Annotated in this window: 98 protein-coding genes, 3 tRNA genes, 1 other RNA gene, 2 pseudogenes and 1 riboswitch (2 of these 105 running past the window's edge); of the genes and pseudogenes, 55 read left to right on the plus strand and 49 right to left on the minus strand. The window is 71.2% G+C overall.

All coding sequences use genetic code 11. The annotated features are described in order from the left end of the window. The 4 genes from AB0I32_RS07390 to AB0I32_RS07405 all read left to right on the plus strand — a co-directional run. A protein-coding gene (locus AB0I32_RS07390; protein WP_357504400.1) for an aromatic acid exporter family protein crosses the window boundary here: on the plus strand, positions 1-869 show its 3' portion. 265 nt of this gene lie to the left of the window's left edge; the window shows 869 of its 1,134 coding nt (coding positions 266-1,134); the start codon falls outside the window, past its left edge; its stop codon occupies positions 867-869. A gap of 90 nt (positions 870-959) precedes the next feature. Then, entirely contained in the window at positions 960-1,376 is a 417-nt protein-coding gene (locus AB0I32_RS07395; protein ID WP_357504402.1) for a CBS domain-containing protein, read from the plus strand. A gap of 7 nt (positions 1,377-1,383) precedes the next feature. Then, entirely contained in the window at positions 1,384-2,796 is a 1,413-nt protein-coding gene (locus AB0I32_RS07400; protein WP_357504404.1) for a cytochrome P450, read from the plus strand. Further along, positions 2,796-3,227 (plus strand): DUF6098 family protein, encoded by a 432-nt coding sequence (locus AB0I32_RS07405; RefSeq protein ID WP_357504406.1) that lies wholly within the window; start codon positions 2,796-2,798, stop codon positions 3,225-3,227. The genes AB0I32_RS07400 and AB0I32_RS07405 overlap by 1 nt, the downstream gene beginning before the upstream one ends. 10 nt (positions 3,228-3,237) lie before the next feature. Here the strand turns inward: AB0I32_RS07405 and AB0I32_RS07410 are convergent, their stop codons facing one another. Next, positions 3,238-4,425 (minus strand): ROK family transcriptional regulator, encoded by a 1,188-nt coding sequence (locus AB0I32_RS07410; protein WP_357504408.1) that lies wholly within the window; start codon positions 4,423-4,425, stop codon positions 3,238-3,240. Between the two features lie 90 nt (positions 4,426-4,515). On the opposite strand from AB0I32_RS07410, the gene AB0I32_RS07415 reads away from it, so the two are divergent. From AB0I32_RS07415 to AB0I32_RS07435, 5 genes and pseudogenes are all read left to right on the plus strand, one after another. Continuing rightward, positions 4,516-7,257: a carbohydrate-binding protein gene (locus tag AB0I32_RS07415; RefSeq protein WP_357504410.1), complete on the plus strand. Its 2,742-nt coding sequence runs from the start codon at positions 4,516-4,518 to the stop codon at positions 7,255-7,257. Beyond that, positions 7,257-8,147, plus strand: coding sequence for a sugar ABC transporter permease (locus tag AB0I32_RS07420; protein ID WP_357504413.1), 891 nt, complete (start codon positions 7,257-7,259; stop codon positions 8,145-8,147). Before AB0I32_RS07415 ends, AB0I32_RS07420 begins: the two co-directional genes overlap by 1 nt. A 10-nt stretch (positions 8,148-8,157) precedes the next feature. Continuing rightward, the gene (locus AB0I32_RS07425; protein WP_357504415.1) at positions 8,158-9,063 is read left to right on the plus strand and encodes a carbohydrate ABC transporter permease; all 906 of its coding nucleotides are present in this window, start codon (positions 8,158-8,160) and stop codon (positions 9,061-9,063) included. 58 nt (positions 9,064-9,121) lie between these two features. Beyond that, a complete protein-coding gene (locus tag AB0I32_RS07430; RefSeq protein WP_357504417.1) occupies positions 9,122-10,456 on the plus strand; it encodes a sugar ABC transporter substrate-binding protein in 1,335 nt (444 codons plus the stop codon). Between the two features lie 51 nt (positions 10,457-10,507). Continuing rightward, positions 10,508-12,328 (plus strand): annotated as a pseudogene (locus AB0I32_RS07435) (alpha-galactosidase); the annotation flags it as partial. A 342-nt stretch (positions 12,329-12,670) separates the two neighbouring features. On the opposite strand, the gene AB0I32_RS07440 reads toward AB0I32_RS07435, so the two are convergent. Continuing rightward, positions 12,671-13,885, minus strand: coding sequence for an MFS transporter (locus AB0I32_RS07440; protein ID WP_357504419.1), 1,215 nt, complete (start codon positions 13,883-13,885; stop codon positions 12,671-12,673). A 91-nt stretch (positions 13,886-13,976) separates the two neighbouring features. On the opposite strand from AB0I32_RS07440, the gene AB0I32_RS07445 reads away from it, so the two are divergent. Continuing rightward, positions 13,977-15,134: an NAD(P)-binding domain-containing protein gene (locus AB0I32_RS07445; RefSeq protein ID WP_357504421.1), complete on the plus strand. Its 1,158-nt coding sequence runs from the start codon at positions 13,977-13,979 to the stop codon at positions 15,132-15,134. Here AB0I32_RS07445 and AB0I32_RS07450 read toward each other — a convergent pair. Continuing rightward, the gene (locus AB0I32_RS07450; RefSeq protein WP_357504423.1) at positions 15,068-15,718 is read right to left on the minus strand and encodes a DUF1345 domain-containing protein; all 651 of its coding nucleotides are present in this window, start codon (positions 15,716-15,718) and stop codon (positions 15,068-15,070) included. The genes AB0I32_RS07445 and AB0I32_RS07450 overlap by 67 nt on opposite strands. A gap of 78 nt (positions 15,719-15,796) precedes the next feature. Then, a riboswitch (guanidine-III (ykkC-III) riboswitch) is annotated at positions 15,797-15,859 on the plus strand. A 12-nt stretch (positions 15,860-15,871) separates the two neighbouring features. Between AB0I32_RS07450 and AB0I32_RS07455 the strand changes: the two genes are divergently transcribed. From AB0I32_RS07455 to AB0I32_RS07470, 4 genes are read left to right on the plus strand one after another with little or no spacing between them, the layout of a single operon-like run. Continuing rightward, a complete protein-coding gene (locus AB0I32_RS07455; RefSeq protein WP_357504425.1) occupies positions 15,872-16,186 on the plus strand; it encodes a multidrug efflux SMR transporter in 315 nt (104 codons plus the stop codon). A 59-nt stretch (positions 16,187-16,245) separates the two neighbouring features. Further along, on the plus strand, positions 16,246-17,181 hold the full coding sequence (locus AB0I32_RS07460; protein ID WP_357504427.1) for an alpha/beta hydrolase: 936 nt from the start codon (positions 16,246-16,248) through the stop codon (positions 17,179-17,181). Continuing rightward, on the plus strand, positions 17,150-17,779 hold the full coding sequence (locus tag AB0I32_RS07465) for a maleylpyruvate isomerase family mycothiol-dependent enzyme (RefSeq protein ID WP_357504429.1): 630 nt from the start codon (positions 17,150-17,152) through the stop codon (positions 17,777-17,779). The genes AB0I32_RS07460 and AB0I32_RS07465 overlap by 32 nt, the downstream gene beginning before the upstream one ends. Continuing rightward, complete coding sequence (locus AB0I32_RS07470; RefSeq protein ID WP_357504431.1) at positions 17,776-18,870, plus strand: hypothetical protein; 1,095 nt, start codon at positions 17,776-17,778, stop codon at positions 18,868-18,870. The genes AB0I32_RS07465 and AB0I32_RS07470 overlap by 4 nt, the downstream gene beginning before the upstream one ends. Here AB0I32_RS07470 and AB0I32_RS07475 read toward each other — a convergent pair whose 3' ends face one another. From AB0I32_RS07475 to AB0I32_RS07540, 14 genes are all read right to left on the minus strand, one after another. Beyond that, entirely contained in the window at positions 18,871-20,241 is a 1,371-nt protein-coding gene (locus AB0I32_RS07475) for a TIGR01777 family oxidoreductase (RefSeq protein WP_357504433.1), read from the minus strand. Further along, the gene (locus tag AB0I32_RS07480) at positions 20,238-21,107 is read right to left on the minus strand and encodes a prenyltransferase (RefSeq protein WP_357504435.1); all 870 of its coding nucleotides are present in this window, start codon (positions 21,105-21,107) and stop codon (positions 20,238-20,240) included. Before AB0I32_RS07480 ends, AB0I32_RS07475 begins: the two co-directional genes overlap by 4 nt. Next, positions 21,097-21,414, minus strand: coding sequence for a lycopene cyclase domain-containing protein (locus tag AB0I32_RS07485; protein WP_357504437.1), 318 nt, complete (start codon positions 21,412-21,414; stop codon positions 21,097-21,099). Before AB0I32_RS07485 ends, AB0I32_RS07480 begins: the two co-directional genes overlap by 11 nt. Next, a complete protein-coding gene (locus tag AB0I32_RS07490; protein ID WP_357504439.1) occupies positions 21,411-21,737 on the minus strand; it encodes a lycopene cyclase domain-containing protein in 327 nt (108 codons plus the stop codon). Before AB0I32_RS07490 ends, AB0I32_RS07485 begins: the two co-directional genes overlap by 4 nt. Beyond that, the gene (gene crtI, locus AB0I32_RS07495) at positions 21,737-23,290 is read right to left on the minus strand and encodes a phytoene desaturase family protein (protein ID WP_357504441.1); all 1,554 of its coding nucleotides are present in this window, start codon (positions 23,288-23,290) and stop codon (positions 21,737-21,739) included. The genes AB0I32_RS07490 and crtI overlap by 1 nt, the downstream gene beginning before the upstream one ends. Continuing rightward, complete coding sequence (locus AB0I32_RS07500; protein WP_357504443.1) at positions 23,287-24,171, minus strand: squalene/phytoene synthase family protein; 885 nt, start codon at positions 24,169-24,171, stop codon at positions 23,287-23,289. Before AB0I32_RS07500 ends, crtI begins: the two co-directional genes overlap by 4 nt. Continuing rightward, positions 24,168-25,211 carry a polyprenyl synthetase family protein gene (locus AB0I32_RS07505; RefSeq protein ID WP_357504445.1) on the minus strand — a complete coding sequence of 348 codons (1,044 nt, stop codon included), beginning with the start codon at positions 25,209-25,211 and terminating at the stop codon, positions 24,168-24,170. Before AB0I32_RS07505 ends, AB0I32_RS07500 begins: the two co-directional genes overlap by 4 nt. Then, on the minus strand, positions 25,208-25,771 hold the full coding sequence (gene idi, locus AB0I32_RS07510) for an isopentenyl-diphosphate Delta-isomerase (protein WP_357504447.1): 564 nt from the start codon (positions 25,769-25,771) through the stop codon (positions 25,208-25,210). The genes AB0I32_RS07505 and idi overlap by 4 nt, the downstream gene beginning before the upstream one ends. Before the next feature lie 69 nt (positions 25,772-25,840). Next, positions 25,841-26,731 carry a VOC family protein gene (locus AB0I32_RS07515; protein WP_357504449.1) on the minus strand — a complete coding sequence of 297 codons (891 nt, stop codon included), beginning with the start codon at positions 26,729-26,731 and terminating at the stop codon, positions 25,841-25,843. Between the two features lie 69 nt (positions 26,732-26,800). Beyond that, positions 26,801-27,295 (minus strand): NUDIX domain-containing protein, encoded by a 495-nt coding sequence (locus tag AB0I32_RS07520; protein ID WP_357504451.1) that lies wholly within the window; start codon positions 27,293-27,295, stop codon positions 26,801-26,803. A gap of 103 nt (positions 27,296-27,398) precedes the next feature. Next, on the minus strand, positions 27,399-28,643 hold the full coding sequence (locus AB0I32_RS07525) for an RICIN domain-containing protein (protein ID WP_357504453.1): 1,245 nt from the start codon (positions 28,641-28,643) through the stop codon (positions 27,399-27,401). Positions 28,644-28,715: 72 nt separating this feature from the next. Further along, entirely contained in the window at positions 28,716-30,200 is a 1,485-nt protein-coding gene (locus tag AB0I32_RS07530; RefSeq protein WP_357504455.1) for an RICIN domain-containing protein, read from the minus strand. Positions 30,201-30,682: 482 nt separating this feature from the next. Continuing rightward, positions 30,683-30,916 carry a bacteriocin immunity protein gene (locus AB0I32_RS07535; RefSeq protein ID WP_357504456.1) on the minus strand — a complete coding sequence of 78 codons (234 nt, stop codon included), beginning with the start codon at positions 30,914-30,916 and terminating at the stop codon, positions 30,683-30,685. Positions 30,917-31,064: 148 nt separating this feature from the next. Beyond that, positions 31,065-32,861, minus strand: coding sequence for a P-loop NTPase fold protein (locus AB0I32_RS07540; RefSeq protein WP_357504458.1), 1,797 nt, complete (start codon positions 32,859-32,861; stop codon positions 31,065-31,067). 320 nt (positions 32,862-33,181) lie between these two features. Here AB0I32_RS07540 and AB0I32_RS07545 point away from each other — a divergent pair, with 320 nt between their 5' ends. The 3 genes from AB0I32_RS07545 to AB0I32_RS07555 all read left to right on the plus strand — a co-directional run bounded on the left by AB0I32_RS07545 (position 33,182) and on the right by AB0I32_RS07555 (position 34,777). Then, positions 33,182-33,466, plus strand: a complete 285-nt coding sequence (locus tag AB0I32_RS07545) for a hypothetical protein (RefSeq protein ID WP_357504694.1) — start codon at positions 33,182-33,184, stop codon at positions 33,464-33,466. A 368-nt stretch (positions 33,467-33,834) separates the two neighbouring features. Continuing rightward, positions 33,835-33,999 (plus strand): hypothetical protein, encoded by a 165-nt coding sequence (locus AB0I32_RS07550; RefSeq protein WP_357504460.1) that lies wholly within the window; start codon positions 33,835-33,837, stop codon positions 33,997-33,999. 154 nt (positions 34,000-34,153) lie between these two features. Continuing rightward, positions 34,154-34,777, plus strand: coding sequence for a hypothetical protein (locus tag AB0I32_RS07555; protein WP_357504462.1), 624 nt, complete (start codon positions 34,154-34,156; stop codon positions 34,775-34,777). 92 nt (positions 34,778-34,869) lie between these two features. Here AB0I32_RS07555 and AB0I32_RS07560 read toward each other — a convergent pair. Continuing rightward, a tRNA-Asn gene (locus tag AB0I32_RS07560) sits at positions 34,870-34,942 on the minus strand. Positions 34,943-35,191: 249 nt separating this feature from the next. On the opposite strand from AB0I32_RS07560, the gene AB0I32_RS07565 reads away from it, so the two are divergent. Next, the gene (locus tag AB0I32_RS07565; protein WP_357504464.1) at positions 35,192-36,313 is read left to right on the plus strand and encodes a BadF/BadG/BcrA/BcrD ATPase family protein; all 1,122 of its coding nucleotides are present in this window, start codon (positions 35,192-35,194) and stop codon (positions 36,311-36,313) included. Here the strand turns inward: AB0I32_RS07565 and AB0I32_RS07570 are convergent. After that, positions 36,302-36,871: a hypothetical protein gene (locus AB0I32_RS07570; RefSeq protein WP_357504466.1), complete on the minus strand. Its 570-nt coding sequence runs from the start codon at positions 36,869-36,871 to the stop codon at positions 36,302-36,304. The two genes, AB0I32_RS07565 and AB0I32_RS07570, sit on opposite strands and share 12 nt — an antisense overlap. Positions 36,872-37,122: 251 nt before the next feature. On the opposite strand from AB0I32_RS07570, the gene AB0I32_RS07575 reads away from it, so the two are divergent. Together AB0I32_RS07575 and AB0I32_RS07580 are read left to right on the plus strand one after the other, a co-directional pair. After that, on the plus strand, positions 37,123-38,130 hold the full coding sequence (locus tag AB0I32_RS07575; RefSeq protein ID WP_357504468.1) for a M15 family metallopeptidase: 1,008 nt from the start codon (positions 37,123-37,125) through the stop codon (positions 38,128-38,130). 261 nt (positions 38,131-38,391) lie between these two features. Then, on the plus strand, positions 38,392-41,466 hold the full coding sequence (locus AB0I32_RS07580; protein WP_357504470.1) for a CBM35 domain-containing protein: 3,075 nt from the start codon (positions 38,392-38,394) through the stop codon (positions 41,464-41,466). A gap of 169 nt (positions 41,467-41,635) precedes the next feature. On the opposite strand, the gene AB0I32_RS07585 is transcribed toward AB0I32_RS07580, so the two are convergent. Continuing rightward, positions 41,636-41,709, minus strand: a tRNA-Ile gene (locus AB0I32_RS07585). 211 nt (positions 41,710-41,920) lie between these two features. Between AB0I32_RS07585 and AB0I32_RS07590 the strand changes: the two genes are divergently transcribed. After that, positions 41,921-43,108: an RtcB family protein gene (locus AB0I32_RS07590; protein ID WP_357504686.1), complete on the plus strand. Its 1,188-nt coding sequence runs from the start codon at positions 41,921-41,923 to the stop codon at positions 43,106-43,108. Between the two features lie 107 nt (positions 43,109-43,215). Here AB0I32_RS07590 and AB0I32_RS07595 read toward each other — a convergent pair whose 3' ends face one another. The 7 genes from AB0I32_RS07595 to AB0I32_RS07625 form a co-directional block, all read right to left on the minus strand. Continuing rightward, positions 43,216-43,713 carry a DUF3145 domain-containing protein gene (locus AB0I32_RS07595; protein WP_108493757.1) on the minus strand — a complete coding sequence of 166 codons (498 nt, stop codon included), beginning with the start codon at positions 43,711-43,713 and terminating at the stop codon, positions 43,216-43,218. A gap of 278 nt (positions 43,714-43,991) precedes the next feature. Continuing rightward, the gene (def, locus tag AB0I32_RS07600) at positions 43,992-44,477 is read right to left on the minus strand and encodes a peptide deformylase (RefSeq protein WP_357504473.1); all 486 of its coding nucleotides are present in this window, start codon (positions 44,475-44,477) and stop codon (positions 43,992-43,994) included. A 158-nt stretch (positions 44,478-44,635) separates the two neighbouring features. Then, on the minus strand, positions 44,636-45,880 hold the full coding sequence (gene fabF / locus AB0I32_RS07605; protein WP_357504475.1) for a beta-ketoacyl-ACP synthase II: 1,245 nt from the start codon (positions 45,878-45,880) through the stop codon (positions 44,636-44,638). Between the two features lie 130 nt (positions 45,881-46,010). Next, positions 46,011-46,259 carry an acyl carrier protein gene (locus tag AB0I32_RS07610; protein ID WP_116676165.1) on the minus strand — a complete coding sequence of 83 codons (249 nt, stop codon included), beginning with the start codon at positions 46,257-46,259 and terminating at the stop codon, positions 46,011-46,013. A gap of 127 nt (positions 46,260-46,386) precedes the next feature. Then, on the minus strand, positions 46,387-47,388 hold the full coding sequence (locus AB0I32_RS07615; protein ID WP_357504477.1) for a beta-ketoacyl-ACP synthase III: 1,002 nt from the start codon (positions 47,386-47,388) through the stop codon (positions 46,387-46,389). Then, positions 47,385-48,371 (minus strand): ACP S-malonyltransferase, encoded by a 987-nt coding sequence (locus tag AB0I32_RS07620; protein ID WP_357504479.1) that lies wholly within the window; start codon positions 48,369-48,371, stop codon positions 47,385-47,387. Before AB0I32_RS07620 ends, AB0I32_RS07615 begins: the two co-directional genes overlap by 4 nt. A gap of 119 nt (positions 48,372-48,490) precedes the next feature. Beyond that, the gene (locus tag AB0I32_RS07625) at positions 48,491-49,624 is read right to left on the minus strand and encodes a helix-turn-helix domain-containing protein (protein WP_357504688.1); all 1,134 of its coding nucleotides are present in this window, start codon (positions 49,622-49,624) and stop codon (positions 48,491-48,493) included. Between the two features lie 264 nt (positions 49,625-49,888). Between AB0I32_RS07625 and AB0I32_RS07630 the strand changes: the two genes are divergently transcribed. Then, positions 49,889-50,578 carry a hypothetical protein gene (locus AB0I32_RS07630; protein ID WP_357504481.1) on the plus strand — a complete coding sequence of 230 codons (690 nt, stop codon included), beginning with the start codon at positions 49,889-49,891 and terminating at the stop codon, positions 50,576-50,578. A gap of 87 nt (positions 50,579-50,665) precedes the next feature. Here AB0I32_RS07630 and aceE read toward each other — a convergent pair whose 3' ends face one another. Further along, complete coding sequence (aceE, locus tag AB0I32_RS07635; RefSeq protein ID WP_357504483.1) at positions 50,666-53,416, minus strand: pyruvate dehydrogenase (acetyl-transferring), homodimeric type; 2,751 nt, start codon at positions 53,414-53,416, stop codon at positions 50,666-50,668. Between the two features lie 437 nt (positions 53,417-53,853). Here aceE and AB0I32_RS07640 point away from each other — a divergent pair, with 437 nt between their 5' ends. From AB0I32_RS07640 to AB0I32_RS07660, 5 genes are all read left to right on the plus strand, one after another. Continuing rightward, entirely contained in the window at positions 53,854-54,261 is a 408-nt protein-coding gene (locus AB0I32_RS07640) for a DUF3052 domain-containing protein (RefSeq protein ID WP_357504485.1), read from the plus strand. Positions 54,262-54,282: 21 nt separating this feature from the next. After that, the gene (locus tag AB0I32_RS07645) at positions 54,283-54,774 is read left to right on the plus strand and encodes a peroxiredoxin (RefSeq protein ID WP_357504487.1); all 492 of its coding nucleotides are present in this window, start codon (positions 54,283-54,285) and stop codon (positions 54,772-54,774) included. A gap of 63 nt (positions 54,775-54,837) precedes the next feature. Next, a tRNA-Val gene (locus AB0I32_RS07650) sits at positions 54,838-54,911 on the plus strand. Between the two features lie 186 nt (positions 54,912-55,097). After that, positions 55,098-55,343: a hypothetical protein gene (locus tag AB0I32_RS07655; protein WP_357504489.1), complete on the plus strand. Its 246-nt coding sequence runs from the start codon at positions 55,098-55,100 to the stop codon at positions 55,341-55,343. A gap of 3 nt (positions 55,344-55,346) precedes the next feature. Next, entirely contained in the window at positions 55,347-56,321 is a 975-nt protein-coding gene (locus tag AB0I32_RS07660) for a histidine phosphatase family protein (protein WP_357504491.1), read from the plus strand. A gap of 21 nt (positions 56,322-56,342) precedes the next feature. On the opposite strand, the gene AB0I32_RS07665 is transcribed toward AB0I32_RS07660, so the two are convergent. Beyond that, a complete protein-coding gene (locus AB0I32_RS07665; RefSeq protein WP_357504493.1) occupies positions 56,343-56,780 on the minus strand; it encodes a hypothetical protein in 438 nt (145 codons plus the stop codon). A gap of 158 nt (positions 56,781-56,938) precedes the next feature. Then, the gene (locus tag AB0I32_RS07670) at positions 56,939-57,595 is read right to left on the minus strand and encodes a hypothetical protein (protein ID WP_357504495.1); all 657 of its coding nucleotides are present in this window, start codon (positions 57,593-57,595) and stop codon (positions 56,939-56,941) included. Between the two features lie 77 nt (positions 57,596-57,672). On the opposite strand from AB0I32_RS07670, the gene AB0I32_RS07675 reads away from it, so the two are divergent. After that, positions 57,673-58,719, plus strand: coding sequence for an HAD domain-containing protein (locus AB0I32_RS07675; RefSeq protein ID WP_357504497.1), 1,047 nt, complete (start codon positions 57,673-57,675; stop codon positions 58,717-58,719). A gap of 4 nt (positions 58,720-58,723) precedes the next feature. On the opposite strand, the gene AB0I32_RS07680 is transcribed toward AB0I32_RS07675, so the two are convergent. Beyond that, entirely contained in the window at positions 58,724-59,554 is an 831-nt protein-coding gene (locus AB0I32_RS07680) for a TIGR02452 family protein (RefSeq protein WP_357504499.1), read from the minus strand. Positions 59,555-59,617: 63 nt separating this feature from the next. On the opposite strand from AB0I32_RS07680, the gene AB0I32_RS07685 reads away from it, so the two are divergent. Beyond that, positions 59,618-60,028 (plus strand): GNAT family N-acetyltransferase, encoded by a 411-nt coding sequence (locus AB0I32_RS07685; RefSeq protein ID WP_357504501.1) that lies wholly within the window; start codon positions 59,618-59,620, stop codon positions 60,026-60,028. Between the two features lie 145 nt (positions 60,029-60,173). After that, on the plus strand, positions 60,174-60,413 hold the full coding sequence (locus AB0I32_RS07690; RefSeq protein WP_357504503.1) for an Atu4866 domain-containing protein: 240 nt from the start codon (positions 60,174-60,176) through the stop codon (positions 60,411-60,413). A gap of 65 nt (positions 60,414-60,478) precedes the next feature. On the opposite strand, the gene AB0I32_RS07695 is transcribed toward AB0I32_RS07690, so the two are convergent. Beyond that, positions 60,479-61,264 (minus strand): tryptophan-rich sensory protein, encoded by a 786-nt coding sequence (locus AB0I32_RS07695; protein ID WP_357504505.1) that lies wholly within the window; start codon positions 61,262-61,264, stop codon positions 60,479-60,481. A gap of 95 nt (positions 61,265-61,359) precedes the next feature. Between AB0I32_RS07695 and AB0I32_RS07700 the strand changes: the two genes are divergently transcribed. The 3 genes from AB0I32_RS07700 to AB0I32_RS07710 all read left to right on the plus strand — a co-directional run bounded on the left by AB0I32_RS07700 (position 61,360) and on the right by AB0I32_RS07710 (position 63,909). Next, a complete protein-coding gene (locus AB0I32_RS07700) occupies positions 61,360-62,850 on the plus strand; it encodes an SDR family oxidoreductase (RefSeq protein WP_357504507.1) in 1,491 nt (496 codons plus the stop codon). 22 nt (positions 62,851-62,872) lie between these two features. Further along, positions 62,873-63,097: a hypothetical protein gene (locus tag AB0I32_RS07705; RefSeq protein WP_357504509.1), complete on the plus strand. Its 225-nt coding sequence runs from the start codon at positions 62,873-62,875 to the stop codon at positions 63,095-63,097. A 164-nt stretch (positions 63,098-63,261) separates the two neighbouring features. Continuing rightward, positions 63,262-63,909: a PAS and ANTAR domain-containing protein gene (locus AB0I32_RS07710; RefSeq protein WP_357504511.1), complete on the plus strand. Its 648-nt coding sequence runs from the start codon at positions 63,262-63,264 to the stop codon at positions 63,907-63,909. Positions 63,910-64,010: 101 nt separating this feature from the next. Here the strand turns inward: AB0I32_RS07710 and AB0I32_RS07715 are convergent, their stop codons facing one another. The 4 genes from AB0I32_RS07715 to AB0I32_RS07730 all read right to left on the minus strand — a co-directional run bounded on the left by AB0I32_RS07715 (position 64,011) and on the right by AB0I32_RS07730 (position 67,123). Next, complete coding sequence (locus AB0I32_RS07715; protein WP_357504512.1) at positions 64,011-64,319, minus strand: hypothetical protein; 309 nt, start codon at positions 64,317-64,319, stop codon at positions 64,011-64,013. A gap of 133 nt (positions 64,320-64,452) precedes the next feature. Then, positions 64,453-65,112, minus strand: coding sequence for a response regulator transcription factor (locus AB0I32_RS07720; protein WP_357504514.1), 660 nt, complete (start codon positions 65,110-65,112; stop codon positions 64,453-64,455). After that, entirely contained in the window at positions 65,109-66,293 is a 1,185-nt protein-coding gene (locus tag AB0I32_RS07725) for a histidine kinase (RefSeq protein ID WP_357504516.1), read from the minus strand. The genes AB0I32_RS07720 and AB0I32_RS07725 overlap by 4 nt, the downstream gene beginning before the upstream one ends. After that, positions 66,290-67,123 carry a type II CAAX endopeptidase family protein gene (locus AB0I32_RS07730; protein ID WP_357504518.1) on the minus strand — a complete coding sequence of 278 codons (834 nt, stop codon included), beginning with the start codon at positions 67,121-67,123 and terminating at the stop codon, positions 66,290-66,292. Before AB0I32_RS07730 ends, AB0I32_RS07725 begins: the two co-directional genes overlap by 4 nt. Positions 67,124-67,362: 239 nt before the next feature. Between AB0I32_RS07730 and AB0I32_RS07735 the strand changes: the two genes are divergently transcribed. Both AB0I32_RS07735 and AB0I32_RS07740 read left to right on the plus strand, forming a co-directional pair. Then, positions 67,363-68,670 (plus strand): inorganic phosphate transporter, encoded by a 1,308-nt coding sequence (locus AB0I32_RS07735; protein WP_357504690.1) that lies wholly within the window; start codon positions 67,363-67,365, stop codon positions 68,668-68,670. Continuing rightward, a complete protein-coding gene (locus AB0I32_RS07740; protein ID WP_357504520.1) occupies positions 68,667-68,945 on the plus strand; it encodes a hypothetical protein in 279 nt (92 codons plus the stop codon). The genes AB0I32_RS07735 and AB0I32_RS07740 overlap by 4 nt, the downstream gene beginning before the upstream one ends. 7 nt (positions 68,946-68,952) lie before the next feature. On the opposite strand, the gene AB0I32_RS07745 is transcribed toward AB0I32_RS07740, so the two are convergent. Continuing rightward, on the minus strand, positions 68,953-69,657 hold the full coding sequence (locus AB0I32_RS07745; RefSeq protein WP_357504522.1) for a TylF/MycF/NovP-related O-methyltransferase: 705 nt from the start codon (positions 69,655-69,657) through the stop codon (positions 68,953-68,955). A 162-nt stretch (positions 69,658-69,819) separates the two neighbouring features. On the opposite strand from AB0I32_RS07745, the gene AB0I32_RS07750 reads away from it, so the two are divergent. Continuing rightward, complete coding sequence (locus tag AB0I32_RS07750; protein ID WP_357504524.1) at positions 69,820-70,410, plus strand: uracil-DNA glycosylase family protein; 591 nt, start codon at positions 69,820-69,822, stop codon at positions 70,408-70,410. Between the two features lie 16 nt (positions 70,411-70,426). Here the strand turns inward: AB0I32_RS07750 and AB0I32_RS07755 are convergent, their stop codons facing one another. Next, complete coding sequence (locus AB0I32_RS07755) at positions 70,427-71,041, minus strand: VOC family protein (protein ID WP_357504526.1); 615 nt, start codon at positions 71,039-71,041, stop codon at positions 70,427-70,429. A 105-nt stretch (positions 71,042-71,146) separates the two neighbouring features. Here AB0I32_RS07755 and AB0I32_RS07760 point away from each other — a divergent pair, with 105 nt between their 5' ends. The 5 genes from AB0I32_RS07760 to AB0I32_RS07780 all read left to right on the plus strand — a co-directional run bounded on the left by AB0I32_RS07760 (position 71,147) and on the right by AB0I32_RS07780 (position 77,889). Continuing rightward, positions 71,147-72,115: a squalene cyclase gene (locus AB0I32_RS07760; protein ID WP_357504528.1), complete on the plus strand. Its 969-nt coding sequence runs from the start codon at positions 71,147-71,149 to the stop codon at positions 72,113-72,115. A gap of 249 nt (positions 72,116-72,364) precedes the next feature. Then, complete coding sequence (locus AB0I32_RS07765; protein WP_357504530.1) at positions 72,365-73,657, plus strand: extracellular solute-binding protein; 1,293 nt, start codon at positions 72,365-72,367, stop codon at positions 73,655-73,657. Further along, positions 73,654-74,574, plus strand: coding sequence for a sugar ABC transporter permease (locus tag AB0I32_RS07770; protein WP_357504532.1), 921 nt, complete (start codon positions 73,654-73,656; stop codon positions 74,572-74,574). Before AB0I32_RS07765 ends, AB0I32_RS07770 begins: the two co-directional genes overlap by 4 nt. Continuing rightward, positions 74,571-75,473, plus strand: a complete 903-nt coding sequence (locus tag AB0I32_RS07775; protein WP_357504534.1) for a carbohydrate ABC transporter permease — start codon at positions 74,571-74,573, stop codon at positions 75,471-75,473. Before AB0I32_RS07770 ends, AB0I32_RS07775 begins: the two co-directional genes overlap by 4 nt. A gap of 19 nt (positions 75,474-75,492) precedes the next feature. After that, entirely contained in the window at positions 75,493-77,889 is a 2,397-nt protein-coding gene (locus AB0I32_RS07780; RefSeq protein WP_357504536.1) for a TIM-barrel domain-containing protein, read from the plus strand. Between the two features lie 153 nt (positions 77,890-78,042). Here the strand turns inward: AB0I32_RS07780 and AB0I32_RS07785 are convergent, their stop codons facing one another. From AB0I32_RS07785 to AB0I32_RS07795, 3 genes are all read right to left on the minus strand, one after another. Next, positions 78,043-79,059, minus strand: a complete 1,017-nt coding sequence (locus tag AB0I32_RS07785; protein WP_357504538.1) for a LacI family DNA-binding transcriptional regulator — start codon at positions 79,057-79,059, stop codon at positions 78,043-78,045. 374 nt (positions 79,060-79,433) lie between these two features. After that, a complete protein-coding gene (locus tag AB0I32_RS07790; protein WP_357504540.1) occupies positions 79,434-81,170 on the minus strand; it encodes an FAD-binding protein in 1,737 nt (578 codons plus the stop codon). 156 nt (positions 81,171-81,326) lie between these two features. Further along, positions 81,327-81,977 carry a biliverdin-producing heme oxygenase gene (locus tag AB0I32_RS07795; RefSeq protein ID WP_357504542.1) on the minus strand — a complete coding sequence of 217 codons (651 nt, stop codon included), beginning with the start codon at positions 81,975-81,977 and terminating at the stop codon, positions 81,327-81,329. Between the two features lie 373 nt (positions 81,978-82,350). Between AB0I32_RS07795 and aspS the strand changes: the two genes are divergently transcribed. The 7 genes from aspS (at position 82,351) to AB0I32_RS07830 (ending at position 96,739) form a co-directional block, all read left to right on the plus strand. Further along, on the plus strand, positions 82,351-83,694 hold the full coding sequence (gene aspS, locus AB0I32_RS07800) for an aspartate--tRNA(Asn) ligase (protein WP_357504544.1): 1,344 nt from the start codon (positions 82,351-82,353) through the stop codon (positions 83,692-83,694). A gap of 156 nt (positions 83,695-83,850) precedes the next feature. After that, positions 83,851-87,672, plus strand: coding sequence for a DUF4132 domain-containing protein (locus AB0I32_RS07805; protein ID WP_357504546.1), 3,822 nt, complete (start codon positions 83,851-83,853; stop codon positions 87,670-87,672). 78 nt (positions 87,673-87,750) lie between these two features. Next, positions 87,751-88,866, plus strand: coding sequence for an AAA family ATPase (locus AB0I32_RS07810; protein WP_357504548.1), 1,116 nt, complete (start codon positions 87,751-87,753; stop codon positions 88,864-88,866). Then, entirely contained in the window at positions 88,863-91,742 is a 2,880-nt protein-coding gene (locus tag AB0I32_RS07815) for a DUF5682 family protein (RefSeq protein ID WP_357504550.1), read from the plus strand. The genes AB0I32_RS07810 and AB0I32_RS07815 overlap by 4 nt, the downstream gene beginning before the upstream one ends. Further along, positions 91,739-92,941 (plus strand): VWA domain-containing protein, encoded by a 1,203-nt coding sequence (locus AB0I32_RS07820; protein ID WP_357504552.1) that lies wholly within the window; start codon positions 91,739-91,741, stop codon positions 92,939-92,941. The genes AB0I32_RS07815 and AB0I32_RS07820 overlap by 4 nt, the downstream gene beginning before the upstream one ends. Next, entirely contained in the window at positions 92,938-94,824 is a 1,887-nt protein-coding gene (locus tag AB0I32_RS07825) for a hypothetical protein (protein ID WP_357504554.1), read from the plus strand. Before AB0I32_RS07820 ends, AB0I32_RS07825 begins: the two co-directional genes overlap by 4 nt. A gap of 58 nt (positions 94,825-94,882) precedes the next feature. Further along, a complete protein-coding gene (locus tag AB0I32_RS07830) occupies positions 94,883-96,739 on the plus strand; it encodes a bifunctional 3'-5' exonuclease/DNA polymerase (RefSeq protein ID WP_357504556.1) in 1,857 nt (618 codons plus the stop codon). A gap of 61 nt (positions 96,740-96,800) precedes the next feature. On the opposite strand, the gene mtnN is transcribed toward AB0I32_RS07830, so the two are convergent. The 3 genes and pseudogenes from mtnN to AB0I32_RS07845 form a co-directional block, all read right to left on the minus strand. Continuing rightward, positions 96,801-97,502 carry a 5'-methylthioadenosine/S-adenosylhomocysteine nucleosidase gene (mtnN, locus tag AB0I32_RS07835; protein WP_357504558.1) on the minus strand — a complete coding sequence of 234 codons (702 nt, stop codon included), beginning with the start codon at positions 97,500-97,502 and terminating at the stop codon, positions 96,801-96,803. A 104-nt stretch (positions 97,503-97,606) separates the two neighbouring features. Continuing rightward, positions 97,607-98,056: pseudogene (locus AB0I32_RS07840) on the minus strand (S-ribosylhomocysteine lyase); the annotation flags it as partial. A 30-nt stretch (positions 98,057-98,086) separates the two neighbouring features. Beyond that, a complete protein-coding gene (locus AB0I32_RS07845; RefSeq protein WP_357504560.1) occupies positions 98,087-99,865 on the minus strand; it encodes a SulP family inorganic anion transporter in 1,779 nt (592 codons plus the stop codon). A 134-nt stretch (positions 99,866-99,999) separates the two neighbouring features. On the opposite strand from AB0I32_RS07845, the gene AB0I32_RS07850 reads away from it, so the two are divergent. The 3 genes from AB0I32_RS07850 to AB0I32_RS07860 all read left to right on the plus strand — a co-directional run bounded on the left by AB0I32_RS07850 (position 100,000) and on the right by AB0I32_RS07860 (position 102,576). Beyond that, a complete protein-coding gene (locus AB0I32_RS07850) occupies positions 100,000-100,938 on the plus strand; it encodes a Nif3-like dinuclear metal center hexameric protein (RefSeq protein WP_357504563.1) in 939 nt (312 codons plus the stop codon). Positions 100,939-101,068: 130 nt separating this feature from the next. Next, positions 101,069-101,827: a C4-type zinc ribbon domain-containing protein gene (locus tag AB0I32_RS07855; RefSeq protein ID WP_357504565.1), complete on the plus strand. Its 759-nt coding sequence runs from the start codon at positions 101,069-101,071 to the stop codon at positions 101,825-101,827. Further along, on the plus strand, positions 101,824-102,576 hold the full coding sequence (locus AB0I32_RS07860) for a histidine phosphatase family protein (protein WP_357504567.1): 753 nt from the start codon (positions 101,824-101,826) through the stop codon (positions 102,574-102,576). Before AB0I32_RS07855 ends, AB0I32_RS07860 begins: the two co-directional genes overlap by 4 nt. 140 nt (positions 102,577-102,716) lie before the next feature. Here AB0I32_RS07860 and AB0I32_RS07865 read toward each other — a convergent pair whose 3' ends face one another. Further along, positions 102,717-104,048 carry an MFS transporter gene (locus AB0I32_RS07865; RefSeq protein WP_357504569.1) on the minus strand — a complete coding sequence of 444 codons (1,332 nt, stop codon included), beginning with the start codon at positions 104,046-104,048 and terminating at the stop codon, positions 102,717-102,719. 58 nt (positions 104,049-104,106) lie between these two features. Continuing rightward, a complete protein-coding gene (locus AB0I32_RS07870) occupies positions 104,107-104,934 on the minus strand; it encodes a peroxide stress protein YaaA (protein WP_357504571.1) in 828 nt (275 codons plus the stop codon). Positions 104,935-104,982: 48 nt separating this feature from the next. On the opposite strand from AB0I32_RS07870, the gene AB0I32_RS07875 reads away from it, so the two are divergent. Next, on the plus strand, positions 104,983-105,366 hold the full coding sequence (locus AB0I32_RS07875) for a tautomerase family protein (RefSeq protein WP_357504573.1): 384 nt from the start codon (positions 104,983-104,985) through the stop codon (positions 105,364-105,366). Between the two features lie 38 nt (positions 105,367-105,404). Then, positions 105,405-105,803: RNase P RNA component class A (gene rnpB / locus AB0I32_RS07880), an RNA gene on the plus strand. A 24-nt stretch (positions 105,804-105,827) separates the two neighbouring features. Here rnpB and AB0I32_RS07885 read toward each other — a convergent pair. After that, positions 105,828-107,120, minus strand: coding sequence for a tyrosine-type recombinase/integrase (locus AB0I32_RS07885; RefSeq protein ID WP_357504575.1), 1,293 nt, complete (start codon positions 107,118-107,120; stop codon positions 105,828-105,830). Then, positions 107,089-107,850, minus strand: coding sequence for a hypothetical protein (locus tag AB0I32_RS07890; RefSeq protein ID WP_357504577.1), 762 nt, complete (start codon positions 107,848-107,850; stop codon positions 107,089-107,091). The genes AB0I32_RS07885 and AB0I32_RS07890 overlap by 32 nt, the downstream gene beginning before the upstream one ends. Here AB0I32_RS07890 and AB0I32_RS07895 point away from each other — a divergent pair. After that, a complete protein-coding gene (locus AB0I32_RS07895) occupies positions 107,849-108,052 on the plus strand; it encodes a helix-turn-helix domain-containing protein (RefSeq protein WP_357504578.1) in 204 nt (67 codons plus the stop codon). The genes AB0I32_RS07890 and AB0I32_RS07895 overlap by 2 nt on opposite strands. Before the next feature lie 462 nt (positions 108,053-108,514). Continuing rightward, positions 108,515-112,129, plus strand: coding sequence for a MobF family relaxase (gene mobF, locus AB0I32_RS07900; protein ID WP_357504580.1), 3,615 nt, complete (start codon positions 108,515-108,517; stop codon positions 112,127-112,129). 207 nt (positions 112,130-112,336) lie between these two features. Here the strand turns inward: mobF and AB0I32_RS07905 are convergent, their stop codons facing one another. Next, positions 112,337-114,304, minus strand: the 3' portion of a protein-coding gene (locus tag AB0I32_RS07905; protein WP_357504583.1) for a restriction endonuclease. It continues 774 nt past the right edge of the window; only the last 1,968 of its 2,742 coding nucleotides appear in the window; its start codon lies off the right edge, out of view — the gene reads right to left on this strand; the stop codon is at positions 112,337-112,339.

Consider the following 114,304-nt stretch of genomic DNA (forward strand, 5'->3'; position numbering starts at 1 on the left):
TCGGTGCGGCCATCGCGCGGGCCGTCGACCTCCTGCCGCTCCCCGGCCCGCTGGAGATCGGCGTCGTGGTCGGTATCGCGCTCCTGTGCGTGGGCTGGCGCATCTTCGGCGACATGGGGAGCTGGGCCGTCAACTCGGCAATCTTCGTGCTCATCCTCGGCTCCGGCGACGGGATGGGGTTCATCGGCTCCTACGCGGGCCTGATCGTGGTCGGCGCGGCGATCGGCATCGCCGTGAACCTGCTGCTCCCGCCCCTGCCCCTCACGCCGTCCGAGGTCGCCCTGACCCGGCTGCGCGACGAGCTCGCCGAACAGATCGAGACGCTGGCGGCCGGGCTCGAGGACAGGGGCACCCTCGACCCCGACGCGTGGGAGGACCGCCGCCACGGCCTCATCCCGACCATCGAGAGCGCGCGGGCGGCGGTCGGCCAGATGCACGAGGCCTCACGCGCCAACCGCAAGGTGCGACGCACCGGCTACCGCGACTGGGTCGCGTCCCAGACACGCCGTGCCGGCGCCCTGGGTACGGCGGCCGAGGTGGTCGACGAGATAGTGCGCCTGCTCGTCGAGTGGGAGCGCGACGGGCGCGAGGACGTGGCGCTCGGCCGGCAGTTGAGGCCCACGTTCGCCACCACGCTCCGCGCGTTCGCCGCGGCGCTCCGTGTCGCCGAGACACAGGACGCGGCGAACGGACCGGACGGCGGGGCCGCGGCCCAGGAGGCCGCCGACGCCGTGCGCCGGCTCGACGAGGCGCTCGACGAGCTCCGCCACCAGGTCCGCGAGACCCGGCGCACCTCCGAGCAGGACTACTTCGTCGCGGGAGCGCTCATCATCGACCTCGCGCGCGGCGCCGACGCCCTGCGCCTCTGACAGCCGGCATGCGAGCGGCAGGCCACCGGGGCATGGTGGAGATGTCGGTGAAGCAGCCCGCCGTCGGCCCTACCGAGGGAGGAGTGCGACATGGTTCAGAGAGTCGCAGATGTCATGACCCCAGCGCCGACCACCGTCGACGTGACAGACACGATCGAGGCAGCCGCCCGCGCGATGGCCTCGGAGGACGTCGGCGCGCTGATCGTCCGGTCCGAGTCCAGGATCGTCGGCATCATCACGGACCGGGACATCGTGGTCCGCGGCCTCGCCGAGGGGCGTGGCCTCGACGCGACGGTCGGCGAGATCGCGAGCGACCGCCTCGTGACCGTCGGCCCCGGTGACCCCGTCGCCACCGCCGTCCAGGTGATGCGCGACGCCGCGGTGCGGCGCGTACCGGTGATGGACGGGGACACGGCAGTCGGCATCGTCTCGATCGGCGACCTCGCCGTCGAGCGCGACCCGTCGTCGGCGCTCGCGGACATCTCCGAGGAACCGCCGAACCGCTGAGTCGGCCATGAGCCCGACGTCGGCGGCCCGCATGCCCGCCCACCGCACACGCATCCCTACGCCCGCCCACCGCACGCCCGTCGACCTGAGCCCGAGTGAGGCCGCACGCGTCGTCGGCCAGGTGCTCGCGCCGCTGGTCGCCCAGGGCGCGATCATCCGCCGGCCGCGCGCGACCGCGTGGGCGGAGCGGCACCAGGCCGACCGCACGGCGCGCGCCGTCCTGGCCGGGCTGCGGGAACGGCACGACCGCGCCCCGCTCGCCTTCGGCGTCGGGCCGCGGCGGTTCGTCGTGGTCACGGAGCGGGAGGACGTGCGCCGCCTGCTCGAGGACTCGCCGGAGCCCTTCTCCCCGGCCACGAAGGAGAAGCGCGGCGCGCTCGCGCACTTCCAGCCCGAGGGTGTGCTCATCTCGTCCACCACCGAGCGCTGGCACCGGCGGCCGTTCAACGAGCGTGCGCTGCAGATGGACCAGCCGGTGCACGACGACGGTGCCGCCTTCGTCGATGCGGTGCGCCGCGGCGTGGTGGACCTGACCCGGCAGCTCGACACGACGGGGCGGTTCGACGCCTACGCCTTCCACGAGGCGTGGTGGGGCATCGTGCTGGAGGTGGTCCTCGGCACGAAGGCTCGCGGGGACCGCGAGCTCGTGGCGATTCTCAACGCCCTGCGGCGTGATGCGAACTGGTCGTGGCTGCACCCGAGACGCACGCGTCTCCGCGAGGAGCTGGAGCGCCGGATCGCGTCCTACCTCCGCGCGCCCGAGCCCGGCTCCCTCGCCGCCTCGGCCCACCGCAGCGGCCCCGCGACTGCGGTGGGTCAGGTGCCGCACTGGCTCTTCGCGTTCGACGCCGCCGGCGCGGCGTCCCTGCGGGCGCTGGCGATCGTCGCCGCCCGGCCCGAGGTCCGCGAGCGCGTGCTGGCGGAGGCGGGCCAGGGCGGCTCGGCAGCGTTGTGGCAGGCGGGGCAGGGCCCGGCGCTCCTGCCCTACGCCCGGGCCTGCGTGCTGGAGTCGGTGCGCCTGTGGCCGACGACGTTCGTGGTGCTGCGCGAGTCCACCGGCCCGACGACCTGGGGGCGACGGATCCTGCCCGCCCATACGGGCTTCGTCGTCGTCAGCTCGTTCTTCCACCGCGACCCGGCCGAGCGGCCGCACGCCGACGCCTTCCTCCCGGAGGCGTGGCTCGACGGCCGCAACGACGGCGACTGGGGGCTGGTCCCGTTCAGCGGAGGGCCGGCCGCGTGCCCCGGCCGGAACGTGGTGCTCCTGGTCGCAAGCCACCTGCTGGCGCGGCTGGCGACGCGGGACCTGCGCGTGGCCCGCGGGCGGTACCTGGCCCGGGACCCGCTGCCCGCCACCGTGGACCACCTGGGCCTGCGCTTCCGGATGGCGGGGAGCGCCCGAGGGGGAGGTGTTGCGTAGTGGACCAGCCGGGGATGCTGCCCGGTGTGCCGCACCTGCGGTCTCTCGCGGAGGTGGCGGAGCTGGTCGAGGCGGTGTCGCCGCTCTATGTGCGCTTCAGCGGGGGACCGGTGGCCGATGCCGCCACCGTGAGCCGCGACTTCGAGAGCGGATGCCTGCTGCCTGGGCTCAGCGTCAACCCTCTGGCGCCCGAGCCGTGGTGGGACCGGAAGCTCGAGCACTGGCTGGCACGCCAGCTGTGCCAGTACGCCCACCTGCTGACGCCCGACCGGTACCCGTGGGCGCTGACCGGCGACATCGTGGGCCGCGGGCCGGACTGCGAGCCGCTCCTGGTCGCGACCACCGCCGTCGCGACCATCGACCAGTCGGTGGTCGACGAGGCCGCTGAGACGTACGAGCGGGAGTTCCACCCGGGCGCCGACGGGCGGTGACGCCGCCCGGTCACGACCGGCCGTAGTGCGTGACGAAGTCCTCGACGGCGCACGCCGCCGCGCCGCGCGCCCAGTCGACGAACCGCAGGGGGCGCAGCTCGATGGCCGAGCGGGCCGCCGACCCGAAGGCCCGCTGCTCGAACGCGGCGCGCACGTGCGGGTCCATGACGTCGTAGTCCCGCTCGTCGTCGGCGGGCTCCGGGCTGCTGCCGATGGCCTCGCCCGTGATGACGATGTGCTGGGCGCCGAGCAGGTTGGCGATGGTGGCGATCCCGGTGCCGACGGCGCTGCCGGCCTCGGCGAGCACCCGGACGGCGTCGGGCTGGCCGGAGCGGGCGAGCTCGGCGACGTCGCCGATGCCCAGCCCGGCGAACCCGGCCTGCGCCATGCGCTCCAGGATCGAGGCCGACCCCGCGATGGCTTCGACGCAGCCCCGGTTGCCGCAGTGGCACAGCGGGCCCTCGGGGTCCACGAGCACGTGCCCCACCTCGCCGGCCACGCCGAAGCTGCCGTGCACCACCTGGCCGTTGACCAGCAGCGCACAGCCGATGCCGGTACCGACGGTCACCAGCGCCAGCGAGGACAGCCCGCGCCCCACGCCGTACCAGCGCTCGCCCGTGAGGAGCGCGCGGACGTCGTTCTCGACAGTGGTTGCCAGGCCGGTGCGCCGGGCCACCTCCTGGCCGAGCGGCACGTCCCGCCAGCCCAGGAACGGTGAGTAGGCCACGTGACCCGAGGCGGCGTCGACGTCGCCCGACACGGCCAGTCCGACGCTGCCGACCTCGGGGCGCCCGGACCGCAGGCGCTCCACGAGGTCCGCGACCTGCGAAACCAGGGCCTCGGGTCCGTGGTCACCCACGGGAACGGTGAGCTCGTCCAGCACGCGGCACCGCAGGTCGCACAGCACGCCGAACATCTGGTCGGCCGTGACCTTGATGCCGATCACCAGGTGCGCCTCCGTCCGCACGGTCACCACCGTGGCCGGCCTGCCGAGCGCGCCCTCGGTGGACGCGCGGCCGCCGGTCTCGTCCAGCAGCCCTGCCTCCAGCAGCGGCCGCACGGCCCGGGTGATGGCGCCGGGCGTGAGCCCCGTGTCGGTGGCCAGGGCGGTGCGCGACGCGTCGCCGGTCATGACGAGCTGCTGGAGGACACGCGTCCCGGCCGGGCTCAGCGTCGGCGCCTGGGGTCTGGCGGGCATGCGCCGACTCTAGCCGGGTGACTTAATTGACAGCAACAAAAAAAGACTGTTGAGTGTGCCGCACCCAGCAACGTCGCCGGAGGAGCCTCCATGTCAGTCAAGTCCGAACCCGTCCGGACCCGCAGAGCCGCCCGTTCGTGGCTCGCCGTGGGCCTGGCCCTCGCCGTCGTCGGCACCGTCGGTGCGACCCCCGTGACGGCCGCACCCCTGTCCGCGTCCGACATCCCGCCGTCCGCCGCCCAGCCGTCCGCCGCCGTCGAGGCCGAGGCCACGCAGGTGGTCCTGGACGGCGCGAGCCGGTCCGGCTGCTCGTCCTGCTCGGGCGGGGGCAAGGTCGGCAGCATCGACCCGTCGTCCACCGTGTCGGTGCCGGGCGTCGTCGCGCCCGAGGCGGGTTCGTACGACGTCACGCTGCACTACCTCAGCGGCGACGACACCCGCGCCCTGACCGTGACGCCCGACGGCGGCGACACCGTCGCCGTGCCCGTCGCGTCCACGGGTGGCTGGGACCGGGTGGGTACCGTCTCGGTGACCCTGCCCCTGCACGCGGGCGAGAACCGGCTGACCCTCAGCGCGCCGGCCGGTTCGCTCGGACCCGACCTGGACCGCGTGGTGGTCGCCGGCGCGACCGCGAAGGACTACGCGCTCACCGACCCGGCGGCGGCCGACCCGGTGCCCGTCGACCCGACCCCTGCAGCCCCCGGCCCCAGGCACGTCACGCTGCGGGGCGGCGACGTCACCGTCGACTACTCCCTCTCCAGCGGCACCGCCGACGCGCGGTGGGGACGGCACCGGGCTGTGACCGGCTTCTACAGCGGCGTCCGCCTCGGCGACGAGTTCGTCACCACCAAGCAGTACGACGGCGCCTGCCGGCTCACCGGAACGCGCACGGTCACCTGCGCCAAGCCGGGGCTGCCCACGCTGCGGCAGGTCTTCGTGTTCGACGGCGACCGCTCGTTCTCGGTGCGGCTCGACGTCACCGGCACGGACGGCCCCGTCACCACCTCGATGATGGTGCCGGTCATGACCGACCGGCCCGGATCCGTGGATCTCGGGCGCGACGGCGACAACCGGATGGTGCTGGTGCCGTTCGACAACGACCACTGGGTCCGTTACGAGACGCCCGCCATCCAGGACGTCACGCCCGCGGAGCGCAGCTTCGAGGTCACCTCGTTCATCGACGACGTCTCGCGCCGCGGCCTCGTGGTCGGCTCCCTGGACCGGGACACCTGGAAGTCCGGCATCGTGGCCGACGGGAACGCCGACGGCGGGCTGGACCGGCTGCAGGCCGCCGCGGGTTTGACCGACTGGAGCTACGACTACGGCGACGGCCTGAACAAGTACCAGTTCAACCGTGAGCTCAAGCCGCACGGCGACGTCAGCGGCGCGACGGTGAGCTCACCGCGCATGTTCGTGGGCTACTACGCCGACTGGCGCGAGGGCATGGAGACGTTCGGCCGCGCGGCGGCCCAGGTGGCGCAGTCGCGCACGTGGTCGGACGGCACGCCGTTCGGGTTCAACAGCTGGGGCGGGCTCGGCGCACGCGGGGGCGACGCCGCCGTCATGGACGAGGTCTCCGAGTTCCTCGCCGAGGAGACGCCCGCGTTCCGGAACACCAGGTCGGCGACGGGGCCGTACGTCGGCGTCGACTCGTACTGGGACAAGATGCTCGCGCCCGAGTACTCGTTCGAGAATCCGGACACCTCCTGGGCGGAGCTCGAGCAGTACGTCGCGGACGTCAAGGCCCGCGGCCAGGAGCCGGCCCTCTACTTCCAGCCGTTCGCCAACTTCTGGAAGGAGGGGCTCGACGAGCAGATCGGCGGCACCAAGCTCTGCGACACGTGCGAGAACCAGACGTACCGTGAGATGGCGCTCAAGGTGAACGGCGTGCCGGTGAACATCGACGGGGCGTGGGCGCTCGACCCGACCAACCCCGGCGTGCAGAACCGCGCACGGATCGCCCTGAGCAAGTTCCGCGAGCTGGGCGTGCGCTACGTCAAGCTCGACTTCCTGACCCACGGCTACGTCGAGGCCGACGACTGGTTCGACGAGTCGGTGCACACCGGCCAGCAGGCGTTCCGCCAGGGCATGGCGCAGGTCGTGGACCACGTGGGCGACGACATGTTCATCGACCTGGCGATCTCGCCGCTGTTCGCCTCGGAGTTCGCGCACGCCCGGCGGATCTCCTGCGACGTGCACGGCGCCCTGAACAACTGGCACCCGACCCAGCCGGACCGGTACCAGAAGAGCACGGAGTACCTGCTCAACTCCCTGACCTACGGCTGGTGGCTCGACGAGGTCTACGCCTTCAACGACGGCGACCACGTCCAGTTCGGCAACTACGAGTACGACGGCGACGCGAACGCCTACCTGCTCCAGGACCCGTACCCCAGCATCTGGCCCGAGGGGCAGAACCGGGCGCGCGTGACCTCCGCCGTCATCACGGGCATCTACCAGGTCAGCGAGGACCTGACCGCGACCGGCCACCCCGTCATCAAGCAGCGGGCGCGCGACCTGCTGCAGAACCCGCGGATCAACCGGATCGCCGAGCTCGGCCGGTCCTTCGCCCCCGTGCAGGCGGGCCCGGACCGGTTCACCGCCGCCGACACGTTCGTGCTGCGCGACGGCGCGACCACCTACGTCGCGGCGTTCAACTACGGCGCCTCGGCCCGCACCACCGACGTCGCCCTGCGCGACCTCGGCCTGGGCGGCGGCCGGTACGAGGTCACCGAGCTGTGGACGGGTCAGCGGGGCCACGCCACCGGCCGGCTCCGGTCCGCCGTCCCCGGCGAGGACGTGCGTGTCTGGGCCATCACGAAGGGCCGGCACTGATGACGCAGGCTCTCCGCCGCCGCCCCCGCACCGAGCTCTGGGCCGCGCTCGGGATGATCGCCCCGGCGGCCATCGGGTTCGCCGTCTTCTACCTGTACCCCACGCTGCGCGGCGCCTACCTGTCGCTCACCGAGTACAACGTGCTCGGCAGCCCGGTCTTCGTCGGCCTGCAGAACTACGTCGACATGGCGCAGGACGACGTGTTCTGGAACGCCGTCCGCGTCACGCTCCTGTACGTCGTGCTCAACATCGGGTTCCAGACCGTCCTCGCGGTCGGCCTCGCGGTGCTCATGCACCGGCTCACCACGTCGGTGCTGATCCGCGGCAGCCTGCTGCTGCCGTACCTCATCGCCAACGTCGTCGTCGCGCTGCTCTGGTACTGGATGCTCGACTACAACATCGGCATCGTCAACGCGGTGATCGACGCCGTCGGGCTGCCCAAGGTGGCGTTCTTCGGGGACGAGGCCTGGACCATCCCCACCATCGCCGCGGTCAACACGTGGCGGCACCTGGGCTACACGGCGCTGCTGGTGTTCGCGGGCCTGCAGATGATCCCGCGCAGCGTGTACGAGGCGGCGTCGGTCGACGGCGCGGGGGAGTGGCGCACCTTCTGGCGCATCACCCTGCCGCTGCTGCGCCCCGTGCTGGTCCTCGTGCTCGTCATCACCGTCACGGGCGCCTTCCAGGTCTTCGACACCGTGGCCGTGACCACGTCCGGCGGGCCCGGCAACGCCTCGCGCGTACTGCAGCTCTACATCTACGAGCAGGCGTTCGAGCGCGGCCACTTCGGCTACGCCTCGGCCATGTCGGTAGTCCTCTTCCTCATCCTCGCCGGGGCGGCGTTCGCGCAGATGCGTCTGCTGCGCGCCGGCGAGTCCGACCTTTCCTGATGGAGCCCTGATGGGAAACCGAAGCCTTGCCAAGCGGCTCGCACGGATCACCTGGGGACGGGCGCTGGCCTGGATCGTCCTGTGGTTCTTCGTCCTGGCCACCGTGCTGCCCTTCTACTGGATGCTGCGGACCGCGCTGTCCGACAACCACGCGCTCGCCGCGCAGTCCTTCTCGCCGCTGCCCGCCGACCTCACCCTGGGGCCGTTCGAGCGCGTGTTCGGGCTCGCCACCCCCGAGGAGGCGCTCGCGGAGGGCGGGTCGGGCGGGTCGCTGAGCTTCTGGCTCTACCTGCGCAACTCGCTCGTGGTCGCCACGGGCATCACGGTCTTCCAGGTCCTGTTCTCCGCGATGGCCGCCTACGCCTTCTCCCGGTTGCGGTGGCGCGGACGCGACGCGTGGTTCGCCGTGTTCCTCGGCGCCCTGCTGGTGCCGCCGATCTTCACGTCGCTGCCGAACTTCCTGACGGTCAAGTCGCTGGGCCTGCTCAACACGCTGCCAGGGATCATGCTGCCCAGCCTGTTCATGACGCCGTTCGCGATCTTCTTCATGCGCCAGTTCTTCCTCGGCATCCCCCGGGAGATCGACGAGGCGGCGATGATCGACGGCGCCAGGCCGTGGCGCATCTTCTTCCGGATCATCCTGCCGATCTCGGCGGCGCCGGTCACGACGCTCGGCATCCTCACCTTCATCAACTCCTGGAACGACTACTTCTGGCCGCTCCTGGTGGGCCAGACGGAGGAGTCCAAGGTGCTCACCGTCGCGCTGGGCGTCTTCCGGTCCCAGACGCCGCAGGGCGCGCCCGACTGGGCCGGGCTCATGGCCGCGTCGCTCGTGGCGGCCCTGCCGATCGTGATCCTCTTCGCCGTCTTCGGCCGCCGGGTCATCAACTCCATCGGGTTCTCGGGGATCAAGTAGCCCCCGGTTTCCCGCCGTCCTGCCAAGCCCTGCACCACCTGTGAAAGGAAAGTACGACATGAACAGAAGGACGCTTGCGGGTGTCAGTGCCGCTGCCCTCGCGTCGCTCTCCCTGGCCGCCTGCTCGAGCGGCGCGGACGCCGCCGAGGCCGCCGGCCAGATCGACTACTGGCTGTGGGACGCCAACCAGCAGCCCGTGTACCAGCAGTGCGCCGACGCCTTCCACGAGGCCAACCCCGACCTCACGGTGAAGATCACGCAGCGCGGCTGGGACGACTACTGGTCCGCGCTGACCACCGCCTTCTCCTCGGACACCGGCCCGGACGTGTTCACCGACCACGTGTCCAAGTACCCCGAGCTCGTCGCCAACGGGCAGCTGCTGCCGCTCGACGAGCACGTGCAGGACGTCGACCTCGACCAGTACTCCGAGGGCCTGGCCGACCTGTGGGTGGCGCAGGACGGCAAGCGGTACGGCCTGCCGAAGGACTGGGACACCGTCGCGATCTTCTACAACCAGCAGATGGTCGAGGACGCCGGGCTGAGCGAGAAGGACATGCAGGAGCTCGACTGGAACCCGGACGACGGCGGCAGCTACGAGGAGGCCATCGCGCGCCTCACCGTCGACGCCAACGGCGTGCGCGGCGACGAGCCGGGCTTCGACAAGGAGGACGTCGCGGTCTACGGGCTCGGCATCCCCGGCGCGGGGTACGAGAACGGCCAGACCGAGTGGAGCATGTACACGGCCACGACCGGCTGGACCCACACGGACAAGAACCCGTGGGGCACGCACTACAACTACGACGACCCGCGCTTCCAGGACACCATCGCCTGGTGGCACTCTCTCGTGGAGAAGGGCTACATGCCGCCGCTGGAGACCACCATCGGTGCCTCGGTGAACGACAACTTCGGCGCCGGCAAGTCCGCCATCAACATCAACGGCGACTGGATGCTCTCCACCTACTTCGGCTACGACGGGGTCGACGTCGGCCTGGCACCCACGCCCACCGGGCCGAGCGGGCAGCGCGCGAGCATGTTCAACGGCCTGGCCGACTCGGTCTGGGCGGGCACCGACAACCCCGAGGGCGCCGCGAAGTGGGTGGCGTTCCTCGGCTCGACCGAGTGCCAGGACCTCGTCGGTGCGGCGGGTGTCGTCTTCCCGTCCATCACGAGCTCGGCCGAGATCGCCACGGAGGCCTTCGCCGAGAAGGGGATCGACGTCACGCCGTTCACCACGCACGTCGAGGACGGCACGACGTTCCTGTTCCCGGTGACGGAGCACGCCTCCGACATCCACGCGATCATGACCGCCGCGATGGACGACGTGCTGGGCGGCAAGGCCGACGTCAGCTCGCTGACCGAGGCGAACGAGCAGGTCAACGCCCTGTTCGAGTAGTACGGCTCGAGTGGTGCGACACACGCTGGACGACGAGGGGACGGGGACGGCATGGAGCTGAGCACGGGTGCCATCGCGGAACACCTGCGCCGCGGGGGCACGAGTGTGGTGCTGCGGCTGGAGGACACGGAGCTGCCGTGCCTCCTGTACTGGGGCACCGACCTGGGGGACGCGGAGACCGAACCGATCCTGGAGGCGACCGCACGGCCGGTCGGCGACAGCGTGGTCTACGCCAACCCGGTGGTGGCTCTGCTGCCCCGGCACTCCTCCGGCTGGCTCGGCCGGCCGGGACTGGTCGGCTCGCGGGCCGGCCGGTCCTGGTCGGTGTCGTTCGACGCCGTCACGCACGAGGTCGCCGAGGCGGGCACGCCCCGGTGGCCCGACGGCGCCCCTGGCGCCGTTCGCGTGCGCAGCACCGGGACCGACGCCGTGAACGGGCTGGTGGTCACCACCGAGCTGGAGCTGCACGCCTCGGGGCTGCTACGCCTGCGGGCCGGGGTCCGCAACACCGGTCCCGACGGGTACGAGGTGGTCTCCCTGCTGCCGGCGCTGCCGGTGGGTGAGCAGGCGAACGAGCTGCTCGACATGACCGGGCGGCACAGCCGCGAGCGCACACCCCAGCGCAGGCCGTTCGACCAGGGCTCCTGGGTGCGGGAGGCGTGGGGCGGCCGGCCGGGGCACGACAGCGCCACGGTGCTGTGTGCGGGCGAGGCCGGGTTCGGGTTCCGGCGCGGCCGCGTCTGGGGCGTCCACCTCGCGTGGTCGGGCAACCAGGTGCTCACGGCGGAGCGCTCGCCGTCGGGCTGGCGCCTGCTGCGCGGCGGCGAGCTCCTGCTCCCGGGCGAGCGCGTGCTCGCGCACGACGAGGAGTACTGGTCGCCCTGGCTGGTCGCGTCGTGGGGCGAGGGCCTGGACGAGCTGTCCTCGCGCGTGCACCGGTTCCTGCGGGCCCGCCCCCAGCACCCGCGCTCCTCGCGTCCGGTGCTGCTCAACGTGTGGGAGGCGGTCTACTTCGACCACGACCTGCCGCACCTGCTCGACCTGGCGGAGCGGGCGGCCGCCGTCGGCGTGGAGCGCTACGTGCTCGACGACGGGTGGTTCCGCGGGCGCCGCGACGACACGGCGGGCCTGGGCGACTGGTACGTGGACGACGGCGTCTGGCCCGACGGCCTGGCTCCGCTGACCGACCGGGTGCACGAGCTGGGCATGCAGTTCGGGCTCTGGTTCGAGCCCGAGATGGTCAGCCTCGACTCCGACCTCGCGCGCGAGCACCCGGAGTGGCTCTTCGGCACCGGGCGCGGGCCCGGCGTGCCCTCGCGGCAGCAGCACGTGCTCGACCTGGGGCATCCCGAGGCATTCGACCACGTGCTGGAGCGGATGTCGGAGCTGGTGGCGGGGTACGGCATCGACTTCATCAAGTGGGACCACAACCGGCCGCTGGTGGACGCCGGGCACCAGCCGACCGGGGTGCCGGGCGTGCACGTGCAGACGCTCGCCACCTACCGGCTGATGGACGCGCTCAAGAGCCGGTTCCCCGGCCTGGAGATCGAGTCGTGCTGCGGAGGGGGCGGGCGGATCGACCTCGGCGTGATGGAACGCTGTGACCGGGTCTGGGTCTCCGACAACATCGACGCCCACGAGCGCCAGCGCATGCAGCGCTGGACCTCCCTGCTGCTGCCGCCGGAGATGCTCGGCACGCACGTCGGCTCCGCCCGGGACCACACCACCGGGCGGTCCCTCGACCTGGACTTCCGGGCCGGCACCGCGGTGTGGGGGCACCTCGGCATCGAGTGGGACCTGTCCGCGGTGAGCGACGCCGACCTGGACGAGCTCGGCGAGTGGGTGGCGGTGCACAAGTCGCTGCGCGACCTGCTGCACACGGGCGACGTCGTGCGCGCCGACCCCACCGACCCGGCCGTCTGGGTCGAGGGCGTGGTCGCCGCCGACCGGTCCGCCGCCGCCTACCGGGTCGCCATGGTCGAGCACCCGCTCACGGACCCACCGGGCCGGATCGCGCTGCCCGGCCTGGACCCCGACCGCACCTACCGGGTGGAGCTGGTCGCGCCGTCCGACGGTGCCGTGAGTCCCACCGACGCGCCCGCCTGGGTCAAGGGCATCGAGCTCGGCGGCCGGGTCCTCGAGGAGATCGGCCTGGTCTGCCCCCGGCTGGCGGTCGACACGCTCGTGCTGCTGCGTGTGACGGAGGTCCGGCGCTCAGCTGGCCGGGGTGGCGCGCTGGTTCTGCAGGACGCCGGCCAGGAGGACCACCAGCAGCCCGGCTACCGGCACCACGAGCAGGCCGTAGCGCAGGCCCACGGCGTCGGCCACCATGCCGACCAGCGGCGGGGAGGCGAGGAAGCCCAGCCGCATCAGCCACGACACGACGGTCAGACCCGTGCCGGCACGTAGGCCGGGCAGCTCGTCCGCCTCGTGCATGGCGGCGGGCACCAGCGTGGCGCTGCCGAGCCCGACCGCGGCGAAGCCGAGGATCGTGCCCGGCACGCTCGGGTAGGCAAGGGCCAGCCCCATACCGAGCGCGATGATCACGCCGCCGCCCCGGGCGACCGTCCGCTGCCCGAACCGGTCGACCAGGCGGTCGCCGAGCACGCGTCCGACGAACTGGGTACCCACCAGCGCGACGAAGCCCGTGGCAGCCAGGGCGGCGGGGGCGCCGAGCGAGCCCGACAGGTACAGCGTGGCCCACGAGCTGCCGGCGTCCTCCGCGAGGGTGCCGCCGATGGCGACGAGGACCAGCGCCGTGATGACGAGCACGGTGCGCGGGCTGATCGCGGCGCCCCGCAGCCGGCCGTCCGACGTCGAGCTCGTCGCGTCGTCGTCGTCGCCGTCCTTGCCGGGGAGCCGGAACCGCAGCGCCACGAGCGCGACCGTGGCGAAGATCGCCGTGGAGATGCTCAGGTGCACACCGAGCGGCAGGCCGACCGCGATCGCCGCGGCGCCCATGGACCCGCCCAGCACGGCGCCGATGGACCACACCGCGTGGAACCCGTTGATGATCGACCGCCCGTAGCGCCGCTGCACGCGCAGGCCGTGGGCGTTCTGCGCGACGTCGGTGACGGCGTCCATGGCCCCACCCAGGAGCAGTGCGACGACCAGCAGCCCGAACGACGGCGCGATGCCGGCGGCCAGCACGCCCAGACCCGTGAGGATGGTCCCCGCCGCGGCCGCCTGCGCGGACCCGAACCTCCGGACCAGGAAGCCGGCGCCCAGCCCCGCGACGATCGCCCCGGCTGGGAACGCCGCGACGGCGAGGCCGTAGACGGTGTTGTCCAGCTCGAGGGCGGCCTTGATCTCCGGGTAGCGCGGGACCAGGTTCGCGAACAGGGCACCGTTGGTCAGGAACAGGGCGGCGACGGCGGCGCGGGCGCGCCGGTCGGCGGGCTGCGGGCCGGAGCCCGTGGGGAACGACATGCGCACGAGCGTACGCAGGCTGCGCCTCCGCGGAAAAATCGATTCGATCGACCCGGGAAACATCTGGGCCGTCATGGGTGTTGTCCCGGGCGTGAGCAAGGAACTGCACCGCGCGACGGTGGCGGTGATCGGCGGCGGGCAGGCCGGTCTCTCGGCGGCGTACCACCTGCGGCACCGGGGTTTCGTGAGCGCCGTCGAGCAGCCGGACGCCGGACGCACCTTCGTGGTGCTGGACGCCAACCCCGCGCCGGGCGGCGCCTGGCAGCACCGCTGGGAGTCCTTGCGGATGGCGACGGTCAACGGCATCTTCGACCTGCCGGGCCTGGCCCAGCCCGCCGTCGACACGACCGAGGCGAGCCGCGCCGCCGTCCCGCGGTACTTCGCCAGCTACGAGCAGGCGTTCGCGCTCCCCATCCTGCGCCCGGTCCACGTGGTGGCGGTGCGCCGCGCCGACGACGACCCGGACGGCGACCTCGTCGTGACGAGCGACAGGGGCTCCTGGACCACGCGCGCAGTCATCAACGCGACGGGGACCTGGACCAACCCCGTGCTGCCGCGCTACCCGGGGCAGGAGACGTTCGTGGGCCGCCAGCTCCACACCCGCGACTACGTCCGGGCCGAGGACTTCGCCGGGCAGCGCGTGGCGGTGGTCGGCGGCGGCATCTCCGCGCTCCAGCTCCTGGAGGAGATCTCCCACGTCGCGACCACCCGCTGGTACACCCGCAGGGAGCCCGTCTTCCTCGACCGCGAGTTCGAGCCCGAGACCGTGGGCCGCGAGACCATCGCCAAGGTCATGGCCGACGTCGCCGCGGGCCGGCCGACGGGGAGCGTCGTCTCGTACACGGGGCTGGGCTGGACGTCGTACGCGCTCGCGGCGAAGGCCCGCGGTGTCCTGGAGCGCCGGCCGATGTTCAAGGCGATAGAGCCCATGGGCGTACGCGAGGCGGACAACACCTTCACCCCGGTGGACACCATCCTGTGGGCCACCGGGTTCAAGGCCGACCTGGCGCACCTCGACCCGCTGCGCCTGCGCAACGAGCTGGGCGGCATCGCGCTGACCGGCACCCAGGTGGCCGCCGAGCCGCGGCTGCACCTCATCGGCTTCGGTCCGTCGCAGTCGACGGTCGGGGCGAACCGCGCGGGCCGCGAGGCGGCAGCGGCGGTGGTGCGGCTGCTCCGGGCTCAGGTACCGGCCAGCCCCGCGACCAGGTTGATGAGCAGCGCGACGACCACCGTGCCGAACAGGTAGGCCAGCAGGGCGTGCACCTGGGCGACCCGGCGCATGGCCGAGGAGGCGAGGTCCGTGTCCGAGACGGCGAAGCTCATGCCCACCGTGATCGCCAGGTAGGTGAAGTCGGTGTACCGGGGCGGCTCCGACTGGTGGAAGTCGATCCCGCCGACCGGGGCGGTGTAGTAGGCGCGGGCGTAGCGGAGCGCGAACACCGTGTGCACGCAGGCCCAGGAGACCACCACCGCGGCGAGCACCGTGGCCATCGTGATGTCGCCGCTGCCCAGCACGCCGCCCACGAGCGTCACCGCGACGCCTGCCAGGCTGGCCACCGCCGCGAGCAGCACGATCAGGTGCGCGACGCTCCGCGCGGGCTCCTCGCGTACCGCGTGCTCGCTGGTCGCCTCGGGGTCCATCGGGACGATCACCAGCGCGGTCCAGGTCACGAACACCAGCCCGGCCCCGGCCCATCCGCCCAGCAGCGCCGCCGCCACGGAGTCCGGGGACAGCAGCCGGCCCACCAGTGCGGCGACCAGCAGGGCCGTGCCGAGCCGTACCCAGTTCGGGCCGTCCAGCGCCCGGCTCACCCACCGCATCCGCGTCATGCGCACAGTCAACCAGCGGGTGGCCCACGCCACCGTGCGACCACCTGCCGCGGCGACCGGGCGTGTGCGAGGATCGGAGCAGGACCCGGAGGGTCCCCGGACGAGGGTTGCCGTACCCGGTGTGCGAAAAGACGGCAACTGAGGAGCACACCCATGTCGTGGATCGTCCTTGTCGTCTCCGGTCTTCTCGAGGCCGTCTGGGCCACCGCCCTCAGTCGTTCCGACGGGTTCCACAACGTCGGGCCGAGCATCGTCTTCGGGGTGGCCCTCGCCGCCAGCATGGGCGGCCTCGCGTTCGCCCTGCGTGACCTGCCCGTCGGGACCGCCTACGCGGTCTGGGTGGGCATCGGGGCCGCGACCACCGTCGTCTGGGCCATGGCCACCGGCGCCGAACCCGTCTCCGTCGTCCGTATCCTGCTGATCCTCGGCCTGATCGGCTGCGTCATCGGGCTCAAGCTGACGCACTGAGCGCACGTCGGCGCAGCGAGACCGGGCGAGTGAGTCGATCCCGGACGACAATCTTTCGGGTGACCGATACAGACACCTGGTCGCCGACCACGTACGTGCGCAGCGGCGACGTCGAGCTCGCCTACGACTGCTTCGGGGAGCGCGGAGGCGTCCCGCTCCTGCTCATGATGGGCCTCGCGATCTCCCGCTTCTGGTGGCCGGACGGCTTCTGCCGGGCGCTGGCGGACGAGGGGTTCGACGTCGTCCGCTACGACCAGCGCGACACCGGCGCGTCCACCAGGTTCAGCGAGACCGTGCGGCACGGGCACTGGCGCATGCTGCGCACCGGATCGGGCTACACGGCAGAGGACCTGGCGGACGACGCCGTAGCGGTGCTCGACGCCGTTGGCTGGGACCGCGCGGTGGTGTTCGGGCACTCGCTGGGCGGGGTCGTCGCGCAACGGGTGGCGCTGCGCCATCCGGACCGGGTGCTCGCGCTGGTCTCGTGCGACGCCCCGCCGAGCGACGCCGTCGGGTACCGCGCACTGCGTTACCTGCGGTTCGGGCTGGTCGCGCGCAACGTGACGAAGCGCCATCCGGCGGGCCACGCGGGCGACGTCGCCGCGTCACTGGCCATCGCGAAGGGAATGGCGTCTCCGGCCAACCCGTGCGACGAGGTCGCGGCCCTGGAACGGATCGAGCGCGGGCTGGAGGCCGGGCCGAGGGACATGGCCGGGATCGGCCGCCAGCTGCACGCGCGCTGGCGGGGCGCACGGCTGCGCGAGATCCAGGCGCCCACCCTCGTGCTGCAGGGAGCCGACGACCCGCTCATCCGGATGTCGGCGGCCCGCACCGTGGCGCGGGAGATCCGCGGCGCGAAGCTGGTGGTCCTCGACGGCATCGGCCACGACCTGCCGCCGGTGGCCTGGCCGACGATCGCGCAACAGACCCGGCAACTGGTCGACACGTCGGTAAGGTCGCACCGTGACCAGCCTGTCAGAGATCCAGGACCGTGAGCGTTCGGCACTCGTCGACGATCTACGCACGTTGACGTTCGAGCAGTGGCGCTCGCCCACCCTGTGCGACACGTGGGACGTGGAGGACGTCGTCGCGCACCTCGGAGCCGCGTCGATGCTCTCGACGTGGGGATGGATCCGCAGCATCGTGGGTGCGCGGTTCGACTCCGACGTGCACAACCGGCGGCGCCTCGAGGAGTTCCGCGGCGCGACGCCGGCGGCGACCCTCGAACGCTTCGCGGAGACCGGGCCGATCGGGCTGCCCAGCAGGGAGAGCCCGGCGGGACTGGGCGAGCTCGTCGTCCACGCAGAGGACATCCGCCGGCCGCTGGGGATCCGGCACGAGCCGGACGCCGAAGGGCTCCTCGCGGTCGCCCGGTTCTTCGCCGCCAAGGACTTCGCGGTCAACAGCCGGTCGCTGGTCAAGGGCCTGCGCCTCATGGCGACCGACGCCGACTTCCGGTCGGGTTCCGGTCCGGAGGTCGGCGGGCCGCTGCTCTCCCTCGTCCTGGCGATGGCCGGCCGGCCAGCGGTGCTCGACGACCTGAGCGGCGACGGCGTGCCGGAGCTGTCCCGGCGAACCGCTGGTGTCCGGTGATCACGCCGGAGGCGCTGCTGAACGGATGGCGCGGGCGCCGGTTCCTGCTGGAGCTCGCGCTGGGCGCCGAGGCGTTCCACGCGGACCGCGACGGGACGGAGGCACCGCTCGCGCTGGCGGTGATGTCGGCGGCCCACGCCCTTGACCCCAACCCCGGCCAGCTGCACGTGTCGTTCTCCGGCCCCGGCCCGCACGAGATGCCGCCCGCCGCTACTCCCGAGTCCGTGGTGTCCCTGCTGGAGACGGTCCGCCTCGCCGAGGTCGACCACGGCATGGCACTCCGCGTGTTTGCCGACGCGGTGGCCAACGCCCGCTACTGGCAGGAGCCCGACGGCAGCGACGTCCTCGCCGCCACGCCCGTCGTGCGTGCCGCCCTGGGCCGCGTCGCCCGGCACGTCGCCGGTTCGGTGACCGGCATCGAGTGGTGGAGCGCGCCCCTCGACCCCGCCGACCAGCACGCCGTCACCTGGGAGGGCGGCCAGGCGGCGCAGACGCCGCGCGCGGCGGACCGGCTGGCCCGGTGGCGCTCCGACACCACGGTCCAGGAGGCCCGGGCCCGGGCGGAGAGGCTTGCCCGCCCGGAGGCGTCCTGGAGCGGCGAGTGGTGGTCGACCCCGCCGTCCGACCTCGTCCACACCACCAGGAGCCTCGGCGAATTCGGCCCCGTCGGCGTCTGGCTGGTCGAGGACGACATGGGCTGGGAGCGCGCCGTCACGCACCGGGTAGCGACGCCGGCCGGCGCTCGCGTCTACGAGATCGACGGCCCTGACGCATGGACGGCGCTCTGCCGCACGTACCCGCTCGAGGTGACCGAGCAGAAGCGGCACGACTGGTACCGCACCACGGGCCGGGACGGACGCTGGCAGCTGCCCGACTGGACCGCGGTCGCCGTCGACCACGACGCCGTCCACCTCACCGCCGCCGCGTACCTCACGGCGGCTGGGACCGCCGTCCCCGTCGACGACGGCGTCGCGAGCGTCATCGCCGGATGGAACCCCGACGAGACCTACTGGCTCTCCGACGACGCCCGGCCGCAGGAGGACGGCGCGGTGTGGGTATGCGACGACCAGGGCTGGGTGCCCGGGTCCTGATCAGCCCGAGCGGCCGTCCCGGCCGAGCAGCTTGTCCCGGCCGAGCAGATGGCGGAGCGCCGGTTCGAGGGTCGGGTGCCGGAACCTGTGGCCCCGCCCCAGCAGGGCCGCCGGGTACAGCCGCTGGCTGGCCTCGGCGAGCTCTGTCGCGCCCTCCGCACCGAGCAGCAGCCGCGGACCGAAGCCGGGCACGGGCAGGAGGGCGGGCCGGTGCAGCACCCTGGCCAGGGTCTTCGCGTAGGCGGCGTTGCGCACCGGCTCGGGTGCGACGGCGTTGACCGGGCCCGACAGCCCGGCGTCGTAGAGCGCGCGGTGGTAGACGTCCACCAGGTCGTCGATGCCTATCCAGGACTGCCACATCCCGCCGTCGCCGAGCCTGCCGCCCAGCCCCGCCGCGAACAGCGGGTAGAACAGGCGCAGCGTCCCGCCGCGCGGAGACTGCACCAGGCCGGTGCGGACGTTGACCACCCGCAGCCCTGCCTCGGCGGCGCCGGCGGTCGCCTGCTCCCAGTCGGCGACGAGGTCGGCGAGGAAGCCGTCGCCTCGCGCGGCGGACTCGTCGAGCATCTCGTCCCCGCGGTCCGGGCCGTAGTAGCCGATCGCCGAGGCCGAGACGAACACCCTCGGTCCGTCCGGGGTGCGTCCCGCCAGCTCGGCGAGCGCCCTGGTGGGCTCGATCCGGGAGTCGCGGACGGCGGCGCGGTGCGCGGGCGTGAACCGGCCGGCGATCGAGGCGCCCGCGAGGTGGATCACCGCGTCCACGCCGTCGAGCAGGTCGTCCGCGGGGGCGGCAGGGTCCCAGCGGCGTTCGTCGGGTCCGTACGGCCTGCCGCGGACCAGCCGGATCACGCGGTGGCCGGCGGTGGTCAGGAACGGCACCAGGGCGCTGCCGACGAACCCGCTGCTGCCGGTCACCGCGACGACCATCGGCCGGTCGCCGCTGTTCCGCGCGGTGGCCTGCGCCGCCAGGTCCATGCGGAGCTGGCGGTGCCGGTAGGCGAACATGGCGCGCAGCAGCCCGGGCGGCACGTTGGTGTGGAGCGTGTCGGTGATGCGGGTGCGCGTGCCCTCGTCGCGGAGCTCGTGCACGTGCCGCCACCGCACGCCCCAGCGCAGCGGCGCCGAGACCAGCTCGTCGACGAACCGCTCCGGCGGCTCGTAGTCCGAGTGCCTGGCCACCCAGCGCAGCCCGAGGGGGAGGCTCAGCACCGCGTCGCCGTCGGCCAGGGACGTCGCTTCCCGGACCACCCGCATCGGCACCCACGGTGGCGTGAGCCGCAGGACCGCGCCGGGTCGTTCGTGCCAGGCGAAGACCTCGGATCGCGGGTAGGCGACCACGCTCGACCAGGTCAGCGGCTTGACCGGTGTCATGGCAGCCCTCCGTTCCCTAGGACGTACAGGATCAGGATCATGGTCACGGCGGCGCCCACCGCGTAGTTGACCCAGAGGAAGTGCCGCCACCCGCCGTTCGCCCGGGCGGAGTCCTCGTCGCGCAGCCGCGCGTAGGGCAGCGCCAGGGCGAGGTACGGGAGGGCGAGGAGGCCGGCGAGTGCGCCGGGCCGGCCGGTCGTGGCGACCAGGAGGCCGGCGGCGGTCCACGCGGCCAGGGCGAGGCGCACCGTGCGGGCGGCGCCGAGGGCGGTGGCGACCGAGGAGATGCGCCCCTCACGGTCGGGCACGATGTCCTGGACCGCGCCGAAGGCGTGGCTCGCCATGCCCCACAGGAGGAAGGCGCCGAGCACCGCGTACGTCCCGGGCGTGGGGGAGGCCTGGGCCAGCGTGAGCCCGTAGACCGCCGGGCTGACGAAGTGCACGCTGGAGGTCAGCGAGTCGAGCACCGGCACCTCCTTGAAGCGGAACGGCGGCGCGGAGTAGGCGACGAGCGCGAACAGGCTGACCGCGAGCGCCACCCACGACAGCGGCGGGCCGAGCACGACCAGTGCGACGACGAACGGGACGCAGGTGACCACGGACGCGACCAGGATGGTGCGGTGCCGTGCCGGTGGGAGCAGGGCGCCCTCCACGCCGCCCTTGCGGGGGTTGGCCAGGTCGGACGCGTAGTCGAACACGTCGTTGATCCCGTAGAGCGCGAGGTTGTACGGCACGAGGAAGAACAGCGTCCCGATGACGAGCGAGGCGTCGACGTCTCCCGTGGTCAGCAGGTAGGCGGCCGCGAACGGGTAGGCGGTGTTGATCCAGCTCAGCGGCCGTGAGGCGCGCGCGAGGTCAGCGATCATCGCGGCCCTCGAACACTGACCACAGCGCAGGCAGCAGGATGACGGCGGCCAGGGGGTAGGAGAAGTCCTCGACGGGCGCCAGGCCGATCCGGGCCCCGGAGATCTGCGCGTCGGCGTAGGCGAAGAGCCCGCTCGCGATCATGACGTTGTCGAACACGGCGGTCAGGAGCAGCAGGGCGCCGGCGGCGAGCGCGAGGGCCCGCCAGCCGGCGACGGGCCGGCCGGTCCGTCGCGCCGTCCGCCGCGCGACGAGGGCGACGACCGTGGCGAGCGCGAGGAATCCGAGCGCGAGCAGGAGGTAGGTCATCGCCGGCCCTCCGCGCGGTCCAGGACGCGCTGCGCACCCAGGACGAGCACCATCGTGAGCTCGCACAGGAACAGCAGGAACACCAGCTCCTCGAGCGGCAGCTCGGGGGCGAGCATCAGCCCTGTCATGTACTGGCCGGTGCCGTGGAAGAACACGCCGAGCCCGATGCCCGCGAGGTCCCACGCGAGGAAGAACGCGGTGCCGACCGCGAGGACGGCGGCGGCCCGCCCGGGGGACCGCCAGCAGAAGAGCCGGTAGCGGGCGTCGAGGAGCAGCACCCCGGCCGCCGAGAACAGCAGCACGGCGAGGTAGGCGAGGCTCATCAGTCCTCCCGCAGCGGGCCGGCGCTGGTGTCGCCGCGAAGCCGTTTGAGCACCAGCTCCGCGCTGATGAGGCACATGGGCAGGCCGATCCCTGGGATGGTCGTCGCACCGGCGTACAGGAGGTTGTCGACGCGGGACGACACGTTCTTGCCGCGGAGCATGGCGCTCTGCCGCAGCGTGTGGCCGGGGCCGAGGGCGCCGCCGCGCCAGGCGCCGAAGTCGCGTTCGAAGTCGGCAGGCCCGATCGTGCGCCGCACCACCACACGCTCGGCGAGGTCGGGCGTGCCGGTCCACCGCGCGATCTGGGCGATCGCCTGGTCGGCCACGCGCTCCACGCCGGGGTCCCCACCACCGTCGACGCCGCCGGCGCCCATCGTGGTGTCGGCGGGCACCGGGACCAGGACGAACAGGTTCTCGTGCCCGGGCGGCGCGACGTCGTCGGTCGCGCTCGGGCGGCAGACGTAGAGCGACGCCGGTGACGGGACGGACCGGCGGTCACCGAAGATCGCGTCGAACCCCTCCTGCCAGTCCTGGGCGAACAGGAGCGAGTGGTGGGCGAGCGCCGGGAGCTCGCCGCGCACCCCGAGCAGCGCCAGCACGGCGCCGGGACCGGGGTCCCTCCGCCGCCACCAGCGGTCGCTGTGGCTGCGGTGCGCGGGGCCGAGCAGCTCGTGCTCCGTCACGCGCAGGTCGGCGGTCGACACCACGACGTCGGCCTGAAGGTGGTGCGTGCGGCCGGTGCCGTCGTTGACCTCGACGCCGCTGACGGCGCCGTCCGCCACCGTGATCCGTTGCACGCGCTGCCCGGTGAGCAGCTTGGCTCCCGCGCGCTGGGCGACACGGGCGACGGCGTCGATCACCGCGCCGAAACCGCCGCGCGGGTACAGCACGCCCTGGGTCACGTCGAGGTGGCTCATGAGGTGGTACATGCTGGGCGCGGCGCTCGGTGACGTGCCGAGGAACACCGCCGGATAGCCGAGGATGCGGCGTACCCGGTCGTCGGTCGTGTGGCGCGCGATGAAGTGGTCCAGCGGTTCTCCGAGCAGGCGCGCCAGGCGCGGCGCCCGGCGCACGAGGTCCCGGTCCAGCAGCGGCCCGAGCGAGGCGAACGTCGCGTACAGGAACCGTTCGGTGGCGATCCGGTAGGTCTCGGCCGCCGAGTCCAGGTAGGCGCCCAGCTTCGGGGCTGACGGCGGGTCGAGCGCGAGCAGCGCCTCGCGGGCGCCGTCGGCGGGCAGGTCGAACGGCTCGGGGTCGCCTTCGAAGAAGACGCGGTAGGACGGGTCGAGCCGCACCAGGTCCAGCTCGTCGCGGGCGCTGGTGCCGAGCAGCCGGAAGAAGTGGTCGAAGACCTCAGGCATCAGGTACCAGGAGGGGCCGGTGTCGAACCGGAACCCGTCGCGCTGCCACCGTCCGGCGCGGCCGCCGAGCTCCGGCCGCGCCTCCAGCAACGTCACCTCCGCGCCGTCCCGCGCGAGCAGGGCCGCGGTCGCCAGGCCCGAGATGCCGCCGCCCACGACGACGGCCCGCCGGTCCCGGAGGTCGCCGGTCATGCCCGCCCTCCCGCATGCGTGGTGGCGAGGACGGTGGCGACGATGCGCAGCTTGACGGCCGTCGGCACGGAGACCCGGTGCCCGCGCAGCTCGGCGGCGGGGATGTGCCGCAGCCGGTCGTTGAGCTCGGCGAAGAGTCCGGCGGCGAGCGCCGTCGCCCGCCGTGGTCCCGCGGGCAGCAGCGGGATGACGGCGCGGGCGGTGGCCAGGTCGGCGTCGATGTCCTTGACGATCACCGCCTTGTGCTCGTCGTCCAGGTGGTCAGGGCCCGTGCCCGGGAAGTAGGACCGGCCCAGGCGCTCCTCGTCGTCGCCGAGGTCGCGCAGGAAGTTGATCTTCTGGAACGCCGCGCCGAGTCGGCGGGCGCCCTCCTCGAGCTTGCCGCGCGTCGCGGGCAGGACGGGGTAGCCGTGCAGGAAGGCGCACAGGCACATGAGTCCGACCACCTCGGCGGAACCGTGCACGTAGTCGCGGAACTCGCCGACGCTGAGCGCGGCCATCGGGTCCAGGTCGCGGCGCATGGAGGCGAAGAAGGGACGCACGAGCGAGTCGTCGATGCCGACCGTCCGTGCGGTGTTGGCGAAGGCGTGGACCACTATGTTCGCGCTGAACCCGCTCCGCAGGGTCGCGTACGTCTCGGCCTCCAGCCCGTCGAGGGTGCTGCGGCACTCGGCGGGCGCGAGGCCCGCCTCGTGCGCCGGGCCGTCCACTATCTCGTCGGCCACCCGCACGAGCGCGTAGATGTCCTCGATCATCGCGCGGGTCGCGGGCGGCAGCAGCCGGGTGGCCAGGCTGAACGACGTCGAGTAGGCGCCGAGCACGCGGGCCGCCGCGGTGTGGGCGGTGTCGGAGTAGAGCGCGAGGGACGACGACGGGTTCATGCCGCACGCCCCGCGAGCCGGTCGGCGAGGCCGGTGAGGTCGTGCTGGAGGCCGGCGGGCAGCGCCGTCCGGCCGATGGCGGCGACGACCTCTTGTCGCCTGGCCTCGATGAGGTCCGACATCCCCGTGCGGGCGCCGCTGGTGACCAGGGCGTCCCGGAGCAGGTCCGCACCGGGCTCGTCCAGGTTCGGGTCGCCCCACAGGTACCGCACCGCGTTCCAGGCGGGGTGCTCCTCGGCGAACGCGACGAGCAGGGTCCGCTTGCGTTCGCGCAGGTCGCCGGTGGTGCTCTTGCCCGTGCGGCGGGAGTCCCCGAAGACGCCGAGCATGTCGTCCCTGAGCTGGTAGAGCACGCCGAGCGCCGTCCCGACCCGTTCGAGCTCGGCCTTGGTGCCCTCGTCCGCCCCGGCCAGCGCTGCACCCGCGCGCAGCGGCGCGGCGAACGAGTAGCCGCCGGTCTTGTTCTCCATCATCCGCAGCAGCTGCTCGGGGGAGCCGGAGGCGGTGCCCAGGCCGAACGCGACGTCGTCGTGCTCGCCCGCGGCGGCGCGGAACAGGCAGTCCTCGACGATGTCGGTCAGCTCCTCGCGCGCGGACCCGCGGACCCGCGCGACGAGGGCGTACGTGGCGCTGAGCAGCAGGTCCCCGCCGAGGATCCCCGATGCCTGCCCCCAGGCCGACGCGGATCGCTTCGGCAGTCCGCTGGTCAGCGCGTCGTCGGCGAACTCGGCGGTGACGGTGGGGCGACCGCGCCGCCTGAGGTCGCCATCGATGACGTCGTCGTGCAGCAGCAGGGCGGTGTGGAGCAGCTCGAACGCGGCGGCGGCGACCGTGGCGTCCTCCGCGTTCGTGCCGCCGAGGGCCCGGTGGGTGTCGAGCAGCAGCCGGGGACGCAGACGCTTGCCGCCCTCGCTGGAGCGCGCCAACCGCCGCCACAGGAGCGCGTAGTGCTCCGCGAGCGGGGTGGCGCGCCTGATCCGGTCCTCGAAGAACTCGGCCAGGACGGTGTCGACCGCCTCACGGGGGAGGGTCTCGGTCATCGCGGCGCTCCTTCGGTGCAGGCCGCCCCGGTGCCCGACGGCGCGTAGAGCTCCATGTCTTGTGCCTGGCCCACGAACCACGGGGAGAACGCCCAGGGTGTCGCCCGGAGGGCGTCGCCCAGCCGGACGGGGTCCACCCAGCGCAGGTCCATCACCTCGTCCGGGTTGGGCTCCGGCGCCTCGTCGGCGAACGCGACGTAGACGGGACACACCTCGTTCTCCACGACTCCCGAGGCATCGGTGGCCCGGTAGCGGAAGTCGGGCAGCACGGGCCGGAGCTCGCGCACGGCCAGCCCGAGCTCGTCGCGGGCGCGGCGGACGACGGCGTCCTCCATCGGCTCGTCCGGCTGCGGATGCCCGCAGACGGAGTTGGTCCACACCCCTGGCCAGGCGCGCTTGCCGAGCGACCGCCGGGTGACCAGCACCTGGCCCTCGGCGTTCAGCACGTGGCACGAGAACGCCAGGTGCAGCGGGGTGTCCGCGGTGTGCACGAGGTGCTTGAGCTGGGTCCCGACCGGCACGCGGTCCTCGTCCAGCAGGACGACTCTCTCTGGCAGCACGTGCCCTCCTCGGTGATTTAACTAGCCAGGCTATATTCAAGCACAGGAAGCAATAATCCTGGGGCCGGTTCAGTCCTTCCGGGCCTGTGCCTCCGCATCGAGAAACTCCTGCGGCGGGTCGAACTGGGCCAGGACGAGTTCGGAGCCGAACGGGTCCTGGATGGTCGCCGACCTCGACCACTCGGTCTCCTCCGTCTCCAGCACCGTCGCACCCGACCGTTCCGCTTGTGCCGCGGACCCGTCCCGGTCGGCGACGGCGAACGCGACGGACCACCGTGAGGGCCCCTCGGCAGGCACCACCCCGGCGACGACGTCGGCGAAGCCGGGCGGCACGTGCTCCTGGCGTTCGTGGATGCCGGGGTCGACGGTGCGGGCCAGATGGTCGCCGTAGCCGGGCACTCGCGCCATGCCAACGGCCAGGTCGTCGCTCCGCACCCACCCGAGCAGCGGTCCGTAGAACTCGAGCGCGCGGTCGACGTCCGGGGTGAGCAGGTTGCTGAAGTTCCACGTGCCCGGCGCGTTGACCACCTGGGCGCCGAGCCGGGTGCCCGCCTGCCACAGGCGGCTCGGTGCGCCCTGCGCGTCGATGATCCGGGCCATCCACCCCGCCGGCTGGTCGGGTGGTCCCACGGCCTCCGGCGCCGAGCTCACGCCGCCGCCCAGCCCGGCGACCGAGGCGGCGGCGACGGCGACGTCGTCCACTGCAAGGTAGGTGTTCCAGGCGGCCACGTCGTCGAGCTGCTTGTCCGGTGTGGCGATCGCGGCGATCGCCGTCGCATCGGTGCCGTCCCGGGACGCGACGACGTAGCGCCCCCGTGCCCCTGGCGGGAGCTTCTCCTCGAACCGCCAGCCGAACAGGTGACCGTAGAAGGCGAGCGCCGCGTCGACGTCCTGCACCTCCAGGTCGATCCAGCAGGGCACTCCGTGCGGATAGGTGTGGGCGGTGTGCGCGTCGGCCATGACGTCCTCCAGATCGGTTGCCTGTACCGATGCTGCCCCCGACCACTGACACTCGCCCCAGGGGGACCGTCAGATATCCACAGGGGACGCGAGCGCCGCCTCCAGGCGGTCGACGAACGCGGCCTGCGCGCTGACCGCGAGACGTCGTGCGTCGTCGGGCGAGAGCCAGGCGACGCGGTCGATCTCGGGGACCTCGATGCGCCGCCCGGACCGCGGAGGCCACTCGATCTCCACGGTGTTGCTGGCGATCTGCGCGAGGTCGGGCCCGTCCGGTGGCCATTCGCGCGCCCAGGCGAGGACCTTCTTGCCCGAGCGCTGCCGGACCTCCCCGAGCTCGATCTCGGGGGCCGGCGCCGGCGGCAGGGCCATCCCCAGCTCCTCGCTCGCCTCGCGCAGCGCAGCGGCGTGGGGTTCCTCGCCGGGGTCGAGCTCGCCCTTGAGCAGGGTCCAGGCACCCGCGTCCTTGCGTGCCCAGAACGGCCCGCCCATGTGGCCGAGCAGGACCTCGAGCCCGCCGCCGGGCAGTCGTCGGTAGGGCAGGAGGCCCGCGCTCGTCGTCGGCATGGGTCCAGTCTTGCCGACGCGGGACGACGAGGCCCTGGATCCCCGGGGAGAAGGGGATCCAGGGCCTCGTCGCTGCCCCGTCGGGCGCTCTGTCGGGACCCTCTTATCGCACGTGGCCTGCGATCGGCAGGGAGAGCGCCGCCGCACCCTCGGAGACGATGCGCGCCATCTGGTTGGCGCCGTTCTCCTGGAAGTGCGTGTTGTCGGCGACCCCGTCGGGGAAGGCCGGGTACTGGCCCGGGCTCGTGTGCAGGAACACGCCCTTGGCGGCCTCAGGACCGATCGAGTTGAGGTACGCCCGCGAGCGCGCCGACAGGTCGATCATCGCGACGCCGGTCTCGTTGACCAGCTCGTGCACCTTGTTGACGTAGTCGGGGAACGAGACCCGGAACTGGCCGTTCGCGTCGTAGTCGCGCCGCGAGACCGGCGTGAGCAGGACCGGTGTGGCACCGCGTGCGGTGGCACCGGCCATGTAGTTGTCGCGCAGGTACCGCTTGTAGTCGGTGGGCGACGTGTACCGCTCGGGGTTGCCGGAGCTGGCGTCGTTGTGCCCGAACTGGACGAAGAGGTAGTCGCCCGGCTGGATGGCGGCGAGGATCGTGTCCAGGCGCCCCTGCTCGATGAACGAGCGCGACGAGCGCCCGCCGATGGCGTGGTTGGCCACCGTCGTGTTCGTGTCGAAGTAGTTCGCGAGCTTCTGGCCCCAGCCCATCTGCGGCCGGAGCGAGGTGCTGTAGGTCTGGGCGGTCGAGTCCGACGCGATGTAGATCGTCGGTGTCCCGTCCCCCGTCGCTGCCACCGGGAGGGGGCGCCACTGCTGGTTGGTGCCGCCGTTGTTGTCGTACTGCGAGATGCGGGTCCCAGGGGTGGTGGACCGTTCCCACAGGTCGAGGGCCTTGCCGGAGTTGCGGTTGACGAAGCGCAGGTAGGTGCCGTCGTCGATGATCTGCCAGTGCTGGTTCGTGGTGCCGCTGTCGCTCCACTGGACGATGTCGGCGCCGTTCGCGGTGCTCTTGGCGTAGACGTCGAGCAGCAGGTTCGAGTGGCGGGCCTGGATCTTGTAGTAGCCGCCGCCGGCGTCGACGAAGCGGAACTGCTGGTTGGTCGCGTTGGTCCGGGTGCCCTGTACGAGCCTCGCGCCGTTCGCCGTCGACGCGCCTTCGATCTGGAAGACCAGGCCGGAGTGGCGGGACTGCAGGACGTACCAGGCGCCGGGCGTGAACGCGGCATACGCCGGGGCAGCGGTGAGGAGGCCGCCGGCGGCCGCGGCGGCTCCGGCCGCGAGACCGAACAGCGACCGGCGGGTGAGTCCGGCCCCGAGCAGGCCGGAGGATTCGGGATTGCGCATCTGTGCTCCAGGTGGGTGGGTGGTGGGCCTCGGCGTCGTCGCAGAGGCCCACCAGGAGGAATCGCGCGTGGGCTAGATGTACTGGTCGATGATCGGGATCAGGCGGTTGGCGATCTTCCGGTGCCCGGCATCGGTCGGGTGGACGTTGTCGCTGGTGTCGGTCGCCGGGTCGACCCAACCGGTCGTGTCGACGAAGTGGACCCGGGTGTCCCCGGCGTTGACGCGCGTCTGGACCGCGTTCCGCGTCTCGGTCACGTACCGGTTCCTGAAGACGCCCATCGCGAAGATGTGGGCGTTCGGGTAGGCCTGACGGACGCGCTCCAGCAGCACCACGTAGTTCTGGTTGAACTCGACGGTGGAGACGCTGTGCCCGCCGTCGTTGGTGCCCAGGTTGATCACGACGGCGGTGGCCTGGTACGTCGAGAAGTTCCAGTCGTCGGTGGTCGCCCCGATGTGTGAGCGACGGAACCCGTTCACCATCCCGTAGCAGCCGTCCGCGGCGGCGACCAGGCAGACGCCGCCGTTGGCGACCTGGCTGTGACCGGCGTTGAGGTCCTCGCCGACCAGATAGGGATAGGCGGTGAAGGGCCGGTTGCCGTTGGGCTGGCCGACGGTGATCGAGTCGCCGACGAACTCGATGAAGTTCGCCGGGCGGGCGATCGACGTCGTCGCCCCACCCGAGGCGAGGATGAAGCCGCCGAACGTCGGGTCACCCGTGTACGACCCGGCGCGCTCGCGGAATCCGATGCGGACGGTGTGCGTGCCACCGCTGAGACCCGACGCGATGGTCAGGTTGCCCGTCACGTTGCGGTGCCACTGCTCGGGTGCGCCGTCGACCGAGTAGTACACGTCGATGGTGTTGCGCAGCCGGACGCCGATCGAGGAGCCGGTGAACGCCGCCTCGACGTAGCCGCCGGCCCAGCCCATGGTGCGCCAGGCGCCGTCGGTCCTCCAGCGGCCGTAGTACTGGAGATTCGAGTCGGTGACCGAGCCGTTGCCCGCCTGCGCGGCACCTATCGGGTTGAGCCGCCACCGCTGCACGGCGCTGCCGCTACGGGTGTACTGGGAGACGCGGCTGCCAGAAGTGGTGGCCCCCTCCCAGTTGTCGAGGGCCTTGCCGGAGTTGCGGTTGACGATCTCGTAGGAACCGTCGGACTGCTCGAGGACCTGCCACTGCTGGTTGGTGCCGCCGTTGCTCGGCCACTGGACGATGTCGGCGCCGTTCGCGGTGCTCTTCGCGCTGACGTCGAGCACCTGGCCGCTGTGCCGGGCCTCGATGCGGTAGTACCCGCCTCCCGCGTCGATGAAGCGAAACTGCTGGTTGGTCGCGTCGGTGCGGGTCTGTAGCTGTGCCAGGGCCCCGTTCGTCGTCGAACTGCCCGTGATGCCGACCGCGAGCCCGGAAAACTGGTTGGAGATGGCGTACCAGTTGCCTGGGATGACGGCCGCGGTGGCCGTGGGTGCTAGTCCGGGCAGGACCGTCACGACGAGGATCGCGCCGAGCGTGGCGGCGATCCATCGCAGGGGGTTCCTGCGCCGGTAGGAAGAAGAGGGCAAGGCATGCTCCTTCGGTTGGGATAGCTCGCCGGATCGGAGCGGCGTCGCCCCCCGGCTATGAGCCCTGCAGAAAATTTGGTCGCCTCGTTGCTGACCAGTGGAGATCGGATCAACCTGAATCGATACAATGTCCGGTTTAAGATAGCGTGCGTGCCGTCCAGGTCAAGAGGCTCGCGAAACTTAATCGTTTTGCATGCGGATATCGGCGCGGCACCAGCGCTGCGGGGAGCGGTGCGGCGGTTTCGGTCAGAGGTCTACGGCTTCACCGCCGTGCCTGGGCACCGCGATCCCGGCGGGTTGCGGCCCTCAGTCAGAGCCCGTGGCCCAGGCCGAGGGTGGCCGAGATGGTGGACCAACCCTGCGGAACTGCGATAGCGGCTCGTCGCGCTGTACCCGGTGGGGTCCGACCGGCGTCACAGGCAGGTCGAAAGGTGTCTGATCAGTTGCGCGGGTGTGCTCCGCGGAGTGCGGCGGTTCGAGGGTCAGATCTGGAACGGTCGGTAACTCAAGGCGCGGTCCACAATCTCCTCCGCAGTCGGCTCGTGAGCGAAAGCGTGGCCAGGGTAGAAGATGAGATCTGTGCCGTGCGGATCTGGTACCGCCGCCTGGAATTGCGCCACTGCCAGGGAGGCTTCCTGCTCGCTCGCTCCTGGCATGCCCGCCATGATGTAGCGCACGAGCGCAACCAGTTCGTCGCGAGACGTCTCGTGGCTCATCGCGGTCCGCCTACTGTGCGTGACATTGGCCAAGTGTCCCTCGGCTTACGGCCCTTCGGTGCCGAGCCTGCGCCGACCTGACCGAGGTCGAACGTCATACAAGTTGTCATGCAAGACCAAAGGGAATGTGGCCCGCACTCTCGCCAGGTCAGTGCCGCTCCGTCAGGTGGAAGCTGAACCGCGCCACCTCCCGCGCCCACACCCGGTGGCTGCCCACCTCGGCGGGGACGCCTGCGGCGACCGCGCGCTCCGTGACGTCGCGCATCCGGCGCCAGGCCGCGCACGCGGCGCACCGCTCGTGCTCGGCGGACGCGTGCTTGCCACCCAGAGTCTCGATCACGTCGGCGAGGTGCGCCGCGTCGGCGTGGTCGTCGAGCGCGCGGAGAAGCAGCGAGGTCTGCTCCGGCGCGCCCACGAGCAGGGCCAGCAGGAGTGCTGCGGGCCGCAGGTCGTCGTCGGGCCCTGTCGCGTGGCGGACCAGCTGGTACAGCGTGAGCAGCTTCTTCGCCGCCCGCGGCGTGGTCACGGCCTCGCAGACCAGCGCGAGGAGCCCCGCCTCCTGGGCGCTCAGGGTGCCCGACGCCGGACGCCTGGCCAGAGCGTCGTCGTCGCCCGGGTCAAGGGCCAGGTCGTGCGGCAGGAGGCCCTGGTCGGCGGCGGTCCGCAGGAGGTAGCGGCCGCTGACCGGAGGCACGAGGCGGGGGAGCGCGTAGGGCACCTGGAAGAGGGTGTCGAGGTGGTCGAGCGCCCCTGCCGCGCGGCCTTCCAGGTGGGTGGCCGCCGCAGCATCCTGTTCGAGCGCGTGCCGCAGGGTCCGTGGATCGGCGGCCACGACGATGACGAACAGGCTCGTCGACAGCAGCAGTGTGACGGCCTGCAGCACGTCGACGACCCGGTCGGGCGGGCATCGGTCGAGGTCGTCGATGTGGAGCACGATCCGCTCGACCCGGCCGTCGGCGTCGGTGTCGCCCGGGCGTCGCAGGTACTCCTCGGCCTGGGCGAGCTGGTCGGCGAAGGTCCCGAGATCGTCGCGCAGGTTCCCGACGAACCCGTGCGCGCGCTCCAGGCGGCCCTGGTGGTCGTCGCCGTGCAGGAGGGTGGACAGGCCGTCGATGGCGTCGTCGGCGTCGAGCTCGGCGAGGCGCGTCTCCGCCTTGGCCCGCTCCTGGTCGAAGGTCGCGAGGACGAGCTGCGACAGCGTGCCGACCACGCCGGTACGCGTCGGGTCCAGCTCGGCCACACGGCTGCGGTAGCCGGCGATGACCGCCGTCAGCGCCGCCACGACGCCCGACGACGCGAGCAGCCCGCTGACCCAGGTGCCCGACTCGGCGAGCCAGGCTGCGACGTCGGGTGCGACGACGGGCAGGAGCGCCAGCCCGCCCACGACCAGTCCGGCGACCACGAGCACGACGACGAGCGGCAGTGCCTGGCGCCACCCGCTGCGCAACAGCGCCCACGGCAGCAGGAGGAGCACCCGGGCCTGGTGCAGGGCGGCGACGAAGGAGCTCGCGTCCTTGGCGGTCCCGATCTGGTGGCCGAGCCGGACGGCCCGCGCACGCATGCGCTCGGCTCGGTTCATCGTCGCGGTGCGTCGCCGGGCCCGCAGCCGGGCGTCGCGGGGCCCGCGACGGCGTCCTCTCACGTCCTCGCCGGGCAGCGCGGCGACGACCTTCGCGACGATCCCGACCAGCACGGAGGTCTCGCCGTGCGCCCAGGCGTTCCACCGGACGACCCGCACCGACGCCACGGCCTCCGGGTCGCCCGAGGCGGCCCGCGCCTCGATCTCCGTCTGCAGGCGCCGCAGGAACGCGGACTTGCCGCCGCCCCACTCGCCCAGGACGGCCACGGCGTACGACGGCGGTGCCGTGCGCGCCGTGAGGAGGTACGCCAGGGCCTCGACGTGGGGCCGTAACCCGAGGTCGTCGCGCACGGCGGTCGAGGTCAATCTTCCTGAGCTGGACATCAGGGACGCACGCTAGCGCATCGGCCAGGCTGCACCGCCCGGGGCCGGCGCAGCCATCTGATCAGGGCTGACGGCGAAAACGACGAGGCCCTGAATCCCCACGTCAGGAAGGGGCTTCAGGGCTTCGTTCCGGCTCCTGCGGTTGGACTTGAACCAACGACCGCGCCATTCGTGACCACGGACCTCGCATTGCGGTCCGATGGTGTCTGGCGCGTGATCGAGGGCGGTGACGGTCAGGTCAGCGACTTCCCCCGAGGATCCGGGGCAGCTCATGCGGGCGCTCGTCGCGGGATACTGACGGCATGGAGGTCTCTCAAGGCTGGGAATTTCGGGCGATCGTGGTTGATGGCGACCCCGCCGTCATCGCTGGCGTCGATCTATGGCAGAAGCATTGGGAGCCGGTGCGGGCGGGGAGCGTGGTGGTTGCCCACCCGACCTACCCCGCCCAGCGACACTCGATGAGCGTTTACAAGCTCTCGGAAGTTGACCCGGCTGTCTTCTTCGCAGCCGGGGAGTTCTCGAATGCCGTCTGGGGCTTCTACGAGCCCACAGTGACGATGAGGGCCTTCCTGCTCACCCGCACCTGACCAGGACTGACACCACAAGCAACAAGGCCTCGAATCCCCAGTGATCTGGGGGTTCGAGGCCTCTGAGATGCTCCCGCGGTTGGACTTGAACCAACGGCCGTCCGATTCCTAACCGGCCGTCCTCAGCCGATATGCGCTGGGTTCCGATGGGTGCCATTCGTTGCGCGCAGGAGGCTAACCGCTGTGCTGTAGATATGCATAGGTGCTCGCAAGTTGCCGGTCATTCCGTGGGGTTACCGCTGGGCTCGCGATCGCCGCCCCCACCGGGCGCTGTCGTACGCATGTTTGAACTCTGTCGCATACTGGTGCCGCGGTCACTGGCACGGATGGCGTTGGCGACGCGGAGCGCGAGCGGGAGCGGGACAAGCGTGCGCAAGGCGCCAGGTCGGTACGGCGTCGAACATGGCGCCGATATCGAGGCGGCGGCTGCACAGCTCGGACACTCGCGCTCGGCGGTGACGGCGAAGCACTACGTCGAAGTCGCCGCCATTGGCCCGGATCGCAGGGAGGTTCTGGAGCAGTTCGGTGCGTGAAGGCGGTCGGTGATGCGTGACAGAGGCGACGAGGCCTGGATCCCTGAGGATTCGGGCCTCGTCGGCTCGCACGCTGGCGTCGGCTTTACCTTCCAGTCACTTCACCCGGGAGTCGCGTCGCGGTGCCAGGCAAGTCGGACTTAGCCTCGCTGGCATGGATGAGATCGTCGCGGGCGCCTTGATCGGACTTGCGGGTGGAGTGATCGGTGCTGGCATTGGCGGAGGCTCGTCGCTGCTAGTCGCCCGCGGGGCGCGCAAGCAACAACGTGAGGACCGTGACGTTCTGCTGTGGACGGAGAAGCGGCGAGTCGCCTATCTGCGCTTCTTGTCGGAAGCGGCCGACGTCGAGCGACGAATTGAGTCGTACACCCGCACGGCGGATCGACCGGGGTACGGGCCGTTTCCCTACGAGGAGCGGGCCGCCCTTATGACAGTCTTCGACGAGATGCGGTTGATCGCTCCGAAGGACGTGGTCGAGCCAGCGAGAGACTACGTCTATAACCTCTGCTGGCCGCTTCAGAACGCATATGCGTATCTCGCGCTCGCCGAGGCGGCCCGACCATTCGACCCGGAGAGGCTCGACGCGGTGGGTAAGCTGCTTGACCAGACCGAGGAAGTGATGCGCCAATGCGAGCACAAGACCCGAGTAGCTATGCGTGAGAACCTCGGCACCGGTCCCGAGTTCGATCTTGCCAAGCTCGGACCGAGGGGCGACGAGGCATCAGACGCCAATGCGCGGATCACCTCGACGGGGTACCCCTCGCCCCCGAGCGAGTAGATCCGTGGCTGCTGATGCTGGGTTATCGCTGGGTCGGCACCATGTAACAGAAACAGCAAGGCCCGGAATCGTTGAGATTCCGGGCCTGGTTGCTCCCGCGGTTGGACTTGAACCAACGACCGTCCGATTAACAGTCGGATGCTCTGCCAGCTGAGCTACGCGGGAATGCGTCCGCCCCAGTCCCGTGCACCGGGAGGGCGACCGGTGAAAACTCTAACAGGTTCTGGCAGGTAGTCCTGTCGTGTTTTCGGAGGGCTCTGTCACAGGTCGGCGACACGTCGGCGTCGGCAGCCGGGCCCGCCTCATCGACATGCCGGACAACACGCCGATCCGGGGCGAGATCGAGGATCTGCCATGTCGTTCGCGGCCCTGTTGTGCCACCATCTTCGGGTGCGGGCAGCAGACACCCAGAGGGTGACCGACCCTCCGCCTAAGGACACCTGGGTAGTCGGCCTGGACCTCGGCGGAACAGGTTCGCGCGCCGCCGCGAGCCCCGGCCCCGGCCGGCCGCATATCCGCGTCGAAGGTCCGCCTCTCCACGTCGTGGACGGGCGCTCCGACGCCCCCGACGTCGTCCGCGGGCTCTGCCAGGACCTGATGCGTGAGCTCGACGCCGCACGGGCCGGCGCCGGAACGCCCCAGATCGCGGCGGCCGCCGTCGGGCTCCGCGGGATGATGGCCATGGACCGGGCCGGCCGGCTGGACCCGTACGCCCTCCACGACGTTCTCGCCCAGAGCCTGGGCACCGAACGGACCGCCGTGTCGACCGACGCCGTGACGGCGCACCTGGGCGCCCTCGGCGGGCGTGGCGGCGCCGTGCTCGTGGTGGGCACGGGTGCGGTCGGCGTCGCCGTCGACGAGTACGCCCGTTGGTACCTCGCGGACGGGATGGGATACCTGGTCGGGGACCAGGGCAGCGGCGGGTGGATCGGCCGCGAGGGGCTCGCGGCCGCCAACAAGGCCCGCGACGGACGCGAGGACGGTGCCTCGCAGGTCCTGCTGCGGGCCTCCGAGCGGCACTTCGGCCGCCAGCGGCACGGGATCACTCTCGACAGCAGCCCGGACGCGCTCAGCCTGCTGGCCGGGTTCGCACGAAGCGTGCTGGCCGCGGCACGGGCCGGCGACCCCACGAGCGTCGCCATCCGCGCGGCGGCCGCGAGAGGGCTGGCTGACACCCTGCGCGCGGCGCTCAGCCACCCAGGCGTCGAGCCCCGGGTCGCGACGACGGGCAAGCTGATGGCCAACGTCCCCGAGCTGCGCGCCCTGGTCATGTCGCACGTGACCGAGGTTCGCCCCGACGTCGAGATCGTCGACGCCGCGGGGGAGCCACTGGACGGTGCGCTCGTGCTGGCCCGGAGACTCCTCGAGACTCCTGAGGGCGTGCCGTCGAACCGGCCGTTCCTGTCGGTCCGGATGGGGATGCCCGACCTCGCCGCAGAGCCGCTCGAGACCGCCACCGCGCCCAGGACGCCCAGGCGGCGCAAGAAGCTGCCCGACGGCGGCTCGGTCACCCTGCGCGCAGGATCAGGCAGGTAGCCCTGCCGCGTTGCGCACCCGGGCCTCGGCCGCGTCGATCGCGCCGGCCGTGCCCGGATCGGCCAGGTCGACGTCGCCTCCGCCGATCACCTGGGAGAACAGCTCGCCGTCCGCCCGGCGTCGGACCGCCACGCGGGCGGAACGCCCGCCCGGCAGCTTGACCGGCTCCGCAAGGACCACCGACCACTGCACCCGCTCACGCAGCACCTGCGGCAGCACGGAGCGCCGGCCGTCGAGGGGGAGCGGCGTCGGCTCGTCGCCGTCGACCCAGTGGACCTGGATGACATTGGACTCCGTGTCGTAGGTCGCCCGGTCGACGTCGGACCACTCACGCTGCACGACGACGGACGGAGCGCCCCGCGACTCGGCGTCGCCCTGACCGCTCACCGCCTCGGGCGCGGAGATCATGAGCAGCTCGGCGCGGGTCGCGAACGCCCACGCCTCACCGGTGGACGTGACCAGTGCCGCCTGCGCAAGCACCGGTGCGGTGCGGTGCGAGCGGACGGTGCGGCGGACGGCCTTCTGCGGGCCGTGCCCGAACCACGATCGGAACCCCATGCCTCCACCGTAGTACCGTGGGCCGGGCGCACGAACGAGGCGGATCCCGCGGCGCTCGGCTCCGTCGGCCCAACCCACAGTTCACCCGCTGGTCGGTCAGCCCGCAGTCGTTCAGTGACGTAAGTTCTGGCTTCGTGACCTCGACGAACGCCATGCCTCATGTCGATCCCTCTGACGTGAAGCCCGGTGGGACCGCGAGAGAGCGGCGGGAGGCGAAGATCCGCCGTCGCCGGAGCCTGAGGACGGTCATCGTGGTGACGCTCGTGGTCGTCCTAGCCATGGGTGGCGGCGGCCTCGCCTGGTACGCCGCGGAGGAGACAGCCGACCTCGCCACCCAGAACGCCACGGCGAAGCAGCTGCTGGCGGCCTCGGACGGCAAGGTCGCCGAGCAGACGACGCGCGACGGCCTCTCCGCGCAGATCGCCGAGGCCGAGACGGTGCTGGCAGAACCGGTCCTCACCCGGCTCGTCACCGGGACCGGTGACGCCAGGGACTCCCTCGAGGCCGCGTCGGGCGCCGTCGAGGCATCCATGGTCGAGTTCGCCCGCAGCCAGGTCACGGCCGCCCGCAACGGCATGGCGAGCGCTCAGGCCCGTGCGGAGAAGGTCTACACGGCGACGAAGGGCATGGGCCTCGACGACGCCGTCCGCGGGCAGCTGCAGGCCGCCCTCGACACGCTCGCCGCCGTCGACGCCGCCGCGGACGAGACCCTTGCCGGCGAGGACCTGGGCAAGCTCGAGAAGGCCGCCGCCGACCTCAGCACGAACCGCTCGGCCCTCACGCTCGCCACGCAGTCGCTGACCGACGCACAGGACGCCATCACCTGTCCCTGGCCGGACCAGACGTGGGACCCGGACAGCGGCAAGATTCCGAGCTCCGCGCTGGCGGCGATCCCGTGGGCGCCCACGCACTTCGTGCGCGCCGACGCGCTGCAGGATCTCGTCGACCTCGACGCCGCGTACAGCCAGGTGTTCGGCGAGCACCTGACGATCAACTCGTCCTACCGCACGTACGAGTCGCAGGCTTCCCTGTACGACCCGGCGTCGCCGACCGCCGCACCGCCCGGCTGCTCCACCCACGGGCTCGGGCTCGCGGTGGACATCGGCGGCGGGGTCCAGACGTTCGACACCGAGCAGTACACCTGGCTCAAGCAGCACGCCGAGACCTACGGCTGGACCCACCCGGACTGGGCCGAGCCCGCCGGGCGGATGCCGGAGCCGTGGCACTGGGAGTCGGTGCTCCTCCGCGTGGGCTCGTGACGCCCGGGCGCTCGTCGCCGCCTCGTGACACCGGGCTCGTGACGCCCCACCACTGAACCCCAGGTGATTCTCAGATAGCACGCCCCAAGGGGTTGCCATCTGAGAAACCGGTTACTAGGCTCCGGGAAACCGGTTACCCACGTGGGGTCAGTATCACCCGGCGGATCGCTCCAGAGTCGGAGCGGGCGCGTCCCGGGACCCACGTCGCACGAAGAAACACAGCACCGTCCCGCTTTCAACGACGAACGTGAGGCAACGACGATGAGAAGACCAAGAGCAGTGCAGCTCCTGTCGGCGGTGGCAGCCATGACCCTCGCGGTCACGATCGGGGTGACCGCACAGTCGGTCCCGGACGCGGCCGCCGCCACCGGTAGCGCGACGGGCTTCGCCACCCAGAACGGCGGCACCACCGGCGGCGCCGGCGGGCAGACGGTGCGGGCGAGCACCGGGACGGCGATCCATACGGCGCTGTGCAACCGCGCCACCAAGAGCACCCCGATCGTCATCGAGGTCTCTGGCACCATCAACCACGGAAACACGAGCCAGGTCTCGGGTCCAGGCTGCAGCACCGCGTCCGGTGTGATCGAGCTCAAGCAGATCAGCAACGTCTCGATCATCGGTGTGGGGAGCGGCGCGGTCTTCGACCAGATCGGCATCCACATCCGCGAGTCCAGCAACATCATCATCCAGAACGTGACGGTTCAGAACGTCAAGAAGTCCGGCTCGCCCACGTCCAACGGCGGCGACGCCATCGGCATGGAGAGCGGTGTCCGGAACGTCTGGGTCGACCACGTCAACCTGATCGCCTCGGGCGGTGAGTCGGAGGGCTACGACGGCCTCTTCGACATGAAGAACGACACCAAGTACGTGACGCTCTCCTACAGCATCATGCGCAACTCCGAGCGTGGCGGGCTGGTCGGATCCAGCGAGACCGACGTCTCCAACAGCTTCATCACCTACCACCACAACCTGTACCAGAACCTGAACTCCCGGGTGCCGCTGCTGCGCGGCGGCACCGCCCACATCTACAACAACCACTACACGGGCATCGTGGAGTCCGGCATCAACTCGCGGGCCGGGGGCAAGGCGAAGGTCGACAACAACTACTTCGAGGACTCCAAGGACGTGCTCGGCACGTTCTACACCGACCAGGCCGGCTACTGGCAGGTCGCGGGCAACATCTTCGACAACGTGACGTGGTCCCCGCGCAGCGGCGACCACAACCCGGCGGGCCCGAACCCGACGTCGAACACCTCGGTCAGCATCCCGTACTCGTACCCGATGGACGCGGCCAGCTGCGTGCCGTCGGTCGTGAGCCAGACGGCGGGCGCGAACAAGGGCAACCGGGTCTCGGACGGCAGCTGCACGCCGACCAACCCGGACCCGGACCCGACTCCGACCGACCCCACGGACCCCACGGACCCGACGGACCCGCCCACGGGCACCAACCTGAGCCTGGGCGCGGGCGCCGACGGCTCCAGCAAGGCCAGCGGCACCAGCTTCGGCAACGTGCTCGACGGGAACACCGCCACCTACTGGTCACCCTCTGGCTCGACCGGACGTGTCTCGATCAAGTGGGCATCCCCGAAGACGGTGTCCAGCGTCAACATCCGTGAGGCCTCCGGCGCGGTCGGCAACATCGGCTCGTGGCGCATCGTCAACAACGACAACGGTGCGGTGCTGGCGACCGGCAGCGGCGCGAAGGCCGTCAACTTCGCCGCGACGTCGCTGACCAAGATCAACTTCGAGATCACCAGCTCGACCGGTACACCCCGGGTCGCCGAGTTCGAGACGTACGCGGGATCGTCGGCCGCGGCCGCCACGACCATGGGGGCCTCGGCGGTCGCCGCGGTGGAGCGGTTCGAGGCCGAGTCGTCCGCGGCGACCTGCGGCGGCACCATCGACACGAACCACTCCGGCTACTCCGGCAGCGGGTTCTGCAACACCACCAACGCGTCCGGCGCGGCGCTGCAGGTCAACGTCGGCAACGGGGTCGCAGGGGCCGCGACCCTCGCGGTCCGGTTCGCCAACGGCGGCACCACCGCCCGCACCGCGGACCTCGTCGTGAACGGCACCAGGGTCCAGGCGGTCTCGTTCGAGCCGACGGGTGCGTGGAACACCTGGTCGACCAAGTCCCTGCCGGCCACCCTGGTCGCGGGTGCCAACACGATCCGGATCGTCGCGACCAACTCGGGTGGTCTGGCGAACATCGACTACGTCGAGGCCCCGACCGGTGGTACCACCGAGCCGCCCGTCGGGGACGCGCTGTACGTGGCGCCCGGCGGCACGGACAGTGCCGCGGGGACCCTGGCGAACCCGACGACGCTCGCGTCGGCGATCAACCGGATCGCCGCCGGTGGCACGATCTACCTGCGTGGCGGCACCTACAACTACTCGCAGACGATCGCGATCCCGCCGGGCAAGAACGGCCTGTCGGGCAACCGCACCGAGATCTTCGCGTACGCCGGTGAGCGGCCGGTGCTGAACTTCTCGGCGCAGAGCGAGGACCCGGCCAACCGCGGCCTCGCGATCGGCGGCGACTGGTGGCACCTGCGCGGCATCGTCGTCGAGCGCGCCGGCGACAACGGAATCCTCCTCGGTGGCGACAACAACATCATCGAGCGGGTGGTCACCCGGCACAACCGTGACTCGGGGCTCCAGCTCTCCCGCTACACCGCGGGGGCGCCCCGGGCCGACTGGCCCGCGAACAACCTCATCGTGTCCTCGGAGTCGCACGACAACGTCGACTCCGACGGTGAGGACGCCGACGGGTTCGCGCCGAAGCTCACCGTGGGCACCGGCAACGTCTTCCGGTACACCGTCGCCCACAACAACATCGACGACGGCTGGGACCTGTACACGAAGTCCGACACCGGTGCGATCGGCGCGGTCACCATCGAGGACTCGCTCTCCTACGAGAACGGGACCCTGTCCAACGGCGGCCAGGCCGGCAACGGCGACCGCAACGGCTACAAGCTCGGCGGCGAGGACATCGCGGTGAACCACATCGTGAAGCGCAGCATCGCCTTCGACAACGGCAAGCACGGGTTCGGCTACAACCGGAACCTCGGCTCGCTGACCGTCGAGAACAACCTGAGCATCGGCAGCGCGGAGCGCAACTTCAACTTCGACGGCGGCTCGTCGACGTTCCGCAACAACACGTCCTGCAACAGCGGGTCGAACGACCGGATCATCGGCAACGACGCGGGCGGCAACCAGTGGTACGCCGGCTCGAACGGGTCCCGGTGCGCGCAGTACTCCGGTTCCCTGAGCTGGTCCTTCGCGTCCGACGGGCGCCTCGCCGTGACGATCGGAGGCACCGCCGTCAACCTGTGACCTGACGGCAGCTGAGTGCAGCGGACGGCTGCGGGCGGTTTCTGGAGGATGCGATGACGCATCCCGGGAAGCCGCCCGCAGCCGTCGGCGTCGGCGGACTGCCTGCGTGGGCCAGCACTCGGCGAGGGCACGAAAGAGACCCGGAATCGGCGGGATTCCGGGCCTCTCGTGCCCCGTACAGGACTTGAACCTGTGACCGAGAGATTATGAGTCTCCTGCTCTGACCAACTGAGCTAACGGGGCCGGTCCGCGGCACGAAGCCGCGGGAGGATCTTACTGCCTCGGGCAGGGAATGCAGGCCCATCCACGCGACCGTGGACAGGGGCGGTCGAAATGACCTGGCGCCCCCTCGGCGTCCGCCCTTAGGTTCTGCGAGCCAACCCCAAAGAACTGGAGTAATGCCATGTCCTCGAACTTCCCGGTCGCTCTGTCGGGCGCCCGGGCGCAGACCCTCATGTGGGCGCACGAGCACGACGTCGACCACGCCGCGCTGAACCAGCTGCGGAACATCTCGGCCCTGCCGTGGGTGGCCGGCGTGCGCGTGATGCCCGACGTCCACCTCGGCAAGGGTGCGACCGTCGGATCCGTGATCGCCATGCGCGACGCCGTGTCGCCGAACGCCGTCGGTGTCGACATCGGCTGCGGAATGATCGGTGTCCGCACCTCGCTCACCGCCGCCGACCTGCCGGACGACCTCTCGCGCCTCCGGGCGCGCATCGAGGCCGCGATCCCCGTCGGGTTCCACTCCCACGGCGAGCAGGTGGACCTGCGCCGCCTGCGGCCCGTGAAGGGTTCTGGGGGCCAGGAGCGGCTGCGGGGCGAGCAGGCGTTCTGGGACCGGTTCGAGACGCTGGACCCGAAGGTCCGCCAGCTGGAGACGCGAGCGCGCAAGCAGCTCGGTTCGCTGGGTGGGGGCAACCACTTCGTCGAGGTATGTCTGGACTCGGACGACCAGGTCTGGCTCCAGCTCCACTCCGGCTCCCGCAACATCGGCAAGGAGCTCGCGGAGCACCACGTCGGCATCGCGAAGCGCCTCGAGCACAACGTGGGACTCGTCGACCGTGAGCTCGCCGTGTTCCTCGGCGGCACGCCCGAGATGGACGCGTACCTCAACGACCTCTGGTGGGCGCAGGAGTACGCGGCCAGGTCCCGCGCGGTCATGATGGCGCTGACCGTCCAGGCGGTCCGCGACGAGTTCGCGGCGATGTCCGACGGCGGCCGCGAGCTCACCTTCGACGAGGGCGTGAACGTGCACCACAACTACGTGGCGCGCGAGCAGGTCGACGGCGAGGAGCTGATCGTCACCCGTAAGGGCGCCATCCGGGCGGGCAAGGGCGACCTGGGCCTCATCCCCGGATCGATGGGCACCGGCTCGTACGTGGTGCGCGGCCTGGGCAACCCGGAGTCGTACTGGTCGGCGTCGCACGGCGCGGGTCGGCGGATGTCGCGGACCCGGGCCAAGCAGCAGTTCACGCTCGACGACCTCGCCGCCCAGACCGAGGGCGTCGAGTGCCGCAAGGACCGGGGAGTGCTCGACGAGATTCCCGGCGCCTACAAGGACCTCGACGCGGTGATCGCGGCGCAGTCCGACCTCGTGGAGGTCGTGGCCCGGCTGCGGACGGTGCTCTGCGTGAAGGGCTGACCCACTGGTCAGCCCGCAGACGAGAACGGGGTTGTGTTCATCAGGGGACTCCTGACGAACACAACCCCGTTCTCGTTGGCCGGGTCGATACCGGGTCGAGGGGAAGGTCAGCCGACCTGGTGGAGCCAGCGGACCGGAGCGCCCAGGCCCGCGTAGCGGAACGGCTCGAGCTCGTCGTCCCAGGCGGCGCCCAGGGCGAGGTCGAGGGCGTCCCGCATGGCACGCGGGTCAGCGAGCTCCAGGGCCGCACGGACGCGGTCCTCCTGGACCACCACGTTGCCGTGTACATCCGTCATGGCGTGGAAGATGCCGAGGTCGGGGGTGTGCGACCAGCGGGCGCCGTCGGCCCCATTGCTCGCGTCCTCGGTGACCTCGTACCTGAGGTGGGACCAACCGCGCAGGGCGGACGCGAGCTTGGCGCCCGTACCCTGCGGGCCCTGCCACGAGTATTCGGCACGGTACAGACCGCGTCCCGCGGGCTGCGCGGTCCAGTCCATGGATACGCGCACGCCAAGTACGTTCCCCGCTGCCCACTCGATGTGGGGGCACAGGGCACGAGGCGCCGAGTGCACAAAAAGCACACCCCGCGTGATGACACCGGCCATGTCTTCCTCCCTGGGTCGAGGTACGTCTTCCCCTACGTCCTCACCAGGGCGGTGACGCTGTGGTCGGCTGCACAGCGGTGCTTCGGACCACATACTGCCCGATCCGCCGACGAGATGCGAGGCGAAACGGCGCGCACGCGTCGAATCAATCACCACGTACGACGAGTTCGTGCGGCACATTCTTGCCTAAAAAGCCGCACCACCACTAGTGCCCCTTAAGACTTTCTTGAGATTGATCCCACAGGGCGTGGCACGTATCAAACAGGGCGGTCAGACCCTCATAGGCGCGCGCGAAGCTCCCGCATCGCCGCGCGGCGCGTCTCCTTCTGGAGGCGGTCGAGATAGACCATGCCGTCCAGGTGGTCGCACTCGTGCTGGAGGCAACGGGCCATGATCCCTGTGCCCTCCACGGTGATCGGCTCGCCGTCCAGGTTGATGCCCTCGACCCTGGCGTAGTTGGCCCGCACAGTGGGGTACCAGAGGCCCGGGACGGACAGGCAGCCCTCGCCGCCGTCCTGCTGCTCCTCGCCCAGCTCGACGATGCGCGGGTTGATCACGTAGCCGATCTCGCCCTCGATGTTCCACGAGAAAGCCCGCAGCGAGACGCCTATCTGGTTGGCGGCCAGTCCGGCACGCCCCTCGTCGTCGACCGTGTCGACCAGGTCCGCGACCAGGCTGCGGACGCGGTCGTCGATAGTCGTCACGGTGTCGCACGGGGTACGCAGTACTGGGTCGGGAACCACACGGATCTCACGCATTGCCATGCGGACATTCTCCCATGTCAGACGAAGGGGGCGCGGGCAGGGCGGGCTCGCGTGGCGTGGGTTTGGTCTCGACAGGCTCGACCAGCGGCACACGAGTCAGGCGCTCAGGTCACCTGGATGACCTGAGCGCCTGACCCGTGCACGACCCGCGGCCGGGGTCAGTTGTTCTGGACCACCAGGGCGACGTTGTGCCCGCCGAAGCCGAAGGAGTTGTTGATGGCGGCGATGTCGCCACCGGGCAGCTTCGCCGGCTCGTCGCGCACGAGCGGCACCTGCAGCTCCGGGTCGGGGTTGTCCACGTTGATCGTCGGCGGGGCGAGGCGCTCGGAGATCGCCTTGACCGCGAACAGCGACTCGATGGCGCCCGCGCCGCCCAGCAGGTGGCCCGTCATGGACTTCGTCGCCGAGAGCAGCACGTGGTCGGCCTCGGAACCCAGCAGCGTCCGGATGGAGGACGTCTCGGTGAGGTCGCCCACCTTGGTGGAGGTGGCGTGCGCGTTGACGTGCACGATGTCGGCGGCGGTCACCCCGGCGTCCTGCATCGCGAAGCGCATGGCCGCGACCTGGCCCTTGCCCTCGGGGTCGGGAGAGGTGATGTGGTACGCGTCGGACGACAGGCCCACGCCGCTGATCTTGGCGTAGACGCGGGCGCCGCGGGCGGCGGCGTGCTCGGCGCTCTCCAGCACCAGGACCGCCGCACCCTCACCGAGCACAAAACCGTCGCGGTCGACGTCGTACGGGCGCGAGGCCCGCTGCGGGTCGTCGTTGCGGAGCGAGAGCGTCCGCGAGGCCGCGAACGCGCCCAGCGGCATCGGGTGGATGGCCGCCTCGGTGCCGCCGGCCACGACGACGTCGGCGCGGCCGGAGCGGATCATCTCGACGGCGTAGCCAACGGCCTCGGCGCCCGAGGCGCACGCGGACACGAGCGCGTGGGTGCCCGCGCGGGCACCGAGCTCGAGCGACACGAAGGCCGAGGGGGAGTTCGGCATGAGCATGGGGACGGTCATGGGCAGCATGCGCCGGGCGCCGCGCTCACGGAGCGTGTCCCAGCCGTCCAGGATGGTCTGGATGCCGCCGATGCCGGACGACACCACGGCGCCGAGCCGGTCGCCGTCGATCTCGGGGCTGCCCGCGTCGGTCCATGCCTCACGCGTCGCGACGATCGCGTACTGCGCGGACGGGTCCATGCGCTTGGTCTCGGGGCGGGAGAGCACCTCTGCCGGGTCCACCTTGATGGTGGCGGCGAAGGTCACGGGGATCCCGTACTTCTCGGCCCAGTCGTTCTCCAGGGTGCGTGCCCCTGATACACCGGCGAGAGCGGCCTCCCACGTGGATGCCACGTCCCCGCCGAGGGGTGTGGTGGCGCCGAGGCCGGTGACGACGACTTCGCGTGCGGAGGACATGATGATGCTCCCGGGAGTGGTGGGACGAAGGGGGCAGGTGCAAAAAGGTGCTGCCTGGTGAGCAGCGAGTGCCCGACGGCGGCACGGGCCCGGTGAAGCAGGGGCCGCACTGCCGCCGTCGGGGGGCGGCTCAGGCCTGAGCGCCCTTGATGAAGCTCACTGCGTCGCCGACGGTCGAGAGGTTCTTGACCTCTTCGTCCGGGATGCGAACCTCGAACTTGTCCTCGGCGTGCGTGACGATGGTCATCATCGACAGGGAGTCGATGTCGAGGTCGTCCTGGAAGGACTTCTCGAGCAGAACGTCGGCCTTGTCGAGGCCCGTCTCCTCGGCAACGATCTCGGCGAGGCCCTCGAGGATCTCCTGGTCCGTGTTGGCCATGGGACTTCCTTATCTTTCGTAACGGTCACCGGCGCCGTCGGGCACCGGAGTCTTGCTGGTCAGATCTTGGCGTATCTCGCGACCGGAATGCACGGCGGGTCATTTCGTTGCGACCCGCCGCATACGGCTACGGCAGCACCACGACCTGCGCGGCGTAGACGAGGCCCGCGCCGAACCCGATCTGGAGGGCGAGGTCGCCCGACTTGGCCTGCCCCTCCGCGAGGAGGCGCTCTGCGGCCAACGGGATCGACGCCGCCGACGTGTTGCCGGTCTCGGCGATGTCGCGCGCTATGACCACGGTATCCGGCAGACCCAGCTGCTTCTTCATCTGGTCGATGATCCGCATGTTGGCCTGGTGCGGGATGAAGACCTGGATGTCCTCGGCGGTGACGCCTGCCTCGGCCATCGCCTTCTCCGCGACGGGCGCCATCTGGAAGCTCGCCCACTTGAACACGGTAGGCCCGTCCTGGCGCAGCGTGGGCCAGCCGAGCGAGGGGTCCTCGCGCAGCTCGGTCCAGGAGTGCGTCTGGCGGATCGCGGTGGCCTTGGCGCCGTCCGAACCCCATACGGTCGGGCCGATGCCCGGGGTGTCCGACGGGCCGACGATCGCGGCGCCCGCGCCGTCGCCCAGCAGGAACGAGATGGAGCGGTCGGACGGGTCGATGATCTCGCTGAGCTTCTCGGCGCCGACCACCAGCACGTGCCGGGCAAGGCCCGAGCGGACGAGGGCGTCCGCCTGGCCGATGCCGTAGGCGTAGCCGGCGCATGCGGCCGACACGTCGTAGGCGGCGGCCGGCGTCGCGCCGATGCGCTCGGCGAGGATCGCGGCGCCCGACGGCGTCATGTGCATGTGCGTGATCGTCGACAGGATGATCGCGTCGATGTCGGCGCCGGTCAGGCCTGCGGCCTCCAGCGCCTTGTTGGCGGCGGCCTCGGACAGGTCGAGCACGTCCTTGTCCGCGCCGGCCCGGCGGCGCGTGATGATGCCGGTGCGCTGGCGGATCCACTCGTCCGAGGAGTCGATGGGACCGGCGATGTCGTCGTTGGTCACGACGAGCTCGCCGCGTTCCCCGCCGATCGCCAGGATCCGCGAGAACTGCGTGGGCTGGGCCTGCTGGAGGATGGTCACTGGTCTGCTCCGGTCGTGCTGGTGCCGGTGGAAAGGACAGTGCTGTGTGCCGCGATGAGCGCGCGCGCCGCATCGAGGTCGGCGGGCGACTTCACCGCGACGGTCTCCACGCCCTTGAGGCCGCGCTTGGCGAGGCCCGTCAGGACGCCGCCCGGGGCGAGCTCGAGCAGGCCGGTCACGCCGCGCTCGGCAAGGCTCGTCATGATCAGGTCCCACCGGACCGGCGCCGTGACCTGGCCCGCGATGTTGCGCAGCACGTCAGCGCCGGTGCCGTGGCCGTTGGCCCCGCCCGTGTAGGCGGTGCCGTCGAGGTCCGCGAGGAACGGCAGCGTCGGGTCGGCGGCGTCCCAGTCGAGGGCCACCGGCTCGAACTCGGCGCGGGCCGCGTCCATGAACGGGGTGTGGAAGGCGCCGGCGACCTGCAGCGGGATCACCCGGGCGCGGGTCGGCGGGTTCTCGGCCAGCTTGGCGAGGTTCTCCAGCGCACCGGCCGCGACGGTCTGGCCCGCGCCGTTGACGTTGGCGGGCCACAGGCCCGCGGCCTCGATCGCGGCGAGCACCTCTTCCGGGTCGCCGCCCACGACGGCGCTCATGCCCGACGGCGCAGCAGCTGCCGCCGTGGCCATCGCCCGGGCACGGTGTGCGACCAGGCCGGCCGCACCGTCGTCCGACAGGGCGCCTGCCACTGCCGCTGCCGACAGCTCGCCGACGGAGTGACCAGCAGTGATGTCCGCGACCTCGGCGGCGGCGCGGCCGTCCAGCAGGGCGCGCAGCGCGAGCAGCGACGTGGTGACGATCAGGGGCTGGGCCACGGCGGTGTCGCGGATGGTGTCGGCGTCCGACGTCGTTCCGTGCGCCACCAGGTCCAGGTTCGAGGCCTCGGATGCTGCGGCGAGGCGTTGTTCGGTTCCGGGCAGCTCGAGCCAGTCGCTGAGCATCCCGGGGGTCTGAGAGCCCTGTCCAGGGCAGACGACGGCGAGCACGCGTCCACTCTGCCAACCCGAAGAGCTCGCAGGACGTCGCGACCTGTACCAACCTGGTCGAGGCCCCTTGTGGAGAACCTACAAGGCACTGACCTCGGCGAAGAGTGCGGACAGAACGGTCAGCCGCGGCCGAGCTGGCCCAGTGCCAGGGCTACCTGCAGCACGAACGACTCGCGGGCGTCGAGCGGGTCCCACCCTGTGATCTCCGACACCTTGCGGAGCCGGTAGCGCACCGTGTTGGGGTGAACGTACAGATGGCGTGCCGCGGCCTCCAGCGAGCGGCCGGTGCCCAGGTAGGCCGAAAGGGTCTCCAGCACGGCGCCGCCGGCGTCCTGCAGCGGGGTGAAGGCCTGGGCGATCAGCGTGGCGCGGGCGGTGTAGTCGCCGGTCAGCACGCGTTCGGGCAGGAGGTCGTCGGCCATGACCGGGCGGGGCGCCTGCGGCCATGCCGGAGCGGCGGTCAGGCCTGCGAGCGCGGACCGGGCCGACCGGGCGGCGTCGGTCAGGCTGGGCACCTGGGTGCCGATCACCACGGGACCCATGCCGAAGCGGCTCAGGAGCGACGTGGCGGCCGCGACGAGGTCGCCCTCGCCGCCGAGGACGAGGACGAGCCGGTCGCCGTGGATCCCGACGAGGGCGTCGCCCGCGGCGCGCCGGGCGACGCGGCGGATCTCGGCGGTGCGGATCTCGTCGAGCTGCTCGGTGGCGAGGCCCACGACGACGAGCGCGTTGCCGCGGCCGCTCCACCCGAGGGCCGAGATGCGCGAGCGGAGGGAGTCGTCGCCGTCGCCGCGCACGAGCGCGTCGACCACGAGGGCCTCGAGACGGGCGTCCCAGGCCCCGCGCCACTCGGCGGCGCGGGCGTAGACCTCGGCAGCGGAGAACGCGACCTCGCGGGAGTAGCGCAGCACCGCCTCGCGCAGGTCGCGCTCGCCGCCGGGCGCGGCGATCCGGTCGGAGTGCGTCTCGACGACGTCGACCACCACACGCACGAGCTGCAGGGTGTGCTGGAGCGAGATGGAGCGGGTCAGCTCGGTAGGGGCCGCGGCGAAGATCTCGCTGACGCCGTGCGGCGGCCGGTCCGGGTCGGTGAACCAGGAGGTGAACGCGTTGATGCCGGCCTGAGCGACGAGGCCGACGTACGAGCGGTCCTCCGCGGGGAGCTCGCGGTACCAGTTGAGGTCCTCGTCCAGGCGCCGCATGGCGGCGGCGGTGAGCAGGCCGCTGGCCTCGCGGACCCGCTGGAGGTTCATCGGGAACCCGGCGGGGTCGGTCGCCGCGGCCTCCGGGGCGGGTTGCGTCACGGGCGCCGGGGCGTCCTGGCCGGGGTCCTGGCTGCCGCCGCGGTCGGCTACGGGCCCGGCCTCCCGGTCGGTCTTCTGAGCGCTGGTTCGCGCGCCCCGTCGAGTTGCTGGCACCCCGGCAGCATACGAGTCCGAGTTGTGGGGAGTCCACAAACGGACTTTCAAGGCAGGGTGATCCCAGTGAGTTGGGGAGGAAAACTGTAGGGTCGAGGCATGGCCCTGATGCATCGGCTCCGCCGCCTCATCCGTCGGCCCCTGTCTGCGTCCACGGTCGGTGCTCGCCGCCCGTCGCCGTCGGCGCCCCGACGAGGGGACGCGGGACACGAGGACGCGCTGCGCGCCCAGCTGACCGACGATCCGAACAACGAAGAGGCTTTCGGCGCTCTGGCAGAGATCGTGCGCCGCCGTGCCGCCGAGGACCCGACGCTGGAGGACCCGTTGCGGGACTCCGACGAGATCCCCGAGTCCAAGCAGCGCGAGGCGGACCTCGCGGTCTGGGCGCTGGCCGAGGAGCTGGCCGGGCACCCGCGCGGCTGGTACCCGCTGATCGAGCTGGGCCGGCTGTCGCTGGCCGACGACCCGGAGGGCGCCGTCCGGCGGTTCGCCACGGCTGCCGAACGCGATCCTGACGGTCGTGCGCTGGCGGAGGGCCTCGCGATCCTGCGTGACGCGGGGATGCCCGTGGAGGCCATGGGGCTGGGTGTGGGGCACTGGCGCGTGCGGGAGCACTCGCCGGTCGTCGGGAAGCATCTGGTGCTTGCCGCGCTGGAGGCCGACCGGGTGCTCGAGGCCCGGCAGCACCTGCGGGCGCTGGAGATGCACCCGGACACGAAGGCGGTCAGGCCGCTGCGGGACGAGCTGGAGAAGGCGATCGCCGCGGCCGAGCAGAACCCGGCCAGATAGAACCCTGACGAGACAGAACCCCTGGCGAGACAGAACTGCAGCGCACCGATCATCGGTGCGCTGCAGTTCTGTCTCGGCGGGGCGAGGTCAGCTGTCGCCGCCCGCGGTGCCGGACGTGCCGGCGGTGACGTCGAGCAGGCGGTACTTCTCGACGGCCTTCGCGACGACGTCGGTCGGCACCTCGCCACGGCGGGCGAGGACCTGCAGCGTCCGGACCACCATCGACGGTCCGTCGATGAGGAAGAACCGTCGCGCGGCGGCACGGGTGTCGGAGAAGCCGAACCCGTCGGCGCCGAGCACCGCGTAGTCACCGGGGACCCACGCGCGGATCTGGTCGGGGACCAGGTGGTCGTAGTCGCTGGTGGCGATGAACGGCCCCTGGGCGCCGGACAGCTTCTCCGTGACGTACGGCGTCCGCATGGGCGCCGTCGGGTTGACCAGGGAGTCGTGCTCGGCCGCCAGGGCGTCGCGACGCAGCTCGTTCCAGCTGGTCACGGACCAGACGTCGGCAGAGACACCCCAGTCCTCCTTGAGGAGCTGCTGCGCCTCGAGCGCCCACGGCACACCCACGCCGGAGGAGAGGAGCTGGGCCTTGGGGCCCTCGGCGTCCGACACCGAGATGCGGTGGATGCCGCGCTTGATGCCCTCGACGTCGACGTCCTCCGGCTCGACCGGCTGGACCATCGGCTCGTTGTACACCGTGAGGTAGTACATGACGTCCTGGTCGCGGCCGTCGGAGCCGTCGCCGTACATGCGCTCGATGCCGTCGCGCATGATGTGCCGGATCTCGTACCCGTAGGCAGGGTCGTACTGCACGATCGAGGTGTTCGTACCGGCGATGAGCGGGCTGTGCCCGTCGGCGTGCTGCAGGCCCTCACCCGTGAGGGTGGTGCGGCCAGCGGTCGCGCCGATGATGAAGCCGCGCGTCATCTGGTCGCCGGCTGCCCAGAACTGGTCGCCCGTGCGCTGGAAGCCGAACATCGAGTAGAAGATGTAGACCGGGATCATCGGCTCGCCGTGCGTGGCGTACGACGTACCCACCGACTGGAACGCGGCGGCGGAACCGGCCTCGTTGATGCCGGTGTGCATGATCTGGCCGGACTCGGACTCCTTGTAGCTCAGCATGAGCTCGCGGTCCACGGCGAGGTAGTTCTGGCCGAGCGTGTTGAAGATCTTGGCGCTCGGGAAGATCGAGTCGAGGCCGAAGGTGCGGGCCTCGTCCGGGATGATCGGCACGATGCGGTTGCCGAAGTCCTTGGCCTTGAAGAGATCCTTGAGCAGCCGCACGAACGCCATGGTCGTGGCGATCTGCTGCGTGCCGGAACCCTTCTTCAGCAGCTCGTAGGTCTTGTCCTCGGGCAGCTTGAGGGTCGTCTTCGCGACGGTCCGGCGTTCCGGTACGAAGCCACCGAGCTGACGGCGGCGCTCCAGCATGTACTGGACCTCCGGCGCGTCGGCCCCGGGGTGGTAGTACGGCGGCAGGTACGGGTCGGCCTCGAGCTCGGCGTCCGAGATCGGGATACGCAGCGAGTCGCGCAGCGTCTTGAGGTCGTCGCCCTTGAGCTTCTTCATCTGGTGCGTCGAGTTGCGGCCGGCGAAGCCGGAGCCCAGGCCGTAGCCCTTCACGGTGTGCGCGAGGATGATCGTCGGCTGGCCGGTGTGCGCGCGCGCCGCGGAGTAGGCCGCGTAGAGCTTGCGGTAGTCGTGCCCGCCGCGCTTCATGTTCCAGATGTCGTCGTCGGTCATGTTCTCGACGAGGGCCTTCGTACGCGGGTCGCGCCCGAAGAAGTGCTCGCGGATGAACGCGCCGGACTCCGCACGGTAGGTCTGGTAGTCACCGTCGGGCGTGACGTTCATCAGGTTGACCAGCGCGCGGTCCTTGTCGGCGTTGAGCAGGGTGTCCCACTCGCGGCCCCAGACGACCTTGATGACGTTCCAGCCGGCACCCTTGAACTGGGCCTCCAGCTCCTGGACGATCTTGCCGTTGCCGCGCACCGGGCCGTCGAGCCGCTGCAGGTTGCAGTTCACGACGAACGTCAGGTTGTCCAGCTGCTGCTGGGCGGCGTGCTGGATCATGCCGCGGCTCTCGGGCTCGTCCATCTCGCCGTCGCCGAGGAAGGCCCAGACGTCCTGCTGGCTGGTGTCCTTGATCCCGCGGTTGTGCAGGTACTTGTTGGTCCATGCCTGGTAGATCGCCGACGCCGGGCCGAGGCCCATGCTGACGGTCGGGAACTCCCAGAAGTCCTGCATGAGGCGCGGGTGCGGGTAGGACGGCAGGCCGCCACCCGGGTGCGACTTCTCCTGGCGGAACCCGTCGAGCTGGTCCGCGGACAGGCGACCCTCGAGGTACGCCCGGGCGTAGACGCCGGGGGAGGCGTGGCCCTGGAAGTAGATCTGGTCGCCGCCGCCCGGATGGTCCTTGCCCCGGAAGAAGTGGTTCAGGCCCACCTCGTACAGCGTCGCAACGGACGCGTACGAGGAGATGTGCCCACCGACGCTGAGGCCCTCGCGCTGTGCGCGCGTCACCATGACCGCCGCGTTCCAACGGATCCACGAGCGGTAGCGCCGCTCCATGGCCTCGTCGCCCGGGAAGTACGGCTCCTCGTGGACACCGATGGTGTTCACGTAGGGCGTCGCCATCGACGCGGGGATGCTCACATTCCGCTCTCGCGCCCGGCGCAGCAGGTTGAGCATGACGTACCGGGCGCGGGGTCCGCCCTTGTCGTCGATCAGCCCGTCGAAGGACTCGACCCATTCCTCGGTCTCGGCCGGGTCGATGTCAGGTACGGCGCTGAGCAGACCGTTGATCAGCGGTCCGGTCTCGTCAAACGAAGCCACCAGCAACCTCTCTCGGTGTCGCGCGGCGGGGTCGCGGTTCGCGCTCCTCGCCGCCTCGTCAGGACCCGTCGCGTCGGCGGTGCGTCGCCACAGCTGGGGTTGCGACTGTGCACGCCCACGCGCAGGTGGTCCTAGTCATTCTGTCCCCTCACAGCGTGCGCTCACACCATAGGGCGGTCAAGAGTGCGTGATCTGCGTTACGTCTGTACCGGTTCGCGCCATAATTGATACGGGGTATCGCAATGGTGAGACTGAGTGCATGACTTGTGCGTTGCCGAGGTCTCATCGATTCATCAAAAAGACACCACGCGACCTGGTTGCGAGGCATGGCGGGGGTGCGTGCACTACCTTTGGCGACGGAGGGCCCGCGTAGGGTCGGACAGACACACATACGACCCGGCTGCGAGTGCCGGACAGAGAGAGGGACGATCAACCAAGTGAGCACGGACACCCAGGGCGCCGGGCGCCTCGGTTTCGAGGCCGGCCAGGTGGTGCAGGAGTTCGGCTGGGGCGACGACGTCGACGACGCGCTCCGGGCGGACATCGAAAAGATCATCGGCAGCGAGCTGGAGGACGAGGACTTCGGCGACGTGACCGACGGCGTCATCCTCTGGTGGCGGGAGGACGACGGAGACCTCACCGACGCACTCGTGGATGTGCTGACCGTGCTGGACGACGGCGGCATCATCTGGATCTTCACGCCCAAGCCCGGCCGGGACGGCGAGGTGGGCCACAGCGACATCCAGGAGGCCGCCACGACGGCCGGCCTGCAGACCACCAGCACCTTCGCCATCGCGGAGGACTGGTCGGCGACGAGGCTCGCCTACCGGGGCCGCGGCAAGTGACGGCCCTACAGGTCTGAAGCCGTGACCGAGTCCGCCGCCACGCCGGCCGCTCCCGCGGAGTCGCTGAAGCCGGGTGACCCCGCACCCGACTTCACGCTCCCGGACACGCACGGCACCCCGACCACGCTGTCGGACCTGCGTGGGACGCCGGTGCTCGTCGTCTTCGTCCCGTTCGCGTTCTCCGGGACGTGCACCAGCGAGCTGTGCGAGCTGCGCGACAACATCGAGGACTTCGAGACCGCCGGTGTGCGGCTGCTCGTCATCTCGACGGACGCCGTCTTCACGCTCAAGGCGTGGCAGGCGGCGGAGGGCTACCAGTTCGACCTGCTCTCCGACTTCTGGCCGCACGGCGAGGTGGCGCGCGACTACGGGGTGTTCGACGAGGGCTCGGGGATCGCGCTGCGAGGCACGTTCCTGATCGACGCCGACGGGATCGTCCGGTGGTGCGTGGTCAACCCGCGGGGTCAGGCACGCGACCTGGAGGACTACCGGCGGGCGGTAGTGGAGATCTGATCCGGCCAGCTCGTAAAATTGACCTGGTTCGGGGCTGGGGCCAGGTATTGTGGTCCGCTGCCAGGGCTCATAGCTCAGTTGGTTAGAGCGCCACGTTTACACCGTGGATGTCGGGGGTTCGAGTCCCTCTGGGCCCACCTTGAGATGACGCGGGACATCGTTGATCGATGTCTCGCGTCATCGTCAGTTTCGGTCGTGGTCGGTCCTGGCCGGTCCGCTTCGATCATGCGGTTGGGCCTGGTCTGCTGCGCCGGATCAAGCCGGACCACTTGCTGGAGACGGACTCTCCAATCGGCCCCGCGGCGGCGGCATACCCTTCCGCGGTGGCCCTCTACCTCGTCCGACACGGGCGGCCGATTCTTGACCCGGCCGTCCCTGCCTCAGCGTGGGTCCTGGATCCGGAGCACGAGTACCTGGTGGAAGAGCTCGCGGCGCAGGCGCCGTGGCCCGACGACGCCGTCTGGTACTCCTCGCCCGAGCCGAAGGCAGCGCGAACTGCGTTCCTGCTGGCCAAGCGAGAGGTGCCGATGGTCGAGGATCTGAGGGAGCACGACCGCGGCGGTAGCTGATGGGTGCCGGATTTCGCCGGCGCGGTCCGCGAAGCTTTTGCGAGCCCGCACGTCGTGGCTCGCCCGGGCTGGGAGCCGATCGTCCGAACACGGTCGCGGGTGGTCGCCGCGGTCCGGAAGATCCTCGCGAAGCATCCTGGGCGCGACGTCGTCCTGGTTGGACACGGGACGGCATGGACGCTGCTCGCTGCCGAGCTCACCGGGACCGAGCCAGACTTTGAGCGGTGGGGGAGCTTGGCCATGCCGGACGTGATTGCCGTGGGGAAGACCACGCTCATGGAGCCGGCGAATGACGCGCCGCCCGATGCATGGCGTGAGCACCTCTGGGCCCGGCTCGAAGCCGACGCACGTCGGCGCGAGAACTGGGCCGTCCCGCTCGTGGACAAGCTGCGGGACGACCCCCTCATTGGTGCCTTGTTCCCTGTGTTCAGCCACTCCGTGCTGCACCTTCGGACCGGGCACCGATACGACGACGACACCCGACTGGTCGCGATGGTGCGCCCGGTGCCGGACGTGGGCTACGCGGCGTTGGTCCCGGCCGACGGCGAGGTGTTCGGGGCATGGGGCGAGTTCCTTCCCTGGCCTCGCTACCTCGACGTGGAGGCAACCGCTGACGCCCTGCGCGCGGGCCTGGCTACGCGCGAGACCCGCCGGCCGGTCATGCACGAGTGGACGCTGCACGACGTCGACGGCGACACGGTGGCGCGCTTGCAGGTCACCGCGATCGACCCCGCAGGGCTCCTCGGCACTCTTGTGATCGAGGGCCGGCACCCATTAGCCGGGGCGGTTGCGGCGGCCCGTGCTGCACCTCGCGCTCTACCGGGGGTCAGTGACATCCCAGAGACCTGGAACCGGGTCGCCCCGGGGGCCCTGGCCGATCTGACTGCGCGGTCTGAGACGGGGATTGCTCTGGGCGCGATCGTGCTGCGGGTCTACGAGGGCTGTGTGTGGTGGGGACCGGAGACCAGATCGTCATGATCGGGCCCGTGTCGAAGGTGCCTACCAGCCGAGGTGGGAAACCCCGAGGACTGCTCGGGCCTCGGCCTCGGCAGCGATCGCGTCTGGATGCCGGCCGAGGCAGCTAGGGGTCACCTTGGGCCATGGCTCGGCGTTGTAGAGCCCGTCGAGCACCTCGACCAGCGGTTCTCGGACGTCGGGTACGGAGTGCCCGAGGCGTTCGGCGTTGTCGGCGTAGTCGATCCCGGCCCGACAGAACGCCTCGAAGAACACGTCCTTGTCGGCAACAGCTCTGCGGCGTCTGTGCCCCTCATAAGCGAGGCAGACCATACTCGACCGCTGCGCGCCGATCATGAAGCGGACGGGCGCGTCGGGAAACCAGGTCGCCGCGTACGACCCGCCACGGTCGAACGTCTGGACCATCTGCGCGAACGATGCCCATAACCAGTCTGTGTCGGTCCACTGGTCCAGGTCGATCATCACTCGTCCGTTCGCGACGAGCCGCACCCCACCAGTCAGATCTGTGGCGTGTCGTGATCGGGCGACATCCTCGATCGGTGAAAAGTCTGCTCGACGAGAGGTGCGCAGGTAGGTGCGAATCTCGACTGTCCCGAGCCAGGGCCGTTGCGGCGGGCGCATCAGTGCGATTCGGAGCGCGCGAGCCGGTAGGGTCCGGCTTCGAGCGCGCGTGCGACGGCGTCGGTCAGCAGCTCGGCGTGCATCGGGGCATGAGTAGCTGCCCAGGGTGCGAGCTTGCTACAAAACCCGTCGAGGTCTGCCTCAGCCTGCGCGAGGGCGGCGCGGACTTCGGTCGGGGCGACCCGGAAGACCGGCCGTGCCGAATCCTCGACGTCCTGCACGATCTCGACGAGTCCGTCGCGCAGGGTGATCCCAGCGCCGGGGCTGTGTCCGAGCCAGCACCCCGGAAGGCTGCCCTCGAGCACGTCGATGATCTCGGAGCGCTCGTCGATCGAGTAGCAACAGCCGGGCGTGATCGAGATTCCGGTGCTCGTCTCGATGAACCGCAGACCGCCCATCGCGATCAGTTGGGCGTCGTCCGGATCATGCGGGCCCAGGGCCCGTCCGAGGTAGACGGCGAGGTTCGCTGCCTCGTCGCCCTTCTCGTCAGTGTGGAACCAGCGCAAGACCTGGTGCACCGCTGTCCCGACCTCGGCGTCGGACATGTCGCCGTGCAAGGCCTGGTACCAGAAGCCCTCGCGCCCGACGACGGGCCACAGGTCGAACGTGTCGTCGCCAAGGACCTCGATCACCGGGTCGGCACGCAGGGCTGTCATGCGGCAACCGTGCCAGCGGCAGGTAGCCGCGGTCAACGAGAAAGTGTTCGGTGCTGCGGCCGGTAGGGTGCCGCTCCGTGACGCAGCGACCCATCGTGTTCCTCGACATCGACGGAACACTCCTGCCGTTCGGCCCAGGCGACCGTTCGCAAGCCGTCGACGACCCTCACGCGTGGCGGGCACAGTCCAACCCGCAGCTGGGCAAGCTGCGCCGGGCGCCCAGCTACGACCTGGTCCGGCTCGGAGGCGAGCTGGTGTGGGCCTCGGCCTGGGGCCACGACGCGAACGACGTCGTGGCGCCGGTCCTGGCACTGGGTCGGTTGCCCGTGGTCGACTTCGACGAGGGCGACGACGACGCAGTGCCCGGCGGCGTGCACTGGAAGACGGCGTCCCTGGTTCGACACGCGGCAGGGCGGCCCTTCGTGTGGCTCGACGACGAGATCCGCGACCTCGACCAGCAGTGGGTCGAGGCAGCGCACTCAGGTCCAGCACTCTTGCACCGGGTCAGTCCGACGTCAGGCCTGACCAAGGATGATCTGGCCGTGGTGACGGCCTGGATATGGGAGGTGGCCTGCCTGCCTGTTGCCGACGACGTGCCGCCGCCGCTACGCGCGATCATGGACGCGCGGTACGACTACGACGACGGCAAGGGCATCGCCTTCGGGCCCTACCCTGCGCTCGAACCAGTCGCCGAGACCGGCTGGTGGCTGCGTCATTGGACGGGAAACCCGGATGTCACCGGCGAGGAGTTTCGTCCCTTCGGGGAGGACGGCGGCGGTGGATACGTGTGCTCGTGGATGATTCGCCCTGGTGCCGACCTGGTGGACCAGCCCGTGGTCTACCTCGGGTCGGAGGGCGACGTCGCGGTCCTGGCCGGTGACGCCTGGGACGCACTGTGGTGCTTCGCTCACGGGTTCGGCCCGCACGACGTCCCGAGCGAGTTCGAGGCGGGCGAGCGCTACTTCAAGCCCGAGCCGGAGCGGGCAGTACGAACGCACATCGAGCTGACGCGGGCTGCCGGCCGGCTCGCGGAGGGCCGCCGTCGGCCCGTCGAGCAGATCGTCGCCGACGCGCCGACCGGGCTGCCTGACCTGCGTGTCTGGGTCGACGAGCTGTGCCGCTGAGTCGCTAGGCGCCCGTCGTGAGCGGGCGCAAGCACGTCTCGAAGGCCGTGAGCACCGGGCGTCCGGGGCGCGGGTCGAGAATCGCGAAAGTGACGCGCTCGAATCTCGGTCGGTCGGAGAGAGCTTCGGCGAACGCGCTCGCGACCTCGGTCGGATCGTTGCCGAACACTCCGCAGCCCCACGCGCCGAGGACGAGGCGTTGGCTGCCGTGGGCGGCCGCCACGTCGAGCACCCGGGCCGCCCGACGAGCCAGTGTGGCGGTCACGTCGCGCGCGGCAGCAGGCTGGCCCTGCTCGATCCCGGACCGGTTCGGGGCTGCCGACGTAAGGAACGTGACCAGGTGGGGTTCGGCGAGCAGGGCGCCGTCGTCGTCCCGGAACACCGGAACGCCCGGTGAGACGATGATTCTGTCGCTGTAGAGCAGGGACGACTCTCGCCGGTGATGTTCGTAGAACTCGGGCGCGGCGGTCTGGGTCGCGTACAGCGCCGAGCTGCGCGCTAACGCCTCCTCCTGGGCCTGGGCGCCGTTGAGGAACCCGCCGCCAGGGTTGCGCGCCGACGCGAAGACCAGGCAGGCCGTGCCCGGTCCGAGGCGTCGCGCTGCCTCCATGCTCGACTCGTTGCACACCTCGACGGTGCTCGCGCCGGACCATGTAGTGCTCTTCGGGAGCCGTGCGTCCGGCAGGATCAGCCGGGTTCCGGCGATCGCGGCGTCGACCTGCTCCGCGATGTCGATGCGTCGCCCGCCCGCGCGGTAGCTGCCGGCTCGGACGACGTCCATGGTCTCGGCGGCGAGGGTCCGGAACCGGTCCCGGCTCGTGGTCGGGGATGTCATGGCCGCAATGCTGGGCGCTGGAGGCCTGACCGGTCCACCGGTTTCTCGTGCCAGGCTGGAGCGATGTCTGCTGATGAAGTGGTTCTGGACTGGCGCGGACCGGTGTCCGACGCCGAGCTCGTCGACCTCACCGAGTCCCACGGCGGCAACCCCGAGCCCGGCTGGTGGGACCGGATCCGAGACCATTCGCTGGGGTGGGTCTCCGCCCGGAACGGCGAGGGGCAGCTGGTCGGATTCGTGAACGTGGCCTGGGACGGCGGGTGCCACGCGTTCCTGATCGACACCAAGACGCGCCCCAGCCACCAGCGGCAAGGACTCGGTACCGCCGTCGTGCGGCGAGCGGTCGAGGAGGCCAGTGCGGCGGGATGCGAGTGGTTGTTCGTCGACTTCGAGCCGCACCTCGAGGCGTTCTACCTGGAGTCCTGCGGTTTCCGGCCGACGGCCGCCGGGCTCGTCCACCTCACCGACCCCTGACCGGACAGCGACGTCGTCAGCCTGGGTGCCGTACTCCCCGGCACACCGCAGCCTGGTTGGCCGCGAGCGCCCCGGGGCAACCTGGTGATCGTCCGGCGAGACCGCCGGACATCGGATCGCCGCAGGGCAGGAACGGGAGACGGACATGACGACGGACGGCTATCTCGGGTTGTGGGTCACGGCGGACGGGCACGTGCGGCAGCGGCTGCTGCCCGACGGCCGGTACGACGAGGCACGTGGCGACCGGGAGAGCGCCTACACGGGGCGGTACTGGATCGAGGGCGACCACATCCGCTACGAGGACGACACGGGGTTCAGCGCGGATGGCGACTTCCGTGACGGCGTGCTGTACCACGGCGGCATGGTGATGTACCGGCAGGACTAACGTCGTCGGGCCCACGTCCCGCCGTTGGCCGACAGGCGCCGTCAGTGCAGGTCAGGCTGCACAGATCAGGCCGCACCGGTTACTGCGCGCACGCGCAGGCTCAGCGCGACCCCGAGGACGACGACGGCGGCCGCGGCCGCCGCGACGGCCGTCGGCACGGAGTGCGGCGCGCCGTCCCACCGTGCGACGGCGATCCACGCGAGGCCCCACGCGATGGCCGCGGCCACGGCGACGCGGCCCTTGCTGCGCACGGCGAGGGCGACCCCGACGCCGCAGACCGCCACCAGGGCCCCGACCGCCCACCAGCTGGGATTGATGCCCGCCCCGTCGAATCCCGAGCTGGTGAGGGCTGCTGCGACGTTGGCGGCGGTGGCCACGCAGACCCAGCCGAGGTAGATGCCGAGTGCGCCGTCGATGAACAGGCGTTCCAGCAGCCCGCTCGCACGGGATCGCATCAGGATCACCAGAACTCGGCTGAGCAGCGCGAGCAGGACCGCGATGACGACGACACTCACCCAGATCCAACCCGCCTGGACCACCAGGATCCAGGCCGCGTTCAACAGCATCGTCCCTGCGACCGGCAGTCGGAGGCGGCGCTGACGGTCCGCGGACGCCGTCGTGGGAAACCACTGCAGCACCGTGTACCCCGCCAACCCCACATAGACGACGGTCCAGATCGAGAAGGCCGCGGACGCGGGCGCGAGCAGGGTGGCGTCAGAGGCGAGCGCGCCACCGGCCGCCGAGGCGATCGGCGTTCCGCCGAAGACGCCGACGCCGATCATGGAGCCGACGAGGCAGGCCAGGTAGCTGACGGTGACGACGATCTGCTGGATCCGGTCGGTGAGATGCATGCGGTCCTCGCTCCTCGAGTCGATGGTCCTGGATATTGCTAGCCTATCTAGTAATCTGCCAGGATTCACGTTGTCGAGCGAAAGGCGGTAACGCCATGAACGACGGCGGTCAGGTCCTGGTCACGGGGGCCACCGGCTACATCGGCGGACGGCTGGTGCCCGAGCTGCTCTCCGCGGGGTATCGCGTCCGCGTCCTGGCCCGGCACCCCGAGCGCATCTCGTCCCGCGACTGGGCCGACGACGTGGAGGTGTTCGCCGGCGATGCCACGGCGCGGCCGGACCTGCGCCGGGCGCTGGAGGGTGTCGACGTGGCCTACTACCTGATCCACGCACTCGGCTCCGGGCCGGGGTTCGCCGAGCGGGACCGCAGCACGGCCCGCCGGTTCGCGGTGGTGGCCAGGGAAGCCGGCGTGCGGCGCATCGTCTACCTCGGCGGTCTGCACCCCGACGCCGAACGGCTCTCGCCGCACCTGGAGTCCCGCCGTGAGGTCGAGGAGATCCTCCTCGACAGCGGTGTGCCGACGATCGTGCTGCGGGCGGCGGTGATCCTCGGGTCGGGCAGCGCGTCCTTCGAGATGATGCGGTACCTCACCGAGCGGCTGCCGGCGATGATCGCGCCGCGCTGGATCAACAACCGCATCCAGCCGATCGCCGTGCGCGACGTGCTGCGCTACCTCGTGGGCGCGGCGAGCATCCCGCCCGAGGTGAGCCGGGGGTTCGACGTCGGCGGCCCGGACGTGCTCACCTACCGCGAGATGATGCAGCGCTACGCGGCGGCCGCGGGGCTCCGTCCCCGGATCATCCGTGCCGTCCCGGTCCTGACCCCGCGCCTGGCCAGCCTGTGGGTCGGCCTGGTGACGCCCGTGCCGCCGGCGATCGCCCGCCCGCTCGTGGGATCCCTGGTGCACGAGGTGGTGGCGCGCGAGCACGACATCGCGCAGCACGTGCCCGACCCGCCCGAGGGGCTGATCGACTTCGACCGGGCGGTCGAGCTGGCGCTGGCGCGCATCCGGGACCTGGACGTACGGACGAGCTGGGTCTCGGCGTCCACCCCGGGAGCGCCGTCCGACCCGCTGCCCGAGGACCCCGACTGGGCGGGCGGAAGCCTGCTCGTGGACGACCGGTCGATAGAGGTGGACACGACGCGCGAGGCGCTCTGGACGGTGATCGAGGGCATCGGCGGGGCGCACGGCTGGTACTCCTGGCACCTGGGCTGGGTGGCGCGCGGTCTCCTGGACCGGCTGTTCGGAGGTCCAGGGCTGCGCCGCGGACGCCGGCACCCGCAGCACCTCGCACCCGGTGACGCGCTCGACTGGTGGCGTGTCGAGAAGGTGGTTCCGGGCGAGCTGCTGCGACTGCGGGCCGAGATGCGCCTGCCGGGCCTCGCGTGGCTCGAGCTGTCCGTCGAGGGCGAGCCCGGCGACCGGCCGACGTTCCGGCAGCGCGCCGTCTTCTCGCCGCAAGGGCTCCCGGGGCAGCTGTACTGGTGGGCCATCAGCCCGTTCCACGGCATCGTGTTCGGCGGCATGCAGCGCAACATCGCCCGCGCGGCGAAGGAGCACGGCGCCGGGCGCAGAGGCGGATGACGGCCGCGATCCAGGACCGGCGATGGCCGCGAGTATCGCCGCCACCGAGCTGTTCGGGTACTTCATCGAGGTCACCGAGGTGCAGCGTGCGGCGGCCTCGCGTGAGGCGACGGCTTCGATCGAGGCGTCGGCGGAGCGGTGGTCGGGTATCGAGCGGGCCCAAGGCACGGAGGTGCGGGCCCGCGAGGCGGTCGACAAGTTCCTTGCCGACCCGATCCGGCCAGACCTGCCCTCGAAGGGCCTCTGACCTGCGGAGTTGACGTTCCACGCTCGACCACGAGCGAGGAGACCCGGCGAGTTCTTGATCACTTGTTTACCGTTGGGGTATCAGGAATCCTCTTTCAACGTTACCCTGGGTAAAGAGTCAGGCCACGGCTCATCGGCGCACGTAGCGCACGGAGGGCTGTACAAATGAATGTTGAACCGTCGGAGATAGAGCGTGCACTCACGCTCGGCATCAACCATCTCGTGGGACGTTACCGGTACGAGCTCGCCACTCAGCGGTGGTGGTGGTCGGACGAGACGTACCAGATCCACGGCTTCGAACCCGGCGACGTGGTTCCGACCACGAAGCTCATCCTGGCTCACAAGCACCCGGACGACCGCGCCCGTGTGTCCCGCGTCCTGAGGACGGCAGCGGCGACCGGGGAGCCGTTCAGCAGCGTTCATCGCGTCATGGACGCCCGAGGGGCAGAGCGGACGCTGACGGTGGTCGGCCAGGGGCGCCGCGACCCCGCGACGCAGCAGATCTGCGAGCTCGTGGGCTATTTCATCGATATCTCAGCCACGGTCCAGGCCCTTGCGAGCGAAGCCGCATCGGAGTCCATTCGTGCGTCTGCCGCTACGCGTGCCTCGATCGAACAGGCCAAGGGCATCATTGCCTTCGTCCTGGGTGTCGAGCCTGCCGAGGCGTTCGAACGCCTGCGCATCACGTCCAACGAGACGAACGTGGCCGTGCGTGACGTGGCCCGAGAGATCGTTGATCTGACGAGCACGGCGGGCTCGACCGCGGACGTCCTCGCTGCCCTGACGCCGCAGGTACGGGAACCGCAGCTCTGACGCTGTCAGCAGGGTGGGACGACGCGGGACATCGCTGAGGGGTGCCCGGATCCCGGCGCCCGGAGGCGGCTCGACGCCTCCGGGCGTCGGTCGTGCGGCTTCTACTCCTCGAACGCGATGTTGCCGCGACAGGCCTCGCCGGGGCTCGGGACGGCGCCCTTGAGGCCGTGGCTGACGTACTTGCCGTAGCTCTGGACGTGCCCGCCCGTGACGAAGTCGTCGTCGAACTCCGGCGGTTGGACCTCCTGGTCGTCGGGCAGGTCCCGACCTGAGAACGCGCACGCCGAGCTGGCGTTGAACGCTCCCGGGATCGGGTCGCCCTTTCCGTTGGTCTCGCCGGCGTGCGCTGACATGGAGCCACCCACGGTCAGCCCTGCGGCGACGACGCACGTCAGGAAGACGCGCTTCATGTTCACCACCTCCTTGTGGTGAGGAGCGCCCGGGTAGGTTGGGCGAACCCGGTCCGCCCCCCGTGGCCAACGTACGTCCGGGCCCCGGCAGGCACAGCCCGGAGCGCAGAGATCACCCCTGCCGGTCCGGCTGTCAGGTCACCAGCCCGCCGCGGTAGGCGTAGACCACCGCCTGCACACGGTCCCGCAGGCCGAGCTTGGCCAGGAGGCGGGAGACGTACGTCTTGACCGTCTCCTGGCTGATCACCAGCGTCGCTGCGATCTCGCCGTTCGACAGGCCGTTGGCGATGAGGCGCAGCACCTCCAGCTCGCGCGGGGTCAGCGCGGTGTCGCCCGGGGTGCTCTCGGTGGGCCGGATCCGCGATGCGTACCTGCCCACCAGCTGCCGGGTCACCTCCGGTGCCAGCAGCGCGGCCCCGGACGCGACGGTGCGGATGCCGTTCAGCAGCTGCGCGGCCGGGGCGTCCTTGAGCAGGAACCCGCTCGCCCCGGCGCGCAGCGCCTCGTAGACGTACTCGTCGAGATTGAAGGTCGTCACGACGAGCACCTTGACGGGATGCTCCACGCCGGCGCCGGCGAGCAGGCGGGTCGCCTCGATGCCGTCGAGGACCGGCATCCGGACGTCCATCACCACGACGTCGGGGCTCAGCCGGCGGGCGAGGTCGACGGCGGCCCGCCCGTCACCGCAGTCGCCCACCACCTCGAGGTCGGGCTGGGCGTCGATGATCGTCGCGAACCCGGTGCGGATCAGCACCTGGTCGTCACAGACCAGCACGCGAGTCGGTGCGGTCACTGCCGGCCCCCGGTCGGGATGCGGGCCAGCACGACGAAGCCGCCGTCGTCCGACCGCTGGGTGCTGAGCTCTCCGCCCAGAGCGGTTACCCGTTCGCGCAGCCCGATCAGGCCGCGTCCGCTCCCGCCCGGCGAGACGCTGCGGGCCCGTCCACCTGCTCGCGGGCCCGGCCCGTCGGTGCTGACCTCCACCGTGATCTCCCTGTCGTCGTGGTGCACGGTCACCGCCGTCGGGCGGCCGTGGGCATGCTTGAGAGCGTTCGTCAGCGACTCCTGCACCACGCGGTGCGCTGCGCGTTCGGCGCTGCCCGACGTCGTCGCCGGGGTGCCGTGCTCGGTGAGCTCCACCGGCTGCCCGGCCCGCCGGGTCTGCTCGACGAGGGCGCCCAGCCCGCCGTCCGGCTGCGTACGAGCGGCGCCCTCGTGGCCGGGGTCCAGCAGGTCGAGCAGGTTCCGCAGGTCGCTGATCGCCAGCCGGCCCGTGTCGCCGACGGCGGTCAACGTCTCGTCGAGACGGTCGGGCGACGCGGTCAGGTACCGCGCCGCCTCGGTCTGCACGACCATCGCGGTCACGTGATGGGTCACGACGTCGTGCAGCTCGCGGGCGATGCGGGTGCGTTCGGCGGTGCGGGTCTCCTCGGCGACCCGCAGCCGCCGCTCCGCCTCGGTGGCCCGGGTCGAGCGCAGCCAGGCGCCTACGCCCCACGCGAGGGCCATGGCCAGGTAGAACGTCAGGTACTCGTCCAGCCGCTCGGCGCCGGTCAGCCGGTCGAGCGCGACCGCCAGCCCCACGTACCCCACGGAGAGGGCGGCAGCGATGAGCCGGCGGCGGTGGGCCAGGTGCGCGCCCGTGCTCACCAGCGCGATGCCCAGCGCGTTGCTCGCGAACGAGTGGTAGCCCTCAACCTGGCTGAGCACGAAGCCGAGCGAGACCAGCGCGACGCATACTGCGGGCCACCGCCGACGGACCACGAGCGGGAGGCACTGGAGCACGATGACCAGCACCGTGACGCCGTCGAACGGGCGGGCAGGCACCTCGCCGACCTGCGTCCCGTACTCCCGCAGCACCGGCACGAACGCCGCCCCGGCGAGTGCGAGGGCGAGCGGCAGGTCCCGGACCGTGACGTCGAGCCGGTGCCACCGGTCGCGCCACCGGTTCGGGACCCGCCGGAGTTCGATCACCGGGGGAGCGTAACGGCCGTGTTCGCCCGGGCCGAGCGGCGCAGCGGGACCATGTGCCCGCGCCGGTACGCCACCCGGATGAACACCGCGGCGGCCAGCATGCAGAACACGATCGAGTAGACGCTGCCCTCCGGGCCGAACTCGCCGCCCGTGATCAGCATCGGGCCGGACGTCGAGGCGTCCAGCAGACCCTGCGGGGTGTTGTTGCCCGAGACCTCGGTGCTGAAGATCGCGCTCCCGGCGATGTTCCAGCCGAGGTGCAGACCGATCGGCACCCACAGCTTGCGGGTGGCGACGTACGCGGCGGTGAGCATGCCGCCCGCCTCGATGGCGATGGCGAGCGCGCCCCACAGGCTGGCGTTCGGGTTGACCAGGTGGGCCAGGCCGAACAGCAGGCTGGTCGCCGTCAGGGCGATCCACGTGCCGGTCCACCCCTCGATGATCCGGAACAGGACGCCGCGGAACATCAGCTCCTCGGCCGCCGCGACCGCAGCCATGAAGCCGACGAGCCCCACCGCTCCCGTCACCGTGCCCAGGCCGTGCACCGTGTAGCTGCCCAGGAAGGCGAGGTTGACGATGACCAGGCCGAACAGCGCGACACCGAGCAGCGTGCCCCAGCCGAGCCCGGACACCGCACCCTGGCGGGACACCTCCACCACCTCGCGACGTTCGGTGCGCCGCACCACCCAGGCGTAGACGAGGACGGCGAGCACGGCCGTCGCGAGCCCCACGACGAGCGCCAGCCAGGGGTTGTCCCCGACCAGCGCCAGACCTTGGCTGCCGAGGAACGAGACCGCCAGAACGGCTACGAGCTGCCACACCAGACGCACGATGACTCCTTCGAGAAGCCGCGAACCGGTCGCCGCGGACTACCCAGAACGCTATGGATCAGGCCGCGCGCGGTAGTCACCGCACGGTGGACATTCGCGGGTAGCTCGCACGGGGGACAGACACGATCAGCGACCCAGGAAGATGAACATCATGTGAACAGAAATCGAACTGTTCACCTGAACGTCACCCGCTGGTCAAGTGTGATCTGTGCACACGTCACCATGGTGTGGTGACCGAGATGATTCTTCTCGTCGTGGTCGTGCTCACCGCACTCGCCTTCGACTTCACGAACGGCTTCCACGACACGGGCAATGCCATGGCGACCTCCATCGCCACCCGAGCACTGACACCCCGCCGGGCGGTCCTGCTGTCCGCGGCCCTGAACCTGGTCGGCGCGTTCCTGTCGCTGTCGGTGGCCGCGACCATCGCCAAGGGACTCGTCGACGCCGACGTCATCACCCTGGAGGTCGTGTTCGCCGGACTGGTGGGCGGCATCGTCTGGAACCTGCTCACCTGGCTGGTCGGCCTGCCGTCCAGCTCGTCGCACGCGCTGGTCGGCGGCGTCGTGGGTGCGGTCCTGGCGGCCGCGGGCACCTCCGGCGTGCTGTGGGAGGGCGTCCTCGCCAAGGTCCTGGTCCCGGCGCTGATCGCCCCGGTGGTTGCCATCGCGGTCGCCGCGACCGGTACCTGGCTCGTCGCACGGCTGACCCGAGGGCTGCCGCAGGACGCCACCTCGCGGGGGTTCCGCTGGGGCCAGGTCGGCTCTGCATCCCTGGTCTCCCTGGCGCACGGCACCAACGACGCGCAGAAGTCGATGGGCATCATCCTGCTCGCCCTCATCACGGCCGGCGCGGTACCGGCGGACTCGGGCGTCCCGTTCTGGGTCATCCTGTCCTGCGCCCTGGCCATGGCGCTCGGCACCTATACCGGCGGCTGGCGCATCATCCGTGCCCTCGGCAAGGGCCTCGTCGAGATCGACACCCGGCAGGGGATGGCGGCGGAGACGTCGTCGGCGGCCGTCATCATGCTGTCCAGCTACTTCGGCTTCTCGCTGTCCACGACCCACGTCGCCACCGGCTCGATCCTGGGCTCGGGTGTCGGCATGCCGGGCGCGACGGTGCGCTGGGGGCTCGCCGGCCGCATGTTCGGCGCCTGGATGCTCACGCTGCCCGCGGCCGGCCTGATCGGTGCGCTCTGCTTCTGGGTGCAGCACGGGGTGGGCGGCGTGCTCGGCAGCGCGCTGGTGCTCGGCATCCTGCTCGCGTCGGCCGCGGCCATCTGGATCGCCTCGCGCCGCAAGCCCGTCGACCACACCAACGTCAACGAGGCCTGGGACGAGGAGCGCGGGGCCGGGATCGAACCGGTCGCCGCGACCACCGGCGAAGCAGGCCCGTTGCACGTCGCGCCGGTCGAGGCGGGCGCGACGACGTCGGCGGCCGCCGCCGCGATCGACGCCCTCGACATCGTCCCGGTGGGTGCGGGAGCGGCCGGATCCTCAGCGGCCGGTGGGACATCGGACGTCTCCGGGAAGGGAACGGCGGAATGAGCGGCATCATCGAGTGGAGCGCGCTGGGGCAGGTCGTCCTCGTCGGCCTGCTGGTCGGCGCGGGCGTACCCGCACTGTTCGCACTGGGACTCCGGCTGCTCACGCTGCCGGTACGGGCCGGCGTCGTCCAAGCCGGTGGCACGCACGACGGCGACGCGACGGACGCCGGCGCGGCCCCTGGACTTGCCCGCAGGCTGGGCGGCTACCTGTGCCTGGCCCTGTGCGTCGCCGCCATCGCCACCGGGCTGGCGTTCCTGGTCTCCGGCGGGCACTGACCGAGGCTCACACCTTGACGAGGTGCGGCCGGCGGAGGTTCTCCACCCGCACGTCGCGCCGGCCGGCAAGGAACTCGTCGGTCGCCTTCCGGCAGCCTGACCAGTAGTGGTAGTCGTCGATCACGATCACGCCGCCCCGCGACAGGGCCGGCCAGATGCGTTCCAGGCACACCTTCACCGACTCGTACCAGTCGCCGTCGACGTGGGCGAGGGCGACCGGTCCGGCCGGGTGGAGCGTGTCCTGGAACAGGCCTTCGATCAGCCGGACGTGCCGCTTACGCAGGTCGATCCCGCACTCGGCGAAGTTCTCGGCGACGCGGAGGCGCAGGTTCTCCTGGTAGCCGTAGTACAGGTCGCCGCCGAGGCCCTTCGCCTTGCCGCTCGCGATGGTCCGGTAGCGGGCGTGCACATCCTTCCCGTCGTTGTCGCTCGGCGGAGGGATCATGCCGAAGACGTCGTAGACGAACATCCGACGCCTGCGGCTCTTCGCGGCGGCGAGCACGATGGCCGACCCACCCAGGGCGCACCCTGCCTCGATGATCGAGCCCTTGATGCCCTCCTGCTCGACGGCGAGCGCCCGGTCGCGCAGCTCGGCCAGAACGGCCGCATGCATGAGGGTGATCCGCTTCTCGCGGACCAGCGGGACCAGGTCCGTCGGGACGTGGTCCTCGCCGAACCGGGCCCTGAGGGCACTCATCAGGGTCGTCACCATGCGCGATGTCTCTTCTGGTCGATAACCCGGCGGGACCGCCGGGAGCCCACCCGTTCGATCGTGGCACGGTCTGCCCGCGTCCGCAGCCAGAAGGGTCCGACGCGGACGTGAGGGCACGTCGACGCTCGCAGGTGGTGCCGGCGGAGGACAGACTGGGCTGCTATGCGCAGCAACCTCGACCGGATCCGGGCGGAGATCGTCGCCCACGAGTCCAACGCCTGGGCGCGGGAGCTCGGCTACGAGCCGCTCTACTCGGCGGCGCCCGGCGCCCGGATCGCGCTCATCGGCCAGGCGCCCGGACGCAAGGCCCAGGAGAGCGGCGTGCCCTGGAACGACGCCAGCGGCGTCAGGCTGCGTACCTGGCTCGGCGTCGACGACACCCAGTTCTACGACCCGGACCGGTTCGCTCTCGTCCCGATGGACTTCTACTACCCGGGCAAGGGCACCTCCGGCGACCTGCCGCCGCGCAAGGACTTCGCCGCGCTGTGGCACGGTCGGATCCTCACCGAGCTGCCGGACCTCCGGCTCACGATCCTCGTGGGTGGCTACGCCCAGAGGCACTACCTGGGCGCCCGGGCGAAGCCCACCCTCACCGAGACCGTGCGCGCCTACGCCGAGTACCTGCCGTCGACCATCCCGCTGGTGCACCCGTCGCCGCTCAACTTCCGCTGGCAGTCCAAGAACCCCTGGTTCGAGGAGGAGGTGGTCCCGGCGCTGCGCACGCTGGTGGCCGGAGCGCTCGCGGGGACGTGACGACGGCCGCGCCGCGCTACCGGCTCACCCACACCGGCTCCCACGCGAACCCGTCCGGGTCGGTGAACTCACCGAGGTCGCTGTTCACCGCGATCCGGTGCGAGCCGGACCCTTCCGGCGCCACCCCGCCGTCCTTGGCGAGCGCGGCCCGCTTGTAGAGGCCGAACCCGATCGGGCTGGAGCCCATCTTGAAGTCGACGTAGGAGCCGAAGCTCTTGCCCACGGTCAGCCCGTGCGCGACGTAGAACTTCTTGCTCGCCGAGACGTCGTCCGCCCCGATGAGGAGCACCACCTGGTCGGCCTTCCGGGAGACGGGGGCGGTGTCCTTCTTGGCGGACGTCGCGAGCTTCCAGATGGTGCCGTCGGGCGCCTGGACCGCGCCACCGTGGCCCCACAGGGACTTGGTCACGGGCTTGAGCACGGTGGCTCCCGCGGCGACGGCGGCGTCGAACAGGGCGTTGACGTCACCCGGCTGGGAGCAGACGAGGGACAGGTGGAATCCGCGGAACCCGCTGGTGGGTGCGTCGGACTCGCGGAGGTGGAGCCGGTCGCCCAGGTCGAGGGCGTCGTAGAAGGAACGTGCGGAGCTGAGGTCGGTCACTTCGAGGGTGACGGAGTCGATGTTTGCCATACCGACCACGTTAGGTTCGGCATGCTGCCGGGTGCTTCTCGATTCCTGACCGACTCGGATCGGCTCGTACTGACGTCGCTGCCGGGTTCACAGTAGCCTCCTGATGTGCCTCTCGCACCGGAGCTGCTCACCTGGTTGCTCGACACCGACCCAGCGCTGCGCTGGCAGGTCGAACGCGACCTCGCCGGCGCGCCCGAGGACGTCTGGCGGGCGACCCGGGCACGTGTCGCCACCGAGGGGTTCGGTGCCCGCCTCCTCGCGCACCAGGATCCCGACGGGCAGTGGGCGGGCGGGGCCTTCTTCCCGGCCGGCTTCCAGGGTGACGAGGAGTACCAGCCCTGGACCGCTACGACCTGGTCGCTCAGCAGCCTCCGCGACTGGGGCCTCGACGCGTCCGCGCTGGCCGGGACCGCCGAGAAGCTCGCCGCGAACAGCCGGTGGGAGTACGAGGACCTGCCCTACTGGGACGGCGAGGTCGACTGCTGCATCAACAGCTGGACGCTCGCCAACGGGGTGTGGCTGGGCGTCGACGTCTCCGGCATCGCCCGGTGGTTCGTGGACCACCGCCTCCCGGACGGCGGCTGGAACTGCGAGTGGGTGGAGGGTTCGACGCGCTCCTCGTTCCACTCCACGCTCAACTCCCTCAAGGGCCTCCTGTACTACGAGACCGAGGCAGGGGCCGGCGACAGCGCCGACCTGCGCGCCGCCCGCCGGGCCGGCGAGGAGTACCTCCTGGAGCGTCGGCTCCTCCACAGGCTCTCGACGGGCGAGCAGGTCGGCCCGTGGGCCACCCACTTCGGGTACCCGTTCCGCTGGGGCTTCAGCGTCCTCAATGCCCTCGACTACTTTCGGGCGGCGGCGCTGCACGACGGCGTCGGGCCTGATCCCCGGCTTGCCGACGCCGTCGGCGTGGTCCGCGCCGCCCACCGCCCGGACGGCACCTGGCTGCAGGAGGGGCGCCATCCGGGGCGGGTCTGGTTCGAGATCGACGTCCCGCCGGGGGAGCCGTCGAAGTGGCTCACGTTCTACGGCACGCGCGTGCTCGACTGGTGGGACGGCGCCCGTCCCGCATAACGCTCAGGCCTCGTCGCCCCCGCGCGGCACCCGGAGCAGCAGCGGGACCAGGACGGCGCCGACGACGACGTGGACGAGGCCGAGCACCACCGCCGAACCGGTGGACATCTGTGCCGACAGGCGCAGAAGTCCTGGGGCAGGGCCGCTCGCTGACGGGCGCGGCGTCCCGCCCGGCTGTCGACACAGGTTTGACTGCCGATTTACAGCGCTGTAAATTCCCACGGTCGCAGTAATCAAGGGAGATGCAGCGTGAGTCCAGGTTCCAGTCGTCCCGTACCGCTGAGTCGTCGTTCGTTCCTCGCCGGCTCAGCGGCCCTCGTCGCGCTCGGTGCTGCCGGGTGTGCGCCGGCCTCGCGAGCCGCAGGCGGGGGCGTCACCCTGCGCTTCTACGAGCAGAAGCAGGAGGTGATCGCCTACTTCGACGAGCTGCTGCGCCGCTTCGAGGAGGCCCGCCCCGGCATCGCCGTGGTGCATGACTCGACGGTGGCCATCGCGCCGCAGTTCGTGCGCAACGAGCCGGCGGACGTCGGCTGCTTCAACGACAACCTCGAGCTCGCCCGCTACATCAAGCGCGGTGTGCTCGGTGACCTGTCGGACCTGCCGTCGGCGCGGGCCGTCCGGACCGATATCGGCGAGCTGACCGACCAGTACGCCACCTACCCCGGCCGCACGAGCGTCCTTCCGTACTCGCTCGCCGCCGCCGGCGTCATCTACAACAAGAGGATCTTCGCGGACCACCGGCTGCCGGTCCCCGAGACGTGGTCGCAGTTCGTCGACGTCTGCGACGAGCTCACCCGGGCCGGCGTCACGCCGATCTACGCGACCGACCGGGACACCTGGACGCTCTGGCAGGGCCTGTTCGACTACTCGGTCGGCAGCCTGGTCGCGCCGGGGGAGTTCTTCCGGCGCATGAAGGAGCTCGGTACCGACGTCGGGCCCGACTCCGAGGTCTCGTTCGAGAAGGACTTCGCCGTGCCGATGGAGCGGGCCAAGACCATCTCGTCGTACTTCAACAAGGACCATGCGGTGCGTGCCTACGCGGACGGCAACCTCGCGTTCGGCAAGGGCGAGGCCGCCATGTACCTGCAGGGCCCGTGGGCGCTCAGCCAGATCGCGCTGGTCGACCCCGACCTGGAGATCGGCACGTTCCCGCTGCCCGTCTCGGAGAACCGGGACGAGCGGCAGGCCCGGGTCAACATCGACCTCGGCCTCTGGATCCCCACGGCGTCCAGGCATCAGGACGAGGCGCGCGAGCTCGTCGAGTTCCTGATGCAGCCGGAGATCATCAACGCCTACAACCAGGACAACCTGGCGTACTCGACGCTCACCGACTCACCCCCGCAGGAGGACGAGCGCCTGGCCGGGCTCCAGGAGTACGTCGACCGCGCGGCCTTCTACCAGGGCGCCGGGACGTTCGTGCCGACGTCGATCCCGCTCGGCAACTACCTCCAGGCCGCGATCCGGAGCGGCAACTTCGAGGGCATGCTCCGCCAGCTCGACGCCGACTGGCGCCGCGTCGCAGGAAGGGGTGCCACCGTATGAGCGGCACAACGTTGTATCAGAAGGGGTCGCCTCAGAAGGTCCGCCGCACGGGCGGAGGGCGCGGCGTCGAGCCGCTGTACTACCTGTTCCTGGTGCCCACGCTGCTCGTGTTCACGGCGTTCGTCGTGGTCCCGGCCCTGATCGGCATCTTCTACAGCCTCACCGACTACGTCGGCTTCGGGGACTGGTCGTTCCTGGGCCTGCGCAACTACGCGGCGCTGTTCAGCGACCCGAGGATGCTCGAGTCGTACGGGTTCACGCTCGGGTTCGCGGTGGTGACCGTCGTCGTCGCGCAGGTGATCGCCCTCGCGCTGGCCGTGGCACTGTCGCGGCGGATCCGCTTCGCGACCACGCTCCGCACGGTGTTCGTCATCCCGATGGTGGTCTCGGGGATCGTCGTGGCCTACGTGTTCAACTTCCTGTTCTCGAACTCGCTGCCCGCGCTCGCGACGGCCGTGGGCTTCGGGCCGCTGGAGGAGAGCATCCTCGGCAACCCGGACCTCGCCTGGCTGTCCATCGTGATCGTGTCCGCGTGGCAGACGATCCCCGGGGCGCTGCTGGTCTACACGGCCGGGCTGACGTCCATCCCGACCGACCTGTACGAGGCGAGCGCGCTCGACGGGGCGTCCCCCTGGCGGCAGTTCCGGTCCATCACCGTCCCGCTCATCGCGGGCTTCATCCTGATCAACACGATCCTCGGCGTGAAGGGCTACCTCGGCGTCTACGACGTCATCGTGGGACTGACGGGCGGCGGGCCGGGCACCGCGACGAGCAGCGTCGCCATGACGATCTTCAGCGGCTTCACCGGCGGCGACTACGCCTACCAGATGGCCAACGCCACGGTGTTCCTCGTCGTCACCGCCCTCATCTCCGTCGCCCAGATCGTCGCCACCCGTGGAAGGGCGGTCCAGCTGTGACCATCATCGATGCACCCCGCGCGGCGGATCCGCGCCCGCACGCCCGGCGGCGCCCCCGCGCGGTCGCCGCGGGCCGTGTCAACCGCACCAGCTGGCCCCTGACCATCCTGCTCGGCCTCGCCACGCTCACGGTCTTCGTGCCGCTGTACGTGACGCTGTCGATGGCCTTCAAGTCGAGCGCCCAGTCCGCGGACGGCAACGCGTTCTCGTTGCCCGCCCCGTTCAACCCGGCCAGCTTCGCCGAGGCGTGGGAGCTCACGCGCTTCCCGGTGTCCTTCGCGATCTCGCTGGCCGTCGCGGCGCTCGCCGTCCTGCTGACGCTGCTGCTCAGCTCGCTGGCTGCCTACGCCATCGCGCGGAACTGGTCGCACCGGTTCTTCCGCTGGTCGATGATCTACCTGCTCGTGGCGCTGTTCCTGCCGTTCCCGGTCGTCGCGCTGCCGCAGATCCAGCTCACGGCGCTCACCGGTCTCGACAACCCGGTCGGCGTCGGGATCCTGCACGCGATGTTCCAGCTGTCCTTCAGCGTGCTGCTGTACACCGCGTACCTGCGCTCGATCCCGATCGAGCTCGAGGAGAGCGCCCGCATCGACGGCGCGAGCACCTGGCAGATCTTCTGGCGGATCATCCTGCCGTTGCTCGGACCCATGAACGCCACGGTCGGCATCTTCGCCTTCCTTGCGTCGTGGAACGACTTCATGATGCCGTCGCTCATCATGTCCGACCCGACGTTGCAGACCCTGCCGGTCGTGCAGAACATCTTCCAGAGCCAGTTCGGCACCAACTACAACGTCGCCTTCGCGTCGTACCTGATGGCGATGGCGCCGACGATCATCGCCTACCTGTTCGCGCAGCGCTGGGTGATCAGCGGCGTGACGCAGGGCGCCGTCAAGCACTGAACCGAGCACGAGGAGAGACATGTCAGAGATCGTCGACAGCCTGCCCGTCATCCGGCCCCTGCTGGACGCGGCGCCGCATGCGCGGACGGAGCAGCAGGTGCACGGCGCCGGCTGGCGGATCACCGTCCTGACCGACGGAGTCTTCCGCGTCGAGCGGTCGGGCGACGGCGGTTTCGAGGACCGGGCCTCCACCTTCGCGATCCGCCGCGACCTGCCGCCGGTCGACTTCACCGTCGAGCGCCTCGGGGAGGGCGTGGTGGTCACCACGCGGCGCGCACGGCTGCGGTACGACGGCGCCGAGTTCTCCGCGAGCGGCCTCGTCGTCGAGGTGCTGGGCCGCGACTCGGGCCGGTGGCGCTACGGCGAGCCGACGCGGGACCTCGGCGGCACGGCCCGCACGCTCGACGACGTCGACGGCCGCATCAACCTGGAGCCGGGCGTCGTGGCCCCCGACGGGATCGCCGTCGTCGACGACTCGGTCTCCTTCCTGTTCGAGGACGACGGCTGGGTGGGCTCCCGGGTGCCCGGCAGGCAGGACCTGTACGTGTTCGCGCACGGCCGCGACTACCCGGACGCCGTCCAGGACCTGTACCGGGTCTCCGGCCACCCGATGCGGCTGCCGCGCTGGGCGCTCGGCAACTGGTGGAGCCGCTACCACCCGTACAGCGAGGAGTCGTACCTGGAGCTCCTGGACCGGTTCGACGACGAGGGCGTGCCGTTCTCCGTCGCCGTGATCGACATGGACTGGCACCGGGTCGGGTCGGTGCCGCCCGAGTTCGGCAGCAGCTGGACCGGCTACTCGTGGGAGCCCACGCTGTTCCCGGACCCGGAGCGGTTCCTGCGCACCCTGCACGAGCGCGGGCTGCGCACCACCCTCAACCTGCACCCGGCCGACGGTGTCCGCGCCTTCGAGGACGCGTACCCGGCCATGGCCCGCGCCATGGGTGTGGACCCGGACAGCGGGGCGCCCATCGCGTTCGACCCGACCGACCCCGTCTTCCTCCAGGCCTACTTCTCCGAGCTGCACCACCCGCTGGAGGCGCAGGGTGTCGACTTCTGGTGGATCGACTGGCAGCAGGGCCGCACCTCCGGCCTGCCCGGCGTGGACCCGCTGTGGGTGCTGAACCACTTCCATCACATCGACGCCGCGCGCGACGGCGGGCCGGGCATGACGTTCTCCCGGTACGCCGGCCCCGGAAGCCACCGGTACGCGGTCGGGTTCTCGGGCGACACCGTGGTCTCGTGGGCGTCGCTGGCGTTCCAGCCCGAGTTCACGGCCACCGCCTCCAACATCGGGTACTCCTGGTGGAGCCACGACATCGGCGGGCACACCCGCGGGGTGCGCGACGACGAGCTGGCCACCCGCTGGGTGCAGTTCGGCGTCTTCTCACCGATCATGCGGCTCCACTCGGCGAACAACCCGTTCATCCGCAAGGAGCCGTGGGTGTTCCCGCCGGAGCACCGGGCGGCGATGGACGACGCGCTGCGGTTCCGTCACCGGATGGTGCCCTACCTGCACACCATGAACCATCGCGCCGCCGCCGGGGTGCCGCTGGTGCGACCGATGTACCACCTCGAACCGCGCAGCCGCGAGGCGTACACCGTGCCCAACCAGTACGAGTTCGGCAGTGAGCTGCTGGTCGCGCCGATCACGTCGCCCCGGGACGCCGCGTCGCTGCGGGGCAGAGTGCGGGTGTGGCTGCCCGCGGGGCTGTGGACCGACATCGTCACCGACGCCGTCTACCAGGGCGGGCGCACCGTGGAGATGCACCGCGACCTGGGCTCGGTACCGGTGCTGCTGCGCGCGGGCGGGATCCTCCCGCTCGACGCGGGCACGGAACTCGACGCGACGCGCAACCCGACGGCGTTCGAGGTGCTCGTCGCGCCGGCCGCGTCCGGCGAGCTGGTCCTGGCTGAGGACGCGGAGGACGACTCGGTGGGCTCCGGTGACGGGCCCGCGGCGCGGACCGCGCTGTCATGGGATGCGGAGCGCGGCGAGTTCCGGATCGGCGGCGCCTTGGGCGATACCCGCGTGCTGCCCGAGCACCGGGAGTGGACGGTGACCTTCCTTGCCGCGCTGCCCGAGGGATCCGTCACGGTCAACGGTGCGCCCGCCGAGGTGAGCGGCGTCGACGGACGGTGGAGCGTGAGCGCTGCCGGGCCGACCGCCGCCGAGATCGTGGTGCTGGTTGACGGCGGGCCGCTGCGGGTCGGCTCGGACCGGCGCGAGGCGGCACGCGTGATCCTGGAGTCCGCGCAGATCGGGAACGCGGAGAAGCTCGAGGCGTGGGACGTCGTCCGCAGCGAGCGGAGCGCCACCGAGAAGCTGGCGGAGCTCGCGGCGGTCGAGCTGCCGGAGCCGGTGCGGGCCGCCCTGGTCGAACAGCTCGCGGCGGGGCCGAGCGCGGCCCAATAGGTCGCCGTCGTCAGGGCGAGGTGTGCTGTTGTGGCAGGTGCGGGGTGGGCCGAACAGCTCAGCCTGGCCGAACCGTGCGGGGCCAGAGTGAACGAAGTTCAGCCCACCCGGCACCTGCGACTCGGGTCACCTGACCGACGAGCCACGACCGGATCAGCCCAGCTCGGGGGCGCTCTCCCGGAACAGGATCGTGTGTCCCACGGTGACGTGGCGGCCCGGCTCGTCGAGACCGTCCAGGCGGTCGAGCAGCAGGTCGAGCGCGCGTTCGGCGAGCGCCCGGGTGTCCGGCGCGACGGACGTCAGGCTCGGTGCGGTGCTCGCGCCGAGCTCTATGGCGTCCCAGCCGATGACCGCGACATCGGCAGGGACGTCCAGGCCGTGCCGGCGTAGTGCGCGCAGCGCGCCGATGGCGGCGAGGTCGTCGCGGCACAGCAGGCCGTCCAGCTCGAGACCGGCGTCGAGCGCGGCGCCGAGCGCTTCCTCGGCGTCGCGGGCGTCGCCGTCCTGCCGCCGCGCGACGAGCAGGGACGGGTCGGCGGGCAGGCCCGCGTCGTCGAGGGCGGCGCGGTAGCCCTCGAGCCGCAGCGTGGACGTCCACGAGATGCGGTCGGCCTCGTGGCCGAGGAACCCGATCCTCCGCCGCCCCATCCGTACCAGGTGCCCGACGGCGTCGCGGGCGGCGGCGACGTTGTCGATGGCTACCTGGTCGGCGCCCGCGGGCTGCGGGTCCTCGCCGAGGAACACGATGGGCATGCCGTGCGGCAGGCCGTCGAGGTCCCGGGCGGCGAGGGCCTGCGGCTGCATCACCATGCCGTCCATGATCCCGGCCTCGCGGTCGTGCAGGACCGAGCGCTCGCCGTCGGTCGTCGCGCCGGTCTCCGCGAGCAGGAGCCGGTAGCCGCGTGCCTCGGCGACCCGCGCGAACACGTGCGCGAGCTCGGCGAAGTACGGCCGCCGGAGGTCGGGGAAGGCGAGCCCGAGCATGCTCGACCGGCCGGTCGCGAGGCTGCGGCCGGTGCGGTTGGGCCGGTACCCGAGCTCGTCGACGGCGGCCTGCACCCGCTCGCGCATCCCCGGGCTGACGTGACGGTATCCGCGGACGACGTTGGACACCGTCTTCATCGAGACCCCCGCACGGTCCGCCACGTCCTGCAGGGTCACCCGGTTCATATCGGCAGATTACCGTCGGCGCTGCGGCCCGGGACGCGGTAGTCGAAGCCCTCTGCCGCCGCGATGGGGCCCGGTGTCGCTCGCAAGGGGGTATGAAGGATCTACGAGGACGGACCGGTACGAGGAGGAACCATGTCCAGACTGCGAGGGCCCATCTCACGAGGAGCGAAGGTTGTTGCCGGAGTGGGACTGACCGTCCTGCTCCTCGCGACGAGCTGCGGTGGAGGCGGAGGTGGCGGTGGAGGAGGCGGCTACAACATCGGCGACGCGGGGAGCGCGAGGGTCACCGTCGTGGCCGAACCTCATCGTTGAGTGCTGGGTATTCGTGGGGTAGAGCCCGCCAATCCCACACATACCCAGCACTCGACGAGTCGTTACTCGACCAGCTTGCCCGCCGTGGAGACCTCCTGGTCCTGGATCAGGGCGGCGATCTCGTCCGGGACCTCCGGAATCGCCTCCCGCACCACGCCCGTGCGCGGGGACCACACCAGGTTCACCTGCAGCGCGGGGTCGAGGTCCGGGTAGTCCGACCGGTTGTGGCACCCGCGGGTCTCGCGGCGCTCGCGGGCGGCCTCCAGCGTCGCCCGGGCGGCGATGAGCGACGCCTTGAGGTCGAACGCGTGCGCCAGGTCCTGGAACCCGGCGATGTCCGGGTGGATGCCCACCTCCTTGGTGCGCACCTCGATCTCGTCCAGCTCGCGCAGTCCGGCGGTCAGCCCCTGCTCGTCCCGCACGACGCCGGCGTGCTCGGTCATCGTGTTGCGCACCGCGCGCTGCAGAGCACGCACGTTCTCGTGCCCGTCGGCGGCCAGCAGGTCGGCGACCTCGGCGCGGGCCTCGGCCTCGGCGTCGTGCGAACGGCGCTGTGCCTCCAGGCCCGCCGAGTAGGCAGCGGCGGCCCGGCCGACGATCCGGCCGAACACCAGGAGCTCGATCAGCGAGTTGCCGCCGAGGCGGTTGGCGCCGTGCAGGCCGCTGGACGCCTCGCCGATCGCGTACAGGCCGTCGACGTCGGTGCTGTGGTCCTCGGGCCGAACCCACACCCCGCCCATCGAGTAGTGCGCGGTGGGGGCGATCTCGATGGGCTCGGCGGTGATGTCGAGCATCTGCAGCTCGAGCATCGTCTGGTAGACGCGCGGCAGGCGCGTCATGATCGTCTCGCGCGGCAGGTGGGAGACGTCGAGCCAGACGCCGCCCTTCTCGGTGCCGCGCCCCTCCTTGATCTCCGTGTACGCGGCCAGGGCCACACGGTCGCGGGTGGAGAGCTCCATCCGTTCGGGGTCGTAGTTTTGCATGAACCGCTCGCCCAGGGCGTTGCGCAGGATGCCGCCCTCACCGCGCGCCGCCTCGGAGATGAGCGTCCCTGCCGCGTTCTCCGGCTCGAGGATGCCAGACGGGTGGAACTGGACCAGCTCCGGGTCGCGCAGCCGCGCGCCGGCCTCGACCGCAAGGCGGAACGAGTCGCCCGTGTTCTCGTCACGGCGGGACGAGGTGCGCCGCCAGATGCGGTTGTGACCGCCCGCGGCGAGGATCACGGCGTCCGCGTGGATCAGGTACGGCGTGCCGTCGGTCAGGTCGAACCCGTAGGCGCCGAACACCGCGCCGTCGCGGGTGAGGATCCGGGTGACGTAGACCGAGTCGAGGATCGGGATGTCGAGCTGCGTCGCCCGGTTCACCAGCGACCGCTGGATCTCCAGGCCGGTGTAGTCACCGGCGAACGCCGTGCGGCGGTAGGTGTGCGCGCCGAAGAACCGCTGGGAGATGCGCCCGTCGTCCTCCCGCGCGAAGGCCATGCCGTACCGCTCGAGGTCCGCGATGCCCTGTGCGGCACCCTGCGCGACGATCTCGGCCGTGTGCGGGTTGGCCAGGAAGTAGCTCTCCTTGATCGTGTCCGCGGCGTGCTGCTGCCAGCTGTCCTCGGCGTCCATGGTGCCGAGCGCGGCGTTGATCCCGCCCGCCGCGAGCGAGGTGTGGGTGTCCATGCGCGGCCGCTTGCCGAGGGCGAGCACGTCGACACCCTGTTCTGCGAGCTCGATCGCGGCGCGTAGGCCGGACCCGCCCGTTCCGATGACCAGCACTGTCGTTGAGATCCGACGTTCGGTGGTGTTCATACTTCATCCGACCACCTGGCCGGCTGATTCGTGACACGTCCTGGTGTGAGCATTTCCTCAGGTGACATGAGTCATCGCGACATGTCAGATGCCCAGGTCACCGGGGTGGCCTGGGCATCTGACGGCTTCTTGGACCTGCCGGTAGGAGGGTCCGGGTCAGCAGTGGATCTCGGCGAGCTCCGTGAACACCGCACGGTTGAGGTGGAACGCGTGGTGCGTCTCGGCGACGGTGGCGGCCACCTCGTCCTGGTCCAGGTCGAGCTGGTCCAGCTCGTTGCGGTACGCGTCCTTGAACACCTTGACCTTCGGGATGTCCGGGAACGTGTAGAACGCCAGCCCCTCCTCGTCCAGGCCGTAGTGCTGCTTCATCATGCGCTTCACGATCTGGCCGCCCGACAGGTCACCCAGGTAGCGCGTGTACGAGTGCGCGGCGTAGTGCGGCAGGCTGCCGCCGATCTCGCGAACGCGGTCCGCGTACAGGCGCGTTGCCGGCAGGATGCGGATCTCCTCGCGCCACGCCGGTCCATACAGGTAGGCCAGGTCGCGTTCGATGGCCGGGACGCGCGTGAGCTCGTTGAAGACGAGGCCGGCGCCCCGCTCGTCGTCGCGCACGGCGACGCTCGCCTCTTCCAGCGCCTCGTAGACCACGAGGAGCTGGGCCGAGAGGTCGGCGTGGGCGGCCCGGGTCAGCGCACCGGACATGAGCTCCTCGATGAACTGCTCCGAGTTCGCTGCGTCGTGCTCGTCGCGCGTGCTCTGGCGCAGCAGGGCTGACAGGGGGAGTTCTTCCTCGACGGGCAGGCTCACAGGATCTCCTCCGACAGGACGGAACGTGCTGACAAACTGTCATCACGTCGCGAGCATAGCAACTCCGGTTAGGGGAACCTAACTTCATGACACATCGTGGGACGGCGGTCCGAAACGTGTGGCGATGCGGGCGCCGTCGGGCATAGCCTCTGGGTGGCGAGCGTGAGGCGTGACGAACCTCGGCCCGGGTTTCCGGGCAGACGCACCGCCCGCGCGTGCGGCGTACCGACGAGAGGCCGGGGTCTCCCGGCGAAGGAGTGGTGGCACCGCGACCTAGCCCCCGCCCGCTCCTCCAGGGCCTTCGCTCTCTGGAGGACTGATGAGACCACCTTCGCAAGCCCCGGCTATGTCTGCAGCCCCGTCTGCGGTAGCCATGTCCACGAACGCGCCGGCTCGTACGCCGGCCCGCGATCTGTCCGCCGCCGCGCCGGGGTCGACGGTGCGGCTGCAGGGCTGGGTCCACCGTCGCCGTCAGCTCGCGACCGTGACGTTCCTCGTGCTGCGGGACCGCACCGGCCTCGCCCAGGTGGTGGTGCGCACCGGCGTCGGGCAGGCGCTGGAGATGCCGCCGGAGGAGACCACCGTCGAGGTGACCGGTACTGTCACCGCCAACCCGCAGGCCCCTGGCGGCGTGGAGGTCACGGAGCCCGTGATCACGCCGCTCACCGACGACGCCGAGACCCCGCCCGTCGAGCTGTGGCGGCCGGCGCTCACCGCCGCGCTGCCGACGATGCTCGACCATGCGGCCGTCACCTGGCGGCACCCCGCGCAGAAGGCGCGGTGGGAGGTCGCTGCGGCGAGCCTGCGCGGCTTCCGGGCGACGCTGGACGCGGCGGGGTTCACCGAGATCTGCACGCCGAAGCTGGTCGGGACGGCTACCGAGTCGGGCGCGAACGTGTTCCCCGTGGACTACTTCGGGCGGCCCGCGTACCTGGCCCAGTCGCCGCAGTTCTACAAGCAGCAGATGGTGGGCGTCTTCGAGCGGGTCTACGAGGTGGGCCCGGTCTTCCGCGCCGAACCGCACGACACGGTGCGGCACCTCGCGGAGTACCGCTCGCTCGACGTCGAGCTCGGGTTCGTGCGCGACCACCGCGACGTGCTGGCCGTGCTGCGCGACGTGCTCGCCGGGATGGCTGACGCCGTACGCGGCTCGGGAGCTGCCGAACGGCTGGGCATCGAGGTGCCTGAGATCCCTGCGGAGATCCCGGTGCTCCACTTCGCGGACGCGCTCGCGCTGGTCGGCGCGCCGTCCGACGAGCCGGACCTGGCGCCAGAGCACGAGCGGGCGCTGGGGGAGTGGGCCCTGGCCGAGCACGGGTCCGACCTCGTCGCGGTCGAGGGCTACCCCATGGCCAAGCGGCCGTTCTACACGCATCCGGAGCCGGGCTCGGGGCCGGGCGGCCCGGGCGCCGCTCTGCCGGGCGGCGCGCTCGGCGGCGAGCGGTGGAGCAACAGCTTCGACCTGCTGTTCCGTGGTCTCGAGCTCGTCACGGGCGGCCAGCGGCTGCACCGGTACGCCGACTACGTCGCCGCGCTCGAGGCACGCGGTGAGGACCCGGCCGCCTACGCGTCGTACCTCGCGGCGTTCCGGCACGGGATGCCGCCGCACGGCGGGTTCGCGATCGGCCTGGAGCGCTGGGTGGCGCGCCTCGTCGGGGCGGCCAACGTCCGCGAGGTGACGCCGTTCCCGAGGGACCTGCACCGGTTGGTCCCGTAGGGAGTGGACCGGCACGGGCGCCCGGGCACGGCGCCCGTGCTGGTCAGCGGTCAGGCATGTCAGTGGTCACCGCTACCTTTTGGCGCGCACTGCTTTTGCGGTGAGTCACAGGGGTGAGGTGTGCCCTGTGCCCGACGGCTGGGTGAGGAACGCGAGATGCTGCAGGAACTGGTGGACCGGGTCAAGGGCGGCGACACGACGGTGAAGGCGGTGCGTGACGCACTGGCCCCGCTGAAGCTGCTGGGCACCGGGCTGTACGACGACGCCGTCGGGTACGTGCTCGAGGGCGCGACACCCGAGGTGCTCGTGAACGTGCAGCAGTCGGGCAACACCGACCTGGACGGCTTGTTCGGCGCACCCCTCAAGCTCTGGTCGGGTTGGGTGTCGCCCGACGTCATCAAGCAGGTCGCGACGGTGCACAAGGGCTGGAGCGAAGGCTCGGGTATCACGGCACGCGGACGCGTCTACGCGTCGGCCGACGTCGCGGTGCTGGCCCGCCTCGGCCGGCTGCTCGCGCAGGTGTGCGACACCTCCGATGCGCCCGACACGGTGCCCGAGTGGTTCTACGTCCTGGTGTACGACGGAGCACGGCGGGGGACCAACGAGAGGCACCGCTCCGGCAAGTCGGTCGCCGAGGTCGCGGCCCGGCTGACGCCCGCGTTCCTGGAGCAGGTCGCCGTCGAGGGCGGGGCACCGGCCGCCGACGCGGCACGCACCGTCCTCACGGCGATCCTGCACCGGGGGACCAACGAGCGTTCCTGGTACCAGGACCCGCGCCAGGCGATGGCCGCGCGCCAGGAGTTCGACCGGTACGTGACCGAGCACGTCGGCACGCTCGCCGAGGTCACCACCCAGCTCGGCGCGCACGGCAAGCAGGAGGTGCTGACCCGCATCGGGAAGCGCACGGCCGAGGCCGGGCTCGTCGAGATCGTGGCGACGCTCGCCGTGGACAAGGCGAAGGGCGTGCGGACGAAGGCTCTGGGCCACCTCGCCGTGCACGACGCCGCCGCGCAGGTCGCACTGCTGCGGCCCCACCTCACCACGGTCCCGACCGGACAGCTGGGCGAGGTGGTGACGCGGCTGGTCGGCCTGGACGGCGGTATCGACGCGCTCGACGAGGCGCTGGCAGCGCTCCGCGACGAGAACGGCAAGGTGGCGGCGGGCCAGGGCGCACGGGTGCGGCTCCTGGAGCAGACCGTGGAGCGGTCCCGCGCCCTGGACGAGCCCGGGACGGACACCGGCGCGGATCTCGTGATCGAGGTCCCGGCTTACGAGCCCCTCCCTGACCCGGTGGTGGAGCCCGGCTGGGCCGCAGGAGCCCGCAAGGTGCTCGACGAGCAGATCGCCAAGGCGCGCGTGCAGCTCGATCTCGCCAAGAAGGGCGGCAACGCGAACAAGTACTGGGCCGAGCGCGCGCAGCGCACCCTCAAGGAGCTCCTGTCGATCACCGACGCCGACCTCGCGGGGGTCCCGGACCGCGTGACCGGTGCCGTGGCCACCACGAACAAGACGCGCCGCCAGCACGCCGTGCTCTTCCAGTGGCTGGCCAACGAGCTTCGGAACGTGTTCGCCGAGCCAGGGCTCATGCTGGCGATCCGCGTGCTCGCGCTCCGGGACGGGGAGGCGCAGCGAAACTTCGTCTGGGCCCTGCGGCCCTACCTCGACCAGGCCACCGATCTGCGCCAGGTCCACGACGGACTGGCGCGCGCCGGGGTGCCGAACGTCGACGAGCAGGTCCGCGACATGGTGTTCCAGACGTGGTGGGGTGGCGAGGCGCTCGCGCCGTCTGCCGCCTGGCCCTACTTCGCCACGCGCACGGACGTCCTGGACCGCTACCTCGGCACCGAGGAGCCCTACCGCAACGGCACCGGCACCGCGCTGCGGCTCCTGCGGGAGTTCCCCGCCGTCCCGCCGAGCCTGCTGCCGCGGCTCACGGTGCTCGCGCTCGGGACGGGCAAGACGCACCGCCGTGCCGCACAGGAGGTGCTGGAGGCGCATGCCGGGGCGCGCAACCTGGCCGAGCAGGCGCTCGCCGACCCCAAGGCCGAGGTGCGCGCCTCGGCAGCCGCCTGGCTCGCCCGGATCGGTGACCCGGCGGCGGTGCCGGCCCTGCGCGCCGCGCTGAAGAAGGAACGCCGGGAGGCCGCACGCGCCACGCTGCTCTCCGCGCTGGAGACCCTCGGCGACGACATCTCTGCCGACCTCGCGCCGGCGGTCCTGGAGGCGGAGGCCACCAAGGGACTGAAGGGCAAGCTGCCGGCGGGCCTCGACTGGTTCCCGTTCGAGCAGCTTCCCGAGGTGCGGTGGGCCGGCTCTGCTGGTGCGTCGGCTGGTCAGTCCGCCGGTGGGCAGGGCGCGGTCGTGCCGCGCGACGTCGTCCGTTGGTGGGTGGTGCTGGCCACCAAGCTGAAGTCGCCGAGCGGCGAGGGCCTGGTCGCCCGGTACGTCGGGCTGCTGGACGCCGGGTCCCAGGCCGCGCTCGGCTCGTTCGTGCTGCGGGCCTGGGTGGCGCAGGACACCCGGGGCCCGTCGGTAGAGAGCTCGCGTGCCTTCGCGGACCGGCACGCGCAGACGAACTGGACCAACCTTCAGGCCTCGATCAAGCGGTACCCGGAGTACTACGCCAACCAGGCGGGGCAGACCGTCGAGGACCTCTGGAAGAACCTCTACCGGCAGAACCAGGCCACCTACCTCGGGTCGGCCACGCAGGAGAAGGGGCTGCTCGCGCTCACCGTCGGGATGCCCGGCGCGGAGCTCGCCACCACCGCGCAGCACTACTTCGCCGCCCACAAGGGCCGCCGCGCGCAGGCCGAGTACCTGGTGCGGGCGCTCGCCGCGAACGGTGACCGGGCAGCGGTGCAGCAGCTGCTCGCGGTCTCGCGCCGGTTCAAGCAGCGCAGCGTCCAGGAGACCGCCTCGGCGCTCGCCCAGGACATCGCCGACCGCAACGGCTGGGACGCCGACCAGCTCGCCGACCGCACGGTCCAGACCGCTGGCTTCGACGACGACGGGATCCTGCGTCTGGACCTCGGTTCGCCCGACGGCGAGCGCGTGGTCACCGGGCGCATCACCGAGGCGTTCACGCTGGAGCTGCGCAACCCGGCGGGCAAGGTCGTCAAGGCTCTGCCGGCCCAGCGCGCGTCCGACGACGACGAGGCCTACGCCGAGGCGAAGAAGCAGCTCAAGGAGTCGCGCGCCGAGCTGAAGGCCGTCGTGGCGCTGCAGACGCAGCGCTTCGCCGAGGCCATGGTCACCGGCCGCACCTGGACCTTCGCCGACTGGCGCGAGTTCGTCCTGGGGCACCCGCTCATGTCCCGCCTCGCCGCGCGGCTGGTGTGGGCCGCCGAGCTGCCGGGCGTCTCGGAGGCGATCACGTTCCGGCCGGGCGACGGCGGCGCGCTGATCGGCGTCGACGACGAGGACGTCACTCTCCCCGAGGATGCGCAGGTCTCGCTGGTGCACGCGGCGACCCTCGGGGACGACGAGGAGTCGGGTGCGCCGGCCTGGCGCTCCCACCTCGCCGACTATGAGGTCACGCCGCTGTTCGACCAGGGTCTGGGTGCCGACGCGTCGGCGTCCTCCGCCCTGCTGCCCGACGTGGCGGCCACCGCCGACGTGATCGAGACCCGCAAGGGCTGGCTCAGCGACTCGTTCACGATCCGCGGCCGGGCCACGAAGCTCGGGTACGTGCGGTCGCAGGCGGAGGACGCGGGCTGGTTCGACGCCTACCGCAAGGAGTACCCGACGCTCGGCCTCTCCGTCGAGATCGAGTTCACGGGCGCGTTCCTGCCCGAGGAGAACATCACCGCCGCCGTCCGGCAGCTCGTGTTCCGGCGTCACGGCACGTGGGGTGAGCGGGGACGCCTCGCGATCAAGGACGTACCGAAGGCCCTGCTGGCCGTGTCCTACCGGGACTACCTGACCGTCGCCGACGGCGGTGCCTTCGACCCGGACTGGGAGAAGAAGAGCGAGTACTGACCCGGCGCGTCACCGCCCGAACCGTCGCCACCCCAGCCATCCACCCAGCACCGCAAGATGCGCGTACCGAAGGAAGTCATGACCATCACTGAGACCGCCACCTCGGCCGAGATCCGCCCGCCCGCCGAGGTCCGCTATGCCGGCGAGCTCGCAGCGCTCGACGCCTGGGACACCGAGCGCGGCCATGAGCGGCCGCCTGGCTGGCGGCTGAGCCCGCGTGCCGTGCGGGCGTTCATCATCGGCTCCGAGGACCTCGGGGTGCGGCGCAAGTTCTACGGCGACGACCCGCTGGTGGACCGTGCGGTCGTGTCGCTGATGGGGCGGCAGGGCCTGATGCTGGTGGGCGAGCCGGGCACGGCGAAGTCGATGCTGTCGGAGCTGCTGTCCGCGGCCGTGTCGGGCACATCGACCCTGACGGTCCAGGGCACCGCCGGGACCACCGAGGACCACGTGCGCTACTCGTGGAACTACGCGCTCCTGGTGTCCGAGGGGCCGAGCGAGCGGTCGCTCGTGCCGTCGCCGGTCTGCACGGGTATGCGGGAGGGTCGTGTCGTGCGCTTCGAGGAGATCACGCGCTGCGCCCCGGAGATCCAGGACACGCTCGTGTCGATCCTCTCGGAGAAGCAGCTCATGGTCCCAGAGCTCGGGCCCGACGCCCGCGTGGCCGCAAGGCCCGGCTTCACCGTGATCGCCACGGCGAACCTCAAGGACCGCGGTGTGCACGAGATGTCCGCGGCGCTCAAGCGCCGGTTCAGCTTCGAGACCGTGGCCCCGGTGCGCGACCGTGCGTTCGAGATCGAGCTGGTGCAGCACCAGCTGGAGGCGGAGCTCGGGCCGGACAGCGGCAGGCCCGCCGTGCCGTTGGACGTCCTGGAGGTGCTCGTCACGGTGTTCCAGGACCTGCGGACCGGCAGCACGCGCGAGGGCGCGCCCGTGAAGCGGCCCGAGACGGTCATGTCCACGGCGGAGGCCGTCAACGTCGCCGTCGCCGCGTCCCTGGAGGCCCGGTACCTCGGTGACGGCACGGTGACCGCGGCGGAGGTCGCGCGCCAGATCTCCGGGGTGGCGCTCAAGGGCGAGGAGGAGGACGCCCGCCGGCTGCGGCACTACGTCGACAACGTGGTGCGCGAGCGCGCCCGGAACGACAAGCGCTGGAAGGCGTTCTTCACGGCGGCAGAGCCGCTATGGCGGTGAGCGGCACGGCGGTGAGCGGCACGGCGGTGAGCGGCGGCGTCGCGTCGGGTGTCGGCACGGGCCGGCGCACGGACGTCGTCCGGGAGCTGGCACCCGAGCGCCTGCGCGCGGCCGCTGACGCCGTCGGCCGGCTGCGGGACGAGCGCGGTATCCACTTCGCACCGGTGCGGCACCACAGCCCCGCCTGTGCGGTGGCGGTGCGCGCGGCGATCGAGGAGCTGCGCCCGGCAGCGGTCCTCATCGAAGGGCCGGAGGAGTTCACGCGGCTCATCCCGGACCTGCTGCACGAGGAGACGCGGCCGCCGATCGCGGTGCTGAGTCTTGGGGGCTCGGGCTCGGGCTCGGGCTCGAGCGCCGGGTCGGGGCCCGGCGGCGGCGTGCGGGCTCGCGCCGCCGAGGACGAGCCGGCAGGCGCCGGCTTCTACCCGCTCGCGTCCTTCTCCCCGGAGTGGGTGGCGTTGCGCGCCGGGCACGCCGTCGGTGCGGAGCTCGCCTTCGTCGACCGCTCCTTCGGCGAGCGGTCTGCTGCCGAGCGGGCGCTCGCGGGTTCTGCCGCGCCGGACCAGGAAGGGTCAGGCGAGGACGGCATCGAGAACGGCGCCGGGAGCGGGACCGCGCGACCCGACCCCTTTGCGCGGACCCTCATGTCCGAGCGGTACCTGGCGCACTCGGAGGCCATCGCCGCGCTCGCGCGTCGCCTCGGCTGCCGTGACCACGACGAGGTCTGGGACCAGCTGTTCGAGGCGCGGCCGAGCGCCGAGCTGGCCGACTGGCGGACCGTGTTCGACGACGTCTTCGCATGGTCGGCGCTCGCGCGTCTCGACTACGAGGAGGGCGTGCTCGCCGGCGAGGGTTCGCTGGACCGCGAGGCGCGGATGGCGGCAAGGATCGCCGAGACGGTTGACCGGCTGTCCGCCGACCGCCTGGCCGCCGGCACAACCGACGGCACGGCCGGCGGCGGAGCCGGCCCGGTGCTCGTGGTGACCGGCGCGTTCCACACGCTCGCGCTGGTCGAGGCGCTGTCCGGTGCGCCGGAGGGCGCGCCGGTCCGCGACAGGCAGCCCGAGGGCGGCTTCGGCCCGCCGGCGCAGGGTGAGGCGTGGCTGGTCCGCTACGACCACGAGCGGCTCGACGGCCTGCGCGGCTATGGCGCGGGCATGCCGTCGCCCGGCTACTACGAGCGGCTGTACGCGGCGCACCTCCGGGAGCTGCGCCTGGCGCCGGAGCTGGTGTCGCACCCGGCCTCGGCAACACCTGGTCCGATCGGTGCCCGCGCCCTCGCCACGGAGATCCTGGTCGACGTCGCGCGCAGCGCGGCCGGCCGCGGTCACGGGGTGAGCCTGCCGCAGGTCGGCGCGGCGGCCGAGTCCGCCGTGCGGCTCGCGGAGCTGCGCGAGCGCAGCTTCCCGTGCCGCACCGACCTGCTGGACGCGGTGCGGTCCTGCTACGTGCAGGACGACGGCGGCGTGGGCGGACCGGGCGAGCCCGAGCGGCCGCTGGGGCTGGCCGTCGCCGAGGTGTTCGGCGGCCGGTCGCTCGGCGACGTGCCGCCGGGCAGCGCGTCGCCGCCCCTCGTGCGGGACGTCCGGGACCGGGTGCGGGCCGTGCGGCTCGTCATCGACGACTCGGTGCCGCGTACGACCCGTCTCGACGCGCGCCGGACGGCGTCCCACCGGGCGAAGCGCCAGGTGCTGGCGCTGCTCGACTTCGTGGGAGCCGGCTTCGGGCAGCTCGTCTCCGGTCCGGACCATGTGTCGGGCCGCGGGCTCGGCCTGATCACCGAGGAGTGGCAGTACTGCTGGACACCCCTCGTCGAGGCGCGTCTGGTGGAGATGGTGCACCTCGGCGCGACGCTGGACGCGGTTGCGGTCGCGCGGCTGTACGAGGCGGAGGCCCGGCTGGCGGGCACAGGAACCGGGGCCGCGGCCGGAGCGAATGCCGGAACGGGAGCCGGGGCCGCAGCCGCGACTGTCGACGCCCTCGCCCAGCTCGTCGCGCAGACGCTGGTGATCGGGATGGGCGCGCACCTGCCTCGGATCGTCTCGCTGCTGCGCACCACCCTGGACACCGACCGCGACCTGGGATCCGTGGTGTCGGGGGCGCGGCGCCTGCTCGGCCTGTGGCACGCCCGGGTGGAGCTCGGCGCCGAGGAGCACGCGCGCGAGCTGCTCGACCTGGTGAGCCAGGCGCTCGCGACCGCCGCCTACCTGGTCAGCGACCTGGGCAGGACGCGCGCCGAGGACGAGGACGCCGCCATCGGCACGCTGATCGACCTCCGTTCCCTGCTCCGGGACGCGGCCGCAGCGGGTGACGACGACCGCGGGGGAACCGGCGGGGAGAACCGCACCGCCGTCGTGCGGGAGCTCGCGCGCCTGCGCGACGACCGGGATACCGCGCCGGCCGTGGCGGGCGCCCTGCTCGCCCTGGGCTTCACCGACGGCGAGGTGCCCGACGACGTCCTGGTCACCCGGGTGCGCGGTGCACTGACCGCCGGCGCGGACCCGGGCACGGCGGTGCGGTTCCTGGGCGGCGTGATGCGCGCGGCCCCGGACCTGATCCTGCACACGCCCGAGATGTTCGACGCCGTCGACGACGCCCTGCGCGCCCTCCAGGGCGACGCGTTCCTGGCCGTCCTGCCGGACCTGCGGCGGGCCTTCACCTGGTTGCGCCCCACCGAGACCCACCGGCTGGCGAAGCGAGTGGCCGAGCGCACGGGCGCCCGGGTGGACCAGGTGGACGTACGGGTCGCGCTGTCCGAGGAGGACCTGGCGGCAGGCCTCGCCCTCGACCAGGAGCTGGCAGCGGTGCTGGAGCGCGACGGGCTGGCCCACTGGACCGGCGGCCCCGGAGCCGATACGACACGAGGAGAAGCATGAGCACCACCGGCTCCGGGACGCCTGGACCCGAACCCACGACGTCGGTCTCCGACGACGAGGCGGCCCGTCGCTGGCGGCTCGTACTGGGCAGATACGCGGCCGACCAGCTCTCGGTGGGGCAGCAGGACGCGGGCCTCGAACGGTCCCTGCGGTACCTGTACGACCGCGAGTACACGGCGCGCGGCCACCGCGTCGGCCAGGGCGGCGACGGCTCAGGACGGACAGGCAGGGGCGCCGGCCTCGGTGGGTCCCAGCCGCACGGCGTCGACGTGACCGCGCTCGGCTGGCTCAACGAGGCGGGCAGCCTGTTCCCGCGCGAGACCTTCGAGCGCATGCAGGTCGACGCGGTGAGCCGGTACGGCCTCACCGAGCTGCTGCAGGACGACACCGCGCTGGAGACCCTCGAGCCCTCGCGCGAGCTCGCCGTCGCGATGCTGCAGGTGCGGGGCGCACTGAACGACCAGGCGGCAGCGGGTCTGCGCCGCGTGATCCAGCGGGTCGTCGAGGACATCGTGAAGCGGCTGCGTACGCGGTTCACCACGGCGGTCAACGGCCGCATCGACCGGTCGCGCCGGTCGATGCACCGGGTGGCGCGGAACTTCGACTGGAAGCGCACGCTGCGCGCCAACCTGGGCCGCGTCGACGCAGAGGGCCGCATGACGGTGCAGGACGTCCGCTTCTCGTCCCGGGCCCGGCGCACGCTGACCTGGGACGTCATCCTGCTCGTCGACCAGTCGGGATCGATGGCGCCGTCGCTGCTGTACTCCGCTGTCTGCGCCGGGATCCTCTCGGGCCTGCCCGGCATCAACGTGCAGCTCTACCTGTTCGACACGTCGGTCGTGGACATGTCGCACGTGGCCGACGACCCGGTCACCGTGCTGATGACCGCACAGCTCGGCGGCGGCACCGACATCGCACGGGCGGTGCGCCACGCCGAGCAGCAGGTGCGCAACCCGTCGCGCACGGTGGTGGCGCTGGTCAGCGACTTCTACGAGGGCGGCTCCGTGTCCAGCCTCCTGTCGACGGTGCGCCGGATGGCGTCGTCGGGCGTGACGATGCTGGGACTCGCCGCGCTGGACGAGGCGGCGGAGCCGGTCTACGACCAGGGCACCGCCAGGCACCTCGCCGAGTGCGGCATGGAGGTCGCCGCGCTCACCCCTGAACGGTTCGCCGAGTGGCTGGGAGAGGTGCTCTCATGAGCGAGCCCACGACGAGGGTGCAGAGAACTTTCGCCTGGGCCGCCCTGTACGCGGGCCTGGACGACGACGCGCTCAAGGCGCTCGGCAACGCCGGGCTGCTGCGCCGCGCTCGCAAGGACTACGCCGCCAAGGACGGCGTGACCGAGCTGTCCCACGACCCGAAGGGGGCGGTGCTCGGCGTGTCCGGGGCGTCGGTGCGGGTGGATGTCCGCGGCCCGGCGGCCGTCTCCTGCGACTGCCCGACGGCGGGGGTGTGCCAGCACGTCCTGACCGCCTGCCTGTGGGCCGCCGAGGTCGCGCCCGAGACGCCGCCGCAGGATGCGGCGCCCGTCGTCGCGCAGTCGCTGCCCACGGCCCCCGGTCCCGGACCGGAGAGCGCAGCAGGGGGCGCGACGGCGTCCGGGGCCCGGCGGACGGCGGCCGCGCGCGGACCGTCCGAGGCGGTGCTGCGTCGCCGCAGCGAGGCGCTCGCGGAGGTGCGCGACGTCGTCGGACGGCTCATGTCGGGCGGTCTGTCCCACCTCGGTCCGGACGACGCCGAGTCCATCCTCGCGCTGGCCGGCCGGGTCCGCCTGGCCGGGTTCGAGCAGGTCGAGCCCGGTGGGGTCGGCGGCGTGCGGTTCGTCGGCCTGTTGCGAGTGACGGCAGGCTTCGTCAGCGGCTTGGCCGGGCGGGACGACGCCGTCACCGAGTCCGAGCTGCTCGATGCCTTCGCCGAGGTCTGGGCGATGGCAGAGGTGCTGCAGCGGGCCCTGGACACGGGCGGCGGCAACGCCCCCGCCGGCGGGGAGGACCACGCGAGGCCCACGGGAGCCGGGAGCCGCACCGACGACGAGGAGCTGGACGTCACGCGGTGGGTGCCGCTCGGAGCCCGGTGGTGGAACTCGCCGAGCGGTTCGCGGGGGTTCGCCTACCTGGGCTGGGACAGCGAGGCCAACACCTCGTCCGGAACGGAGGCCGGTCAGGTCCGGCAGGCCGTGACAGGCCGTGGGTCCGGCACCGACCCCAGCTTTCAGCGCAGCTGGACCAGCCCGCTGCTGTGGGGCCGGTCCCTGAGCACGCTGTCCGAGGGCGCCCTCAGGCTGACCGCGGTGCGGGCCAAGCCCGACGGCACCCTGGGCGCTGGCGGGACTCCGGTGATCGACCGTCTGGACGGCGACGGGTTCGACCTGGCCGAGCTCCAGCAGATCGCGGAACGGACGGGCGCAGGGGTGGCGCCGCGCGACGTCGTCGGGTTCGGGCGCCGCCCGGCGAACGTGCGGCTCGTGCTGGTGCGCGACGTCGGTGAGATCGGGATCGACGAGGTGCGGCAGGAGCTGACGCTCACGATCGTGACGTCGGACGGCGAGGAGCGCGCGCTGCGCCTGCCCGTGACGAGCGAACAGGCGGTGCAGACGTTGCTGTCCGTCAGGTCGAAGCTGGTCGCGGTCACCATCGAGCGTCGTGAGGACCGGGACGAGCCGGTGGGCCTGTTCGTGCGCGACAAGGGCGCGATCCGACTGGTCAGCCCCACCATCACGCCGGCCTGGACGTTCGAGAGCAGCCACTGGGACTTCTGGCGCCGGCGCATCCGCAAGCTCAGGGCGCAGGCGGCGTCGGCGAAGACCGTCCGGTCGGTGGCCGCGCCGCCGACCCCGGTGCGCCGGGTGACGCTGCTGCTCGGCGACGTCCTCGTCGCGGCGGCCGCGACGGGACGGCCGGTGCTCACGGTGCGGCAGCGGTCCGACGTCGAGCAGGCGCGCGCCCTGGCCAGGGATCTCGGGCTCGCGACGCTGGAGCGGACGGCCGGCGGACTGCTCGACGGTGAGCTGACCCCGTCGACCGTGCTGCACGCCGCCTTCGTGGTGGGCAGGGCCCGTGCGGTGGCGGACGTCGCGGGCTGACCGCCCGCCACCGCCGAGCGTCGGGTCGAGTGTCAGTGGGCCGGTGCAGACTGGGCCCATGCACACGGTGATCTCGCGGGAACCCTCGGGCACCGGCCTACGGCCGGTCTCCGACTCCGGTGTGCCCGCGGGGGAGCCGCGCATCATCGACACCGCCGGCCTGGCCGGCGAGGTGGCCACCGAAGAGTCGTCCCAGGTCCGCTGGACCTGGGACGACACCAACAACTGGTACCCGGCCCTGCTCGCCGAGGGCGTCCGCGTCGACCGGGCGCACGACCTGCGCCTCGCGCACGCGGTCCTCCGCACATCGGTGCTCTCGGCTCGTACCGCGCTCGCCGAGGCAGGCCCCGGCGCGTGGGACCGCCTCGCGCCCGTCCCGCCACCAGGCGGGCCGACTGCGGCCGCGCTGCTCCGTCCCGACCGGCACCCCGGCGCCGAACCGCTCTTCGACCTCGGCGAGATCGCCGCACCCCCGACCCGGTCCGGGACCGACCAGAACAGCCGGCGCGAGGGCGACGAGCGGCCGAGCGGCCCGGAAGCGCCGAGCGCTGGGCAGGGGAACGGCGAGACCCTCGACCCCGCCGCCGAGCTCGCCGCCCAGCTCGCGGCGCTCAAGGACAGCACCGAACCCGGCCGCCTGAGGCTCCTGCTCGCGGCCGAGTCGGCCGGTGCGCTCGCGGCCGCCGAGATGCACCATGCCGGGCTGCCGTGGCGCGGCGACATCCACGACGAGATCCTCACGGAGGCACTCGGCCCGCGCCCCCGGCCGGGTGCGCGCCCGGCGAAGCTCGAAGCGCTCGCCCACCGGATCCGCGAGGCCATCGACGCTCCGCCGACGCTCAACCCCGACTCCCACCCGGACCTGCTGCGCGCCATGGAGTACGCGGGCGTGGGCGCCCGGAGCCTGCGCAAGTGGGAGCTGGAGAAGCTCGATCATCCGGTGATCGCACCGCTGCTCGAGTACAAGGGCCTCTACCGCCTCTACACCGCCAACGGCTGGAACTGGCTGGACACCTGGGCCCCGGACGGCCGGTTCCGGATGGAGTACGTGGTCGGCGGGGTGGTCACGGGCCGCTGGGCCAGCACGGGAGGCGGCGCGCTGTCGCTGCCCCACAACGTCCGGCGGGCGGTGACCGCCGATCCGGGCTGGACCTTCGTCGTCGCCGACGCCGCTCAGCTCGAGCCCCGGGTGCTGGCCGCCCTGGCCCGCGACGAGCGCATGGCCGCCGCGGGGCGCAGCAAGGACGGTGCGAACACGGACATGTACGCGGGGATCGTCGCGACGGGCGCCGTCGACTCCCGCGAGCACGCGAAGGTCGGCATGCTCGGCGCCATGTACGGGGGTACCACCGGCGTCAGCGCACAGGTGCTGCCGCGGCTGGCCCGCGCGTTCCCGCAGGCCATCGACCTGGTCGAACGTGCGGCGCGGGCGGGCGAGCGCGGTGAGAGGGTGACCACGCGGCTCGGCCGCAGCTCCCCGTTGCCCGGCGACTCGTGGGCCGCCGTCCAGGGTTCCGCGTTCGACGAGGACGCCGGGGCCGACGCCCAGTCGCGTGCCCGCAGCCAGACCCGGTCCTGGGGACGGTTCACGCGGAACTTCGTGGTCCAGGGCACCGCCGCCGAGTGGGCGCTGTGCTGGATCGCGTCCATCCGCCGCCGGCTCTGGGCGATGGGGGAGGCCTCTGCCGAGGTCGCGCCCGGGCTGGCGCCGGCACCGTTCGACAGGCGTCCGCACCTGGTGTTCTTCCTGCACGACGAGGTAGTGGTGCACGCACCGGCGGCACTCGCCGAGCAGGTCGCACTCGAGGTGCGCGCCGCCGCGGACGAGGCCGGGCGCCTGCTCTTCGGCGACTTCCCGGTGGACTTTCCGCTCAGCGTCGCGGTCACGGAGAGCTACGCGGACGGCAAGGGCTGACACCGGGTCGCAGCAGTCCGGGAAGCAGCGGCCAGGCAAGCAGCGGCCAGAGGCGAGCCCTTCAGCCCGCGAGCAGCCCGACCGTCGCCGTGACCACCTGCGCCGAGCGCAGTGCCGCGTCGTCCACATGCGTGAGGAACTCGGTGCCGTCGGGCGCGCACAGGTCGGAGACGGCCCGCACCGAGACGAACTCGGCGCCGAAGTTGTGGCACAGCTGAGCGAGCGCCGCCGACTCCATGTCGATGGCGAGCATGTCGGGGAAGTCGGCGCGGAGCCGTAGGGCGAGGTCGGCGGTGGCGAACTTCTCGCCCGAGCCGATGGTGCCCTCGCGCAGCACCTGACCCGCGACGGTCGCGGCGCCCTGCCGGACGGCGCCGGCGAGGCGTGGCGCGGCGTCGTACGCCTCGGGCATGCCGGGCACCTGGCCGAGCACGTACCCGAAGGCGCGGGCGTCGGCGTCCGCGTTGACGAGGCGCGAGCCCAGCACCACGTCGCCGACCGCGACGTCCTTGCCGAGCCCGCCTGCGCTGCCCGCGCTGATCAGCGGCACGTCCACGCCGTGGCGGAGGATCGTGCTCGTGCCTGCGGCCGTCGTGTTGACGAAGCCGATACCGCTGCGCACCAGCACGACCGGCTGTCCGGCAAGCGTGATGTGCCGGAGCTCGGCACGGCCAACGCGCTCCGGCTCGCCCACCTCGGATGCGAGGTCGAGGAACGGCGCGGCCTCGTCGTCCATCGCCACGAGCACGACGGCGACGGGCATTCCCGCGCTCACTGCTCGGCGGCCGCGTCGCGCGCAGCTGCGGCACGGGCGGCCGCGTCGCGTTCGGCGGCGTCGGCAGCCGAGGCCTCGCCGGGGGCGCCGTCGGCGAACACCTGGGACCAGACACCGCGAGCCGACAGGAACACGGAAGCGGCCTCCTGCGCGCCGGCCAGGGTGTGGTTCGCACCCCAGCCGCACTGCACCTCGTTGGCGGCGGGAACCTCGGTCGCGGCGACGATGTCGCGCATCGTCGCCTCGATGAGGCGCAGCACGTCCTCGTAGGGGGGCTCGCCCTGCAGCATCAGGTAGAAGCCGGTCTGGCAGCCCATGGGGGAGAAGTCCAGGACGGCGTCGGAGTGGTTGCGCGAGTGCTCGGCGAAGAGGTGCTCGAGCGAGTGCACGACGGGCATCTCGAGGTGCGCGACGTTGGGCTGCGTGAACCGCACGTCGTACTTGACGAGCACGCCTCCGGCCGCAAGCTCCTTGCGGTCGGCGAGGCGCACGTACGGGGCGGCCACGGCGCGGTGGTCCAGGTTGAAGGACTCGACGTTCATGCGGGGTGCTGGCTCGGTCACGGTACGAGCCTATGCCGTCTGTGCCTGCCGGACATGCGAACGGGCGTGCTCGACCGCCGCGGGCAGGTCGGCGAACAGGTGGCTCTCGTGCCGCAGCATCCGGTGCAGACCCACGGCCTCCAGCAGCCTGCGGTGCTGCGGCTGAACGCCCTTGACCAGCACCATGACGCCGCGTCGCTCGAGCTCCAGCACCAGGTCGGCGAGGGCGCGGGCCCCGGTGGCGTCGACGAGCTGCACGTGGGAGAGGCGCAGGATCACCACCTCTACCGTCTCCGTCTGCGCCGTGACCTCGCCGAGGATCCGGTCGGACGCCCCGAAGAACATCGCGCCGTCGAACCGGAACAGGGCGATGCGCTCGTCGCCCTCGTGCGCGACACCGGGCAGCGGCTCGCGGTGCACCGACGTCGCCCCCGCCACGGCCCGCAGCGCGAAGAACGCGGCGACGAGCAGGCCGATCTGGACGGCGTCGATGAGATCGAACGCCACGGTGATGACGGCGGTGACCACGAACGTGAGCGCGTCCGGACGCGTGGACGTGAGCACCGAGCGGATGGTCGCCGCACCGATCATGCGGAACGACGTCACCATGAGCACCCCCGCCAGCGCGGCGAGCGGTATGCGCCCCACCGGCCCCGTGGCCAGGTAGATCACGGCGAGGATCACCAGCGCGTGCACGACGGCGGACAGGCGGGTGCGGGCCCCGGAGCGCACGTTGACCGCGGTGCGCGCGATGGCGCCGGTCGCGGGGATACCGCCGAACACGCCGCTCGCGAGCGACGCCAGGCCCTGGCCCACCAGCTCCCGGTCGGGGTGGTAGGGCCCGGTGCCCTGGTCGCGGGTCTGCTCCCCGGCGTCGGCCGAGCCGTCACCGCCGCGCTTGGCCGGACGCCCCGCGGACATCCCGGCGGCGACCCGCGCGGACAGCAACGACTCGATGGCGGCGAGTGCGGCGATCGCGAGGGCCGCGCCCACGAGCTCGCGGACGGCGTCCGGCGTCGCGTCGGGGAGCACCGGGAACGGGAGCGAGCTGGGCAGCTCACCGATGCGCGGCACGGGCGCGTCCAGCACCTCCGCCAGCACGGTCACCAGCGCGACGGCGACGAGCGACGCCGGCAGCGCGCTGGCCACGCGCGGCAGCACGAGCATCACCGCCGCGACGACGGCCACCACGCCGAGGGTCCAGATCCAGGTGGGGGTCCCGCCGCCGTGCACGACGCCGTCGACCACGCTGCCGTCGACTATCGCGCCCGACGGCCAGAGCGCCGTCCCGACCGAGCGCACGGCGGTGATCAGCGTGTTGTGCCCGGTCTCCGCAGTGATGCCGACGGCGGCCGGCACCTGCTGCAGGAAGATGATGGCCGCGATGCCGAGCGTGAAGCCCTCGACCACCGGCCACGGGATGTAGGTGACCACCCGGCCCAGCCGGAGCAGGCCGCAGACCAGCACGATGGCCCCGCCGAGCAGTGTCACGAGCGCCACGGAACTCACGCCGTGGTGCGCGACGATCGGCGCCAGGACCACCGCCATGGCACCCGTCGGGCCGCTGACCTGCACGTGCGAACCGCCGAACACCGCTGCGACGATCCCTGCGACCACGGCGGTGACGAGCCCGGCGGCCGGTCCGACCCCGGAGCTGACGCCGAAGGCGAGTGCCAGCGGCAGGGCGACGACGCCCACCGTGATGCCTGCCAGGAGATCCGAGCGCAGGGTCCGGGGCCGTAGGTCGTAGTCGGCCCGGGACGGCACAAGGTCTCGTATGTCGACGCGCTCACGGATGGAAGCGAGCATCCTGGCGCGCATGGTCATAGGCCCGCCGGAGCGGTGATTGACGGTGTCCCCCACAAGTGAATGACCGTAGCAAGAGCACGCCCCCTTCGCCTGGTGAACGGCCTGGTAGGAGGCCCCGTACTACGCTGCGATCCGTGAGCAGCAGCGACGCCCCCGTGCCCGACCCGTCACCCGAACCGCCCGGCACCACACCCCCCACGCTGGCCCAGGTCGTGCGCGCCCTCGACGGCCTCTACCCGCCGTCGACGGCGGAGGGCTGGGACGCCGTCGGGCTGGTCGCCGGCGACCCGGCCGCACCCGTGCGCAAGGTGCTGTTCGCGGTCGACCCGGTCACCGCCGTCGTCGACCAGGCCCTGGACTGGGGCGCCGACCTGCTCGTCACGCACCACCCGCTGTTCCTCCGCGGCGTGAGCTCCGTGGCCGCCACCACCTTCAAGGGCGCCATGGTGCACCGGCTCCTGACCGGCGGCTGCGCCCTGCACGTCGCGCACACCAACGCCGACGCCGCCCCGCGCGGCGTGGCGGACGCCCTCGCCGACCTCGTCGGCATCACCGACCGGCGTCCCCTCGAGGTGAGCGCAGCGGGCGAGCCCGACGGCCACAGCACGGAGCGCGGCATCGGCCGCGTCGGACGTCTCGCCGAACCCACCACCCTCGCCGACTTCGCCCGCCGCGTCGCGGCAGCGCTGCCCGCCACCGCACAAGGCATCCGCTTCTCCGGCGACCCGGACGCCGTCGTGACCACGGCCGCCGTCCTCGGCGGCTCCGGCGACGGCTACTTCGACGCCGTCCGCGCGGCCGACGCCGACGTCTACGTCACCTCCGACCTGCGCCACCACCCGGCCTCCGAGCTGCGCGAACGGGCCGAGTTCGAGGCCCGCGCGGCCGGGACCGACGGCCCCTCCGGCACCCCGTTCCTCGTCGACACCGCCCACTACGCCAGCGAGTGGCCCTGGCTGCGCTACGCCGTCGAGGACCTCGCCGCGGCGCTCGCGGCGGACGGGCTCGCGGTCGAGGCGCGCGTCAGCGAGCTCGTGACCGACCCCTGGACGGGCCAGGTCCCGTCCCGCTGAGCCGCCTGCCGAGCCGCCCGCTGAGCCGCCCGCTGAGCCGCCCGCTGAGCCGCCCACCGAGTGGACTCCGCGCGGGCACGCGCGAGGTAGCGTTGGACAGCCCCCAGAACCCGACCGAGAGGACGCCCTCGTGGCTACTGCACCACTCGAAGACCAGCGCAGGCTGCTGGACGTCCAGGCGCTCGACACCCGTGTCCAGCAGCTCGCCCACCAGCGCAAGAACCTTCCGGCGCTCGCGAGGCTGACCGAGCTCGACGGCCGGATCGCGGACCTGCGCGCCTCGCTCGTCGAGTCGCGCACCCGGGTGGCCGACCTGAGGCGAGAGCTGACCAAGGCGGAGTCCGACGTCGAGCAGGTCCGGAACCGCGCCGACCGGGACCAGAAGCGGCTCGACTCGGGTGGCGTCGGCGCCAAGGACGCCGTCGCGCTCACCGACGAGCTCCGTTCGCTCGCCGCGCGCCAGGCAGCGCTGGAGGAGGTCGAGCTCGACGTCATGGAGCGGCTCGAGGCGCACGAGGAGGCGCTGTCGACCGTCGAGGCCGCCAACGGCGAGCTCGTCGCCGAGAAGGCGAAGGTCGAGGCCGAGCGCGACGCCGGCTGGGCCGAGATCGACGCACAGATCCAGGCGATCGCGGGCGAGCGGGCCAAGGCGGTGGACGGGCTCGACGCGGCCCTCGTCACGCTGTACGAGAAGATCCGGGTGCAGCAGGGCGGCACCGGCGCCGCGCTGCTCAACGGCAACCGCTGCGACGGCTGCCGGATGGATCTCCCGCCGGCCGACCTGGCAACCATCAGGAGCGCGGCCCCCGACGCGGTCGTGCGCTGCGAGGAGTGCGGCCGGATCCTGGTGCGCGTCGCCGGCGCGAAGACCGGCGCTGCCGCCGGATGAGCGAAGCGCCCGGGTTCGACACCCACCGGCGTCCGCCGGCCGCGGCCACCCGGTTCGACGGCGCCCTCCCGCTCACCGTGGTGCTCGTCCGGCACGGGGTGACGGCCCTGACGGAAGCCGCCGCATACTCCGGGTCGGACGGCCCGGGCCCGTCCCTGACGGCGCGCGGCCGGCTGCAGGCGGCGCAGGCCGCCGACGCCGTCTTCCGGGTCGGACGCGCGGCCCGCACCGGAGCGGGTTCAACGGGCGGCATGCGCAGCGGCGGCCTGTGGCCGGACCTGCCCCGCCCGACGGCGCTCGTCGCGTCGCCGACCGCGCGGACCCAGGAGACGGCTGCCGCCGTCGGACGGCGGCTCGGGCTGCACGTCTCCACCGACGAGCGCTTCGCCGAGTGCCGGTTCGGGGAGTGGGACGGGCTCACCGCGCCGCAGATCGAGCAGGGCTGGCCCGGCGAGCTGGCCCAGTGGCACTCGACGGGCACGTTCGTGCCGCCCGGCGGGGAGTCCTACGCGCAGCTCGGCGCCCGGGTCTGGGACGGGCTCACCGACCTGCTGGCCGGTGGCGTGGACCGCACCGTGGTGACGGTGGGCCACGCGGCGCAGATCCGCACCGCCGTCGGGCAGGCGCTGGGTGCGCCCGCGTCACACTGGGCGCGGCTGCGTGTCCCGCCCGCCTCGCTCTCGGTCGTGCGCCTGTGGGAGGACGGCACCACCGAGGTGACCGCCGTCGGCGTCCCCACCGACGGTTGAACGGGACCCGCGGGGTGACGGAGGCGGTGACGGGCTGCCGGGGGCGACATCTCGCGGGCAGAGTGTGTTGCTGTCCGTAGACAACGTCTACTCTCGGCAACCAAACCTGGGCAGCAGGTCCTTCCCCACGACGTTGCGCGCTAGTGTCCGGCTACCGGGTCGGTGACCGGCTCACTCCCCGGACGGCGCAGCGTTCCTCGGGCGAAAGCCGGCGCGAGCGGTATCAGGGCCAGCACCAGCACCGCGGACAGGATGAACCCGATCCGTAGGCTGAACGCCCCGACCAACCCCGTGAGCACCGCACCGAGCAGGGCACCCACATAGTTGAACTGGTTGAAGCGCGCGATCACGGCGTCGGTGCGGGCGCGGTCGGGCTCGGTCGCCGGGCCGCCGGTCGCCGAGCCGCCGATTGCCGAGTCTGCCGCCGAAACCGCAGCGATACGTCCCGCTGCCGAGAAGCTGAGCGGCGCCACGAGGGCGATCGAAGCCCCGAGGACCGCGAAGCCCGCCACCGCCACCGGCCAGGACGGCGCGAGCGCGACCAGTGCCAGCGCCCCGAACGCCACGACTGCCCCGATGCGGAGCAGCGGCACCACGCCGAACCGGGTCACGAGGAGACCGCCCGCCAGGCGGACCACCATCGAGGCCACGAGGTAGGGGAGGGTGGCGAGCGCGACCAGGTTGCCGGGGGCGCCCAGATCGAGCGCGAGGAGGACGGGGCCCCAGGCGGCCGCGGCGGTATCGGCCATGTAGAACACGACCAGCCCGGATCCCACGAGCCAGATGGGCCGCCACGGGATCGGTCCCGCAGCAGCAGCCACCACAGGGCTTGCGACCGGCCGCGTCAGGCCGGCCCCGCCGTAGGACATCCCGGGTGTACCCTGCGGCTCCCGTGCGACCCGCGGCAGGTACGGCGCGAACGCGATCACCAGCGGTACCACGGCGACGAACACGCCGACCGTGAGGGAGAGGTGCCCTGTGGCGAGCGCGATGACGGCGGCGCTGATGCCACCGGTGGTCCAGTACCCGTGGGCCGACGGCAGGATCGGCCGGCCGTACCGGTGCTCAAGATCGACGGCCTGCATGTTGGTGGTGGCGTCGACCAGGCCGAGCGCGAGGCCGTAGACGGCGATCGCGCCCACGAACACGCCGACCGCGGGGGCCAGCGTGAGTGCAGGGACGACCACGACCATCAGGAGCAGCCCGAGCCGGAGCATGAGCGCACTGCCGGAGTGCCGCACCACGTGCTCTGTGACGAGTGATCCCACGCCGGCGAGCAGCACCATCATGAGCAGCAGCAGCGAGAGCGTCACCTCGTCGAGCCCCCACCGTTCCAGGAACCGTGGCAGGCGGGTGGTGAGGCTGATGAAGACGAAGCCCTGCGCGAAGAACGCCGCCGCCACTGCGACTCTGGCGCCCGTCAGGCTGCTGCCTCCGGCGACGTCGCTGCCGCCCGTCTGGATGATGCTCATGAGCCGCCATCCAACCGCTCTATGGGCGCGGGCGCCAGACCTCTTGCCGAGGTTGTGCTCAGGCGAGCACGAGCTCCAGCGTCCGCGGGCCGCGCGGCCTGCCCTCCAGGAGGTTCGCCTCGATCAGCGTCTGGTCCTTGCCCGAGCCGATCTCGGTCAGCATCACGGATCCGACCAGCTCCTGCGCGGCCTTGAGCACGTCCTCGCTGGTCCGGGCCTCGTGCTCCCGGCGCAGCAGGTGCCCGGCCAGCACGCCGCGCGTGTGCTTCGCGTTGTGCGAGACGACGGTCCGCTTGCCGTCGGTCTCGCGGAGCACGCGCACCTCCACCCATTCGGCGGCCCCGTCCCCGGTCGTCCGGGGCTTCCAGGCGGCGACGTACGTGGCGGACCGGCAGTCGACGACGACGTCACCGGCGGCCCGGGCGTCGAGCACCTCGGCGAGGGCGGGCTTCCAGAACGTGGCGAGCCGCCCGACGTCGGGCAGGCCGACGCCCATGCTGAGCCGGTAGGCGGGGATGCGGTCACCAGGCGCGACGACTCCCCAGAGCCCCGAGAAGGTCAGCACGCTCGCCTGGGCGCGCTGCGCTGCGCCGTCCGGCAGGGTGGCCAGGCCTGCTGCCGCGTACAGGACCCCGGTGTACACCTCCGCCGCGCGGCCCGACGGCGCGTCGTGGAGCGCCGTGTTGCGCGCCACCTCGTCGGCGAGGCCGTCGCTGACCCCGAGGGCGGTGGTCGCATCGGGCCTGGCGCTGACCCGCGCGAGATCCGCGAGGACCTGCTCGCGCCGCTCGGTGAGCTCCGGGTGGACCAGTGCGCCCAGGTCGAGCGGGGCCGCGCCGTCGGGCGCCGGCGTCTTGCCCTCGGAGGGCGGGAGGAGCAACATCACCCGCTCAGCCTAATTTGCCGGGCGGGATGGCTCGGTAGGTTGGCGAGCATGGCCCAGGTCAAGGTGTACGGAAACCGGTCGGTATGGGGCGAGCGGCGCGCGGAGATCTCCGACGCGTTGCACGAGGCGCTCGTGCGCACCTGGCAGCTCCCGGCGGACAAGCGGTTCCACCGCTTCCTCCTCCTGGACGACGGCGACCTGGTCGCCCCGCGCTCGGACTCCTACCTGGTCGTGGAGATCGTCTGCTTCACCGGCCGCAGCCGGGAGGCCAGGCGCGCGCTGATCGCCGCGCTGTACGACGACGTCGCGCCGCGACTCGGGCTGGATGTGAACGATCTGGAGATCGTGATCCTGGAGAGCCCGAAGGAGAACTGGGGAATCCGCGGGATGTCGGGCGACGAGCTGTCGCTGAGCTACCGGGTCGACGTCTGAGCGGATGTTCTCCGGGCAGGTACTCTTCTACCTGCGGACGAGTCGGTCGGACGGTCGCGTTGGGTGCCTTCGGGCGCCCGCCGAGGAACGTCCGGGCTCCACAGGGCAAGGTGGTGGTTAACAGCCACCCGGGGTGACCCGCGGGACAGTGCCACAGAAAACAGACCGCCCTCGGTCTCAGGACCGGGGGTAAGGGTGAAACGGTGGTGTAAGAGACCACCAGCGCTGCCGGTGACGGCAGCGGCTAGGTAAACCCCACCTGGAGCAAGGTCAGACAGACTGTGTTTGAGGGCTGCCCGCCCGATTCTCTTCGGAGAAGCACAGTTGGGTAGACCGCTCGAGCCCTGCGGCAACGCAGGGCCTAGATGGATGGCCGTCGCCTGCGTTGGGGTAACCCGGCGCGGGAACAGAACCCGGCGTACAGACCGGCTCGTCCGCTTTTAACGCTCTGACCAGCGCATTCAGGCTGCGACGGGGTGCGCAGTCCGCAGAGAGTCCGCAAGAACTGCGCCGAGGACACTGTCCACCGCGTCGCGGGTCCGGTCGTCGTCGTCCGGCCACAGGTGCGAGTAGGTGTCCAGCGTCTCGGCTGCGGACTTGTGTCCGAGACGCGCTTGCACGACCTTCACCGACGCTCCGCGCCGGATGAGCAGGCTCGCGTAGTAGTGCCTCAGGTCGTGGAACACCATGGCACCCCGGGGGAGGTCGCCGAGCGCTGCTCGTGCTGACTCGATCAGCGTCGGGCTTGCATCGTCGGGCGGGACGAGGCCCGCTGCTCGCGCCTGGACAACGAGCGCACCCGCCTTGGCGGTTGACGTTCCGAGAGCCTTCGCGACCGATCCGACCCGGTCCTCAGGTGAGGCGTTCAGCCATGCGAATGCCGCGAGCACTGTTCGCCGTGCTGCCGTCCAGATCTCGTTGAAGCCAGAGCGGCGGAGCGCTCCGCCCTCGGAGTTGGTGAAGATGAGTCCGTCCGGGCCAGTCGGATAGGTGGCGAGGTGTGCGGCGATTGCATCGACCACCGTCTGTGGCAACGGGACTTCCCGCTCCGAGGCCTCAGTCTTTAGTTCGCCGAACGCAGGGGGAGCACCGCTGACGGATACAAGCTGTCGGTCAACGGTCATGGTCCTCCGCATGAGGTCGACTCGATCCAGTGTGAGTCCGAAGACCTCGCCCTGCCGGAGTCCCGTGCCTGCGGTTGTGACCACGAGCGCCCGGTAACGGTCCGGGACCACGTCTCGGAGGCTGAACACGACCTCCGTCGAGAGGGGCACGACCTTCTTCTTGCCGGGCTTGGGCGCTGTAACCGTGACCGTCGGGCTCACTGCGATCTTGCGGTCACGCACCGCTGACGCCAGCACAGCCGAGACGTACCGGTGAATGACGACGACTGTCGCCGGTGCCAACTTCTCGCCCAGCGTCTTGTCGAGCGACCTGATGTCCGACGGCGTGATGTTCTTGAGCCGCTTCTGGCCAATCGCGGGGTACACGTGGTTAGTGAAGTGGCGCCGGACCAGATCGGCGGTCGATGTCCGGTGGCTGGCGATTGCGCGCCAGGTCTCCGCGTACTCGTAGAACGTGATGTCACCGGCCTTTGGGTGGACGTATTGCCCGGTGACGATGCTGGTCGTCACCTCGTCCAACCAACGCTGAGCGTCGGCCTTGCGGTCGAAATGACGGGAGTGCTCGTGCTTGTCGGCGTCGCGGTAGCGGGCTCGCCACTTACCGTTCGGTCTCTTCTTGATGGAGGCCATCGGCCTTTCCTTCCTGTGGGGTGTCGGGGTTGGTGAGTTCTCGGGGGTCTTCGCGGAGGCGGATGCCGTGTTCGGCGCGCCAGTCGGCGGGTGAGAACCAGACGCGCTCGCGGACACCGAGGATCGCTCGATAGAGGTCAGCGACCTCGGCGTTCGCCCGACCATCGCGTTCTAGTTGCACTTGCTCGTGAGCCACGTCACCGATGGCGCGGGTGGTGTACGTGAGTGCTTGACCGATCTGTTCGACATCGGCCAGGGCATCCCATCCGGGGACCTTGACGGCTGTGTCGATCGCGTCGTCCAGGGCTCGGCGCTCGCGCTCGAACGCGAGGGACGCTGCCAGTGCTCGCTTGGCCAGTTCGGTGGTCTGTCGAGCACTGGTTGCCACGGTGCGTGATGCTGTGGCTAGCTCTGGCTCTGCGAGCAGGTCTTCGGTGCGGATGTCGAGGACAGCCGCCAGATCGACTGCCTCAACGAACTTGAGGGGACGTTCTCCTTTCTCGATGGCGGACGTCGTGGCCTGGGACCACTTCCACCCGCGTTCGCGCATCCAGCCGGCCAGCATCTGCTGGCTGACGGCGCCGCGATGCTTGGTGAGGTTCTGTCCAACTTGGACGTCTCGTTGGTCTGCCACACTGCCAACGATATCGGCGAATCTTGTTGACTGCCAGTAGAAATCATGATGAAATAAATCTCCAAGAATTCTGCAACCAAGGAGACTGGTCGTCATGGAATCTGATCCGCTACTGCGCACGCGGGAGGTCACTGACCTTCTGGGTGTGCCGGAAAACACGCTGCGCTGGTGGCGGCATATCGGGAAGGGACCCGAGTCGTTCCGGCTCGGCCAGCGCCGGGTTGTCTATCGGCGTTCCAAGGTGCTGGCGTGGCTGGCGGAGCAGGAGGCGGCTGGTGCCAAGCGCACAGCGGCCTGAACCCTCCCGCAGGGAAAGGCATGAAAACGGGGCTCGGACACTTCGGTGTCCGGGCCCCGTTGCCGTTGACGGCAACGCCACCGGCCCGCACCGGCCCGCCCCGGCGATGCGCCCCGAGACGTCCGACGCCACAGAGTGGGGCATCGCCCGGGGGCCCCACCCCGCTGTCCCCTCCTACCTGGCTTACGTGACTACGCAGACGCACGTTGCAGCGAGCTGGACACATGCAGCATGTGCACCGAGCAACGGCAGCAGAACGGACTACGGCACGAGGCTGGCAAGTTGCAGGCGGGCGACGGCGTACGCGGGGTTGGTCACTTGGCAACGCAGCACACCTCAGGCAGTTGAGGAGCGACGGAACCGTTGGCGTTGGTACGTTTCGGCACCGTTGGTCGGCGGCCCGCACACCTCGCCCGCACACCCCAAGGGTGGTGGTTCGTCGTGGCGGTGAGCATCGTTCCGATGAGCGTCGGCAACGGGACCGAGTACCTGACCGGCTCGGTGGCCAACGGTGACTGCGGCGCCCCGAACCTCGGCGACGAGCTCGGCCTGGACCCCGTCACCGCGTACTACACGGCAGTGGGCACCCCACCCGGGTACTGGCTCGGAAGCGGCGTCGCGGACCTCGGCGGCGGCGTACTGGTCCAGGGTGACCGCGTGACGACCACCCAGCTCCAGCGGCTCCTGGAAGCAGGCCGGGACCCGGTCACGACCGAGCCCTTGGGCCGGGCCTACCCGAAGATCGTGCCGCTGCGTGAGCGGATTGAGAACCGAGCCGCTGCCCTGGACCCGAACCTGAGCCCCGCGGACCGGAAGGCCGCGGTGGACGCGATCGTGCGGGACGAGACGCTGGCCGGAAAGCGGACAGCGGTCGCCGGGTTCGATCTGACGTTCTCCCCAGCGAAGTCGGTCTCGGTGCTGTGGGGCCTCTCGGACCGGAACACGCAGGCGATCATCCTGGGTGCGCACCGGGCGGCGATGGCCGAGACGATCAAGTTCATTGAGGAGCACATCGCCGCGACGAGGATGGGTACCGATGCCGGGGACGGGTCGATCATGCAGGTGGACGTCTCCGGGGTGATCGCGACCGCGTACGACCATTGGGACTCGCGTGCGCACGACCCGCAGCTGCACACGCACCTGGTGATCGCGAACAAGGTTCGGGCCCTGGTCGACGGCAAGTGGCGCACCCTGGACTCGAGAGCGTTGTTCAACGCGAACGTCGCGTTCAGCGAGCACTACAACGCCGTCCTGGCCGACCGGCTGACCGGCGCCCTCGGTCTGAAGTGGGAACGACGCGTCCGGGGCAAGGACTGCAACCCGCGGATGGAGATCGTCGGCGTCAGTGACGAGCTGATCGAGGAGTTCTCCAACCGGTCGGCCGAGATCGAGCACTGCGCCGACCAGCTCATCGACGACTACCGGGAGAAGCACGGGCGTACCCCGGCGCCGGGCACGATCAACCGGCTGCGGGAACAGGCCACCTTGGAGACCCGCCCGCCCAAGACCATCGAGTCCCTGGCCGACCTCTCGACGCAGTGGCAGGAGCGTGCTGCGCGCATCCTGGGCCAGGACCCGACCGCGTGGGCGCAGGGACTTCTGTCCGCTGCTCTGGCCGAACCGGGCCGGGTGTTCACGTCCGGTGATGTTCCCCAGGACGTGGTGGACATGGCGGCCTCGGTGGTGCTGGGTGTGGTGGGGGACAAGCGGGCCACGTGGAAGCACTGGAACCTGTGGGCCGAAGCCGAACGCCAGACCATGCACTGGCGCATGGCCACCCACCACGACCGCGTCCAAGTCGTGGCCCGGATCGTCGCCCAAGCCGAGGGCGGCTCGGTCACCCTGACCCCACCGGAGTTGGCTCCGACACCCCTGGGTATGCAGCGCGCGGACGGGTCCAGCACCCTGCGGCCCAAGCACTCGACCGTGTTCACCTCCCAGGCCGTCCTGGACGCCGAGAAACGCCTCCTGGGGCTCATGGGCGACCACACCGCACCAGCCCTGGGAACCAAGTTCCTCCGGGCGGTCCTGGACCAGAGTGCCCGGGATTGTGTGCTCGACCCTTCGCAGGCAGAGGCCATCACGGCGGTGGCTGGTTCTGGGCGGCGCCTGGACCTGCTGGTGGGTCCGGCCGGGACCGGGAAGACCACGACCCTGCGCGCGCTGCGCACCCTATGGGAAGGGCAGCACGGCCCCGGGACCGTCGTCGGTCTGGCGCCCTCTGCGGCCGCTGCTGACGTCCTGGGCACCGAACTCGGGATCGAGTGCGAGAACACCGCGATGTGGCTCACCCGCCACCACCACGACCGCGCCCAGTTCACGGCCGGGCAACTGGTGATCGTGGACGAGGCATCCCTCGCCGGGACGCACACCCTGGACCGCCTGACCCGTGCCGCCGTCGAGGCCGGCGCCAAGGTGCTCCTGGTCGGCGACCCCGCCCAGCTCCCCGCCGTAGAGACCGGCGGAGCCCTGACCCTCCTGACCAACGAGCGCGCCCGAACGACCGGCGACGTCCCGACGCTGACCGAGGTCCACCGCTTCCACGCACCCTGGGAGAAGCACGCCACACTCCGGCTGCGCGACGGCGACCCCGGAATCCTGACCACCTACCAGGAGCACGGGCGCATCCAGGCGGGCACCACCGAGGACATGACCGACGCCGCCTATGCCGCGTGGAAGAGTGACACCGAGGCCGGACTGTCCTCGGTGCTGGTCGTGCCGGACACCGCGACGATGAACGAACTCAACCGTCGAGCCCGCGCCGAACGCGTCCTGACCGGCCGCGTCTCCGACGGCCGCATGGTCCGCCTGGTCGGGCAGACCCGCGCCTCAGCCGGAGACCTCATCCTCACCCGCCGCAACGACCGCACCCTGCGCCACGGACACGCCGGATGGGTCCGCAACGGCGACCGCTGGCAGATCACGACCGTCCACGACGACGGGTCAGCCACCGCGCAGCGCATCGACCCCGACGCGCACACCGATGCCCGCAACGCCCACCGCCAGCAACTCAGCGGTCAGACAGTCCGCCTGCCCGCCGCCTACGTGGCCGAGCACGTCGACCTCGGATACGCGATCACCGCACACCGCGCCCAAGGCCTCACCGTCGACACCGCATACACAGTCGCGAGCCCGAGCATGAGCCGGGAAAACCTGTACGTCGCCCTCACCCGAGGCCGCGTGACCAACACCGTGTTCGTGCCCGTCGACCAGCCCGACCGGAACCACAACCACGAACACGCCATCGGCGCGGACATCGACCCCGACCTGCCCGACCTCGACGCGGCCCGCACTGTCCTGGCGGGCATCCTGCACCGCGTCGGCGCCGAACCCTCCGCACACCAGACCCGGCACGACGAGAAACACCGCTGGGGTTCCATCGCACAGCTCGCCGCGGAGTACGACGCCATCGCCACCCACGCCCAGCGACCCCGCTGGACCCATCTGATCGCGCACGCCCTGGCCGGGAAAGGCTTCACCCGACGTGACATCGCCCAGGTCGTGGAGTCCGACGCGTTCGGGCCACTGTGCGCCGAACTACGCCGAGCCGAAGCAGACGGCCACGACGTCTACCGCCTCCTGCCCCGGATCGCAGCCACCAGGAGCCTGTACGACGCGGACGACATCGCTGCCGTCCTGCACGACCGACTCGGCCGTGCAGCCACCCGCACACCCACCAGCCGGAATCGGGTCGCGGGGCTGATTCCACAAGCGCAGGGGCAGTTCTCGCAAGACGTTCGTGAAGCCCTTGATCGGCGTGCCGAGCTCATCGAACGCCGCGCCAGCACTCTTGTCGCGCAAGCTCTCCGTGAACGCCACCCCTGGACGCGCCACCTACCAAGGCGCCGACCTGGCACTAGCGGGCGCGAGTGGCGAGATGCTGCGATCGCGGTCGCCGCCTACCGGGAACGCCACGGGGTAATAGCGGATAGCTTGCTAGGAGACCCGCCTTCTACGCTCACTCAACGCGAGGACGCACGCCGGGTACGAACATATGTGGAGAACCTGGCCAGTGTCAGTTATGCACCTGACGCGCGTACTGATCCCGATCGCGCGCCTGGCGCCGCTCTTGGCTAGGGGGAGTGTACAAAGACGTCAGGCCCGGGCCCGAGGCTTATCTGAGCCAAGCAGGTCCGAGCCTCGCCAATTGCGGCAAGCAAGCAGAATTCACCGGTGCATTGTTGGTGTGATCGACGGGGGCATCACAGTTCACAACCAGTGGGCTCTTGAGCGGAGACTGCTCGGCCCCGGCATCATCGTGACCCCGGTTCTGTACAGAGCGTGCTAGAAGAGGCTGGGGTCATCATCCATCGTCTCTGCCTTTGGTCGCTCTCGCCGAGCAGTGGAGAGCCCAGCCAACCGAGCCCAACTACGGAAGCTCTTGCCGATCCCCTCCTTGGTGCCGGAGGCCCACGTGGCGTTCACGGCTTCGGCAACCAGATCGCCAAGCTGGGCCGGCTTAACCGCGGGGTTCGCCTCGATTGCGCCGAGCACTTCCTTCCCTCCAGGCACACCTCGCAGCAGAGCGAACAACTCGGACGGCACCAACTCTCCGTTCTCTACAAGGCCGGGCGTCGGCCGAATGGAACCGGAGGCATTATCCACCACCAAGGCTCCCAGCGCGTAAAGCTGTCGCATTGCCCTTCTGCCACCGGCCGTAGTTGGGAGTGGCAATGTTCCTTGTTCGGCCACCTCAATCAAGAATGCGACCGATGGCCCCGATGGGGCGCTAGGAAACACCACCTGGTCCATCCGAATCGTTCTTGCTGTTAGGAGCGACCCCTTTCCCCTAGCACCTTCCGGAGCAATGCGCGCTCCCTTTTGGGAGCTGACCGCTAGGCCGGCATACTCGAACCAGGAGATGTAGGCACGGGCATAGGTGCTCCACGTACGATCCGCGACTTCAACAGCCGGGAACACTCCAGGCAATCGTTGTGCGAAGGCCTGCGCAGTCACGGCGCCGGATGTCTTCTCTGCCACATCGACAAAGACTGTGTAGGCGCGATGGCGACGGAGTGCCGCTGCCACACGCCGTCGGATCTCACTCTCGAGATCCGATGCATCGAAAATCTCGGGAAGTAGGCGCACCCGGTTCGGCACGTATGAGGCAAGGCCGAGGAGTCGCATTTCGCGGGATGCATTCCAGACCACATTCTCGCTTGTTGAAAGGCGCTCAGTTATTTCACTGACCGCGGCGTCACCTCGCCCGATACTGAGCACGACCGACAGCAATCGCGCAACGGAGGCAGGGGTAACTCTGAGAATGTATGAATCTTCAATGGGTACCGAGCCCGTATTTAGGTAGTCGCGGAAAATATCCCAATAGGTGTCAAGCCGCTCTCCGACCTGGACAACCAAGCGCTGATCCAAGAGTGATTGAACAAGCGCTGGAGTGTAGCGCTCGGTAACATCAGCGGCCATTATTGGCGCGTAACGTGCCACAAATCGCAGGGCTTCCGCCTCCGAAGGGTTGAGCGAGGCGAGGTCGCCCTCGAAAAGGCTCTGGACGTTCAAACCTTCGTTGACGAGCTGTTCTTGTGTGCTGCCCGACTTGAGTTCACCAATTAGATGCCCTGAAAGTTTCTTCAGAAGCCAGGGAAGGCCCTGACTGTACTCTCTTAGTCGTTGACGGATCTCACGGGACAGCTTTTGATCAGCAGCCTTCTCAAGGCGCTTGAGAATCACCTCTACATCCTTAGCGCCGAATGGGTCCAAGGTGATCACTGAGGCGCGACCGCGAATTTCATCCCGAAGTTGATATGGATGATTTTCGGTCCAGTCAACGTAATCGGTCTTCCATGCGAACCCGACGACGAGTCCGCTTTTCCTGTCCGTTGCAGCGAGGGCCAAGTCTCGAAATTCGCGAGTGAGATCAGGATCCTTGAATACATTCTCGAACTGGTCAAAGAAAACGAGCATCGGAGCATCGTCCTTCGACCAAATTGATTCCTCGAGCGAGCTTAGCGCGCCCGCAACCGTCGCCCAGGTCGCGTTGTCCGGGAGTTTAACCAGGCCAGCCGTCTCTGCCGCCACGGCCGCCTTGCGCAACACCGCGGCAACGTAGCCACCTTGACTGGCGGTACGGGAGTCGATCACTGTGGCTTGCCCACCGGTGCTTCTTATGTGTGCAGCTATCTTGAGTGCGAGCGAGCTCTTGCCCCAGCCTGATTGGGCATTGAGTACGAGCAGCTTGGAGCCGGACCCGATCGAGTCATCGACTTCTCCAAGAAGCTTTCGGCGGCCCACAAAATA

The sequence above is a fragment of the Promicromonospora sp. NPDC050249 genome (assembly GCF_040656015.1).
Taxonomy (GTDB): domain Bacteria; phylum Actinomycetota; class Actinomycetes; order Actinomycetales; family Cellulomonadaceae; genus Promicromonospora.

Coding starts and splice junctions, on each gene's coding strand:
- AB0I32_RS07395 (WP_357504402.1), top strand. CDS start 960: ATGGTTCAGAGAGTCGCAGATGTCATGACCCCAGCGCCGACCACCGTC.
- AB0I32_RS07400 (WP_357504404.1), top strand. CDS start 1,384: ATGAGCCCGACGTCGGCGGCCCGCATGCCCGCCCACCGCACACGCATC.
- AB0I32_RS07410 (WP_357504408.1), bottom strand. CDS start 4,425: ATGCCCGCCAGACCCCAGGCGCCGACGCTGAGCCCGGCCGGGACGCGT.
- AB0I32_RS07415 (WP_357504410.1), top strand. CDS start 4,516: ATGTCAGTCAAGTCCGAACCCGTCCGGACCCGCAGAGCCGCCCGTTCG.
- AB0I32_RS07420 (WP_357504413.1), top strand. CDS start 7,257: ATGACGCAGGCTCTCCGCCGCCGCCCCCGCACCGAGCTCTGGGCCGCG.
- AB0I32_RS07425 (WP_357504415.1), top strand. CDS start 8,158: ATGGGAAACCGAAGCCTTGCCAAGCGGCTCGCACGGATCACCTGGGGA.
- AB0I32_RS07430 (WP_357504417.1), top strand. CDS start 9,122: ATGAACAGAAGGACGCTTGCGGGTGTCAGTGCCGCTGCCCTCGCGTCG.
- AB0I32_RS07440 (WP_357504419.1), bottom strand. CDS start 13,885: ATGTCGTTCCCCACGGGCTCCGGCCCGCAGCCCGCCGACCGGCGCGCC.
- AB0I32_RS07450 (WP_357504423.1), bottom strand. CDS start 15,718: ATGACGCGGATGCGGTGGGTGAGCCGGGCGCTGGACGGCCCGAACTGG.
- AB0I32_RS07455 (WP_357504425.1), top strand. CDS start 15,872: ATGTCGTGGATCGTCCTTGTCGTCTCCGGTCTTCTCGAGGCCGTCTGG.
- AB0I32_RS07475 (WP_357504433.1), bottom strand. CDS start 20,241: ATGACACCGGTCAAGCCGCTGACCTGGTCGAGCGTGGTCGCCTACCCG.
- AB0I32_RS07480 (WP_357504435.1), bottom strand. CDS start 21,107: ATGATCGCTGACCTCGCGCGCGCCTCACGGCCGCTGAGCTGGATCAAC.
- AB0I32_RS07485 (WP_357504437.1), bottom strand. CDS start 21,414: ATGACCTACCTCCTGCTCGCGCTCGGATTCCTCGCGCTCGCCACGGTC.
- AB0I32_RS07490 (WP_357504439.1), bottom strand. CDS start 21,737: ATGAGCCTCGCCTACCTCGCCGTGCTGCTGTTCTCGGCGGCCGGGGTG.
- crtI (WP_357504441.1), bottom strand. CDS start 23,290: ATGACCGGCGACCTCCGGGACCGGCGGGCCGTCGTCGTGGGCGGCGGC.
- AB0I32_RS07500 (WP_357504443.1), bottom strand. CDS start 24,171: ATGAACCCGTCGTCGTCCCTCGCGCTCTACTCCGACACCGCCCACACC.
- AB0I32_RS07505 (WP_357504445.1), bottom strand. CDS start 25,211: ATGACCGAGACCCTCCCCCGTGAGGCGGTCGACACCGTCCTGGCCGAG.
- AB0I32_RS07515 (WP_357504449.1), bottom strand. CDS start 26,731: ATGGCCGACGCGCACACCGCCCACACCTATCCGCACGGAGTGCCCTGC.
- AB0I32_RS07520 (WP_357504451.1), bottom strand. CDS start 27,295: ATGCCGACGACGAGCGCGGGCCTCCTGCCCTACCGACGACTGCCCGGC.
- AB0I32_RS07525 (WP_357504453.1), bottom strand. CDS start 28,643: ATGCGCAATCCCGAATCCTCCGGCCTGCTCGGGGCCGGACTCACCCGC.
- AB0I32_RS07535 (WP_357504456.1), bottom strand. CDS start 30,916: ATGAGCCACGAGACGTCTCGCGACGAACTGGTTGCGCTCGTGCGCTAC.
- AB0I32_RS07545 (WP_357504694.1), top strand. CDS start 33,182: ATGGAGGTCTCTCAAGGCTGGGAATTTCGGGCGATCGTGGTTGATGGC.
- AB0I32_RS07555 (WP_357504462.1), top strand. CDS start 34,154: ATGGATGAGATCGTCGCGGGCGCCTTGATCGGACTTGCGGGTGGAGTG.
- AB0I32_RS07570 (WP_357504466.1), bottom strand. CDS start 36,871: ATGGGGTTCCGATCGTGGTTCGGGCACGGCCCGCAGAAGGCCGTCCGC.
- AB0I32_RS07580 (WP_357504470.1), top strand. CDS start 38,392: ATGAGAAGACCAAGAGCAGTGCAGCTCCTGTCGGCGGTGGCAGCCATG.
- AB0I32_RS07590 (WP_357504686.1), top strand. CDS start 41,921: ATGTGGGCGCACGAGCACGACGTCGACCACGCCGCGCTGAACCAGCTG.
- AB0I32_RS07595 (WP_108493757.1), bottom strand. CDS start 43,713: ATGGCCGGTGTCATCACGCGGGGTGTGCTTTTTGTGCACTCGGCGCCT.
- def (WP_357504473.1), bottom strand. CDS start 44,477: ATGGCAATGCGTGAGATCCGTGTGGTTCCCGACCCAGTACTGCGTACC.
- fabF (WP_357504475.1), bottom strand. CDS start 45,880: ATGTCCTCCGCACGCGAAGTCGTCGTCACCGGCCTCGGCGCCACCACA.
- AB0I32_RS07610 (WP_116676165.1), bottom strand. CDS start 46,259: ATGGCCAACACGGACCAGGAGATCCTCGAGGGCCTCGCCGAGATCGTT.
- AB0I32_RS07625 (WP_357504688.1), bottom strand. CDS start 49,624: ATGAACCTCCAGCGGGTCCGCGAGGCCAGCGGCCTGCTCACCGCCGCC.
- AB0I32_RS07630 (WP_357504481.1), top strand. CDS start 49,889: ATGGCCCTGATGCATCGGCTCCGCCGCCTCATCCGTCGGCCCCTGTCT.
- AB0I32_RS07665 (WP_357504493.1), bottom strand. CDS start 56,780: ATGATCGACCTGGACCAGTGGACCGACACAGACTGGTTATGGGCATCG.
- AB0I32_RS07670 (WP_357504495.1), bottom strand. CDS start 57,595: ATGACAGCCCTGCGTGCCGACCCGGTGATCGAGGTCCTTGGCGACGAC.
- AB0I32_RS07680 (WP_357504499.1), bottom strand. CDS start 59,554: ATGACATCCCCGACCACGAGCCGGGACCGGTTCCGGACCCTCGCCGCC.
- AB0I32_RS07685 (WP_357504501.1), top strand. CDS start 59,618: ATGTCTGCTGATGAAGTGGTTCTGGACTGGCGCGGACCGGTGTCCGAC.
- AB0I32_RS07690 (WP_357504503.1), top strand. CDS start 60,174: ATGACGACGGACGGCTATCTCGGGTTGTGGGTCACGGCGGACGGGCAC.
- AB0I32_RS07695 (WP_357504505.1), bottom strand. CDS start 61,264: ATGCATCTCACCGACCGGATCCAGCAGATCGTCGTCACCGTCAGCTAC.
- AB0I32_RS07700 (WP_357504507.1), top strand. CDS start 61,360: ATGAACGACGGCGGTCAGGTCCTGGTCACGGGGGCCACCGGCTACATC.
- AB0I32_RS07705 (WP_357504509.1), top strand. CDS start 62,873: ATGGCCGCGAGTATCGCCGCCACCGAGCTGTTCGGGTACTTCATCGAG.
- AB0I32_RS07710 (WP_357504511.1), top strand. CDS start 63,262: ATGAATGTTGAACCGTCGGAGATAGAGCGTGCACTCACGCTCGGCATC.
- AB0I32_RS07715 (WP_357504512.1), bottom strand. CDS start 64,319: ATGAAGCGCGTCTTCCTGACGTGCGTCGTCGCCGCAGGGCTGACCGTG.
- AB0I32_RS07735 (WP_357504690.1), top strand. CDS start 67,363: ATGATTCTTCTCGTCGTGGTCGTGCTCACCGCACTCGCCTTCGACTTC.
- AB0I32_RS07740 (WP_357504520.1), top strand. CDS start 68,667: ATGAGCGGCATCATCGAGTGGAGCGCGCTGGGGCAGGTCGTCCTCGTC.
- AB0I32_RS07745 (WP_357504522.1), bottom strand. CDS start 69,657: ATGGTGACGACCCTGATGAGTGCCCTCAGGGCCCGGTTCGGCGAGGAC.
- AB0I32_RS07750 (WP_357504524.1), top strand. CDS start 69,820: ATGCGCAGCAACCTCGACCGGATCCGGGCGGAGATCGTCGCCCACGAG.
- AB0I32_RS07755 (WP_357504526.1), bottom strand. CDS start 71,041: ATGGCAAACATCGACTCCGTCACCCTCGAAGTGACCGACCTCAGCTCC.
- AB0I32_RS07770 (WP_357504532.1), top strand. CDS start 73,654: ATGAGCGGCACAACGTTGTATCAGAAGGGGTCGCCTCAGAAGGTCCGC.
- AB0I32_RS07780 (WP_357504536.1), top strand. CDS start 75,493: ATGTCAGAGATCGTCGACAGCCTGCCCGTCATCCGGCCCCTGCTGGAC.
- AB0I32_RS07785 (WP_357504538.1), bottom strand. CDS start 79,059: ATGAACCGGGTGACCCTGCAGGACGTGGCGGACCGTGCGGGGGTCTCG.
- AB0I32_RS07790 (WP_357504540.1), bottom strand. CDS start 81,170: ATGAACACCACCGAACGTCGGATCTCAACGACAGTGCTGGTCATCGGA.
- aspS (WP_357504544.1), top strand. CDS start 82,351: ATGTCCACGAACGCGCCGGCTCGTACGCCGGCCCGCGATCTGTCCGCC.
- AB0I32_RS07805 (WP_357504546.1), top strand. CDS start 83,851: ATGCTGCAGGAACTGGTGGACCGGGTCAAGGGCGGCGACACGACGGTG.
- AB0I32_RS07810 (WP_357504548.1), top strand. CDS start 87,751: ATGACCATCACTGAGACCGCCACCTCGGCCGAGATCCGCCCGCCCGCC.
- AB0I32_RS07820 (WP_357504552.1), top strand. CDS start 91,739: ATGAGCACCACCGGCTCCGGGACGCCTGGACCCGAACCCACGACGTCG.
- AB0I32_RS07825 (WP_357504554.1), top strand. CDS start 92,938: ATGAGCGAGCCCACGACGAGGGTGCAGAGAACTTTCGCCTGGGCCGCC.
- AB0I32_RS07830 (WP_357504556.1), top strand. CDS start 94,883: ATGCACACGGTGATCTCGCGGGAACCCTCGGGCACCGGCCTACGGCCG.
- mtnN (WP_357504558.1), bottom strand. CDS start 97,502: ATGCCCGTCGCCGTCGTGCTCGTGGCGATGGACGACGAGGCCGCGCCG.
- AB0I32_RS07845 (WP_357504560.1), bottom strand. CDS start 99,865: ATGCTCGCTTCCATCCGTGAGCGCGTCGACATACGAGACCTTGTGCCG.
- AB0I32_RS07860 (WP_357504567.1), top strand. CDS start 101,824: ATGAGCGAAGCGCCCGGGTTCGACACCCACCGGCGTCCGCCGGCCGCG.
- AB0I32_RS07865 (WP_357504569.1), bottom strand. CDS start 104,048: ATGAGCATCATCCAGACGGGCGGCAGCGACGTCGCCGGAGGCAGCAGC.
- AB0I32_RS07875 (WP_357504573.1), top strand. CDS start 104,983: ATGGCCCAGGTCAAGGTGTACGGAAACCGGTCGGTATGGGGCGAGCGG.
- AB0I32_RS07885 (WP_357504575.1), bottom strand. CDS start 107,120: ATGGCCTCCATCAAGAAGAGACCGAACGGTAAGTGGCGAGCCCGCTAC.
- AB0I32_RS07895 (WP_357504578.1), top strand. CDS start 107,849: ATGGAATCTGATCCGCTACTGCGCACGCGGGAGGTCACTGACCTTCTG.
- AB0I32_RS07890 (WP_357504577.1), bottom strand. CDS start 107,850: ATGACGACCAGTCTCCTTGGTTGCAGAATTCTTGGAGATTTATTTCAT.
- mobF (WP_357504580.1), top strand. CDS start 108,515: ATGAGCGTCGGCAACGGGACCGAGTACCTGACCGGCTCGGTGGCCAAC.